This window comes from Azospirillum sp. TSO5, assembly GCF_003116065.1.
Taxonomy (GTDB): domain Bacteria; phylum Pseudomonadota; class Alphaproteobacteria; order Azospirillales; family Azospirillaceae; genus Azospirillum.
The window spans coordinates 110,087-224,092 of sequence record NZ_LGQY01000032.1; the positions used below are offsets into that span (position 1 = coordinate 110,087).

The 114,006-nt window shown below is 68.5% G+C and carries 100 protein-coding genes, 2 tRNA genes and 1 pseudogene (1 of these 103 running past the window's edge); 26 read left to right on the top strand and 77 right to left on the bottom strand.

Annotation, left to right across the window (positions count from 1 at the left end):
* Positions 1-123: 123 nt before the first annotated feature.
* Positions 124-1,641: a cytochrome c oxidase accessory protein CcoG gene (gene ccoG, locus TSO5_RS10050; protein WP_109151449.1), complete on the top strand. Its 1,518-nt coding sequence runs from the start codon at positions 124-126 to the stop codon at positions 1,639-1,641.
* A 159-nt stretch (positions 1,642-1,800) separates the two neighbouring features.
* Here ccoG and TSO5_RS10055 read toward each other — a convergent pair whose 3' ends face one another.
* Positions 1,801-4,644, bottom strand: coding sequence for a [protein-PII] uridylyltransferase (locus TSO5_RS10055; protein WP_109151450.1), 2,844 nt, complete (start codon positions 4,642-4,644; stop codon positions 1,801-1,803).
* Between the two features lie 242 nt (positions 4,645-4,886).
* Between TSO5_RS10055 and TSO5_RS10060 the strand changes: the two genes are divergently transcribed.
* Positions 4,887-5,237, top strand: coding sequence for a hypothetical protein (locus TSO5_RS10060; RefSeq protein ID WP_109151451.1), 351 nt, complete (start codon positions 4,887-4,889; stop codon positions 5,235-5,237).
* 184 nt (positions 5,238-5,421) lie between these two features.
* Here TSO5_RS10060 and TSO5_RS10070 read toward each other — a convergent pair whose 3' ends face one another.
* Positions 5,422-5,928 (bottom strand): hypothetical protein, encoded by a 507-nt coding sequence (locus TSO5_RS10070; protein ID WP_109151452.1) that lies wholly within the window; start codon positions 5,926-5,928, stop codon positions 5,422-5,424.
* Positions 5,929-6,174: 246 nt separating this feature from the next.
* On the opposite strand from TSO5_RS10070, the gene mutS reads away from it, so the two are divergent.
* Positions 6,175-8,814 carry a DNA mismatch repair protein MutS gene (mutS, locus tag TSO5_RS10075; RefSeq protein WP_109151546.1) on the top strand — a complete coding sequence of 880 codons (2,640 nt, stop codon included), beginning with the start codon at positions 6,175-6,177 and terminating at the stop codon, positions 8,812-8,814.
* Positions 8,815-8,943: 129 nt separating this feature from the next.
* Here mutS and TSO5_RS10080 read toward each other — a convergent pair whose 3' ends face one another.
* From TSO5_RS10080 to radA, 4 genes are all read right to left on the bottom strand, one after another.
* Positions 8,944-9,651, bottom strand: coding sequence for an SDR family NAD(P)-dependent oxidoreductase (locus TSO5_RS10080; RefSeq protein WP_109151453.1), 708 nt, complete (start codon positions 9,649-9,651; stop codon positions 8,944-8,946).
* Positions 9,652-9,726: 75 nt separating this feature from the next.
* On the bottom strand, positions 9,727-11,175 hold the full coding sequence (purF, locus tag TSO5_RS10085) for an amidophosphoribosyltransferase (protein ID WP_109151454.1): 1,449 nt from the start codon (positions 11,173-11,175) through the stop codon (positions 9,727-9,729).
* 102 nt (positions 11,176-11,277) lie between these two features.
* Positions 11,278-11,967: a CvpA family protein gene (locus TSO5_RS10090; protein WP_109151455.1), complete on the bottom strand. Its 690-nt coding sequence runs from the start codon at positions 11,965-11,967 to the stop codon at positions 11,278-11,280.
* 59 nt (positions 11,968-12,026) lie between these two features.
* Positions 12,027-13,475, bottom strand: coding sequence for a DNA repair protein RadA (gene radA, locus TSO5_RS10095; protein ID WP_109151456.1), 1,449 nt, complete (start codon positions 13,473-13,475; stop codon positions 12,027-12,029).
* Between the two features lie 187 nt (positions 13,476-13,662).
* Here radA and map point away from each other — a divergent pair, with 187 nt between their 5' ends.
* From map to TSO5_RS10110, 3 genes are read left to right on the top strand one after another with little or no spacing between them, the layout of a single operon-like run.
* Positions 13,663-14,472 (top strand): type I methionyl aminopeptidase, encoded by an 810-nt coding sequence (gene map / locus TSO5_RS10100; RefSeq protein WP_109151457.1) that lies wholly within the window; start codon positions 13,663-13,665, stop codon positions 14,470-14,472.
* Entirely contained in the window at positions 14,469-15,056 is a 588-nt protein-coding gene (locus TSO5_RS10105; RefSeq protein ID WP_109151458.1) for an NUDIX hydrolase, read from the top strand. Before map ends, TSO5_RS10105 begins: the two co-directional genes overlap by 4 nt.
* On the top strand, positions 15,053-15,505 hold the full coding sequence (locus tag TSO5_RS10110) for a cupin domain-containing protein (protein ID WP_109151459.1): 453 nt from the start codon (positions 15,053-15,055) through the stop codon (positions 15,503-15,505). The genes TSO5_RS10105 and TSO5_RS10110 overlap by 4 nt, the downstream gene beginning before the upstream one ends.
* A gap of 294 nt (positions 15,506-15,799) precedes the next feature.
* On the opposite strand, the gene TSO5_RS10115 is transcribed toward TSO5_RS10110, so the two are convergent.
* Both TSO5_RS10115 and TSO5_RS10120 read right to left on the bottom strand, forming a co-directional pair.
* Positions 15,800-17,353 (bottom strand): multicopper oxidase domain-containing protein, encoded by a 1,554-nt coding sequence (locus TSO5_RS10115; protein WP_109151460.1) that lies wholly within the window; start codon positions 17,351-17,353, stop codon positions 15,800-15,802.
* Positions 17,354-17,423: 70 nt separating this feature from the next.
* On the bottom strand, positions 17,424-17,819 hold the full coding sequence (locus tag TSO5_RS10120; protein ID WP_146203720.1) for a hypothetical protein: 396 nt from the start codon (positions 17,817-17,819) through the stop codon (positions 17,424-17,426).
* Positions 17,820-17,936: 117 nt separating this feature from the next.
* Between TSO5_RS10120 and TSO5_RS10125 the strand changes: the two genes are divergently transcribed.
* On the top strand, positions 17,937-18,209 hold the full coding sequence (locus TSO5_RS10125; RefSeq protein WP_247870685.1) for a hypothetical protein: 273 nt from the start codon (positions 17,937-17,939) through the stop codon (positions 18,207-18,209).
* A 17-nt stretch (positions 18,210-18,226) separates the two neighbouring features.
* On the opposite strand, the gene pbpC is transcribed toward TSO5_RS10125, so the two are convergent.
* From pbpC to cutA, 5 genes are all read right to left on the bottom strand, one after another.
* Positions 18,227-20,311 carry a penicillin-binding protein 1C gene (gene pbpC / locus TSO5_RS10130; protein ID WP_247870686.1) on the bottom strand — a complete coding sequence of 695 codons (2,085 nt, stop codon included), beginning with the start codon at positions 20,309-20,311 and terminating at the stop codon, positions 18,227-18,229.
* A 3-nt stretch (positions 20,312-20,314) separates the two neighbouring features.
* Entirely contained in the window at positions 20,315-25,528 is a 5,214-nt protein-coding gene (locus tag TSO5_RS10135) for an alpha-2-macroglobulin (RefSeq protein WP_109151464.1), read from the bottom strand.
* A gap of 98 nt (positions 25,529-25,626) precedes the next feature.
* Positions 25,627-26,547 (bottom strand): LysR family transcriptional regulator, encoded by a 921-nt coding sequence (locus TSO5_RS10140; protein WP_109151465.1) that lies wholly within the window; start codon positions 26,545-26,547, stop codon positions 25,627-25,629.
* Positions 26,544-27,782, bottom strand: coding sequence for a gephyrin-like molybdotransferase Glp (gene glp, locus TSO5_RS10145; protein WP_109151466.1), 1,239 nt, complete (start codon positions 27,780-27,782; stop codon positions 26,544-26,546). Before glp ends, TSO5_RS10140 begins: the two co-directional genes overlap by 4 nt.
* Positions 27,783-27,922: 140 nt before the next feature.
* The gene (gene cutA / locus TSO5_RS10150) at positions 27,923-28,279 is read right to left on the bottom strand and encodes a divalent-cation tolerance protein CutA (protein WP_109151467.1); all 357 of its coding nucleotides are present in this window, start codon (positions 28,277-28,279) and stop codon (positions 27,923-27,925) included.
* 129 nt (positions 28,280-28,408) lie between these two features.
* On the opposite strand from cutA, the gene TSO5_RS10155 reads away from it, so the two are divergent.
* Positions 28,409-28,726 (top strand): hypothetical protein, encoded by a 318-nt coding sequence (locus TSO5_RS10155; RefSeq protein WP_109151468.1) that lies wholly within the window; start codon positions 28,409-28,411, stop codon positions 28,724-28,726.
* Between the two features lie 50 nt (positions 28,727-28,776).
* On the opposite strand, the gene TSO5_RS10160 is transcribed toward TSO5_RS10155, so the two are convergent.
* The 5 genes from TSO5_RS10160 to TSO5_RS10180 all read right to left on the bottom strand — a co-directional run bounded on the left by TSO5_RS10160 (position 28,777) and on the right by TSO5_RS10180 (position 34,379).
* Positions 28,777-29,988, bottom strand: coding sequence for a hybrid sensor histidine kinase/response regulator (locus tag TSO5_RS10160; RefSeq protein ID WP_109151469.1), 1,212 nt, complete (start codon positions 29,986-29,988; stop codon positions 28,777-28,779).
* A 283-nt stretch (positions 29,989-30,271) separates the two neighbouring features.
* Positions 30,272-30,484, bottom strand: a complete 213-nt coding sequence (locus tag TSO5_RS32670; RefSeq protein ID WP_158282391.1) for a DUF1127 domain-containing protein — start codon at positions 30,482-30,484, stop codon at positions 30,272-30,274.
* 208 nt (positions 30,485-30,692) lie between these two features.
* Positions 30,693-31,694, bottom strand: coding sequence for a class II fructose-bisphosphatase (gene glpX, locus TSO5_RS10170; protein ID WP_199230844.1), 1,002 nt, complete (start codon positions 31,692-31,694; stop codon positions 30,693-30,695).
* Positions 31,695-31,800: 106 nt separating this feature from the next.
* Positions 31,801-33,105, bottom strand: a complete 1,305-nt coding sequence (locus TSO5_RS10175) for a homoserine dehydrogenase (RefSeq protein ID WP_109151471.1) — start codon at positions 33,103-33,105, stop codon at positions 31,801-31,803.
* Positions 33,105-34,379: an LL-diaminopimelate aminotransferase gene (locus tag TSO5_RS10180; RefSeq protein ID WP_109151472.1), complete on the bottom strand. Its 1,275-nt coding sequence runs from the start codon at positions 34,377-34,379 to the stop codon at positions 33,105-33,107. The genes TSO5_RS10175 and TSO5_RS10180 overlap by 1 nt, the downstream gene beginning before the upstream one ends.
* Before the next feature lie 293 nt (positions 34,380-34,672).
* On the opposite strand from TSO5_RS10180, the gene TSO5_RS10185 reads away from it, so the two are divergent.
* The 3 genes from TSO5_RS10185 (at position 34,673) to TSO5_RS10195 (ending at position 37,439) form a co-directional block, all read left to right on the top strand.
* Positions 34,673-36,745 (top strand): nitrate- and nitrite sensing domain-containing protein, encoded by a 2,073-nt coding sequence (locus tag TSO5_RS10185; RefSeq protein WP_109151473.1) that lies wholly within the window; start codon positions 34,673-34,675, stop codon positions 36,743-36,745.
* A 91-nt stretch (positions 36,746-36,836) separates the two neighbouring features.
* Positions 36,837-37,133: a hypothetical protein gene (locus TSO5_RS10190; protein WP_109151474.1), complete on the top strand. Its 297-nt coding sequence runs from the start codon at positions 36,837-36,839 to the stop codon at positions 37,131-37,133.
* Positions 37,134-37,142: 9 nt separating this feature from the next.
* Positions 37,143-37,439 carry a type II toxin-antitoxin system RelE/ParE family toxin gene (locus tag TSO5_RS10195; protein WP_109151475.1) on the top strand — a complete coding sequence of 99 codons (297 nt, stop codon included), beginning with the start codon at positions 37,143-37,145 and terminating at the stop codon, positions 37,437-37,439.
* A gap of 199 nt (positions 37,440-37,638) precedes the next feature.
* On the opposite strand, the gene TSO5_RS10205 is transcribed toward TSO5_RS10195, so the two are convergent.
* Positions 37,639-38,706: a response regulator gene (locus tag TSO5_RS10205; RefSeq protein WP_109151547.1), complete on the bottom strand. Its 1,068-nt coding sequence runs from the start codon at positions 38,704-38,706 to the stop codon at positions 37,639-37,641.
* Positions 38,707-38,873: 167 nt separating this feature from the next.
* Between TSO5_RS10205 and TSO5_RS10210 the strand changes: the two genes are divergently transcribed.
* The 3 genes from TSO5_RS10210 to TSO5_RS10220 all read left to right on the top strand — a co-directional run bounded on the left by TSO5_RS10210 (position 38,874) and on the right by TSO5_RS10220 (position 43,065).
* Positions 38,874-39,446, top strand: a complete 573-nt coding sequence (locus TSO5_RS10210; protein WP_109074497.1) for a peroxidase-related enzyme — start codon at positions 38,874-38,876, stop codon at positions 39,444-39,446.
* Between the two features lie 42 nt (positions 39,447-39,488).
* Entirely contained in the window at positions 39,489-41,240 is a 1,752-nt protein-coding gene (gene sppA / locus TSO5_RS10215) for a signal peptide peptidase SppA (protein ID WP_109151477.1), read from the top strand.
* A 268-nt stretch (positions 41,241-41,508) separates the two neighbouring features.
* Entirely contained in the window at positions 41,509-43,065 is a 1,557-nt protein-coding gene (locus tag TSO5_RS10220; protein ID WP_109151478.1) for an MDR family MFS transporter, read from the top strand.
* A gap of 19 nt (positions 43,066-43,084) precedes the next feature.
* Here the strand turns inward: TSO5_RS10220 and TSO5_RS10225 are convergent, their stop codons facing one another.
* The 5 genes from TSO5_RS10225 to TSO5_RS10245 all read right to left on the bottom strand — a co-directional run bounded on the left by TSO5_RS10225 (position 43,085) and on the right by TSO5_RS10245 (position 48,821).
* Entirely contained in the window at positions 43,085-44,173 is a 1,089-nt protein-coding gene (locus TSO5_RS10225; protein WP_109151479.1) for an AI-2E family transporter, read from the bottom strand.
* 234 nt (positions 44,174-44,407) lie between these two features.
* Positions 44,408-45,838, bottom strand: coding sequence for an ATP-binding protein (locus TSO5_RS10230; protein WP_109151480.1), 1,431 nt, complete (start codon positions 45,836-45,838; stop codon positions 44,408-44,410).
* Positions 45,839-45,854: 16 nt separating this feature from the next.
* The gene (locus TSO5_RS10235) at positions 45,855-46,535 is read right to left on the bottom strand and encodes a response regulator transcription factor (RefSeq protein ID WP_109151481.1); all 681 of its coding nucleotides are present in this window, start codon (positions 46,533-46,535) and stop codon (positions 45,855-45,857) included.
* Positions 46,536-46,645: 110 nt separating this feature from the next.
* A complete protein-coding gene (locus tag TSO5_RS10240; RefSeq protein ID WP_109151482.1) occupies positions 46,646-48,244 on the bottom strand; it encodes a DegQ family serine endoprotease in 1,599 nt (532 codons plus the stop codon).
* Between the two features lie 157 nt (positions 48,245-48,401).
* Positions 48,402-48,821: a secondary thiamine-phosphate synthase enzyme YjbQ gene (locus TSO5_RS10245; RefSeq protein ID WP_109151483.1), complete on the bottom strand. Its 420-nt coding sequence runs from the start codon at positions 48,819-48,821 to the stop codon at positions 48,402-48,404.
* Between the two features lie 138 nt (positions 48,822-48,959).
* On the opposite strand from TSO5_RS10245, the gene TSO5_RS10250 reads away from it, so the two are divergent.
* Positions 48,960-49,433: a carbon monoxide dehydrogenase subunit G gene (locus TSO5_RS10250; protein ID WP_109151484.1), complete on the top strand. Its 474-nt coding sequence runs from the start codon at positions 48,960-48,962 to the stop codon at positions 49,431-49,433.
* Between the two features lie 115 nt (positions 49,434-49,548).
* Positions 49,549-50,151 (top strand): nitrogen fixation protein NifQ, encoded by a 603-nt coding sequence (locus TSO5_RS10255; RefSeq protein WP_109151548.1) that lies wholly within the window; start codon positions 49,549-49,551, stop codon positions 50,149-50,151.
* 19 nt (positions 50,152-50,170) lie between these two features.
* On the opposite strand, the gene TSO5_RS10260 is transcribed toward TSO5_RS10255, so the two are convergent.
* From TSO5_RS10260 to TSO5_RS10320, 13 genes are all read right to left on the bottom strand, one after another.
* Positions 50,171-50,509, bottom strand: a complete 339-nt coding sequence (locus tag TSO5_RS10260; RefSeq protein WP_109151485.1) for a hypothetical protein — start codon at positions 50,507-50,509, stop codon at positions 50,171-50,173.
* Complete coding sequence (locus TSO5_RS10265; protein ID WP_109151486.1) at positions 50,506-50,910, bottom strand: response regulator; 405 nt, start codon at positions 50,908-50,910, stop codon at positions 50,506-50,508. Before TSO5_RS10265 ends, TSO5_RS10260 begins: the two co-directional genes overlap by 4 nt.
* 135 nt (positions 50,911-51,045) lie before the next feature.
* Positions 51,046-52,473 (bottom strand): response regulator, encoded by a 1,428-nt coding sequence (locus TSO5_RS10270; protein ID WP_199230845.1) that lies wholly within the window; start codon positions 52,471-52,473, stop codon positions 51,046-51,048.
* Positions 52,474-52,491: 18 nt separating this feature from the next.
* Positions 52,492-53,895: a diguanylate cyclase gene (locus TSO5_RS10275; protein WP_109151487.1), complete on the bottom strand. Its 1,404-nt coding sequence runs from the start codon at positions 53,893-53,895 to the stop codon at positions 52,492-52,494.
* A gap of 12 nt (positions 53,896-53,907) precedes the next feature.
* Complete coding sequence (locus TSO5_RS10280; protein ID WP_085089060.1) at positions 53,908-54,345, bottom strand: response regulator; 438 nt, start codon at positions 54,343-54,345, stop codon at positions 53,908-53,910.
* Positions 54,345-55,991 (bottom strand): ATP-binding protein, encoded by a 1,647-nt coding sequence (locus TSO5_RS10285; protein ID WP_109151488.1) that lies wholly within the window; start codon positions 55,989-55,991, stop codon positions 54,345-54,347. Before TSO5_RS10285 ends, TSO5_RS10280 begins: the two co-directional genes overlap by 1 nt.
* Positions 55,988-58,390, bottom strand: a complete 2,403-nt coding sequence (locus tag TSO5_RS10290; protein WP_158282392.1) for a PAS domain S-box protein — start codon at positions 58,388-58,390, stop codon at positions 55,988-55,990. Before TSO5_RS10290 ends, TSO5_RS10285 begins: the two co-directional genes overlap by 4 nt.
* 358 nt (positions 58,391-58,748) lie before the next feature.
* The gene (locus TSO5_RS33655) at positions 58,749-61,232 is read right to left on the bottom strand and encodes a methyl-accepting chemotaxis protein (RefSeq protein ID WP_109151490.1); all 2,484 of its coding nucleotides are present in this window, start codon (positions 61,230-61,232) and stop codon (positions 58,749-58,751) included.
* Positions 61,233-61,732: 500 nt separating this feature from the next.
* Complete coding sequence (gene accC / locus TSO5_RS10300; protein WP_109151491.1) at positions 61,733-63,073, bottom strand: acetyl-CoA carboxylase biotin carboxylase subunit; 1,341 nt, start codon at positions 63,071-63,073, stop codon at positions 61,733-61,735.
* 19 nt (positions 63,074-63,092) lie between these two features.
* Entirely contained in the window at positions 63,093-63,542 is a 450-nt protein-coding gene (locus TSO5_RS10305) for an acetyl-CoA carboxylase biotin carboxyl carrier protein subunit (RefSeq protein WP_109151492.1), read from the bottom strand.
* Between the two features lie 22 nt (positions 63,543-63,564).
* On the bottom strand, positions 63,565-64,014 hold the full coding sequence (gene aroQ / locus TSO5_RS10310) for a type II 3-dehydroquinate dehydratase (RefSeq protein ID WP_014247329.1): 450 nt from the start codon (positions 64,012-64,014) through the stop codon (positions 63,565-63,567).
* 153 nt (positions 64,015-64,167) lie between these two features.
* Positions 64,168-64,977 (bottom strand): transporter substrate-binding domain-containing protein, encoded by an 810-nt coding sequence (locus TSO5_RS10315; protein WP_109151493.1) that lies wholly within the window; start codon positions 64,975-64,977, stop codon positions 64,168-64,170.
* Positions 64,978-65,150: 173 nt separating this feature from the next.
* Positions 65,151-66,623, bottom strand: a complete 1,473-nt coding sequence (locus tag TSO5_RS10320; protein ID WP_109151494.1) for a dynamin family protein — start codon at positions 66,621-66,623, stop codon at positions 65,151-65,153.
* 185 nt (positions 66,624-66,808) lie between these two features.
* Between TSO5_RS10320 and TSO5_RS10325 the strand changes: the two genes are divergently transcribed.
* Positions 66,809-67,492, top strand: coding sequence for a hypothetical protein (locus TSO5_RS10325; RefSeq protein WP_247870687.1), 684 nt, complete (start codon positions 66,809-66,811; stop codon positions 67,490-67,492).
* A 542-nt stretch (positions 67,493-68,034) separates the two neighbouring features.
* A pseudogene (locus tag TSO5_RS10330) lies at positions 68,035-68,286 on the top strand (helix-turn-helix transcriptional regulator); the annotation flags it as partial.
* 671 nt (positions 68,287-68,957) lie between these two features.
* On the opposite strand, the gene TSO5_RS10335 reads toward TSO5_RS10330, so the two are convergent.
* Positions 68,958-69,602, bottom strand: a complete 645-nt coding sequence (locus TSO5_RS10335; RefSeq protein WP_109151496.1) for a DUF882 domain-containing protein — start codon at positions 69,600-69,602, stop codon at positions 68,958-68,960.
* A gap of 380 nt (positions 69,603-69,982) precedes the next feature.
* On the opposite strand from TSO5_RS10335, the gene TSO5_RS10340 reads away from it, so the two are divergent.
* Positions 69,983-71,278, top strand: coding sequence for a L,D-transpeptidase family protein (locus TSO5_RS10340; protein WP_109151497.1), 1,296 nt, complete (start codon positions 69,983-69,985; stop codon positions 71,276-71,278).
* 4 nt (positions 71,279-71,282) lie between these two features.
* Here the strand turns inward: TSO5_RS10340 and TSO5_RS10345 are convergent, their stop codons facing one another.
* The gene (locus TSO5_RS10345; RefSeq protein ID WP_109074523.1) at positions 71,283-71,651 is read right to left on the bottom strand and encodes a DUF2934 domain-containing protein; all 369 of its coding nucleotides are present in this window, start codon (positions 71,649-71,651) and stop codon (positions 71,283-71,285) included.
* 378 nt (positions 71,652-72,029) lie between these two features.
* Between TSO5_RS10345 and TSO5_RS10350 the strand changes: the two genes are divergently transcribed.
* Positions 72,030-73,580, top strand: coding sequence for a polysaccharide deacetylase family protein (locus tag TSO5_RS10350; protein WP_247870688.1), 1,551 nt, complete (start codon positions 72,030-72,032; stop codon positions 73,578-73,580).
* Positions 73,581-73,617: 37 nt separating this feature from the next.
* Here the strand turns inward: TSO5_RS10350 and TSO5_RS10355 are convergent, their stop codons facing one another.
* From TSO5_RS10355 to TSO5_RS10385, 7 genes are all read right to left on the bottom strand, one after another.
* A complete protein-coding gene (locus TSO5_RS10355) occupies positions 73,618-73,980 on the bottom strand; it encodes a hypothetical protein (RefSeq protein ID WP_109151499.1) in 363 nt (120 codons plus the stop codon).
* Positions 73,981-74,119: 139 nt separating this feature from the next.
* Positions 74,120-74,470: a hypothetical protein gene (locus tag TSO5_RS10360; protein ID WP_109151500.1), complete on the bottom strand. Its 351-nt coding sequence runs from the start codon at positions 74,468-74,470 to the stop codon at positions 74,120-74,122.
* 592 nt (positions 74,471-75,062) lie between these two features.
* Complete coding sequence (locus TSO5_RS10365; protein WP_109151501.1) at positions 75,063-77,114, bottom strand: amylo-alpha-1,6-glucosidase; 2,052 nt, start codon at positions 77,112-77,114, stop codon at positions 75,063-75,065.
* Between the two features lie 12 nt (positions 77,115-77,126).
* Positions 77,127-79,121 carry a malto-oligosyltrehalose trehalohydrolase gene (treZ, locus tag TSO5_RS10370; RefSeq protein WP_247870691.1) on the bottom strand — a complete coding sequence of 665 codons (1,995 nt, stop codon included), beginning with the start codon at positions 79,119-79,121 and terminating at the stop codon, positions 77,127-77,129.
* Between the two features lie 348 nt (positions 79,122-79,469).
* Positions 79,470-79,724: a hypothetical protein gene (locus TSO5_RS10375; RefSeq protein ID WP_109074528.1), complete on the bottom strand. Its 255-nt coding sequence runs from the start codon at positions 79,722-79,724 to the stop codon at positions 79,470-79,472.
* A 20-nt stretch (positions 79,725-79,744) separates the two neighbouring features.
* Positions 79,745-80,926, bottom strand: coding sequence for a zinc-dependent alcohol dehydrogenase (locus TSO5_RS10380; protein ID WP_109151502.1), 1,182 nt, complete (start codon positions 80,924-80,926; stop codon positions 79,745-79,747).
* Positions 80,923-81,741: an SRPBCC family protein gene (locus TSO5_RS10385; RefSeq protein ID WP_109151503.1), complete on the bottom strand. Its 819-nt coding sequence runs from the start codon at positions 81,739-81,741 to the stop codon at positions 80,923-80,925. Before TSO5_RS10385 ends, TSO5_RS10380 begins: the two co-directional genes overlap by 4 nt.
* Before the next feature lie 189 nt (positions 81,742-81,930).
* On the opposite strand from TSO5_RS10385, the gene TSO5_RS10390 reads away from it, so the two are divergent.
* A complete protein-coding gene (locus TSO5_RS10390) occupies positions 81,931-82,575 on the top strand; it encodes an alpha/beta hydrolase (protein WP_109151504.1) in 645 nt (214 codons plus the stop codon).
* Positions 82,576-82,606: 31 nt separating this feature from the next.
* Here the strand turns inward: TSO5_RS10390 and TSO5_RS10395 are convergent, their stop codons facing one another.
* From TSO5_RS10395 to TSO5_RS10440, 10 genes are all read right to left on the bottom strand, one after another.
* Complete coding sequence (locus TSO5_RS10395) at positions 82,607-83,554, bottom strand: anti-sigma factor (protein WP_109151505.1); 948 nt, start codon at positions 83,552-83,554, stop codon at positions 82,607-82,609.
* A complete protein-coding gene (locus tag TSO5_RS10400; RefSeq protein WP_085089022.1) occupies positions 83,554-84,063 on the bottom strand; it encodes a sigma-70 family RNA polymerase sigma factor in 510 nt (169 codons plus the stop codon). Before TSO5_RS10400 ends, TSO5_RS10395 begins: the two co-directional genes overlap by 1 nt.
* A 368-nt stretch (positions 84,064-84,431) precedes the next feature.
* On the bottom strand, positions 84,432-85,121 hold the full coding sequence (locus TSO5_RS10405) for an ABC transporter ATP-binding protein (protein WP_109151506.1): 690 nt from the start codon (positions 85,119-85,121) through the stop codon (positions 84,432-84,434).
* A 4-nt stretch (positions 85,122-85,125) separates the two neighbouring features.
* Positions 85,126-86,259: an ABC transporter permease gene (locus TSO5_RS10410; protein WP_109151507.1), complete on the bottom strand. Its 1,134-nt coding sequence runs from the start codon at positions 86,257-86,259 to the stop codon at positions 85,126-85,128.
* A complete protein-coding gene (locus TSO5_RS10415) occupies positions 86,256-87,410 on the bottom strand; it encodes an efflux RND transporter periplasmic adaptor subunit (protein ID WP_109151508.1) in 1,155 nt (384 codons plus the stop codon). The genes TSO5_RS10410 and TSO5_RS10415 overlap by 4 nt, the downstream gene beginning before the upstream one ends.
* A gap of 213 nt (positions 87,411-87,623) precedes the next feature.
* Positions 87,624-87,699, bottom strand: a tRNA-Ile gene (locus TSO5_RS10420).
* Between the two features lie 132 nt (positions 87,700-87,831).
* The gene (gene rpoD / locus TSO5_RS10425; RefSeq protein WP_109151509.1) at positions 87,832-89,850 is read right to left on the bottom strand and encodes an RNA polymerase sigma factor RpoD; all 2,019 of its coding nucleotides are present in this window, start codon (positions 89,848-89,850) and stop codon (positions 87,832-87,834) included.
* A gap of 198 nt (positions 89,851-90,048) precedes the next feature.
* The gene (dnaG, locus tag TSO5_RS10430; RefSeq protein ID WP_109151510.1) at positions 90,049-91,962 is read right to left on the bottom strand and encodes a DNA primase; all 1,914 of its coding nucleotides are present in this window, start codon (positions 91,960-91,962) and stop codon (positions 90,049-90,051) included.
* A gap of 113 nt (positions 91,963-92,075) precedes the next feature.
* Entirely contained in the window at positions 92,076-92,672 is a 597-nt protein-coding gene (locus tag TSO5_RS10435) for a Uma2 family endonuclease (RefSeq protein WP_109151511.1), read from the bottom strand.
* 95 nt (positions 92,673-92,767) lie between these two features.
* Positions 92,768-93,232 (bottom strand): GatB/YqeY domain-containing protein, encoded by a 465-nt coding sequence (locus TSO5_RS10440; RefSeq protein WP_109151512.1) that lies wholly within the window; start codon positions 93,230-93,232, stop codon positions 92,768-92,770.
* Positions 93,233-93,609: 377 nt separating this feature from the next.
* On the opposite strand from TSO5_RS10440, the gene carA reads away from it, so the two are divergent.
* Positions 93,610-94,782, top strand: a complete 1,173-nt coding sequence (gene carA / locus TSO5_RS10445; RefSeq protein ID WP_109151513.1) for a glutamine-hydrolyzing carbamoyl-phosphate synthase small subunit — start codon at positions 93,610-93,612, stop codon at positions 94,780-94,782.
* A 60-nt stretch (positions 94,783-94,842) separates the two neighbouring features.
* Here carA and TSO5_RS10450 read toward each other — a convergent pair whose 3' ends face one another.
* Positions 94,843-95,070, bottom strand: a complete 228-nt coding sequence (locus TSO5_RS10450; protein ID WP_146203721.1) for a hypothetical protein — start codon at positions 95,068-95,070, stop codon at positions 94,843-94,845.
* A gap of 86 nt (positions 95,071-95,156) precedes the next feature.
* On the opposite strand from TSO5_RS10450, the gene TSO5_RS10455 reads away from it, so the two are divergent.
* Positions 95,157-95,501, top strand: coding sequence for a restriction endonuclease (locus TSO5_RS10455; protein ID WP_109151515.1), 345 nt, complete (start codon positions 95,157-95,159; stop codon positions 95,499-95,501).
* Positions 95,502-95,507: 6 nt separating this feature from the next.
* On the opposite strand, the gene TSO5_RS10460 is transcribed toward TSO5_RS10455, so the two are convergent.
* The 3 genes from TSO5_RS10460 to arsC form a co-directional block, all read right to left on the bottom strand.
* On the bottom strand, positions 95,508-96,230 hold the full coding sequence (locus TSO5_RS10460; RefSeq protein WP_109151516.1) for a hypothetical protein: 723 nt from the start codon (positions 96,228-96,230) through the stop codon (positions 95,508-95,510).
* 69 nt (positions 96,231-96,299) lie between these two features.
* Positions 96,300-97,244, bottom strand: coding sequence for a 50S ribosomal protein L3 N(5)-glutamine methyltransferase (gene prmB / locus TSO5_RS10465; RefSeq protein ID WP_247870689.1), 945 nt, complete (start codon positions 97,242-97,244; stop codon positions 96,300-96,302).
* A 34-nt stretch (positions 97,245-97,278) separates the two neighbouring features.
* Positions 97,279-97,620, bottom strand: coding sequence for an arsenate reductase (glutaredoxin) (arsC, locus tag TSO5_RS10470; protein WP_109151517.1), 342 nt, complete (start codon positions 97,618-97,620; stop codon positions 97,279-97,281).
* A gap of 216 nt (positions 97,621-97,836) precedes the next feature.
* Between arsC and serA the strand changes: the two genes are divergently transcribed.
* On the top strand, positions 97,837-99,090 hold the full coding sequence (gene serA, locus TSO5_RS10475; RefSeq protein WP_199230849.1) for a phosphoglycerate dehydrogenase: 1,254 nt from the start codon (positions 97,837-97,839) through the stop codon (positions 99,088-99,090).
* Positions 99,091-99,211: 121 nt separating this feature from the next.
* Positions 99,212-100,192: an alpha/beta hydrolase gene (locus TSO5_RS10480; RefSeq protein ID WP_109151553.1), complete on the top strand. Its 981-nt coding sequence runs from the start codon at positions 99,212-99,214 to the stop codon at positions 100,190-100,192.
* Here the strand turns inward: TSO5_RS10480 and TSO5_RS10485 are convergent.
* The 10 genes from TSO5_RS10485 to TSO5_RS10530 form a co-directional block, all read right to left on the bottom strand.
* Positions 100,183-100,785, bottom strand: a complete 603-nt coding sequence (locus TSO5_RS10485) for a GNAT family N-acetyltransferase (RefSeq protein WP_109151518.1) — start codon at positions 100,783-100,785, stop codon at positions 100,183-100,185. The genes TSO5_RS10480 and TSO5_RS10485 overlap by 10 nt on opposite strands.
* 87 nt (positions 100,786-100,872) lie before the next feature.
* Complete coding sequence (locus TSO5_RS10490; RefSeq protein ID WP_109151519.1) at positions 100,873-101,328, bottom strand: MarR family transcriptional regulator; 456 nt, start codon at positions 101,326-101,328, stop codon at positions 100,873-100,875.
* Between the two features lie 141 nt (positions 101,329-101,469).
* Positions 101,470-101,889, bottom strand: a complete 420-nt coding sequence (locus TSO5_RS10495) for an organic hydroperoxide resistance protein (RefSeq protein WP_109151520.1) — start codon at positions 101,887-101,889, stop codon at positions 101,470-101,472.
* A gap of 373 nt (positions 101,890-102,262) precedes the next feature.
* The gene (locus tag TSO5_RS10500) at positions 102,263-104,359 is read right to left on the bottom strand and encodes a TonB-dependent receptor (protein ID WP_199230846.1); all 2,097 of its coding nucleotides are present in this window, start codon (positions 104,357-104,359) and stop codon (positions 102,263-102,265) included.
* Positions 104,360-104,408: 49 nt separating this feature from the next.
* Entirely contained in the window at positions 104,409-104,810 is a 402-nt protein-coding gene (locus TSO5_RS10505; protein WP_109151521.1) for a DUF2946 family protein, read from the bottom strand.
* A 10-nt stretch (positions 104,811-104,820) separates the two neighbouring features.
* Entirely contained in the window at positions 104,821-105,663 is an 843-nt protein-coding gene (locus tag TSO5_RS10510) for a TonB family protein (RefSeq protein ID WP_109151522.1), read from the bottom strand.
* A gap of 2 nt (positions 105,664-105,665) precedes the next feature.
* Complete coding sequence (gene tolR, locus TSO5_RS10515; protein WP_199230847.1) at positions 105,666-106,109, bottom strand: protein TolR; 444 nt, start codon at positions 106,107-106,109, stop codon at positions 105,666-105,668.
* Positions 106,110-106,114: 5 nt separating this feature from the next.
* The gene (locus TSO5_RS10520) at positions 106,115-106,780 is read right to left on the bottom strand and encodes a MotA/TolQ/ExbB proton channel family protein (protein WP_109151524.1); all 666 of its coding nucleotides are present in this window, start codon (positions 106,778-106,780) and stop codon (positions 106,115-106,117) included.
* A 29-nt stretch (positions 106,781-106,809) separates the two neighbouring features.
* The gene (locus TSO5_RS10525; protein ID WP_109151525.1) at positions 106,810-107,346 is read right to left on the bottom strand and encodes a DUF1775 domain-containing protein; all 537 of its coding nucleotides are present in this window, start codon (positions 107,344-107,346) and stop codon (positions 106,810-106,812) included.
* 62 nt (positions 107,347-107,408) lie between these two features.
* Positions 107,409-107,900 carry a DUF2946 family protein gene (locus TSO5_RS10530; protein ID WP_109151526.1) on the bottom strand — a complete coding sequence of 164 codons (492 nt, stop codon included), beginning with the start codon at positions 107,898-107,900 and terminating at the stop codon, positions 107,409-107,411.
* 387 nt (positions 107,901-108,287) lie between these two features.
* Here TSO5_RS10530 and TSO5_RS10535 point away from each other — a divergent pair, with 387 nt between their 5' ends.
* A complete protein-coding gene (locus TSO5_RS10535; RefSeq protein ID WP_158282394.1) occupies positions 108,288-109,952 on the top strand; it encodes a copper resistance protein CopC in 1,665 nt (554 codons plus the stop codon).
* 252 nt (positions 109,953-110,204) lie between these two features.
* Here TSO5_RS10535 and TSO5_RS10540 read toward each other — a convergent pair.
* The 7 genes from TSO5_RS10540 to TSO5_RS10570 form a co-directional block, all read right to left on the bottom strand.
* Positions 110,205-110,281 (bottom strand) — tRNA-Pro (locus TSO5_RS10540).
* A gap of 94 nt (positions 110,282-110,375) precedes the next feature.
* Complete coding sequence (locus TSO5_RS10545) at positions 110,376-110,840, bottom strand: MerR family transcriptional regulator (protein ID WP_109151528.1); 465 nt, start codon at positions 110,838-110,840, stop codon at positions 110,376-110,378.
* A gap of 106 nt (positions 110,841-110,946) precedes the next feature.
* Positions 110,947-111,279, bottom strand: a complete 333-nt coding sequence (locus TSO5_RS10550; RefSeq protein WP_014247260.1) for an integration host factor subunit alpha — start codon at positions 111,277-111,279, stop codon at positions 110,947-110,949.
* A 157-nt stretch (positions 111,280-111,436) separates the two neighbouring features.
* A complete protein-coding gene (locus TSO5_RS10555; RefSeq protein ID WP_109151529.1) occupies positions 111,437-112,408 on the bottom strand; it encodes a beta-ketoacyl-ACP synthase III in 972 nt (323 codons plus the stop codon).
* 3 nt (positions 112,409-112,411) lie between these two features.
* Positions 112,412-113,464, bottom strand: coding sequence for a phosphate acyltransferase PlsX (gene plsX / locus TSO5_RS10560; protein WP_109074555.1), 1,053 nt, complete (start codon positions 113,462-113,464; stop codon positions 112,412-112,414).
* Between the two features lie 82 nt (positions 113,465-113,546).
* On the bottom strand, positions 113,547-113,735 hold the full coding sequence (rpmF, locus tag TSO5_RS10565) for a 50S ribosomal protein L32 (protein WP_012973646.1): 189 nt from the start codon (positions 113,733-113,735) through the stop codon (positions 113,547-113,549).
* Positions 113,736-113,925: 190 nt separating this feature from the next.
* Positions 113,926-114,006 carry the end of a DUF177 domain-containing protein gene (locus tag TSO5_RS10570; protein ID WP_109151530.1) on the bottom strand. Its footprint extends 507 nt past the window's final position, so the window shows 81 of its 588 coding nt (coding positions 508-588); its start codon lies off the right edge, out of view; it ends in the stop codon at positions 113,926-113,928.

Here is a 114,006-nt window from a genome sequence, read left to right on the forward strand (position 1 = left end):
AGGGAGCGGAATCGGGGCCGGATTGATTTCGCGCAATGCGGCTTCATGACGGAAGTCTTATGGAGAAGGGAATGCCGCCCGTGCCGCTGACGGCCGAGGAAACACGCGCCGAGGAAACTCGCAATGTCCCTTCCGCAAGAAGACTCCACCCTCACCCGTCGCCCCGCCCCCGCGGCCAAACCGGCCGCCTCCTCCCACGCCGAGCCGCATGAGGAACCGGGACGCCATTGGTTCGTCAACCGGCCGAAGGTTTATGCCTCCGACGTGAAGGGCCGGTTCCGGCAGATCAAATGGGCAGCGCTGATCGTCCTGCTGGCGATCTACTACGTCACGCCGTGGATCCGCTGGGAACGCGGGCCGGGAATTCCGGATCAGGCGGTGCTGATCGACATGGTCGGGCGCCGCGCCTACTTCCTGTGGATCGAGATCTGGCCGCAGGAGGTCTATTACCTGACCGGCCTGCTGATCCTGGGCGCCTTCGGCATCTTCTTCGCCACCACGCTGGCCGGGCGCATCTGGTGCGGCTATGCCTGCCCGCAGACGGTGTGGACCGACCTGTTCATGTGGGTGGAGCGCAAGATCGAAGGGCCGCGCACCGCCCGCATCCGCCTGGACAAGGCGCCGATGAACGGGGCAAAGCTGGCGCGCAAGACGGCCAAGCATGCGGCGTGGGTCGGCATTTCGCTGCTGACCGGCGGGGCGTGGGTGTTCTACTTCAACGACGCGCCGACGCTGATGAGCGACCTGCTGCACGGCAACATCACCAGCGGCGTCGCCACCTTCATCGCGCTGTTCACCTTCACCACCTATTTCTTCGCCGGCTGGGCGCGCGAGCAGATCTGCATCTATGTCTGCCCGTGGCGCAGCTTCCAGTCGGCGATGGTCGACGAGGACACCTTCCTGGTCACCTATGAGGACTGGCGCGGCGAAGGCCGCGGGCCGCTGCGCAAGTCGCAGAGCTGGGAGGAACGTCAGGCGGCGGGGCTGGGCGACTGCATCGACTGCAAGCAGTGCGTCCATGTCTGCCCGACCGGCACCGACATCCGCGAAGGCCAGCAGATCTCCTGCATCGGCTGCGGCCTGTGCGTCGATGCCTGCAACGACGTGATGCGGCAGATCGGCCGGCCGATCGACCTCGTGCGCTTCGACACCCAGTCGAACCAGATCGCCAAGATCGACGGCAAGCCGGAGCGGGTGAAGCTGGTCCGTCCGCGCACGGTGATCTACTCGCTGATCATGCTGGTGGTGCTGTGTGCCATGGGCATCGCGCTGATGCTGCGGCCGACGCTGGACGTCAGCGTGCTGCGCGACCGGGCGCCGCTGTTCGTGACGCTGTCCGACGGGTCGGTGCAGAACGCCTACACCATCAAGGTGCTGAACAAGACGCACATCGCCCGCAGCTATCTCGTGACCTTCGACGGGTTGCGCGACGCGCATCTGTCGGTGGCCGGCGATGAAGCTGCCGGCAGCGGCGGCAGCCTGACGCTGAAGGCCGATGCCGACACGGTGGCGACCTACCGGGTGTTCGTGAAGGTGCCGGCGTCGGCGGTGAAGTCGGGCTCGACCGACGTGGCGGTGGTCGCCAAGGACCAGACGAGCGGCGAAGTCGGCAAGCACGCCAGCGTGTTCATGGCGCCTTGAGCGTCGGTTTCCGGGGCTTATCCCCTCTCCCCCCCGGGGAGAGGGTCAGGGTGAGGGGGGTGCACGGCGGGACTTCTACAAAAGTTCTGCATGTGCGTCCCCCTCACCCAGCCCTCTCCCCGGGGGGGAGAGGGTATCCGAGGCGGGAGAGGGCGTGTTTTACGCCCCCGTCACCTTGGTCCTTGTCCGCTTCACCGTCGCCGGGGGCGGGGCGTCGCCGGTGGGGTCGTCCAGGGCGCTCAGCAGGCGTTCCTTGATCTTCGCCAGCTTGCCCTCATGCGTCACCTTCAGGCCGAAGACGTCCTTCACATAGAAGACGTCGATCGCCTTTTCGCCGAAGGTGGAGACCTTGGCCGAGCTGATCTGCAGGGTCAGGTTCGACAGGGCGCGGGTCAGGTCGTAGAGCAGGCCGGGACGGTCGCGGCCATTCACCTCGATCACCGTGTGGGTGGTGGAGGCGTTGTTGTCGATCAGCACGCGCGGCGGCACATGGAAGACGCGCGTGCGGCTGGCTTGGGTGGTGCGGCGGGTCGACAGGTCGTTCAGCGGCTTCAGCTGGCCCGACAGCACCTTCTCGATCATCACCGACAGCCGGGCGAGCTTGTCGCCGCTCTCGAACGCACCGCCGGCGGCGGCGTCCTGGACCGAGAAGACGTCGAGCGCCATGCCGTTGGTCATGGTGAAGATGCGGGCGTCGACGATGTCGGCCCCGCAGGCGGCCAGCGCCCCGGCAAGGCGGGAGAACAAGCCGCTGTGATCGGTGGCGTAGATCGTCACCTCCGTCACCGCCCGGCCGCGGTCGACGCGGGTCTCCACCGTCAGCGGGCGCTGCTCCCGCTCCGCCTCGCGGACGAGGCGGGCCTGATGGGCCAGGGTGTCGGTGTCGAAGGCCAGCCAGTAGCCGGGATAGCCGAGGCTCTTGTGGCGTTCGAACGCCTCGTCGTCGAAGTCGGTCAGTTCGGCGCGGAGCGCAGCCTGGGCCGACTGGATGCGCCGGCCGCGGCCCTCGACGGTCATGCCGCCGGACATCAGTTCTTCGGAGCGGTTGTAGAGTTCGCGGAGAAGCGTGGCCTTCCAGTTGTTCCAGCGCTGCGGACCAACGGCGCGGATGTCGGCAACGGTCAGCACCAGCAGCAGGCGCAGGCGTTCCGGCGACTGGACCAGCGCCACGAAATCGCGGACGGTCTTGTCATCCTCCAGATCGCGCTTGAAGGCGGTGTGCGACATGGCGAGGTGCCAGCGCACCAGCCACGCCACGGTTTCCGTTTCCTCCGCTGTCAGGCCGAGACGCGGGCAGAGCTTTTCCGCCACGCGGGCGCCCAGCACCGAATGGTCGCCGCCGCGGCCCTTGGCGATGTCGTGCAGCAGGACGGCGACGTAGAGCGCGCGCTTCGAGACGACCTTGTGGATCACCTCGGTGGACAGCGGCAGCTCGTCGGCATGCTCGTGCGAGGCAATCTTGTGCAGGATGCCGAGAGCGAACAGCGTGTGCTCGTCCACCGTGTAGACATGGTACATGTCATACTGCATCTGCGCGACGACCCGGCCGAAGTCGGGGATGAAGCGGGCCATCACGCCGGCCTCGTTCATGCGGCGCAGCGTGATCTCCGGATCCTTGGGACCGGTCAGGATGTCGAGGAAGAGGCGGTTGGCCTCCGGATCGTTGCGCAGCTTCGGGCCGATGGCGGTCAGCGAGCGGGTGATGGAGCGCAGCGCCGCCGGGTGGATGTCGATGTCGTTCATCTGCGCGGTGTGGAACAGGCGGATCATGTCGATCGGCTGTTCCTTGAACTGCTTGTCGCTGCGGGCGTTCAGCCGTTCGCCGTCGACGATGAAGCCGTCCACGTCCTTGCGCCGGGCGACGGAGGCCAGACGCAGCAGGTTGAACTTGGGCGGGCGCTTCGATTCGGCTTCCAGCGCGGCGCAGAAGATGCGCGTCAGGTCGCCGACATCCTTGGCGACCAGGAAGTAATGCTTCATGAAGCGTTCGACGCCCTTGGTGCCGGCATGGTCGGTGTAGCCCATGGCGGCGCCGATGCTGGTCTGGACGTCGAAGGTCAGGCGGTCTTCCAGCCGGCCGGTCAGGTAATGCAGGTGGCAGCGCGCGGTCCACAGGAAGTTCTGCGCCTTGGCGAAGCGCTGCGCCTCCTCCGGCGTCAGCACCTTCTTGCCGACAAGCTCGTCGACGCCCTCGACGCGGTAGAGATACTTGGCGATCCAGAACAGGGTCTGGAGATCGCGCAAGCCGCCCTTGCCGTCCTTCAGGTTGGGTTCCAGCACATAGCGGCTGTCGCCCATCTTCTGGTGGCGGGCGTCGCGCTCCGCCAGCTTGGCCTCGACGAATTCGGGGCCGGTTCCGGCGACCACCTCCTTGTCGTAGCGCTTGCGCAGCTCGGCGAACAGCTTGCCCGGACCCCAGAGATAGCGCGATTCGAGGATCGCGGTGCGGATGGTGACGTCGGCCTTGGACTGGCGGATGCAGTCGTCGACGCTGCGCACGGCATGGCCGACCTTCAGCCCGAGATCCCACAGGATGTAGAGCATGTATTCGACCACCTGCTCCACCCGCGGCGTGCGCTTGTAGGGCAGCAGGAACAGAAGGTCGATGTCGGAAAACGGCGCCAGCTCGCCGCGGCCATAGCCGCCGGTGGCCGCCACGTCGAACACCTCGCCGGAGGTCGGGTTGGCGGTGGGGAAGATGAAGCGGACGGTGAAGTCGGCCAGCGTGCCGACCAGCCGGTCGGCGAGATAGCAGTTTTCCCGCACGCACTGCTCGCCCGATCCGCCGGCGTCGAAACGTTGCCGCACCTCCGCCCGGCCGTCGGCCAGTGCCTTGCGCAGGCAGGCGATCAGCGCCGGGCGCAGCTTGTCGCCGGTGCCGTGTTCTGCGACCAGATCCTCCAGCTCCCCCGCCAGCTTGCGGCGGGAGATGATGGCGCGCTTGTTCGGGATAGCGGGCGCGGGCGATTCTGGCGGGGTCGGCGCCTTGGAGCGGGACAGCATCGGTCGGAAAGAACCTCGGCTTCTGGGGCGGCTTCTGGGGCGGCTTCAACAGCGGCGTTCAGGCAATCCGGACCAGCCGCAACGGTCGCACTATAGCGGTAAAGCCTTCAGGTAGCACGCCCGCACTGGAAAACCAGTGCGCCGGGCGGTGCTTGTGCCTGCGGTTGTGACGGCCGTCACAGCGGTACCCGTGTTGCGGGGCCAGACTGGTCCCATACGGAGCGTATTGCGGGAGATGGGCCATGACCGGCCGGACGATCACGAAACGCGCGGCGGGAGAGCCTACCTTGAAGGGGCGGCGGGAGCTGGCGGCGCTGAACGACGCGCTGACGCTGGCCGAACGCGGGCTGGGCCGGCAGACCACGGCGGCGCTGATGGCGCGGCTGCTGCGGGTTGCGGCAATGTTCCCGCGGTCGGTGGACGACACGCTGATGTGGCAGGTGACCGACCTCGTCACCGGCGATGACGTGTCGGACACGGTGAAGCTGTCGCTGATCCGGATGGGATGGGCGTCGATCGTCCAGGCGCAGTACCGGGTGCACGGGCTGCGGATGGTGGAGCGGCGCGGGGTGGAGCGGGCGCAGGCGGCGTGAGGGGTGTCCCTCTCCCGCCCCGGGAGAGGGAAGGGGCCCATGCGCAGCATGGGAAGGGTGAGGGGTAGCGCAAGGAACCATGCGGTTCGGGATTCTCGGAGTCCCCCTCACCCTCCCCGCCTTCGGCGGGTCCCCTCCCTCTCCCGGGGCGGGAGAGGGCTTTGCCGGCCCGCAGAACCCAACCTCACCCCTCCCGCACGCTCACATGCACGTTCACCCCGCCCTCGCGCTCCAGCAGCGCGGCGGCTTGCGCCTCCTCGTCCGGCGTGTCGATGCGCACCCACAGGATGACGCCGCCGGCTTCCAGCGCACGGGTGAACTCGTCGGGTTTGGGGTGGCTGGTCAGTTCGTCCAGATAGTCCTTGATGGCGGCACCGCCGACGCCGGCCGCGACGAGAGCCGCCAGCGCCGCCTCGATCGGGCCGCCGACGATGGCGATCAGACCGGCGGTGGTCAGGGGAAAGGCGTATTTCAGCTCGCCCACCAGACCGGTCAGCGCCTCGTCCCGCGGTTTGCCCTTCGGATCGGCGGCGTCCAGCGAGGCGTGGCTGGCCAGGACCGACAGGTCGGCCCGGTCGAAGCCGGCCGCCAGCAGCGCCTCCACCGCACGGTCGAAACCGGCGCGGGTGGAGAAGAGGGCAACGACCTCCCGCACCTCGGCGGGTACGGTTTCCTCGGTCATTTGCGTCATGATGGTCGTCTCCCTATTTTTCAGCTTGCCCCATTGTAGCGACCGGCGGTGCGCGCCCGTCAACCGCAACAGGGACGGACCCCGAGTCGTTCGTGCGCGTCTGATTGTCCCATGCTCGGCCAAGCGGCCTATCCCGCGGCCGCATATCCCGTGATAGGGTGCGCGCCTGATAAAACACCCACCCAAGGCCCCGTGGTTCCCGTGTCCGACACCGCAGAAATCGTCATTCCGCCCGACGCCACGCCGATGATGGCGCAGTATCTGGAGATCAAGCAGGCGCATCCCGATTGCCTGCTGTTCTACCGGATGGGCGACTTCTACGAGATGTTCTTCGAGGATGCGGTGAATGCCGCGGCGGCGCTGGACATCGCGTTGACCAAGCGCGGCCAGCATCTGGGCGAAGACATCCCGATGTGCGGCGTGCCGGTGCACAGCCACGAGAATTACCTGCAGCGCCTGATCCGCCAGGGCTTCCGCGTCGCCATCTGCGAACAGATGGAAGACCCGGCGGAGGCGAAGAAGCGCGGGTCGAAATCGGTGGTGAAGCGCGGCGTCATCCGCATCGTCACCCCCGGCACTTTGACCGAGGACAGCCTGCTCGACGCCCGCTCCTCCAACTGGCTGGCGGCGGTGGCGGAGACGGCGGGCGGGCTGGGGCTGGCCTGGCTGGAGATGTCGACCGGCGAGCTGGTGGTGCAGCCGGTGGAGCGGACGGGACTCGGGGCTGCACTGGGGCGGCTCGATCCGCAGGAAGTGCTGATTTCGGAGAAGCTGAGCCAGACGCCGGAGCTGTTCGAGCTTTGGGGGGAATGGAAGTCGCGGCTGACCGTGCAGCCCAACCCGCGATTCGACAGCGAGAACGGCAAACAGCGCCTGCTGAGCCAGTATGGAGTCGGCACGCTCGACGCCTTCGGCACTTTCAGCCGGGCGGAGGTCGCGGCGGCCGGCGCGCTGGTGGGGTATGTCGAGCTGACGCAGAAGGGGCGCGTGCCCCGGCTGTCGCCGCCGCGCCGGCTGGGGCCGGGCGCGGTGATGGAGATCGACGCCTCCACCGCCCGCAATCTTGAACTGACGCGGACGCTGAGCGGGGAGCGGCGCGGCAGCCTGCTCGCCACCATCGACCGCACGGTGACCGGGGCCGGCGCCCGGCTGCTCTGCGCCCATCTGGCGGCGCCGCTGACCGATCCGGCCGCCATCGGCCGCCGGCTGGACATGGTGGAGTTTGCGCTGGCCGAGGATCGGCTGCGCGTGGAGCTGCGCGGCGCCTTGCGGAGCTGCCCGGATCTGGAACGGGCGCTGTCGCGGCTGACGCTGGGGCGCGGGGGTCCGCGCGATCTGGCGGCAATCCGCGACGGGCTGCGGCAGGCCGGGCTGATCCGCGAGCTGCTGGCAGGATCCATGCCGCTGCCGGACGGTCTGGCGGCGCTCGACAAGCGGCTGGGCGCGCATTCGGAACTGGTCGACCAGTTGAGCCAAGCGCTGGCGCCGGAATTGCCGCTGCTGGCGCGTGACGGCGGCTTCATCGCGCGCGACTACAGCTATGCGCTGGACGAGCTGGTGACGCTGCGCGACGAGAGCCGGCGGCTGATCGCGGGGTTGCAGACGAAATACGCCGAGATCGCCGGGGTGCCGTCGCTGAAGGTCAAGCACAACAACGTGCTGGGCTATCACATCGAGGTCACCGCCGCCCATGCCGACAAGCTGATGTCGGACCGGGCCCGCGAGGTCTTCATGCACCGGCAGACCATGGCAAACGCGGTGCGATTCGGCACGGTGGAGCTGTCGGATCTGGAACGGCGGATCTCGGAAGCCGCCGACCGGGCGCTGGCGGTGGAGCTGGAGCTGTTCGGCGGGCTGGTGGAGGCGGTCGCGGCGAAGGCCGATGCCATCGCCCAGGCGGCCCATGCGCTGGCGGCGCTGGACGTCGCGACATCGCTAGCGGAACTGGCGGAGGAGCGGCGCTACAGCCGGCCGCTGGTGGACGACAGCCTGGGCTTCACCATCAAGGGCGGACGGCATCCGGTGGTGGAGGCGGTGCTCGACGCCGCCCATGGCGGGCCGTTCGTGGCAAACGACTGCGACCTTGCGCCGGAAAACCGGCTTTGGCTGCTGACCGGTCCGAACATGGCCGGTAAGTCGACCTTCCTGCGGCAGAACGCGCTGATCGCGGTGCTGGCGCAGATGGGCAGCTTCGTGCCGGCGGAACAGGCGCATATCGGGGTGGTGGACAGGCTCTACAGCCGCGTCGGCGCTGCCGACGATCTGGCGCGCGGGCGCTCCACCTTCATGGTCGAGATGGTGGAGACGGCGGCGATCCTGAACCAGTCGGGCTCCCGCGCGCTGGTGATTTTGGACGAGATCGGACGCGGCACGGCGACCTTCGACGGGCTGTCGATCGCCTGGGCCTGCGTCGAACATCTGCACGACGTGAACCGCTGCCGGGCGCTGTTCGCCACGCACTATCATGAACTGACGATGCTGGCGGCGAAGCTGCCGGCGCTGTCCTGCCACACCATGCGCATCAAGGAATGGCAGGGCGACGTGGTGTTCCTGCACGAGGTGACGGCGGGGGCGGCGGATCGCAGTTACGGCATCCACGTCGCCAAGCTGGCCGGCCTGCCGCCGGCGGTGGTCGGGCGGGCCGACGAAGTGCTGAAGCTGTTGGAGTCGGGCGACCAGAACGCGACGATCCACCGGCTGGCGGAGGATCTGCCGCTGTTCAGCGCGGCGCTGAAGCGGCCGACGGCGAAGGCGAAGGTGGAGGTGGAGGTGGCGCCGGCCGGGCCTTCGGTCGTCGAAGAGGCGCTTGCCGGGATCGATCCGGACAGTTTGACGCCCCGGCAGGCGCTGGAGGAGCTGTATCGGTTGCGGGGGATGCTGCGCTGATTCCTCGTAGATCCCTTCTCCCCCCTGGGGAGAAGGTTAGGATGAGGGGGTTCGGCACAGCCGAAGAGATCCTCGACGTGCATCCCCCTCACCCCGACCCTCTCCCCGGGGGGGAGAGGGGGGAATTCCTTACTGCCCCTGCACCAGCTCCCCATGGCGCTCGCAGCCGGCTTCGGCCAGTTCCACGAAGCGCTCGGTCACCTGATCCGGCTGCGTCACCTTGGTCGGGTCCTCGCCCGGAAACGCCTGGGTGCGCAGCTTGCTCGCCACCACGCCGGGGTCGATCAGGTTGACGCGCAGGGTCGAGCCGGCGACCTCCATCGCGTAGGTCTTCACGATCATCTCCAGCGCCGCCTTGCTGGCGCCGTAGGGCATCCAGTAATGGTGCGGCGCCTTGGCGGCGGCCGAGGTGACGAAGATGGCGCGGCCGGTGCCGGACGCGCGCAGCAGCGGGTCCATCGAACGGATCAGGCGGAAATTCGCCGTCACGTTCAGGTCCATCACCCGCGCCCACAGCTTCGGATCATACTGGGCGACCGGGCCGAGCGCTTCCAGGGCACCGGCATTGCCGACGACGATGTCCAGCTTGCCGAAACGCTGGTAGAGCGCGTGGCCGAGCTGGTCGATCTTGTCGTAGTCGCGAAGATCCATCGGCACCAGGGTCGCCGACTGGCCGGAGATCTTCTGGATGGCGTCGTCGGTCTCCTCCAGCCCGCCGACGGTGCGGGCGACCAGGACCAGATGGGCGCCTTCGGCGGCGAAGCGCTTGGCGACGGCGGCGCCGATGCCGCGCGATGCACCGGTGACGAGGGCGATGCGGCCGGAGAGACGGGACATGGGGACGACTCGTTTCCTGGGTTTTGTTCGTTCACATATGAAAAACCCTCTCCTAGGACGGGAGAGGGTTCAAGGTCAGGCGCGGACGGGGACGTTCGCCTCCGCCGGCGGGCTTTCCAGCGCGTCGGTCAGCGGGATCGGATAGTCGCCGGTGAAGCAGGCGTCGCAATAGCCGAGATTGGCCGGGTCGCGCTTCTCCTCGCCCATCGCCCGGTACAGGCCGTCGAGCGAGATGAAGGCGAGGCTGTCGGCCTGGATGAACTCGCGCATCTGTTCCACCGTCATGCGGTGGGCCAGCAGCTTGCCCTGCTCCGGCGTGTCGATGCCGTAGAAGCAGGGGTGCGAGGTCGGCGGGCTGGAGATGCGCATGTGCACCTCGGCGGCACCGGCGGCGCGGACCATCTCGACGATCTTCTTCGAGGTGGTGCCGCGGACGATGCTGTCGTCCACCAGCACGACGCGCTTGCCCTCGATCATCGCGCGGTTGGCGTTGTGCTTCAGCTTCACGCCGAGATGGCGGATCTGGTCGGTCGGCTCGATGAAGGTGCGGCCGACATAATGGTTGCGGATGATGCCGAGGTCGAAGGGCACGCCGGCTTCCTGGGCATAGCCCAGCGCCGCAGGCACGCCGCTGTCGGGGACCGGCACGATCACGTCGGCGGGTACGCCGGCCTCGCGGGCCAGTTCACGGCCGATGCGCTGGCGGGCCTGATAGACGGAGGTGCCCTCCATCACGCTGTCGGGGCGGGCGAAGTAGATGTATTCGAAGATGCACAGGCGGCGCTGCTGCGGCTGGAACGGGCGCAGGCTGTGGACGCCGCTGCCGTCGATGACGATCATCTCGCCCGGCTCGACGTCGCGGACATATTCGGCGCCGACGATGTCGAAGGCGCAGGTCTCGCTCGCCAGCAGATGGGTGTCGCCCAGCTTGCCCAGCACCAGCGGACGGACGCCGAGAGCGTCACGTACGCCGATCACTTCCTTGGAGGTCAGCGCCACCAGGGAGAAGGCGCCCTCGACCTGCCGAACCGCCTCGATCAGGCGGTCGACCGGCGAGCCGCCGCGGGCGGTGGCCATCAGGTGGACGATGACCTCGGTGTCGGTGGAGGACTGGAACAGGCAGCCGCGGCGGACCAGTTGGCGGCGCAGCGCCTGGGCGTTGGTCAGGTTGCCGTTGTGGGCCAGCGCGAAGCCGCCGAACTCGAAATCGGCGTAGAGCGGCTGGACGTTGCGGATCGAGGTGTCGCCGGTGGTGGCGTAGCGCACATGGCCGATGGCGCTGCCGCCCTTCAGCTTGGCGATGATCGCCTCGGAGCTGAAATGGTCGCCGACAAGGCCCAGCGTGTGCTGGAGATGGAAGCGCCCGCCGTCGAAGCTGACGATGCCCGCCGCCTCCTGCCCGCGGTGCTGCAGGGCGTGCAGGCCCAGCGCCGTGATGGCGCCCGCCTGTGGGTTGCCGTAGATGCCGAACACGCCGCACTCTTCGCGCAGCTTGTCGTCGTCGAACGGATGCGTCGTCAGCATCACCAGAAGTCCTTCGTCCAAGAGGCGCCCTGGGGCGCGTCAGCACATGCAACGAAAAAACGGTCCACAAACGTCGATAGCGCCGAAACCGAGCGGTCAAGCTCAGCGGGCGTTGTTCTGCATCAGCCTTTCAAGGTCGGCGCGGTCGCGGTCCTTATAACCGGTATCGGGCGCCTGCGCACCCCCGGTCTTCGCGGGGCTGGGCACCGGTGTCGACAGGCGGTCGAGCGCCTGCTTGGCCTCCATCGCCTGACGCGCACGGTCGCGCGCCATGTCCATCTGGCCGAGCCCTTCCTTGCGCAGGTTCTCTGGCACGAAGGCATAGAGGGTCTCGGCGCCGGCGGCCAGGAAGGGACGGGTCTTCGCCTGCTGCAGCCACACCGGCTGTTCGGCCGGATTGGGCACCAGCCAGAGGAAGAACAGGTAGGCGATGGACACCAGGATGCCACCCTTCACCAGCCCGAAGGCGAAGCCCAGCGTGCGGTCCAGCGCCGACAGCGCGGACGCCTGGACCCCGCGCGACAGGCTGCGCCCCAGCAGCGACAGCACGATCAGCGCAACGATGAATACGCCCACCGCCGAGGCGGCGTAGGCCAGCATCTCGAAGCGGATGTAGATCTGCGCGTAGGGAAGGACATGGGGCAGCGCGTAGAGCGTGATGATCGCAGCGCCGGCCCAGGCGGCGACCGACACCACCTCGGCCACCAGCCCCCGGCTGAAGGCCAGAAGCGCGGCCAGAAGCACGACGGCGATGACGACGATGTCGACCGGATTGACGGGAAGATTGTCCATGTCCCTGTGCCGATTGCCTGTACCGATTGATGAGGTACCGATTGATGACGGGGGTGCGGTCAGATGTATTCGTCGTCGCGCCAGCGGCGCGTGTCGTTGTCGTCATGAGGGCGACACGAGGGCGGGCGGCCGGAGGAGCCCTGCGGCTGGAACAGCGGCATCAGCTCGCCCAATTGCTGGAGTTCGACCGTCTTGAGGCCGTTGTCGCCGCGGCTGCCCTTCTTGCCGGTGCGACGCGCCGGGAAGATGGCGGAGGAGAAGCCGAGCTTCGCCGCCTCCTTCAGGCGCGTGTCGCTCTGGCCGACGGCGCGGACCTCGCCCGACAGGCCGATCTCGCCGAACACCACGGCGTCGGCGGGCACCGGTTCCCCGGTCAGCGAAGACACCAGCGCGGCGGCGACGGCAAGGTCGGCGGCGGGTTCGGTGATGCGCAGGCCACCGGCGACGTTCAGATAGACGTCGTTGGCGCCGATCTGCACGCCGCAGCGCGCCTCCAGCACCGCCAGCACCATGGCGAGACGGGCCGAGTCCCAGCCGACCACCGCGCGGCGCGGCGTGCCGAGCGGCGACGGGGCGACCAGCGCCTGCACCTCCACCAGGACGGGGCGGGTGCCCTCCATCCCGGCGAAGACGGCGGCGCCGGACACGTCGCCGCGCCGTTCGGCCAGGAACAGGGCGGACGGGTTGGCGACCTCGCCCAGCCCGGCGTCGCCCATCTCGAACACGCCGATCTCGTCGGTCGGGCCGAAGCGGTTCTTCACCGCGCGCAGGATGCGGAACTGGTGGCCGCGCTCGCCTTCGAAATAAAGGACGGTGTCCACCATGTGCTCAAGCACGCGGGGACCGGCAATCATGCCTTCCTTGGTGACATGGCCGACCAGAAGCAGGACGACTCCGCGCCGCTTGGCGACGCGGATCAGCTCCTGCGCGCTGGCGCGGACCTGGGCGACGGTGCCGGGGGCGCTGTCCAGATTGTCCATATACATGGTCTGGATCGAATCGATGACGATCACCTCCGGACCCTTGGCGTCGTCGAGCGAGGCGACGATGTCGCGCACGCTGGTGGCCGACGCCAGATCGACGGGAGCGGTGGCGCAGCCAAGGCGCTGGGCGCGCAGGCGCACCTGATCGACCGCCTCCTCGCCCGAGACGTAGGCGCAGCGGTGGTCCTGCGACAGCCGGGCCATCGCCTGGAGCAGAAGGGTCGATTTGCCGATGCCGGGGTCGCCGCCGATCAGGATGGCCGAGCCGGGAACCAGCCCGCCGCCGCAGACGCGGTCGAACTCGGCGATGCCGGTCATGCGGCGCGGCGGCGCCTCGCTGGAGCCGTGCAGGCCGACGAAGTCGATGCGGCGGCCGCGGGCCGTACCCAGCCCCTTGGGCGCGCTGTCGGGCGCCGCCTCCTCGACGAGGCTGTTCCATTCGCCGCAGGCGTCGCACTTGCCTGCCCATTTCGGGAAGGAGGCGCCGCAGGCCTGACAGACATATCGGGTGGTGGGCTTCGCCAAAGGTCTGGTAGTCCGATGGGGATAGGGCCCGCCACATATAGCAAGCCGTTCCGCCGAATCCTACGTTTGCAGGGGTGGAATGCAGGAGCTTTTTTCGGACCGGTGCCGTGATAGCTTGTTGCGCTGTCTGCGGATGGGCGCAGCGGTTGAAGAGTGTCAGAGGAATTACGTGACGGATGAAGGTCTGATGGACAGGGAAGGACGGCGGATCGTGCTGCACGGTCCGGAAGGGTTCGAGGCGGTGCGGAAGGCCTGCCGGCTGGCGGCCGAGACGCTGGACTACATCGCGCCCTTCGTGGTGCCGGGGGTCAGCACCGGGCGGCTCGACAAGCTGATCGAGGAATTCCAGCGCGACCGCGGCGGCATTCCGGCGACGCTGGGCTATCAGGGCTATCCGGCCAGCAGCTGCATCTCGCCCAACCATGTCGTCAACCACGGCATCCCCAGCGACGACAAGAAGCTGGTCGATGGCGACATCGTCAACATCGACGTCACCGTGATCCTCGACGGCTGGTACGGCGACAGCAGCCGCATGTATTTCGTCGGCGAGAAGATCGGCGTGAAGGCGCGCAAGCTGGTCGACCTGACCTGGCGCTGCATGATGGCCGGCATCGCCCAGGCCAAGCCGGGCAATCATCTGGGCGACATCGGCCATGCCATCCAGACAATGGCGGAGGCGGCGCGCTGCTCCGTCGTGCGTGATTTCGGCGGGCACGGCATCGGACAGGTCTTCCACGGCGCCCCCCATGTCGACCATTTCGGCAAGCCCGGCACCGGCGTGGAGCTGCGCCCCGGCATGATCTTCACGGTGGAGCCGATGATCAACGCCGGCCGGCCCGAGGTGAAGATCCTGTCCGACGGCTGGACCACGGTCACCCGCGACCGCTCGCTGTCGGCGCAGTTCGAGCACCAGATCGGCATCACCGAAGATGGCTGCGAGATCTTCACGCTCTCCCCCGCCGGCTTCACCCAGCCTCCCTATGGAAACGCCGCATGAGCGACGAACAGAAGCCATGGGAGGTGCTGGGCAGCCGCGAACTGCTCGACGCCAGCCCATACCTGAAGGTGCGGGCGGAGACGGTGCGGCTGCCGGACGGGCGGACGGTGGAGAATTTCTATCAGCTGGATCAGCCCGACTTCGCCTTGATGTATGTCGAGACCGAGGACGGCAAGGTCGTGATGCTGCGCACCTACAAGCACGGGGCGCGGCGGGTCAGCCTGACCTTCCCGGCCGGCGCCATCGACCCTGGCGAGGAGCCGTTGGAGGCCGCCAGGCGCGAGCTGCTGGAGGAAACCGGCTATGCCGCCGACGATTGGACGGCGCTGGGCGGCTTCGTCGTGGGTGCGAACTCCAAGGGCAGCACCTGCCACATGTTCCACGCCAAGGGCGCCCGCAAGGTGGCCGAACCGGACCTGGGCGACCTGGAGGACATGAGGATCGAGTTGCACAGCGCGCGCGACCTGATTGACGCGGCGGCGCGCGGCGATTACGCGGTGCTGCCGGTGATCGCCATGCTGGGGGCGATGCTGATGCCGGAGCTGCGCGAAGGGCTGGGCATGGCGGCGCGGAGCGTACGATGACGAACGGCGCACTGACGGCCGAGCGGCTGATCGAACTGCTGGGGCTGCAGCCGCACCCCGAGGGCGGCTGTTACGTCGAGACCTATCGCGCGCCGGCGGATGGCGGGCGCGGGGCGGTGACGGCGATCTATTTCCTGCTGCGGGCGGGGGAGCGGTCGCACTGGCACACAGTGGATGCCGTGGAAATCTGGCTCTGGCATGGCGGGGCGCCGCTGGAGCTGTTGATCTACGAGGACGGCGGGACGGTCGAGCGCCGCCGGCTGGGGATGGACATCGCGGGCGGCGAACGGCCGCAGGCGGTGGTGCCGGTCGGGGCGTGGCAGGCGGCGCGGAGCCTCGCCGACGGGCCGGACGGCTGGTCGCTGGTGAGTTGCACCGTGGCGCCGGCCTTCGAGTTTGCCGGATTCAGGATGGCGCCGGACGGGTGGGAGCCTGGGGAGAACCTGTGAGGGGCGGCTGACCGCCCGCCCTCCCCCGGTGTTCGGACCACTACGGCATGCACACATTTCCAATCATTGCTAATCCTCTGGAATAAAAGGACATTCCCGTCATCCCCGCGAAGGCGGGGATCCAGAGTTTCCAGTGCAAAGGCTTGCCAAGTCTGGATTCCCGCCTTCGCGGGAATGACGGCCAAAGAAGTGATTTTACTCCAATACCTTACATGACGCTGAGATCTGTGCATCCCATAGGTTCGGACCGGGAGAGGGTTTGGCTCGCGGTTCAATGCTGCACGTCAGCCCTTCTCAAACGAATCCCTCATAGACCACCTCCGTCATCATCCCCGTCGTCATGTGCAGCAGGTTGTGGCAGTGCAGCGGCCAGCGGCCGGGGTTGTCGGCGTCGAAGGCGACGGTCACGCTGGCCATCATCGGCACCAGAACGGTGTCGCGCACCGCCCCCGTCACCGGCCGGCCGTCGATCGCCACCACCTGGAAATGGTGGCCGTGCAGGTGCATCGGATGCGCCATCATCGAGGCATTCTCGAAGGTCAACTCCACCCGCTGGCCCTGGCGGACCAGCAGCGGCCGGTGTTCGCCGAACGTCCTGCCGTCCAGGCTCCAGACATAGGGCATCATCGACCCGGTCAGCTGAATCCGCCGCGTCTGGTCGGCTGCCCGCGCCGCCAGCGGCGTCATCGCGACCAACTGCCGTTCCAGCGACAGGTCCAGCGCGTCGGTCTCCCCCTGCCCCGTCTCCGCGACCTTCTCCACCGCCGCGCCGGGGGTGGCGAGGATGATGCCGGTGCGCTGCACCGCCCCTTCGCGCAGAGCCAGGATCGGGAAGGCACCGCCGTCGGCCGGCAGGGTCAGGCGGATGTCGAGCCGCTGCCCCATCGACAGGCCGAAACGGCTGCCCGCCACCGGTTGCACCGGGTTGCCGTCGACGGCGATCACCTGCCCGCTCAGCCGCCCTAGGTCGAGATGGAAGGCGGTGGAGGTGGCGCCATTGATGACGCGCAGCCGCACCCGCCCGCCGCGCTCCACCCGCACCACCTGCGGATCGGCAAGGGTGCGGTCGTTGGCGAGATAGGCGTCGTAATCGATGTCGTTCAGGTCCATCGCCATGCCGCCGGACATGCCCATCATGTCATGGCCGTTGGGCTGTGGCGTGGACGCATGCCCCATGGCGCCGTGGTTCATCTGGCCATGATTCATGGCGCCGTGGTTCATGGCCCCCTGCCCCATGCCGGCGGCACCATGTCCGCCATGCGCCATCCCGCCGGACGCCCCGCCCAGAGACGCCAGAATCTCGGCCGGGTCGCGGAAGGTGAAGTCATGCAGCAGGATGACCACCTCCTGCTCGTCGGCGCGGAGATCCTCGTCGCTGCGGACCACCAGCGGGGCGGCCATCAGCCGTTGTTCCTGCATCCCGTGGTGGGAGTGCATCCAGTGGGTGCCGGTGCGCGGCGCGAAGTCGTAGCGAACCGTCAGGCCGTCGCGGATCGTCGGCCGGTTCACGTCGGCGACGCCGTCCTGGACATAGGGCGGGGTCTGGCCATGCCAGTGGATGATGGCGTCCTCCCCGGCCCTGTTCGTGAGATCCACCAGAAAGCGCCGGCCGGGATCGAGGGTCAGCCCATGCGTGCCGTCGGGCTGGCGGATGCCGAACATGCTGGCGGCCTTGCCGTTCACCTCCAGGGTGCGGCGCTCTACGGTCAGGCGGATGGCATCGCCGGCAGTCGTGCCGGGAACGGGAGCGGCTGCCAGGACGGAGCGGGAAAAGGACGGCAGCAGGGCGGCACAGCCGCCGGCCACCGCCGTGGACAGCAGACGGCGGCGGGAAAGCGCGAGAGCCATGACGGACTCCGGATGATCTGGGGAAATGGGACGGATGACGGCGCCGCTCAGGACCCGCGGCGCAAGACCATCAACCCAGCCGGGGTGGCGGCAGATCGGGCCGCAGGCCCAGCCCCTCGCGCAACGGCCCGGCGGCCCAGCCCAAGCGCGGCCCCGCCGACCCGAGAGGCGACGCCAGCTCGGCACCCGGCAGCCCGACCGGCACGGCGGCGCAGGTCATCCCGCCGCAGCAGGGCTGCACCGCATGGTGCGGTCGGCCCGGCGCCTGCCGGCCATGGTCGACCCTGTTCGCATGCATCGCGTGCGACGTGCCGTGCGATGCGACAGCAGCCGGTGAACCCGGCCGCTCGTGCGGGCACGCGGCGGTGGCGGCACCCGACCACAGCAGCAGGCCGAGCATCACGAGGACCATCGCCCCCGCGATACCACCCAGCCTCCGTATCCAGTCGGCGACGCGCATTGGCACCGCACCGCTCCCGCTTGTTGTCAGCCTTTTCAGATAGGCCCGAGGGCAGAGCCGGTCAACCACCTCCGACCGCAGGACATGCCGTCTACCCATTCGGTCTTAGGCGTTTTCCCGAGCATGGAACTGCAACACACCGCCCCTATATTGGCGGTCACCCGAAACCAGCCCGAACCCTTCCAGATGTCCGCCTCCGCCCGTCCGGCCAACTTCCCGCAAACCGCGACCCGCCAGCTGCATTGCGCCTGCTGCGGCCGTCCCTTCGTCCGTCCGTCCATGCGGGGACCGGCGCCGCTCTATTGCTCGGTGGATTGCCAGAAGCAGATGCGGGTGCGCACGCGGGTGTGGAGCCAGCGCGACGACGCGCCCTTCGGCCTGCGCCGCGCCTCTTAGCCGTACCTTATTGGGGGTCAGCGAATCTCGACGGTCGCGCTGTCGCTGCGGCCGTCGGCGTCCAGCACGGTCACCCGCACCACTCCCGGCCCGGCCGGCCGCCACAGCACCTCGCGCGCGATGGGAGACTGGGCGATGCGCCGGCCGTCGATCAACCAGGACAGCGGGCGCCGCCCGCCGCTGGCGGTCAGGGTCATCGGTTCTCCCCTGCCATCCGGCCCCAGCGCCTCCAGCACCATGTCGCTGACCGGGAAGGTCAGGCGCAGGCGGTCGGTCTGGCGCGGGCCGGCCAACTCCACCTCGCCTGGCCGCAGGCGCCGCAGCAGTTCCGGCGGCGCGTCGTTGCGCACCGGCCCGGCGGGACGGCCTCGCTCGGCCGGCAGCCGGTCGAACACCTCGAACAGCAGCGGGGCGGCGGTGTTGCGGCCGTAATGGTCGGGGCTTGGCGTGCCGTCCGGCCGGCCGACCCACACCCCCACCGTGTAGCGGCTGGTCACGCCGAAGGCCCAGGCGTCGCGGAAGCCATAGCTGGTGCCGGTCTTCAGCGCCACCGGACCGCTGCCGCGCAGCTCCTGCGCCTGCACCACCCCCGGCGGCGGCGGGGAGCCTTCCAGGATCGCCCGCACCTGCTGCGCCGCAGTGGCCGACAGCAGCCTCTGCTCCGGCCCGTCCTGCTGCTCCGCCGCAGTGCGCAGCGGCGCCACCAACCCGTCGCGCGCCAGCCCGCTGTAGAGAGTCGTCATGTCCCACAGGCTGATCGAGGCCCCGCCCAGCGCCACCGGCAGCCCCGGCAGCGCCGTGCCACGGGGTAGCACCAGCCGGGCGCCGGCCTTGCGCAGCGCCTCGGCGAAGCGCAGCGGTCCGACGCGGTCGAGCACCAGCACCGCCGGCACGTTCAGCGAGCGCTGCAGCGCCTCCATCACCGTCAAATCGCCGGTGAAGCTGCGGTCGAAATTGCGCGGCGCCCAGTCGCCGAAGCGGGTGGAGACGTCGGCGATCTGGGTCAGCGGGTGGATGATGCCGTCGTCGAAGCCCAGCCCATAGATGAAGGGCTTCAGTGCCGACCCCGGCGAGCGCACCGCCCGCACCATGTCGATCGGCCCCTGCCGCGTCTCGTCCAGCGCGCCGGGACTGCCGAGATAGGCCAGGACAGAGCGGTCGCGGTTGTCCACCACCAGCACCGCCAGCCCGGCCTGCGGGTTCAGCGTCTCCGCCGCCCGGCGGGCCATCGCCTCGATGGCGTGCTGCAGCGTGCCGTCGATGGTGGTGGCGATCACCGGCCGGTGGGGTTCGGCGTTGCGCAGCCGGTCGGCCAGATGCGGGGCGGACGCCGGCAGGGACAGGCGGGCCGAGGGCACCGGCAGGGTCTTCGCCTCCGCCACCGCCTTGGGCGGCAGCGCGCCGGCCTCCGCCACCCGGTCCAGCACCTTGTCGCGCGCCGCCTGCGCCCGCTCCGGATAGCGGTCGGGCCGCAGGCGGGAGGGCGATTGCGGCAGCGAGACCAGCAGCGCCGCCTCCGCCGCGTCCAACTCCACCGGCGCCTTGCCCAGCAGCATCAGCGAGGCGGCACGGATCCCCTCGATGTTGCCGCCATAGGGGGCGAGCGTCAGGTACATGCTGAGGATGTCGCGCTTGCTGTAGCGCCATTCCAGCTGCGCGGCCCGCGCCGCCTCGATCAGCTTGGCGCCGAAGGTGCGCGGGCGCGGCTCCAGCAGGCGGGCGACCTGCATGGTGAGGGTGGAGGCGCCGGAGACCACCCGCCCGGCTCCCAGATTCTGCGTCGCCGCCCGCAGCACCGCCAGCGGATCGACGCCGGCATGGCTTTCGAAGCGCCGGTCTTCATAAGCCAGCAGCAACTCGACGAACAGGGGCGACACGTCGTCCACCGTCGCCGGCAGCCGCCACGCCCCCGCGCCGTTTGTGAAGACGCGCAGCGGCTGGCCCTTGCGGTCGGTGACCGTCACCGACAGGTCGGCCAGCCGGTCCAGCGGCGGCGGGAACAGCCGGTCTAGCGCCAGCGCCGTCCCCATCAGGGTGGCGACGCCCGCCGCCGCTAGCGCCAACCGCCGCACCCAAACCTTACGCAGCCAAACCCGCGCCAATCGTCACTCCGCCGGATGGACCGTGATCCGCCCGGTGGTCTGGCGGGCGAAGAAGCGCGGCTTGTACATGTCCTCCACCGTGGCGCCCGGCAGTTCATAGCTGCCGGGAGTGATGGCGCGGACGATGAAGGCCAGCTTGAAGGTCTGCTGGTCCTCCGTCAGGTCCACCGCGGCGACATAACGGTCGTCGCGCGCCTCGGTCGTGCGGGTGTAGCTGAGATCGCCCAGCCACTGCATCTCCTCCGGCGTGCCGCCGCCCAGCTTGGCGTTCTCGATCTCCCAGCCGGCGGGCAGCGCGTGGGTGACCATGCCCTGGTGGAACAGCTTGGTGTTGGCCTCGCCCTCCAGCACGACGACGAAGACGTCGTTCTGCTTGATGCTGTCGAGGTTCAGCGGCTCGCCCTTGCGGGTGAAGAAGTAGCGCTTGATGCGCAGCCCCTCGCGCGCCGCCGGCTGCGGCGCCACCGGCACGCCGGACAGCGACACCGCCTGCCACACCGCGGCCTTGCCGGCGTTGGCGACCGGGATGCCGGCCTTCAGCTGGGCCAGCGTCGGGGTCAGATCGACCCGCGGCCCTTCCTTCCGGGTGCCGCCCAGCGTCACCTCCGCCTTGGCCGGCGCGCCGCGCAGCAGGGCGTCGGCGGCCAGGACCGACCACGCCTTCTCCTGCGTGTTGGTGCGGTTGGCGGCGGTGGCCGACGCCGGCAGCCGGTCGATCAGCGCCGGGATGCGGGTGCCGGCCATGTCGACCTCGGTCATCAGCGCCACCAGCGCCGCGGCGTCGCGGACGGTGGAGCCGTAATCGACATGCCACTCCTCGCGCGCCAGATGGGCGACGGCGCTGTCGAAGGCGCTGGCCGCCCGCTCCTTGTCGCCCATGCGGGCGAGAGCCGCGCCGAGCTGCCCCTTGGCGAGCGGCGTCGGCAGCTTCTCCAGCGCGGTGTCGTGCAGGTAGCGCGCCGGCCCCGGCAGCGACACGCCGGCCAGCGCCAGCGTGTGCAGGGCATAGGCGCGCACCGCCAGTTCCTCCGGCTCGGTCGCGCTGGCGATGGCGCGCTGGCGCAGCCAGGACAGGGCGTCGGTCAGCGGCTTGTCCGGCACCGCCTCCCCCTTCTGCTTGGCGCGGACCAGGAACTCGGTGGCATAGGCGGTCAGCCAGCCGTCGGCTTCGTCATGGGCGCCCCACAGGCCGAAGGCGCCGTCGAAGCGCTGCTTGTCGAGCGTGCGGGAGATCGCCTGCTGGACCCGCGCCTCCAGCCCGTCGTCCGGCTTGCGGTCCTTGCCCAGCGCCAGTTCGACGTCGCGCACCACCAGCAGCGGCAGGGCGCGGCTGACCGTCTGTTCCAGGCAGCCGAACGGATAGCGGTCGAGCGCCCGCAGGATGCCGCCGACATCGAAAGGCGGCGCGGTGGTGAAGCTGGCCGACCAGCTGGTGGTCCCCGGCAGATAGGTGGCAAGCTCCGCCCCGTCGAAGCGGACGCTCTCGCCCGGCGCGATCTGGCGGGTGACGAACTGGGTCTCGACCGAGCGGGCCGGGCGGACGGTGATGCCGTACTCGTGGTTCAGCGCCAGATTCTCCGGCCCCTTCACCGCCACGGCGACATGGCCGATGCCGGCGGCGACGCCCTTCAGCGGCACGACCAGCGTCTTGCGCTCCCCCTTCGCCAGCGGAACAGAAAGATTGCTACCCTCCACCGATACGGCGTCTTGCGCGGTGACCACCACCTCGTAGGTGCCGGCCGCCGCCTCGACATTGTGCAGCGACAAGGTCACCCGGCTGTCGTCGCCGGGGGCGAGGAAGCGCGGCAGGATGGCGTCGGCCACCAGCGGATCGCGCACCGTCACCGGCCCGGCGGCGGAGCCGACCCGGCCGCGGCTGTAGGCGACCGCCATCAGCCGAAGCTCGCCGTTGAAGTCCGGCACGTCGAAGCCGATGCGGGCGGTGCCGTCGGCACCAAGCTTCACCGGCCCGTGGAACAGCGAGACCACGGTGAAGGGCACCACCGGCAGACCGGCACCGCTGGCATCGCCACCCTGGCGCATGGCGCCATAGGGGCCGTCGAGCGGGTCGATCAGCCGGCCGTAATCGTCGCGGATGTCGAGCCCGAGGCGACGCTTGCCGAAATAATGCTTCTCCGGCTGCGGACTGGCGAAGTCGGTCAGGCGCAGGATACCTTCATCCACCGCGGCCAGCGTGACATAGGTGTCCTCCATCGACCCGCCATCGGCGGCGGCGACCTTCACCCCGACCTCAAGCCGGCTGCGCGGGCGGATCACCTGCGGCGCGTCGAGCGACACCGTCATCGTGCGCACCGACGGATCGACGCCGACCCAGGCGACGCCCATGGCGCGCACCGGCTGGCGCTCCCGCCCCTTGACCGGCGGACGGTAGGCGGTGGCGGTGACATAGGCGCCGGGCCCCCAGGCGGCATCGACCGGGATTTCCACGGTCGCCCCCTCGGCCGGAACCGACAGAGTGCGGACGTCGAAGATGCGGTCGGTCGCCACCGTCACCAGCAGCTCGCCGGCGAAGGGCGGCGCGATGCGGATGCGGGCCGTCTCGCCCGGCTTGTAGGACTGCTTATCGGTGGAGACCTCCAGCTTGTCCGGGATGTCGGCGGTGTCGTCGCCGCTGGCCCAGCCGGAATAGAAGCGGTAGGAGCTGGCGACGCCGGCCGCCTTGTCCGTCACTTCCAGCCGGTAGCGGCCGAAGTCGCGCTTGCCGAGAGCCACCTGCGCCGGCTTGTCGGCGCCGACATCGACGGTTCCGGAGGCCAGCGGCACGTCGCGCACCGAGGCGTTGTAGCTGTAGCGGCCATCGCGGCGGTACCAGACGAAGGAGACGCGCTCCTCCACCAGTTCCCATTTGACGCCGGGCTTGGCGATGGCGCTGCCGTCCGGCGCCACGGCGACGAGGTCGAAGGCGGCATCGCCCCCCTCGCCGACCCGCCCGTCGGAGAAGCGCGGGCGCAGGCCCAGCGCATAGGTCTTGGGCCGCACCGGGACCGAGACCGACTTCTTCACCGGACGCCCGCCCGGCTCCGACAGGGTGACGCGGATGTCGGCGCGCAGCGGCTTGCTGGTGTCGGGCACCTCCGGCAGCGTCACGGCGATGTGCGAGACGCCCTGCTCGTCGGTGGTCGGGAATTCCAGCGGGTCGAGCCGCTCGGTCGGGTTGTCCTGCACCCGGCCGAAACGATAGTCCTTGAAGGCGGGATAGGGCATCGGGTCGGGTTTCAGCGCCACTTCGGCGGTGCCGTCCAGCCCGGCGGCCGGCGGGCCGTAGAGGAAGCGGCCCTGCGCCGTCACCTCGAAGGGCTGGCCCGGAACCAGGATCGGCGCGCTGGCGGTCAGGTCGAGCGCCAGCTTGACCGGCACGAAATCCTCGACCTGGAACCCGCCGCGGCCGATCGGCTCGCCCTTCGGGTCGCCATAGACCAGCACCTCCCAGCCGCCGAGCGGCGCGGTGCGGGTCAGGTTCAGCGGCAGGAAGAAGCCGCCGGCCTCCTGGCCCTTCAGGGCGCCGCTGTAATATTCGGTGCCGCTGGGACGCAGGACCTTCACCGTCAGCGGAAAGTCGCTCACCGCCTCCGTCTTGTCGTCGCGCAGCAGGATCGACAGGTTGACCGTCTCGCCCTGGCGATAGACGCCGCGGTCGGCATAGACGAAGGCATCCATCGGACCCGGCGCCGGACGCCCGCCGACCCCGCGGTCGCTGAGGTCGAAGGCGGCGCCGGTCAGGTCCTGCATGGCGAAGTCGGTGCCGAGATAGGCCATCACCATCTCGGGCGCATTGCCGCCGGTCTTCAAGAGGCCGGGCGCGAAGCGGGCACGGCCGGATTCGTCGGTCTTCACCCGCGCCAGTTCGGTGTTGTTGCGGGCGACCAGCGCCACATCCACCCCCGGCAGCGGCTTGGCAGTGCCGAAGGAGCGGGCGAACACGGTCAGGCCGTCGGCGCCGCGGAAGCTGGTCAGGCCGATGTCGGACAGCAGCACCCACTGGGTCGCCAGGGATTCCCAGCGGTCGCTCTCCTCCACGTCATGCGGACGGGCGGTGACGACATAGAGGCCGGCCTTGGGATCGTCGCCGACCGCCTGCCGGAAGGGGATCGCGGCGGTGGTGTCGCGGTTGCGCTCCCCCTTCACCTCCAGCGAGCCGGTCCAGACCAGTTCGCCATTCTCCTGGGCCAGCCGGTCGGCGGTATAACCAGTCAATTCGCTGAACAGGCTGGCGTCATATTTGTTGGAGACCAGCGCCCGGTCGGCGATGCGGTAGACCGACACGTCCAGCTTGTCGGTGTTGACGCTGATCACCGGGATGCCGTCGGCGCCCTTGCGCGGCAGGATATAGGCGGAGCCGCGGAAGGCCGCCATAGAGGGCCGGTCGGGCACGCGCACGCGCTGGGTCTCATCGGCCTTCAGCGCCACGCCGTCCTCGCCGGGCAGGCCCTGGCGCAGGGTGACGGTATAGCCGTTGCCATGGGTGACGCCGCGCAGGCACAGGCTGTTGTCACGCGCCTCGATGGCGGTCTTGGTCGGCGGCTCCACCCGGACATAGTCGTCGAAGCGCACGCCCTGCTTGGCGTTCAGCCGGTCGTTGAACTGGAAGCAGACGCGTGGGCTGCTGCCCTCGGCATTCACGGTCACGCCGGTCATCGCCAGCCCGGCCTTGCGGCGCATGGCGACATAGCGCTCCTCCAGCTTCGGCGCGCGGGCGTCGAGTGTCGCCGTGTCCAGCTTCGGCGCCAGCTCGCGAATCGCATTCAGCGCCTTCACCGCCTCGTCCGGCTTGCCGAACGCCTCGTCCATCAGGGTGGCGATGCGCCAGAGGATGGCGACACGCTCCTCGTCCTTCGGGTTGAACTGCCCGGCCATCACGGCGCTCTGCAGCGCACGGTCCTTGTTCGGCGGGGTGGCGGCCGTCCAGGCGGCGCTCAGCTCCAGCCAGACCGACGGCGAGCCACCGCCCTGGGTGATGGTCTTCTCATAGGCCTGGATGGCGCCGGCCATGTCCTTGCGGTCGCGGGCGGCATGGGCCTGTTTCAGCAGGTCGGCGATCACCTGCGGCTTGGGCTGCGGCGGCGATTTCAGCAGCAGCCCGTTGGCATAGGCGGTGGCGTCCGACAGCGCCCCCGGCGGCGTGTAGTCGGCACGGACCGGACCGGCCGCAAAAACCATCACCACCAGAATCCAAAGCAGCGTCAGCAGCCGTGCCATCTTATCGCCTTACAACCGGGAACCGAATCGAACCGGTTATAGCGCCGATAATCAGGCTGTTGCGATAGGCCGAACCGCCGATGCCACTTCTCGGTAGCCTACGCAATCCTCCCTTTCCCCAGGACGGGAGAGTGAAAATCCTCCACCGCCACGCGCACGAAGGCCCGTTCGGCGATGCTGCGGTAGCGGTCGCGGTGGCGAACCAAATGGAAAGGTCTGGCCGGCAGGTTCAGCCCCTCCAGCGCCACGATCCGCCCGGCCGCCAAATCCTCGGTCAGCATCAGGTCGGACAGCACACTCGCCCCCAAACCGGCGAGCAGAGCCGCGCGGATCATCCCGCCGCCGGGCAGCGTCATGGCGACATCCAGCCCGCCCGGATCCAGCCCCGCCCCGCGCACCGCCGCCTCGAACAGCGCGCGGGTTCCGGAGCCGGGTTCGCGCAGAATCCAGCGCCCGGCCGCCAACTCGTCCCGCCCCACCCGGCCAAGTCCGGCCCAGGGATGGGTGCCGCCCACCACCAGCCGCAGCCGGTCGCCCTCGACCGGTTCGCTGACCAGAGCCGAATCGGTCACCACTCCCTCGGCGATGCCCAGCTCGGCCCGGCCGTCGCGCACCGCCTCGGCCACCTGCTCGGTGTTGCCGATCGACAGGTCGACGCGGATGCCGCGATAGGCGGCGGCGAAGCGCAGCAGCCGTGGAGGCAGCCAGTGGTTGCCCACCGTCTGGCTTGCCGCCAGCCGCAGCGCGCCGCGCGACAGGCCCGACAGCTCGGCCAGCATGGTCCCGGCCTCGTCCACCTTCGCAAGGATGGCGCGGGCCTGACCGTGGAGAAGCTGACCGGCGGCGGTCAGCTCCACCCGCCGGCCGATGCGGTCGAACAGGCGCAGGCCATGCTCCGCCTCCAGCGCGGCGATGGCTGCGCTGACCGCCGGCTGCGACAGGTGCAGAACCTCGGCGGCACGGGTGAAATGCAGCATCTCCGCCACCGTGGCGAAGATGCGCAGCTGTTCCAGCGTCACGCGAACAGACCGGTGAAGGGCAGAAAGTCGACCAGATCGCCGGGATTCACCGCCGTGGCCTCCGCCGGCATGTCGACCAGCCCGTCGGCCTCCACCATCGAGGTCAGCACGCCGGAGCTGTTGCTGGGGAACTTCACGGCGACCGGACGGCCGTCCGCGCCACGCTCCAGCCGGGCGCGCAGGAACTCGCGGCGGCCGGGCTTCTTGGTGAAGGTGAAGTCGGCGACAACCAGACTGCGCGGCGTGGCGATGCCGGTCGCCCCGGACAGGCGCAGCACCAGCGGCCGGCCGACCAGCAGGAAGGTCACCATCGCCGACACCGGATTGCCGGGCAGCCCCAGGAAGGGCGTGTCGCCGACCCGGCCGAGCGCCAGCGGCTTGCCCGGCTTGATCGCCAGCGTCCACAGATCGATGGAACCCAGCGCATTCACCGCCGCCTTGACATGGTCCTCCTCGCCGACCGAAACGCCGCCGCTGGTGACGATCAGGTCGGCGGTGCCGGCGGCCTCGGCGAGGGCGGCGCGGGTGGCGTCCGGCCGGTCGGGCAGGATGCCGAGGTCGCGCACCTCCACCCCCAGCGCGTCGAGCTGGGCGGCCAGCGTATAGCGGTTGGCGTCATAGATGGCATGGTCGGGCTTGGGCGTTCCCGGCTCCCGCAGCTCGTCGCCGGTGGAGAACAGCACAACAGTCAATCGCTTGCGCACGGTCAGGCTGGAGCGGCCGACCGCGGCGGCAAGCCCGACCTCCTGCGCGCGCATGCGCTGGCCGGGATGCAGCACCACCGCGCCGGCGGTCATGTCCTCCCCCGCCAGACGCACGTTGGAGCCGCGCTTCAGCGAGGCCGGGACCAGCACGGCGTCGCCGTCGGTCCGGCAATCCTCCTGCATCGCCACGGTGTCGACCCCGGTGGGCACCGGCGCGCCGGTGAAGATGCGCACCGCCTGCCCCGCCCCAACGATGCCGTCGAACGTCGATCCGGCCGGCACACGCCCGACGATGTCCAGCCGCCGGAACCCCTCCCCGGCCGCGGCGGCGAAGGCCCAGCCGTCCATGGCGGAGACGTCGGCCGGCGGCACATTGACCGGCGCCACCACCTCCTCCGCCAGCACGCGGCCGAGCGCCTGGCGCAGCGGCACCTCCTCCGTCCCGGTCACCGCGCCATAACCCTGCGCGACGCGGGCGACCGCCTCGTCCAGCGACAGGGGAATGGGGCCGTGTGCGGAGCAATCGTCCATGGTCTCGGTGTCCTTGATAAGGTGGGCCGGCCGGGCACCGGCGGAATTGCGGTCAGACTCCGCCCTTCCTATCGCCAACTGCAGCCCACGACGTTGATCCGCGTCAAGGCTCTGATTGGACATGGCGGCATTCCGGCCGCTCAGGCGGTCTCCGCCCGCAGCCAGTCCAGATAGTCCGGGTTGCCGCGCCCCAGCGCCAGTTCGACGACGCAGGGGGTGTCGTAGCTGTGCAGGTCGCGCACGCGGGCGGTCAGCCGGTCGAACAGGGAGGATCGGGTCTTGGCGATCAGCACCGCCTCGTCGGCCTGCTCCACCGCGCCGTTCCAGCGATAGACGGAGGTCATGCCGTCCAGCACGTTGGCGCAGGCGGCCAGCCGCTCCTCGACCAGACTGCGGCCGATGCGCAGCGCCTCCTCCTTCGAACCGGCGGTGATGTAGGCGAAGACCAGACCGTCGTCTTGGGCTTCAGGGCGGGTCGTTGGGCTGGTTTCCGGCATGGGGAAAGCCCCCTCCTTTTCGATGCACCTGTGCCGCGCTTTCGCGTAGGATGCCCGCACTTTGCCACAGCCCCCATGGGGGCCGGCAATCCCCTGTCCGATCCCGTATCCGCAAGAGCAGCACGTCCCATGGCCAAGTCCCGCCGTTCCTCGTCCCGCAGCGCCCCGTCCGACGTTCAGGGGGCATGGCTGCGCCGCGGACTGGACCAGCCGGGCGGCAAGCTGCCGCTGTTCGACGAGCGCGGCCAGCGGGTGAAGAAGGCGACGGTGGAGGCCTGCCTGAAGGCCGGCTGGGCGGAGCGCTGGTTCGACAATCCGCTGAAGCCCGACTGGCTGGTCTGCCGCCTGACCGAGACCGGCCGCACCGCGCTCGGTGGAGATGGCCAGAGCGACGCCGCCCCGGTCGGGGAGCCGCAGGACGATGTTCGGCAAGGCGCGCTGATTTAGAAGAGAAAAGCGGCGATCGGCCCGGCGATGCGGTTTACTGGGCCGCTGGTTTACTGCGCTGCTTCGGCCAAGCCGCTTCCGCGCCTGATCCGCAGCTGGCGGTCTACCTCCGCCTGGAGCTGTCGCGGGGTCACCGGCTTGTGCAGGACGGCGACGCCGTGGGCGGAGGCATCGGCCAGGGTATCGGCGCCGGTCTCGCCGGTCAGAATCAAGGCAGGAACCTCGGCCCCATAATGTGCGCGCACGCGGCGGATCACCTCGGTGCCGACGCGCCCTTCGCGCAGACGGTAATCGGCGATGACGATGTCGGGCACGCGCCCCAGCGACTCCAGCCGGTCCATCGCCCGGTCGGCGCTGTCGGCGGCGACGACGCGGAAGCCCCACTCGGTCAGCACCGTCTGCAACCCCAGCAGCACCACCGCGTCGTCATCGACCAGAACCGCCAGCCGCGGCCGGTCGATGGCCGGCGGCCGTTCCGGACCACCCGGCCGCCCGGCCAGAAAACGGGCCGGAGCCAGCGGCACCAGGACGCGGAAGGCCGATCCCTGTCCATGGACCGACCGGACCTCGACGGGATGGTCGAGCAATTGCGACAGCCGCCGCACGATGGCGAGCCCCAGCCCCAGCCCGCGCAGCCGGTCGCGCTCCGGATTGCTGACCTGATGGAACTCGTCGAAGATGCGGTCGAGATGTTCGGGCGGGATGCCGATGCCGGTGTCCTGCACCTCGATCGCCAGCCGATCGCCGCCCGGCGCGGCGTCGATGCGGCAGCGGATGCGGATCGCGCCGGCCTCGGTGTAGCGCAGAGCGTTGTCGACGAGATTGCGCAGCAGTTGCATCAGCAGGCCGCGGTCGCTGCGCAGGACCGCCTCGCAGCTCTCCACCCGCCAGACCAGCCCCTTGGCGGTCGCCTGCTCGCCATAGGCGGCGTCGAGCGCGTCGGTGATCTCGCTGATCTCGAAGGTGTCCAGCACCGGCGTCACCACGCCCGCTTCCAGCCGCGACACCTCCAGCAGCCCGTCGAGCAGGCCCTTCATGGTGTCCAGCCCCTGGTCGAGCCGGGACAGCAGATCGCGCCCGTTGTGGTCGCCGACATGGCGGGCAAGTGCGGCGGACAGGAAGAACAGGGCCTGGAGCGGCTGGCGGAGATCGTGGCTGGCGGCGGCGAGGAACTTCGATTTCGCGAGATTCGCGCGCTCGGCTTCCTCCCGGGCGGCATCGCGCTCCGCTTCCAGCGACTGAAGGCGATGAATGAGACTCATGCTTCGACCACGGCTCTCACGGAGGATGATGGGGTTCCCGAAGGCGCCCCGTTTCCATTTTCGAACAGAACCGGGGATAATGTTAAACTGCATTAACCATAATCATGCTGCAGCGCGCAACCCCTCCCAGGCATATGTGCCGCATGGGCAGGGTCCATGAAGAAAAGGTTAATGGTGGTTCATATGCGAAAGCCCCGGCATTTTTCCGGGGCTTTCCGCATTCGGGACTCGATAAGCGGTCCTGCGCCAAACGTCGTGGGCAAACCTTTCGAGAGACCGGCCCTCAGAACCCCCGGCGGACGGCCATGTGGATTTCGCCACGGGTCAGTCCGATGTCGGACAGTTCGGCGTCGGACATATGGTTCAGCTCATCTTCCGCACGATGAAGTTCAATCCGTTCGCAGACCCAATGAACGACACGTTGAAAGAGGGTGTTTTCCTTTGTTCCGGCGGCAAACAATTCACCGGACGAAGACTGCATCGAAGAGTAGGCCATGTTGATCTCCTGCGTTTGGCGCTGATTACATGAGCCTATTTTGCCTTTCGCACCCGCGAAATCAATGGCCGACCCTCTGCGGCCCGGCGTCGGCAGACCTGCGGGAATTCGATAGAACATTCGTGGGCAAATCAACGCAGGCATAAAAAAACGCGCGGGGGTCTCCCCCCGCGCGTCTTTCGGAACAGTGGCTTGGCCGCCGGTCCGCTTACTTCACGCCCGGCTTGCGCGACAGGTTGTGGTGCGCCTCGATGTAGCGGACCGTGCCCGACTTGGAGCGCATGATGACCGAGTGGGTGTAGGCGCCGCCCGGGAAGCGGCGGACGCCCTTCAGCATGGCGCCATCGGTCACGCCGGTGGCGGCGAACATGACGTTGCCGCGCGCCAGCTCGTGCAGGCTGTACTTCTTGTCGAGGTCGGTGACGCCCCACTTGGCGGCGCGGGCCTTCTCGTCGTCGTTGCGGAACAGCAGACGGCCCTGGAACTGACCGCCGATGCAGCGCAGGGCCGCGGCAGCCAGCACGCCTTCCGGCGCGCCGCCGGAGCCGACATACATGTCGACGCCCGTGCCGGCCTGGCTGGTGGCGATGACGCCCGAGACGTCGCCGTCGTTGATCAGCATGATGCGGGCGCCGGCTTCACGGACGCGGGCGATCAGCTCGGCATGGCGCGGACGGTTCAGGATGCAGACCAGCAGCTCCTGCACCTCGGTGCCCTTGGCGGCGGCCAGCGCCTTCAGGTTGTTGGCCGGCGTCTCGTCCAGATCGACGATGTTGTCCGGCAGGCCGGCGCCGACGGCGATCTTGTCCATGTAGACGTCGGGGGCGTTCAGGAAGCCGCCCTCCTCCGCCATGGCGATCACGGCCAGCGAGTTCGGGCCGCCGGTGGCGCAGATGGTGGTGCCTTCCAGCGGGTCGAGCGCGATGTCGACCTTCGGACCGGAACCGATGCCGGCACCGACCTTCTCGCCGATGTAGAGCATCGGGGCTTCGTCGCGCTCACCCTCGCCGATGACGACGGTGCCGTCGATGTAGAGCGTGTTGAGAGCCTGGCGCATGGCGTCGACCGCGGCCTGGTCGGCCAGCTTCTCGTCGCCACGGCCCATCAGCAGCGAGGCCGACAGGGCGGCGGCCTCGGTCACGCGGACGGCCTCCAGCGCGAGGTTGCGGTCCATATGGGACAGATCGACATGCGTAGACGGCGTAGACATCGTGTGCTCCCCCCGACTCTTCGGTCGTATCAGGCTGATATTGGTTATTGTGGGAAACGGGGCAGGTGAGGACTGTCCTGTTCGGGAAAGGGCTTAGAACTGCCTATCAGAACTGTTCGATGCGGATCATCCGCGGCGGCTCCAGCACATTGTCGCTGGCCGCGATGGTCGCAAGCGCGCGCTGCATGGCCGCCTCGTCGGTGTCATGGGTGGTGAGAACCACCGGAACGCCTTCGTCCGGCGAACGGCCGCGCTGCAGGAACTGCTCCATGGAGACGTTCTGGTCGCGCATCGCCGCTGCGATATCCGCTATCACACCGGGGCGGTCCACGACCATCAGGCGGACGTAGTACGACCCGCGGCGCGATTCCATCGGCGAGGGGGTTGCCGCGCCCAGCCGATCGGCCGGAACGCCGAAGGTGGGCGTAGACCGCCCGCGGGCAATGTCGATCAGGTCGGCGACCACCGCCGACGCAGTCGGGCCGGCACCGGCGCCGCGGCCGACGAACAGAACCCGGTCGGCGAAATCGGCCTGCGCCACCACGGCGTTGAACACGCCGTCCACCGACGCGATGGGCGCGTTCTTCGGCACCATGCAGGGATGGACGCGCTGCTCGACGCCCTTGTCGGTGCGCCGGGCAATGCCCAGCAGCTTGATGCGGAAGCCCAGCTGGTCGGCATAGTCGAAATCGACCGCCGAGACCTGCCGGATGCCCTCGATATAGACCGACGGGAAATCGACCGGCGTGCCGAAGGCGACGGAGGCAAGGATCGCCAGCTTGTGGGCAGCATCGACGCCGTCGATGTCGAAGCTGGGATCGGCCTCGGCATAGCCAAGCGCCTGGGCATCGGCCAGCACATCGGCGAAGTCACGGCCGGTGGTCCGCATCTCCGTCAGGATGTAGTTGCAGGTGCCGTTCAGGATGCCGTGGATTTCCGACACGCAATTGGCGGCCAGCCCCTCGCGCAGCCCCTTGATGATCGGGATGCCGCCGGCAACCGCCGCCTCGAAGGCGACGGTCAGGCCGCGCGATTCGGCCTTCTGGGCGATCTCGGTGCCGTGGACGGCCAGCAGCGCCTTGTTGGCGGTGACCACATGCTTGCCGGTCTCCAGCGCCGTGGCGACGGTGTCGCGCGCCGGGCCTTCCGACCCGCCGATCAGCTCCACCACCAGATCGGCGCCGGATTGGGCGGCCATCGCAACCGGATCGTCGAACCACTGCACGCGCGACAGGTCGACGCCGCGGTCCTTGCCCTTGGAGCGCGCGCTGACCGCGACCACCTCGATCCGGCGGCCGCAGCGCTGTTCGATCAGCGAGGCTTGGGTTTCCAGCAGCTTCAGGACACCGGCGCCGACCGTACCAAGGCCGGCGACGGCGATTTTCAGGGGGGCTTGCTGGGCGTTCGGCATCAGGCTTTCGCTTTCTCGGATTCCAGAAGGGCGGCGCGGGCCACCGGGTCCTTGCTCGCCGCAACGCCGCCGGCGTTGGAACGGAAGAACTCCTTGATGTTGCGGGTCGCCTGACGGATGCGGTGGACGTTCTCCACCATCGCCAGACGGACATGGCCGTCGCCGTATTCACCGAAGCCGATGCCGGGCGCCACCGCGACCTCCGCCTGCTGCAGCAGCAGCTTGGAGAATTCCAGCGAGCCGAGATGGGCGAATTGCGGCGGGATCGGCGCCCAGGCGAACATCGACGCCTTCGGGCTCGGGACTTCCCAGCCGGCGGCGGCCAGACCCTCGATCATCACGTCGCGGCGCTGCTTGTACATGTCGCGGACCTGCTGCACGCAGTCCTGCGGACCGTTCAGCGCGGCGGCGGCGGCGACCTGGATCGGCGTGAAGGCGCCGTAGTCGAGGTACGACTTGATGCGGGCCAGCGCGGTGATCAGCGTCTTGTTGCCGGTGGCAAAGCCGATGCGCCAGCCGGCCATCGAATAGGTCTTCGACATCGAGGTGAACTCGACCGCGATCTCGCGCGCTTCCGGGATCTCGAGGATCGAGGGCGGGGGGTCGTTGTCGAAGAAGATCTCGGCATAGGCCAGATCGGACAGGATGTAGATGCCGTGCTTGCGGCAGAACTCGACGATCGGGCGGTAGAAGTCCAGCCCGACCACTTCGGCCGTCGGGTTCGACGGATAGTTCAGCACCAGCGCCAGCGGCTTCGGCACGCTGTGGCGCACGGCGCGCTCCAGCATGATCATGAAGCTGTCGATGTCGGTCGACGCCCCGTTCTCCATGCCGACCGGCAGATGGCGCACCGAGGCGCCGGCCAGGATGAAGCCGAACGGGTGGATCGGATAGCTGGGGTTCGGCACCAGGATGATGTCGCCCGGGCTGGTGATCGCCTGGGCGAGGTTCGCCAGACCTTCCTTCGAGCCGATGGTGACGATGCACTCCGTCTCCGGATCGACATCGACGTTGAAGCGGCGCTTGTAATAGGCGGCATGGGCCTTGCGCAGGCCGGGGATGCCGCGGGAGTTCGAGTAGCGGTGCGTCTTCGGATCGCGCACGGCCTCGACCAGCTTGTCGACGATGTGCTGCGGGGTCGCCTGGTCGGGATTGCCCATGCCGAGGTCGATGATGTCGGCGCCGTTGGCCCTAGCTCGCGCCTTCATCGCGTTCACTTCGGCGAAGACGTAGGGCGGCAGGCGCTTGATGCGATGGAATTCGTTGTTCGACATGGACGCTCCGGAAGACCGCTCCGGTCACGCCACGAACCCAAGAGACCTGCGGACCGGGACTGACGTTCTACCGCCCCGACGCGACGGAAGCGAGGCAAATTTCGTTGCCCGGCCTTTCAACCCGGCGCTTTCGCCGCAATGAGTTTGGCGGCCCTGGTAATAGAGTGACTTAACAATCTCCCTACCGACGTCGTGGTTAAACCTAACTGTCTCTTAACTCGTTAGCTTTCATACAGTCTTGAATCTGAGTGATCGCGCCGGGCTGCGATGGTTCCGTTTGCTGGAGATGTGAGATGGTGTCGCTTCTGAAGATCGCCGATGGCCTGCTCGGGAACATGCGCTTCTCACGGAAGATGGCGCTCGCCCTGTCGGTTCCGATGGGCGGCGTGGTCGTCCTGTCGTCTTTGCTGGTGTGGGAACAGCTCGACACCAGCCGCCGGGCCGCCGATCTCGCCTCCGTCACCCGCCTTTCGGTCGGGATGACCAGCGTCGTGCACGAATTGCAGAAGGAACGCGGAGCCTCCTCCATCTTCATCAGCGGCAAGCGCGATGACGACCGCCGCCGCATGGAGACGGTTCGAAGCGCCGCCGACGCCAAACTGTCCGATCTGACCCGGCAATTCGCCGAGGCCCGCATCCGTGACCCCCATGTCGCCGACGCGATGGCCGGCGCCCGCGACGCACTGTCGCAGCTGTCGCGGCTGCGGTCCGGGGTGGACGGCACGGCCCAATCCTCCATGGAGGTGGTGGCGAGCTACAGCGCCTTGATCCGCAAGCTGCTGGATGCCTCCGGGCAGGCGCGCAACCTGTCCGCCGACAGCGACCAGCTGCGCGCCGCCGACGCCATGGTCTCCCTGTCGGAGGCGAAGGAGCGGTTGGGCCAGCAGCGCGCCGTCGGCGGCGGGGCCTTCCGCAAGGACCGCTTCCCCGCCGACGCACATGAGCGCTTCATCGAACTGTCGGGCGAGTACAAGGCGCTGATGGGCGGCCTGATGGGAAAACTGACGGCCGAGCAGGCGCGCTACCACGACCAGACCGTTGCCGGTCCAGCCATTGCGGAGGTGGAGCGGATGCGGCGGATCGGCGTCGCCTCCGCCTACGGCGCCGGCAACCAGGGTGTCGACGCCGGAAAGTGGTTCGACACCATCACCGCCAACATCGACATGCTGCGCAGCGTCGAGATTCGCGTGGCCGACGACCTGATCGCGCTTGCCAACCGCGACGCGCAGGACGCGATGAACCGGCTGACCGGCATGGTCGTCGGCTTGACGGTCCTGCTGGCGATGATGACCGCGATCGCCGTGCTGGTCGCCCGCAACATCACCCGGCCGATCGCCCGCCTGAACGGCGATATGGCGCGGATGCAGGCCGGGGAGCGCGAACTGGCCATCCATGGCGCCGAACGCGCCGATGAACTGGGCGCCATGGCCCGCAGCCTTGATCATTTCCGCCTCGGCCTCGCCGAAGCCGACCGGCTCGCCGCCGAACAGCGGCGGCACCAGGAGGACCGCCTGCGCGAGGCCGAGCGGCTGGAACGGCTGGTGGCGGAGTTCGACCGTCACATCGAGGCGGTTGCCGAACAGCTGGCGGGCGCCGCCAGCGGCCTGCGCGGCAATGCCGAACAGATGAGCAGCATCGCGTCGCAAACCGAAAACCATGTGCTGTCGGTTGCCCGCGCGTCCGAAGGCGCCTCCGAAAATGTCCAGGCGGTGGCCGCGGCGACCGAGGAGCTGACCGCCTCCATCTCGGAGATCGGCCGGCAGATGACGGGCTCGACCGAGATGGCCGAACGGGCGGTCACCGACGTCCGCCGCACCGCCGAAATCATTGCCGACCTCAGCGGCGCCGCCCAGCAGGTGGGCGATATCGTGCGGATGATCACCGACATCGCCAGCCAGACCAACCTGCTGGCCCTCAACGCCACCATCGAGGCCGCCCGCGCGGGCGAGGCCGGCAAGGGCTTCGCCGTGGTGGCGCAGGAGGTGAAGCAGCTCGCCAGCCAGACCGCCAAGGCGACGGAGGACATCACCGCCAAGGTCGCGGAAATCCAATTGGCGACCGACCACACCGTCCAGGCCATCGGCGGCATCGGTACAATCGTCACCCACATCGAGGAGAACATCTCCGCCGTCGCCGCCGCCGTGGAGGAGCAGAACGCCGCCACCGCGGAGATCGGCCGCAATGTCCGTCAGGCCGCCGACGGCACCGATCAGGTCTCCCACAACGCGTCGCTGGTCGGCACCGAAGCCGGCCGCGCCGGCGCCATGGCGAAGGAGGTGCTGTGGATGGCCGATGCGCTGAAGCAGAACGCCGACGGCCTGCGCAGCGACGTGGCCGACTTCATCGGGAAGATCCGGGCGGCGTGAGGGGGGTTGGGGCGCCGTGGTCGCCGCTTTTCACCCCTCGGTGAGGCATGTATCCTAACAGCGCCCCGATTTTCTCCCGGAGGATCCCGTTATGCCCGTTTCGCCGACCCCGCCGGCCCGTCCCTCCCGGGTCACGGCCACCATTCAGGCGGAAGAACTGCCGCGGGCAATCACGGCCGCCCTCCCCTTCCGTCCACCGGCCGGTACCCGCTTTCGGGTCACAATCGAACCGGTCGAGGAAAGCGAAGAGGAGCGCAGGCAATCGCTGAAGGACGACATCGCTGCCGGACTGGAGGATGCCGATGCCGGACGCACAACGGATGGCGAACGGCTTTTCGAACGGCTGATCGCCAAATACGCCAAGGCCGGCCAGCCCGAACTGGATTGACCGGTCAACATGATACGGCTTGACTTTGCTGCGGCGGCAGAAGCCGATCTGGAGAGCATCGGCGATTACATCGCCCAAGACAATCCGCTTGCCGCCATTCGCATGATCCTGGACATCCGGGATCATTGCCGGAAGATTTCCTCGATTCCGGCCATCGGCCGCACCCGTCCAGAGTTGGGAGCCGGTTTGCGCAGCCTGTCCGTTTCACCTTACGTGATCATCTACAGGCATGAGGAACCGGATCGGGTCGTCGTGGTCCGTATCGTCCACGGTGCACGCGACCTGCCGAAGGTGGAGAGAGAGTAGCCGCCCCTCAGAGTTTGTGAGTTTTTAGAGGCTCTTGTCGCCCGTCATCCCCGCGAAGGCGGGGATCCAGGCGGCTCAGCGCCTAAGCCATTGAACCGGATGGATTCCCGCCTTCGCGGGAATGACGGGCGAGAGACGCTTATGATGAAATTCGATGCGGTTCAAACCTCAGGCGTCTCTCAGCAGACCTCACAAACCCTCACCCCACCCCGGTTGCCTTCGCGTATTTCCGCTTCGCCACTTCCAGCGACGCCAACAGCTGCTGCCCGGTCGCCCCGCCGTCGCCGCTGACGCGGCCGGTCATCACCGCCTTGATCGCGTCGACATGGGCCTTGAACAGCAGATGTTCGTTGGCGGTCACCGTGGTCAGGCCGCTGCGGGTGGCCTCGTAGAGCGACTTGGCGATGTGGGTGATCAGGGGATAGCCGAAGATGCCGCCCTGCCCGCGCATCTCGTGGGCGGCGCGGTTGACCTGGGCCAGAAGGCCGGGCACCGACTCCGGCTCGCGCGGCAGGCGGTCAACGCGGCGGCCCATCTCCTCCACCTCCGCGCCGATCCACACGGCATAGTCGCCGGCGCGGTTCAGGATTTCCTCCTCCGCGGCGGCCAGCACCTCCGGCGGCAGGGTCGGCACCGGATCGCGCGGGGCGAGGCCGACCTTGGCGCCCAGACGGTTGGGCAGGTCGAAATAGATGACGGGGAAGCGGTCGATGCCGCGCGCCTTCGACGCGCTGTGCACCACCAGGATCTCCGACGGTGCGGTGGTCCGGCAGTCCATGGCGACCGGCTTGTCGGCGCGGCGGCGGTCGGGACCGAAGTAGCCCTTGGCCAGCACGAAGCGGCGCGGCCGGGCGATGGCGAACAGCAGCCGGCTGGCGATGGTCTGGGCGGAGAAGGGCTTGGCGATGAAGTCGGTGGCGCCGAGATCGCGCGCCTGCTCCACATACTGACGGTCGGCGGCGCCCGACAGCATCAGCACCGGCAGAAACTTGTCCGGGCTCTTGGGACTGTAGCGGATCCAGCGCAGCAGCATCAGCCCGTTCACCTCGGGCATCACCAGATCGGACAGGATCAGGTCGACCGGGGCGGTCCCCGGCGGCAGCGCCGCGCGGCGCTCCTCCAGCCAGCGGATGGCGTCGGCGCCGCTCGCCACCCCCTCCACCCGGCCGATGCCGATGGCGCGCAGGGTGGCGGTCAGGACCGAGCGGATGAAGCCGCTGTCCTCCACCACCAGCACCGAGAGAAGATCGAGCTTCGGCTGGGTCATCGCCCTCTGCTTCGCCAACCGGGCCATTTTGCCGCATTCGGATTCCATTTCTGGCACAGGCTCGTCCGATTGGCGAGCGGCAAGCGGAACGGGAGACAAACCGGCTCGCCGCGGTTACCCTCCCCCCGCCGGAAGGCCCAACAATCAATCAGGAGAGGAACCGCACGATGCCGCAACCCGATCACGTCATGGCCCTGCCCCTGCCGGAGAAGCCGGATCTCGATCCCGACATGCAGGTCCTGTTCGACAAGTGCAATGAGAAGCTGGGCTTCGTGCCCAACGTGCTCCAGGCCTACAGCCTGCGGCCGAAGAAGCTGCGCAACTTCGCCATGCTCTACAACGAGCTGATGCTGGGCGAGAGCGGTCTCAGCAAGCTGGAGCGCGAGATGATCGCCGTCGTGGTCTCCTCGGCCAACCATTGCTATTACTGCCTCGTCGCCCATGGGCAGGCGGTGCGCAAGCTGTCCGGCGATCCGGAACTGGGCGAGATGCTGGTCGCCAACTACCGCGTCGCCCCGCTGGAGCCGCGCCAGCGCGCCATGCTCGATTTCGCCTGGAAGCTGACCGAGAACCCGATGTCGGTGGGCGAGGCGGACCGCGAGGCGCTGCGCGCCGTCGGATTCAGCGCGGAGGACATCTTCGACATTGCCGACACGGCCGCCTTCTACAACATGTCCAACCGTCTGGCGACCGCGGTGGACATGATCCCGAACCGCGAGTACCACAGCCAGGATCGGTAAGGCCGTTCAGCGCCTTCGTCGAGGCCACACAGGGTAGGAATCATGGCGATCGTCCGTTTCTTCGTCCGTCTGTTCGCGCTCATCGGGCTGCTTCTGGTGGCCGGCGCGGTGGCCGTGGCGGTGCTGGTGGTGCGTCATGAACCCACCCTGCCCGACGCGGTGGTGCTGGACCTCGACCTGACCAAGCCGCTGGCGGAGAGCGACAGCGGCAAGATCGGCAGCCTGTTCGAACACCACACCACCCTGCGCGAGGTGCTGGATGCGCTGGACGGCGGCCGGCGCGACCCGCGGGTGAAGGGCGTGCTGGCCCGCTTCGGCGACGACAGCATCGGCTTCGCCCAAACGCAGGAGCTGCGGACCGCCATCGAGCGGTTCCGCGCGTCGGGCCGCTTCGCCGTCGCCTTCGCCGAGGAATATGGCGGGGCCGGGGCGGGCAACCGCTCCTACCTGCTGGCCAGCGCCTTCGACGAGGTCTGGCTGCAGCCGATGGGCACGCTCGGCATCACCGGCCTGTCGGCGGAGCTGCCCTTCGCCCGTGGCGCCCTCGACCAGTTGGGCGTGCAGCCGGACTTCGCCCAGCGCGAGCAATACAAGAGCTTCGCCGAGACCTTCACCAAATCCGGCATGACCCCGGCCAACCGCGAGATGATGGAGGCGCTGGTCACCGATCTCGGCAACCAGCTGGTCGACGGCATCGCCAAGAGCCGGCGCCTCGCCCCCGCCTTGGTCCGCACCGCCATCGACAAGGCGCCATTGCTGAGCAAGGAGGCGCTGGACCAGAAGTTCGTCGACCGGCTCGGCTATGCCGACGAGGCGCGCGACGAGGCGCTGAAACGGGCCGGCGCCGGGGCGGAGGCGATGGAGCCGGCCGATTACCTGTCGGTCGCCGGCAGCCCGAACGGCAAGGGGCCGACCATCGCCCTGATCCACGCCGTCGGCACCATCACCGGCGGCGAGAGTGGCAAGCCGGCGCTGGGCGGCACCTCCGCCGGGTCGGAGACCATCGTCGACGCCATCGAGGAGGCGGCCGACGATCCCGACGTGCGCGCCATCCTGTTCCGCATCGACAGCGGCGGCGGCGCCGTCTCGGCGTCCGAGGCGATCCGGCGGGCGCTGGTCCGGGCGCGGCAGAGCGGCAAGCCGGTGGTCGCCAGCATGGGCGACACCGCCGCGTCGGGCGGCTATTGGATCGCACTCGCCGCCGACCGCATCGTCGCGTCCCCCGCCACCATCACCGGGTCGATCGGCGTCGTCGCCGGCAAATTCGCCATCGGCGGCCTGTCCGACAAGCTGGGCATCCAGTGGGACCGGGTGCAGGGTGGGCGCAACGCCGGCATGTGGTCGCCGCTGCGCCCCTTCGACGACAGCGAAACCGAACGGCTGAACGCCATCATCGACGACACCTACGCCAACTTCCTGCAGCGTGTGGCCGAAGCCCGGCACATGACGCCCGAACAGGCGCGCGGCGTCGCCAAGGGCCGCGTCTGGACCGGCGCCCAGGCCCGCGAACTCGGCCTCGTCGACGATCTGGGCGGGCAGGAGCAGGCGCTGACCCTGGCCCGCACCGCCGCCGGCCTGTCGCCCGACGCCCCGGTGACGCTGGCGCCCTACCCGCCGCCGAAGTCGGTGACCGACCAGCTGCTGGACCTGATGTCCGGCAAGGGCGAACTCGTCGGCGCGCTGGCCGCGGTATCGGAACTGCGCCCGCTGCTGGCCCATCTGCGCCCCCTGCTCGCCGCCACCCAGACCGACGGCGTGCAGGCCCGCATGCCGGCGATGACGCTGGAGCGGTGAGCCCGAGCAGTCAGAAAATTCCCTCTCCCCAGGGGGCAGGGCAATCGCATTTGGCAATCATGATCCTATACAAGGAAGCACGTCATTCCCGCGAAGGCGGGAATCCAGGCTTTTCCATCAGATCCGCCTTGCGAGCCCTGGATCCCCGCCTTCGCGGGGATGACGGAGGTCCCCTCCAAGGAATATGAGTCGCATATGCGATTGCCCTCTCCCCCTGGGAGAGGGGGAGTTCACCGCTCAAAGACATCAACGTCCGAGACGACCGATCATGACAGAGACCGCCGCCAGCCCGTCGCAAGCCGCCGCCGACCATCCCGTCTTCACCCACCAGGAGATCCTGCGGGTGTTCAGCGGGGTGGCACTGGCGATGCTGATGGCGGCGATGGACCAAACCATCGTCGCCACTGCGCTGCCGACGATGGCCAGCCAGTTCGGCGGGCTGGAGATGCTGCCCTGGGTGGTCACCGCCTATCTGCTGACCTCCACCACCACGACGCCGATCTACGGCAAGCTGTCGGACCTCTATGGCCGCAAGCGGGTGCTGCAGACGGCGATCATGCTGTTCCTGGCCGGCTCGCTGCTGTGCGCGATGGCGCAGAGCATGACCCAGCTGATCCTGTTCCGGGGCTTGCAGGGGCTGGGCGGCGGCGGGCTGATGTCACTGGCCTTCACCATCATCGGCGACGTGGTCGCCCCGCGTGAACGCGGACGCTACCAGGGCATGATCGGCGGCGTCTTCGCGCTGGCCAGCGTCGCCGGACCGCTGCTGGGCGGCATCTTCACCGAGACCATCGGCTGGCACTGGATCTTCCTCATCAACCTGCCGCTGGGCGTCGCCGCGCTGGCCATGACGCGCAGCACCCTGTCGCGCCTGCCCGCCGGCCGGGCGAAGCCGCGCATCGATCTGGTCGGGGCGGCGCTGCTGACCGGTGCGGTGACCACCCTGCTGATCGTGGCCACCCGCGGCGATGCGATGGGCTGGGGCAGCCCGGCGGCGCTCGGCCTGCTGGCGGCCGGCCTCGTCATGCTGGCGGTCTTCCTGTGGCACGAGCGGCGGATCGAGGAGCCGATCCTGCCGCTGCACCTGTTCCGCCGTCCGGTGGTGGCGGTGGCGACGCCGGTGGTCGCCGTGTCGGCGATGGTCCTGTTCGCCGGCATCGTCTATCTACCGCTGCACCTCCAGCTGGTGCAGGGCACCAGCGCCACCGTGTCGGGCCTGCTGCTACTGCCGTTGGTGCTGGGCATGACCTTCGGGTCGGTCGGCGGCGGCCGGCTGATCGCGAAGACCGGGCGCTACAAGGCCTTCCCGCTGGCCGGGCTGGCGTTGTCGGGCGTGATGTACGCGCTGCTCGGCACCCTGCCGGAGCTGGCGGCGGACGGGCTGTGGTCGACGCTGATCCTGGTGCCGCTGGGCATGGGTCTGGGGCTGGTGATGCCGGTGATGACGGTGGCCGTGCAGAATGCGGTGGAGCAGCGCGACCTCGGCGCCGCCACCGCGTCGGTCGGCTTCTTCCGCTCGCTCGGCGGGTCGGTCGGTGTCGCGGTGTTCGGCGCCGTCTTCAACGCCGTGGTGTCCGACCGGCTGGAGGGCGCCGGCCTGTCCGGCCGCTCGGTTCTGGACCATGGCGCCGCCGCCCTGGCCACCCTGCCCCCGGCCGCCCGCAGCGGCGTGGTGGCAACGCTGGAGCATGGCTTCGCCACGCTGTTCCTGCTGGCCACGGCGCTGGCGGTCGTCTCCTTCGCCATGACGCTGTTCCTGAAGGAACTGCCGCTGCGGTCCGCCAATCCACGCCGTTCCAAGGCCGCCCCGGCGGCGGAAGGCTGATCGGTCGGGACCGGTTGCTCTACGATTTGTCGCTGGGGAAGTGCCGCTCCTCCCCCAGCCGGTCCTCGATGTAAAGCAGATTGACCAGGACAAGCACGACCACGGCGATCGGCGTCGCCAGGAACATGCCCATGATACCGAACAGCACGCCGCCGGCGGCAATCGCGCCGATGGTAACCACCGGCGGCAGATCGACCACCCGCTTCTGCAACAGCGGCGTTATCAGGTTTCCTTCCACCTGCTGGATGACGAGGTAGAGCCCGGCCACCCACAGCGCGTCCTGCGGTGACTGGGCGAAGCCGATCAGCAGCGCCGGCACTGCCGCCAGGAAGGGGCCGACCAGCGGGATGAATTCCAGCAGCCCCGCCACCATGCCCAATGCCAGCGCCGACGGGATGCCGAGCAGCCAGAGCCCGACCGCGATCATCGTCCCCACCGCCGCCATCGCCACCAGCTGCCCGATAAGCCACTTCCACAGGCTGTCGCCGGCCACCTCCATCACCTCGCACGCCCGCCCCTGCCCGCGCGGCGGCACCAACAGGACGACGCCGCGCTGGTAGACGCCGGGCGACGCCGCCAGATAGAGCGCCGCGAACATCACCACCACCGCATCGCCGACGATGTAGATGAGGGTGGAGGCGAAGCTGCCGAGCTGATTCATCCAGGGCCACTCCTTGCCCTGCTCCACGATGCGCTCGCGCCAGCTGTCCGGCAGCAGCCCGCTGGCTTTGACCACCTGTTCGCGCAACTGGTCGAACTGCGCCGCCATCGAGGTGCCCATCAGCCAGGCGCCGCCGCCGACCAGAACCACCAGCACCAGCAGCACGATGGCCAGCGCCCAGCCGTGGGCCAACCCGGTCCACCGCCGCACATAGCCGGTCAGCCGCTGCAGCAGGATGGCGAACAGAACGCCGGTGAAGATCAGCAGAAGCGTGCCCGACACCTTCCACAGGAAGATCCCCAGCGCCGCCACCCCGGCGACGATCAGCACCTTCCAGGTGAAGACGGCCAGTTCCCCGCGCCCGGCGCGCGCCGGCGGCTCGTCCTGCGTCGCCGCGCCGCCCGGCTTGGCGGCATGGTGAGCGGTGGGCCTGCTGGGTATCGCCATCGTTCGAAACTCCCGCACTTGGCGCCGCCCTGACGGACGGCCTTCGGGGGAGAACGCGCAAAGACCGCCGACGTTGCGGAAAGTCAGCAGGCTAGGTCGTCGGCGATAGTCCGAAAATGGGTATGGAAGCCGCCGGGCGCCGCCCCATATCAAACGTGACGCCAAGGAGTCATTCTCGCTGATGTCACTTGAAGAGCCCGCCTCCCGGCGGGCTTTTTTTTGGGCAGCCCGATCTTACCGCCGAGCTTCCGGCGGGAAGATCAGGGTGACCTTCAACCCCGGCTCATTGTCGCCCAGTTCCAGCCGTGCGCCGTGCAGCGTCGCCACCGCATCCACCAGACTGAGCCCCAGCCCGTTGCCGGGCGAGGCGCGGGCGGTGTCCAGCCGGACGAAGCGCTGCAGGACCTTGTCGCGCATCTCCGCCGGAATGCCGGGTCCGCTGTCGGCGACCTCGATGCTGGCGGCGCGGCCGGGGGCCGGCCCGTCGAGCACCAGCGTGATGACGCCGCCCTCCGGCGTGTATTTGATGGCGTTGTCCAGCAGGTTCGACACCGCCTGCGCCAGAAGCTGGCCGTTGCCGCGGACGATCGGCTTGCCGCGGATGTCCACCGACAGGCTCTGCCCGCGTTCATCCGCCACCGGCTCATAGAGGTCGGCGGCCAATGCAACCACCTCGGCCAGATCGACCGGAACGAAGTCCTGGCGCTTGGCCCCCGATTCCGCCTCGGCGATCGATAGCAGGGCGGTGAAGGTGGCGAGCAGCCGGTCGGCCTCGACGATGGTGTCCTGCAGGACGCTGCGGTAGACCTCCGGGTCCTCCGTCTCGTGCAGCAGCGCCAGCTCGATGCGGGAGCGCAGGCGGGTCAGCGGCGTGCGCAGGTCGTGGGCGACGCTGTCGGTCACTTGCCGCATGCCGGTCATCAGCCGTTCGATGCGGTCCAGCATGGCGTTGAGGTTGCCGGCCAGCCGGTCCATCTCGTCGCCGCCGCCGAAGCGGGGAACGCGGTCGCTCAGGTCGCCGCTCATGATCTGGCGGGTGGTGCGGTTGATCGCCTCGATCCGCCGCATGGCGCCGCGGCTCATCAGCAGCCCGCCCCCCAGCCCGAGCAGGGCGGTGGACCCCAGGATCCAGCCCAGCGAACGGAACATGCGGGTGCGCAGCTGGTCGATCTCGCTCATGTCGCGGCCGACCAGCAGGCGGAACTGCCCCGGCAGCGTGAAGGTCACGGCCTGCGCCGTCGACGGCCGGTCGGTGACCCCGCCATAGTCGGCGACCTTGAAATGGGTCCAGCCGCTGGCATTGGGCACCGCCGCCGGCCAGCCCGACAGGTTGCCGGCCAGGATCGTCCCGGCCGGCGTGGTCAGCAGATAGATGGAGTTGTTGTTGGCGACCGCGCTGCGCGTCCGCACCACGTCGATGAGCCCGGACAGTCCGTAATTGCGGTAATGGTCCTGCAGGCCGGCGACCTCCAGCGCGATGGTCTCGCCGATCTCCTGTTCGAGGAATCCCGCCGTGGTGCGGTAGACGACACCCAGGATCAGCCCGACCGACAGGACGAACATCGCCAGATAGAGCAGCGCCAGCCGGAACGCCGTGGCCCGCACCAGCCGAAAGCCCGCGGCGACGAAGCCGTGCAGGCCGGCGGCCGCGCCGTCATGTTTCATGGAGATGCACCGGGACTCACGCCTCCGCCGCGCGCAGGCTGTAGCCGGCACCGCGCACGGTGTGGATCAGGGGGGTGGGAAAGTCCTTGTCGATCTTCTGGCGCAGACGGGCGATGTGCACGTCGATCACGTTGGTCTGCGGATCGAAGTGATAGTCCCAGACATTCTCCAGCATCATGGTGCGGGTCACCACGCTGCCGGCGTTGCGCATCAGGTATTCCAGCAGCGAGAACTCGCGCGGCAGCAGGTCGATCGCCTTGCCGGCGCGCTTGACGCTGCGCGACAGCAGGTCGAGTTCCAGATCGCCGACGCTGAGGCGGGTCTGCGGCTGGCCGGCGCCGCGCCGGCGCACCAGCACCTCGATCCGGGCCAGCAGTTCGGAAAAGGCGAAGGGCTTGGTCAGGTAGTCGTCGCCGCCGGCCTTCAGCCCCTTCACCCGGTCGTCGACGCTGCCCAGCGCCGACAGGAACAGCACCGGCGTGTCGTTGCCGGCCGCCCGCAGCACCTGGACCAGCGACAGCCCGTCGCGGCCGGGCAGCATGCGGTCGACGATCATCACGTCGTAATGCTCGGCCCCGGCCAGGAACAGGCCTTCCTTCCCGTCGTTAGCGACGTCCACCACATGGCCCGCCTCCTTCAGCCCCTTGGCAAGGTAGCTGGCGGCCTGACGATCATCTTCGATGACGAGAATCTTCATGAGCACGAGTGTAGCCTCCCAAAACAGCCCGGCCAAGCATGACTAGAATCTCCCTCTCCCCGGGGGGAGAGGGAGATTCTTACAGCCTCACGATTCGGCCGGACCTTGCCTCAAGCCTTCAGCTTCAGCGCGACGAAGGACTCGTTGCCCTGGCGGTTGATCAGCATCAGCAGCGCCTTCTGCCCCGCCTTCTCGGCTTCCGCCACCTGATGGCGGACGTCGGCCGGGCTCTTCACCTCGGTGTCGCCGATCCGTTCGATCACGTCGCCGGGGCGGATCGGCACATCAACGCTGGAGGACAGGCCGGTCACCACCACCCCATGGACGTTATCGTCGATGCCCAGCCGCTTGCGCGCCGCCCGGTCGAGCGGGGCGAGCTTCAGCCCCTTCACCGGCGCGACCTCCTCCTGCGCGGCGGAGCCGTTGCCGGTGTCGGCCGAGGCGACCTGCGTCTGGTCGGACAGGCGGTCGATGCGCACCGGAACCGTCTTTTCGCGGCCGTCGCGCAGGATCTTCATCTCGACCGTATCACCGGCCTTGGTCTCCGCCACGTTGCGGGTAAGGTCGCGCAGGGTGTTGACCGGCTTGCCGGCATAGGACAGCACGACGTCGCCCTGGTGCAGGCCGGCGCGCTGGGCCGGGCTGTCGGCGGTGACGTCGGCCACCAGGGCGCCCTTGGCGCTGGGCAACCCCACACTATCGGCAATGTCCGGCGTCACCTCTTGGATCTTCACGCCGAGCCAGCCGCGCTCGACCTTGCCGCTCTCCTTCAACTGGGCCACCACCTCCTTGGCGAGGTTGGAGGGAATGGCGAAGCCGATACCGACCGAGCCGCCGTTGGGCGAGTAGATGGCGGTGTTGATGCCGATCACATGGCCGCTGAGGTCGAAGGTCGGGCCGCCCGAATTGCCGCGGTTGATGGCGGCGTCAAGCTGGAAGTAATCGTCGTAGGGACCGCTGTGGATGTCGCGGCCGCGGGCCGACACGATGCCCTTGGTGACGGTGCCGCCGAGCCCGAACGGGTTGCCGACCGCCATCACCCAGTCGCCGACGCGGGTCTTGTCGCTGTTCGCCCAATCGACCGAGGGCAGCGGCTTGTCCGACTTCACCTTCAAGAGGGCAAGGTCGGTCTTGGCGTCGCGGCCGATCAGCTTGGCCGGCATGGCGGTGCCGTCCTGCAGGGTGACGGTGATCTCGCTGGCGCCGTCGATGACGTGGTTGTTGGTCACGACATAGCCGGCCGGGTCGATGATGAAGCCGGAGCCGAGCGCCCCCATCTTGCCGCGCGGCGCCTGTTCCTGGTCATCCTGACCGCCGCCGGGACCGCCGCCAGGGCCGCCGTTTTGGCCCATCTGGTCCTGGAACTGGCGGAAGAACTCCTCGAACGGCGAGCCGGGCGGGAAGCCGGGGATCTGCGGGCCGCGCTGCGCCCGCGGTTCGGCCTTGGCCTCCTGCGTGGCGGAGATGTTGACGACGGCAGGGCTGACCTTGGCGGCGAGATCGGCGAAGGTCGAGGGGGTGTCCTGCATCATCGTGACGGCGGGCGGCGTGGCGCCGTTCTGCTGAGCCTGCGACACCGCCCAGCCGGCCAGCGCCGGAGCCGTCAGCACGGTCGAACCCAGCAGCAGGGCGGCGACGGTCCGGCGAAAACGGCCCGGACGCTGGGTCTGGTTCGGGGTCTGGCTCTGGGTGGGAGGAAGGGTGGTCATGACGGCGACACTCCAATCAGGCGATTCCGACTTCCGGAAGGCGATGGCCGGCCTTCAGACCGCCGCACCGCCTCACCGCTGTTGTCCTGAACATAGGGAACCGCCCTTCACCGCCGCCTTGCGACCGGATGAAAGATATTTCAGGCAAGGAAACGACTCAGTCGCCGATCAGGTGCAGCGCGATCTCGCGCCGGTGCGGCCGGGCGCGGTGTTCGAACAGGTAGATGCCCTGCCAGGTGCCCAGCGCCGGCTCCCCTTCCATCACCGGGATCGACAGGCTGACGCCGGTCAGGGCCGAGCGGATGTGGGCGGGCATGTCGTCCGGCCCCTCGGTGGTGTGGGCGTAGAGCGACGGGTCCTCCGCCACCAGACGGCGGAAGAAGCGCAGCAGGTCGGCCTGCACGTCGGGGTCGGCATTCTCCTGGATGGTCAGGGATGCCGAGGTGTGGCGGCAGAACACCGTCAGCAGCCCGGTGTCCATGCCCTGCTCCGCCACCCAATGCCGCACCTGGGCGGTCACCTCGACCAGCCCGGCGCCGCGGGTGGGGACGGTCAGCGTCGTGGCGGCTTGTCGCATGGCTTTCTCACTCCGTCTTTTTCACTGGCTTGGCTCCGCGGGCAAGCAATACCAGATGTCTTCGCCCTAACGGATTTGCCGGGATGATTTGTGCCGGCAAAACTGTTGTACCGGGACGGCAAGGAAGGAAGAGCGCGCATGGACATCACCGGCACCCACAGCGTCCCCGGACCGCGCGACCGCGTGTTCGCGGCGCTTTGCGACCCCGGGGTGCTGATGCGCTGCATCCCGGTTCTGGAAGAGATGGAGCGGCTGTCCGCCACCGACTATGCCGCGCGGGTGCGCACCACCCTTGGGCCGATGAAGGCGCGCTTCTCCGGCCGGCTGCGGCTGGAGCCGGAGGACGGCGCCCACCGCTACCGGCTGGTCGCCCAGGGCAACGGCGGGCTGGCCGGCGCGGTGAAGGGCGAGGCGCTGGTGGTGTTGGAGGAAGCGGACGGGTGCACCCTGCTGACCTACAGCCTGTCGGTGGCGCTGGGCGGCGCCGTCGGCCGTCTGGCGGTGAAGCTGGTGCAGGCCAAGACCGACCGCGTGCTCGCCGGCTTCTTCGAACGTTTCACAGCGGAGATCAGGACGGAGATCACGGCGGAGATCGACGGGCCAGCCGGCTGATGCGGCGCAATGCCGCAGCGCCGGCAGGCGAGCAGCGCCTTTCGCAGGTGCAGCATGATGGGTCAGAATAACAGGCGTCGCGGGTGCTCTTTGCCGGTGGAGATGCCGAGTGGTCCTGTCCCAGCCCACTGCCCAAACCCCTGCCCAAACTCCCGCTGCTGACGAGGGCGCCGCCGACCGCCTGATCTTCGGCCGGATCCTGGCGCTGGCCACCGCCGATCCGGTGCGGACGATGCCCCAGGCGCTGGCGCTGACCAAGGCGGATCTGGCGGAGCTTGCCGCGCGTCATGCGCCGCAATTCGCCGACTGGGTCGCCGCCCTGTCCGACGGCGACGAAGCCGGCGAGGACGCCATCGAAGAGGCCGATCTGCGCGCCTTCCTGACCGAGCATGGCGCGCGGGGGGCCGACGAGGAGCGCTGGCTCGCCGCCATCCTGGCCCGCCGGTCGCTGGAGCCGAACCATCTCTGGCAGGATATGGGCCTCCACGACCGCGGCGAACTCAACCTCCTGTTCCAGCGGCATTTCCCGGCGCTGGTGGCGATGAATGCCGGCGACATGAAATGGAAGAAGTTCTTCTATCGCCAGCTTTGCGAGCGCGAGGGGCTGATGCTGTGCAAATCCCCCAACTGCGAGGTGTGCGACGACGTGGAGGTCTGCTTCGGCGAGGAGGCCGGCGATCCGCTGTCCACCCTCTCCCGCCTCGCGCGCGGCGGCTAACCGGGGCGGATAATGGCGGTCAGCGCGGCTGCGCGCCCAGATCCTCGAAGGTCAGGCCCTTGTCGGTGCGGCGGAAGCGGCCCTTGCCGTTGACGGTCAGCGGCGGCTGACCCGGCTGCGGCACGAAGGTGGCGGCGTAATAGCAGTCATATTGGCCGCCATTGTCCTGCCCGCCCTTCAGCTTCGCGTCGACGCAGCCCTGCTTGCGAAATTCGCCGAAGGCGCGGAAGCCGGCATTGCCCTGCCGCTCCAGCGTGCGGCGGGTGTGCGCCTCCACCAGCTTGCGCATGTCGCCCTCCGACGGCTCGCCGGAGCAGGCGGCGAGCAGCAGCGTGGCGAGCAGGATGGCGTACCTCACCGTCCCCCCAGCAGACGGTCCACCCGCTCCTTCAGCGCGGAGAAGGAGGGCGGCTTGACCACGAAGCCGTTGACGCCCAGCGCCATCGCCTGCTTCACGATCTCTGATTCGGTGTGGTTGGTCAGGAACACCACCGGGGCGCGCGGGTTGGCGGCCTCCGTGCTGGCGCGCAGGCGGGCCAGGAACTGCAGGCCGGATACCGGCTTCATGTCGATATCGCAGACGATCAGGTCGGGGTTGACGCGGATCGATTCCCGCATCGCCGTCTCGCCGTCCTCGGCCTCCGCCACATCGCGGAAACCGATCTGGCCCAGGATCTGAACGATGGTGCGGCGGACGAAGGGCTGGTCCTCCACGACCAGGATACGATGCCGGGAATAGTCGATCACCTGCATGTCCATCCGCAATCCTCCGGCCAGATCACCGCTTCCCACTGATACCGTCCGAACCGGCGGCCGGCAACCGATGCTCGGTTACCATGGAGTGGAATATGGTTTTGCTTCTGTAAAGTTTTCGACAATTTGCGCCGCGCGCCGCTATCCGCCGACCTGCACCCGCCCGGGGAACAGGCGCTCCAGCACCGCGCGCAGACGATCCATGGTCAGCGGCTTGTGCAGGCAGTCGTCCATGCCGGCGTCGCGGCACTGCGCGTCGTCCTCGGCATCGGTGCCGGCGGTCAGCGCGACGATCGGCACGCGGCCGGCCTCCCCCGGCAGGGCGCGGATGGCGCGGGAGGCTTCGTGGCCATCCATCACCGGCATCTGAACGTCCATCACGATCAGGTCGAAGCGCTTGTCCGTCGCGGCGGCCAGCCCCTGCGCCCCATCCTCCGCCGTCGTCACGCCATGGCCCAGCGCCTTGAAGAAGCCGGCGGCGACCAGACGGCCGATCGGGTTGTCCTCCACCAGCAGCACCGACAGGGCGGCCGGCCGCTCCATCCGGCGGACGGGGATGCGGATGACCATCCCCTCCCCCGCCCCGCTTTCCGGACCATCGGGCAGCAGGCGCCCCCGCAGCCGCCGCAGCGCCGGCTGGATCGCCGCCAGCAGCAGCGGGCGCAGCCGCGCATCGCCCCGGCGCCGCACCGACAGCTCCGCCCCGTCGTCGACCGGGCGCACCGCCAGCGACACCGAAGCTCCCGCCTCCGCGGTCAGCAGGGACAGCAGCGCCCGCAGTGCCGCGGCATCGCCGGTGAAGCACTCCTCCGCCCCGCTTTCCACCGTCACCGCCCCGACACCGTCCGCCAGCGCGGCGAGCGTCAGGCTTTCCTCGACAGCGGCCTCCCGTCCGACTGGGCGCAGGGCCGAGCACGTGGCGCGCAGGGCGGCCCCCGCCGATTGGACAGCGATCAGCCGCTCCTGCTGGCGCGGCAACAGCGGCGATTCCAGCGCGGCCGAGGTCAGCGCCATCATCGGATCGAGCGCCGCCACCACCGCGTCCCCCGCGGCATCGAGCAGCGATTGCGCCTCTCCCCGTGCCCGCTCCGCCTCGGCTAGCGCCACGCGCAGCCGGTTCTCCCGCATCTGCCGCCGGCGGGCGGCCGACACCACGGCCCGCAGGCACTCGGCAGTGACCTCGCCGGCCGGCAAGGCGTCCTGCGCCCCGGCCGCGATGAAGCCCGCGACCTCATCCCGCGCATCACCCCGGCCCTCACCCTGGCCCTCACCCTGAACGTCCGGCAGCAGCACCACCACCGCCGGTGCCGGGTCCAGCCGGGCCAGCGCCTCGACCGCCGCCACGGTGGGGGCATCCAGCAACACCACCGTCTCGCCCGACGCCGCACCGCCGCCGCGCAGGCGGTCCAGCGCCGCGGCCACGGTCTCCACCCGCGCCGGCGCTCCGAAGACCGGAGCGTAGCGCCGGGCAAGCGCCGCCTGCGAGGACACGAGAAGAACCGGCTCCGGGGTCTTCGCCGTTGCAGCCGCCACTTCAGTCGTCCGCTGGGTCAAGGTTCCTTCGGTCATTTTTCCTCGACGATGCCCTCAGCTCGCGATCGAAATGGGGCCGGACGCGGCGGCGAAGGCCGGGCCCGGATAGCCGTCGCTGACGACGATGCGGTTGCGGCCCGCCGCCTTCGCCTCGTAGAGCGCCCGGTCGGCGCGGCCCAGCGCGCGTTCGATGCTGGAATCCTCGTCGCCGCACAGGGCGACGCCGATGCTGACGGTCATGCGCAGGCATCCATGCCTATGGTCGCCGGGGACGATCGGCACCTCGGCCAGCGCCAGACGCTGACGCAGCCGTTCGGCCACCTCGGTTGCCGAAGCCAGCGGAGTTTCCGGCAGGATGATGGCGAACTCCTCGCCACCCAGCCGGCCGATATGGTCGGTGTCGCGCAGCTCGTCGCGGCAGACCTCCGCCATCCTGACCAGGGCATGGTCGCCCACCGCATGGCCGTGAGTGTCGTTGATCGCCTTGAAGCGGTCGATGTCCAGCATCAGCACCGACACCGCCCGGCCATAGCGGCGCAGCCGCGCCATCTCGACCTCGGCCAGCTCCATGAAGCGGCGGCGGTTGCTCAGCCCGGTCAGCGGATCGGTGGTCGCCATGCGACGCAGTTCGCTCTCCACCCGCTTGCGTTCCGACACGTCGCGGATCACGGCGGTGAACAGCAAGCCATGGGCGTGGTGCAGCTTGGCGATCGACACCTCCGCCGGGAATTCCTGGCCGTCGGCGGTCAGGCCCACGACCTCGCGGCGGTTGGTCATCACCTGGGCCTGGGTCTCCGACACGCTGAAATCGGCGATGTGCGCGTCATGGTCCGGCCGGAAACGTTCGGGGATCAACAGCGACAGCGGACGGCCCAGGATGTCGTCGGCGTCATAGCGGAACAGGCTTTCCGCCGCCCGGTTGAACAGGGTGATGTTCAGGTTGGCGTCGGTGGTCAGGATGGCGTCCTGCGCCAGCCCGATGATGCCCTGCAGCCGCTCCTCCGACAGGCGCAGCTCCTCCTCCAGCCTTTTCCGGGCCATGGCGTGCTGGACGGCGCGCCACATCAGCGGCCCGTCGGTCTGCCCCTTGACCAGATAGTCCTGGGCGCCGTGGGCCAGGATATCCAGCGCGAAATCCTCGTCGTCATAGCCGGTCAGCACCACCAGCGGCAGCGACGGTGCGTCGGCATGCAGGCGGGTCACCGTCTCCAGCCCGAAACTGTCGGGCAGCGACAGGTCGAGAAGCACGACGTCGCAGGCATTGCGGTGCAGCCAGGCCCGCGCCTCCTTCAGCGAGGTGGCGCGCGCAACGCTGGCGCGGCGGGCATAGGGCGTCAGCGACCGGGTGACCAGCCGCGCGTCGGCATCGTCATCCTCGACCAGCAGGATGGCAGTGCGGCCCTCCTCCTGGTCGGCAGTGTCGGATAAGGGCGGCTTGCCGGATAAGGCGATGGACATGGCGGACCTCCCTCACCGTGGCAGCCGGACGACACGGAACCAGTATTCCTCGATGCTCTTCACCGCATCGAAGAAGGCGTCCATGTCCATCGGCTTGGTGATGAAGCTGTTGGCGCCCAGCAGATAGCTGGCGTTCACGTCGCGGTCGACGTCGGATGTGGTGAGGATCACCACCGGAATGGTCTTCAGTTCGTCGTCCGCCTTCAATTCCTGCAGCACTTCGCGGCCGTCCATCCGCGGCATGTTGAGGTCGAGAAGGATCAGGTCCGGGCGGGCGGCGCCGGCGAAGGAGCCCTGGCGGCGCAGATACTCCATCGCCTCCACCCCGTCGCGGACATGGCCGACGTTGCACAGGATGCGCCCGTCGCGCAAAGCGCGCTTGGCGAGGCCGGCGTCGGCCGGATCGTCCTCGACCAGCAGGATCTCGAAGGGGGTGGTCAGGTCCTGCATCAGGGGAATCCTCGGAAGGCGGGGGCGGGCAGATGGATGGAAAAGACGCTGCCGATGCCGGGGCTGGAGGCCACGGTGATGCGGCCGCCCAGCCGCTCCACCATTTTGCGGGCGATGGACAGCCCCATGCCGGTACCGGGATGCTCGTCCCGCGAATGCAGACGCCGGAACACCTCGAAGATCTGATCGCGGTAGCGCGGTTCGATGCCGATGCCGTTGTCGCGCACGTCGATCACGTCATGGCCGTCGGCCCGCCGGTGGGAAATGTGAACCTCCGCCGCACGGTCGGGATGGCGGTATTCGATCGCGTTGCCGATCAGCACGATGAAGATCTCGCGCAGGCGCCGCTCGTCGCCCTGCACCTCCGGCAGGTCCGCCGCCGTCACGGTGGCCCCCGCTTCGGCGATGCGCCGCTTCAACGCGGTCAGGGCGGCCTTCAGCGCGTCGCCCGCCGGCACGACGACGCCGCCCAGCGGCACCCGGTCCTCGGCCAGGAACAGCTGGACGTCACGCAGCAGCATCTTCAGCCGTCCGGCGCCCTCGACGATCTCGCGGATGAAGCCCTCGCTCTCCTCGTCCAGCCTGCCCTTCTGCTGCCTCTCCAGAAGCTGGGCATAGCTGGCGATGGCGCGCAGCGGCTCCTGCAGGTCATGGGCGGCGGCATAGGCGAACTGTTCCAGCTCGTTCTTGGTGCGGCCAAGCTCGGCGGTGCGCAGGTCCACCTGCCGTTCCAGCGAATAGCGGCGGCTGACCGCCATGAAGGTGATCGCCTCGGTCAACAGGGCCAGCAGCAGGAAGGCGGCCTGGAACCCGCGGAAGGTCGGGTCGGCATGGGCAAGCGCCTCCCAACTGCTGCGGGGTGCCAGCGCCAGTTTCCAATGGCCTTCCGGCAGATTGATCCGCTCGATCAGCGGGTCGTTCCGCAGCGCCGATGTGTCGCCCGCCACCCGCTGGCCGGCTTCCGTCACCAGGGCGAAGCCCAGATGCGGCGGCACCCGGTCGAAGCCCACCTCGTCCAGAATGGCGCCGACGTCGAACACCAGCCCGACGGCGCCCCACGGCTTTTCCGGTCCATAGACGATCTGACGGGCGATCAGCCCCTGCCCGCCCTGCAGCAGGCCGACCGGTCCGTGGATGGTCACGTCGCGGCTGATGATGGCGCGCTGCACGGTCTCGGCAAAGCCCGGACGGGGATCCTTCAGCAGGTCGTTGCCCAGGACTTTCGCGTTGCCTTCCACCGGATAGACGATGCGGACGACGAAATCCGGAGCGGCGGAAATGTTGCGCACACCCACCACCGAGCGTCGCAGGCTTTCCGCATAGCGCGGGAACTGCTCGGCGAGATTGCCGGCGCCGGACGCCACCTCGACGAAGGCGGTCAGGCCGCGGACCAGGGCGAGACGCTCGTTCAGCGCGCTGGACAAGGTGCCGGCCAGCGAGGAGGCGGTCATCGCCGCGCCGGCGCGGTATTCGGCCACCTCGATGCGGACATAGACGTCGCTCATCCAGAGATAGCCCAGGGCCAGCACCAGCGTCACCGCCGCCTGAAGGGCGGCAAGCTTCCAGATGCGCCGTCCGGCGGACAGCAGGCGGCGCAGAAGGACCGGAAACGGCCGGCGCAGGACGGGCGATGGCTGCACCGTCATTGCGGGCTCGGGGCCTCCCCGCCCTTTTTCCCACCTCTCTCCACCTGTCCAACCAGGGCCGGCAGGACCATGCGGAACAGGCTGCCGCAGGGACGCCCGTCCCCGCCGCACAGATCGTCCGCGTCATCGGCAGGAAGGTCGTCGACCCACAGCCGGCCGCCGTGATGCTCGACGATCTTCTTGCAGACCGCCAGCCCGACGCCGGTGCCCTCATACTCGTCGCGGCGGTGCAGCCGCTGGAAGATGCCGAAGACACGCTCGCGGTCCTCGGCGGCGATGCCGATGCCGTTGTCGCGGATGTCGATCCGCCAGACCGCGACGCCGTCCTGCCGATCCGCCGCCACGGCGACGCGCACGATGGGCGGACGGCCGGGCTCGCGGTACTTCACCGCGTTGCCGATCAGGTTCTGGAACAGCCGCATCAGTTCGTTGTCGTCGCCGGTGACCGTCGGGGTCATACCAACGCCGGCCGCGGCCGGCGGCGCGCCGTCGCCGGCGATCCCGACGGTCACCGTGGCGCCGGCGTCCTGCACCGCCACCTCCAGGTTCAGCAGCGCGAGACGCAGCGGTTCCTCCAGCGGCACCGGCCGGAAGGGCTTGGCCTTGCGCCCGACCCGCGAGTATTCCAGCAGGTCGACGATCAGCCGGTCCATGCGCTGGGCGCCGTCGCGGGCGAAGTCGATGCACTCCCGCCCCTCCTCGTCCAGCGACGTGCCCAAGCCGCGCTCCAGCAGGGTCAGATAGCTGGTGATGACGCGCAAGGGCTGGCGCAGGTCGTGCGAGGCGACGTAGGCGAAGGCCTCCAGCTCGGCATTGGATCGTTCAAGCTCGCGCGTCTTGCGGCGAAGGGCGTCGGCGGCCAGGCAGCGTTCGGTGATGTCGTGGATCAGCGACATCAGCATGGTGCGGCCATGCACGACGATGTTGCTGATATAGACCTCGACATCGCGAAGCTCGCCGGAGGCCAACCGGTGACGGAACTGGAAATGCCGCTGCCCGGCGCTGCCCGCGTGATGCAGGTCCCGCTCCACCTCGGCGCGCGGGGCGGCATTGATGTCCTGGATGTGCATGCTGCGCAGCCGGTCGAGCGGATAGCCGTAAAATTCCGCCGCCGCCGGGTTGGCGTCGACGATCCGCCCGTCCGCCGGGTCGACCAGCAGCTTCACCGCGCAGCTGGCGACGAAGATTTGCTCGAACAGTTGCTGCCGTTCCAGCAGGGCCTGTTCGGCATGCTTGCGTTCGCTGATGTCCATCACTGCGCCGACGATCCCGGCCGGCTTGCCGCCGGTCCGGCAATAGACCGCCTTGGAGAACAGCACGTCGCGCAGCGTCCCGTCGGCGCAGCGCAACTGCGTCTCGTAGCTCTGCGGCTTCTGGTCGGCCAGCAGGGCCTTGTCCACCGCCTCGTCGGCCTCGGCGATGTGCGGCGGGGCGAGATCGAAGACGGTGCGGCCGAACAGCGCCTGCCGGTCGATGCCCATCCAGCGTTCGAAGGCGCTGTTGGCGTCGACGTAATGGCCCATCACGTCCTGCACGAAGATCGGCACCGGCACCGTGTCCAGCAGCACGCGCTGGAAGCCGGCGCGGTCGTTCAGCGCCTGTTCGGCGCGCCAGCGGACGGTGACGTCCTCCACCACCCAGACATAGCCGCGCCCGGGATCGCCCGCCTTCACCGACCGGCCGATCAGACGGCAGCGGATGTCGGCGCCGTCGGCGCGGCGCATCACCACCTCCTCGTCGAACTGGCCGCCGGCCTCCATCCGGGGATAGGCGCGCCGGCCCACCTCCTCGAACACCCCGTCGTTGCCGTAGATGACGCGGGCGCTGCAGCCGACGATGTCCTCCAGCCGGTGCTGGAAGGTGGCGGCCACCGATTTGTTGACGCGGCGGATCACCCGGTCGCGGTCGACCAGCAGGACGCCCACCGGCGCGTTGTCGAGAATGGCGTCCAGCTGCAGCCGGCTCTCGGCCAACTCCTCCTCGATGCGTTTGCGGGCGGTGATGTCGACATGGGTGCCGATCATACGGGACGGGCGGCGCTCCGCATCCCAGCTCACCACCCGGCCGCGGTCGAGGATCCAGAGCCACGCCCCCGACTTGGTGCGGACCCGGTGCTCGCATTCATAGACCGGACGCTCGCCCGACAGATGCGCCGCCAGCGCCGCCTCGACCAGCGGCAGGTCATCGGGATGCACGCGGGAGCGCCAGAACTCGACATGCGGCGGCACCTCGTCCGGCGTGAAGCCCAGCATCGTCTGCCATCGCGGGCTGTACCACACCGCGCCGCTGGCCATGTCCCAATCCCACAGCCCGTCGCCGGCGGCGTCGGTTGCCTGATACAGCCGCGGAACCGCCGATGCCTGCCGGCCGCGCCGCCAGCGCAGGCGGGTGCGGGGCATCCGTCCGGTCCCCGACGTGGTGTTCGGCGGCGTGGTGTTCGGCGGCCTGGCAATCGGGGGGCCGGCGACGGTCTGGAGGAGTCCCGACCGCGACGCGTCCTGCTCGGGACATTCCATCAAGGGGGACAAGGTTGTGGTGTTGACCATGGATGCGGCCGGCCCTCGATTCCGTGCAAGCGGCGGGACGCGTGAACGAGCACAGGATCCCGGCGACAAGCCCAATAATACTCCTTCACTCCCTAAGGTCTCCCTTGCGAAATTGTCACAGGGGAGCATCCCTCAACCTAGGGGAAGGAGAAGACACGCAAAGTTCCGCGTCGACCACTGTTGGGAAGGCGCCGGATACTGCCGGAACTGTTCAGGCTGCCACGTCGACCGGCGAACGATCCTTCGTGGCGATTTCGACGGCCCGATCGAAGTCGCGCGACATCGTCTCGCCATCGAAGGCGAGATGGATGCGGTTATGCTCCACCGCCTTGACCGCGACCGTCGCCTCGGCGCCGTAGCGGTCCAAGCGCAGCTTGCCGGTGGCGCCCGCCAGCGAACGGCCGTCGGTTGCCGTCACCGGGTCGATCATCGCGCCGCCGATCGACAGGTTGCGCACGGTCACCGCCAGACGGTCTCCGCCGATCAGCAGTGTCCCCGTCTCTTCCACCTGATAACGCGGCTTGCGCCGGCGGTCGGCGTCGCCGGTGGAGGTGCGGACGATGCGGACCAGCACCTTGCGCAGGCTCTCGATGGAGCGGGCGACGTCGCCGGAGCCGTGCTTGACCTGGGTCGCCTGCTCGCCGGTGCGGTCGGCCTCCTCCGACACCGCGGCGATGCGGTACGACACCTCCTGCGCCGCGGTGGAGGTCTCAACCACGTTGCGGCTGATCTCCTGGGTGGCGGCCGACTGCTCCTCCATTGCCGCAGCGATCGAGCCGGCGATGTGGTCGATCTCGGCGATGGTCTGGCCGATCGCCTCCACCGCCTGCACCGCCTGATCGGTCACCGACTGGATGGCGGTGATCTGGCGCGTGATCTCCTCGGTCGAGGAAGCGGTCTGGTTGGCGAGGTTCTTCACCTCCTGCGCCACGACGGCGAAGCCCTTGCCGGCCTCCCCCGCCCGCGCCGCCTCGATGGTGGCGTTGAGCGCCAGAAGATTGGTCTGGCCGGCGATGGACTGGATCAGGTTCACCACCTCGCCCACCTTCGCCACCGTCTCCGACAGGGAGCGGATGGTGGCCTGGGTGTGGTGGCCGCTTTCCACCGCACGGCGGGTCACCGCGCTGGAATGGGCGATCTGCGAGGAAATCTCGCGGATCGAGGCGGCCAGCTGCTCGCTGGCGGCGGCGACGGTCTGGGCGTTGGCCAGCGCCTGGCCCGCAGCCGACGCCACGGTCTGGGCGTTGATGCTGACCCGCTCGGCCGAGCCGGACATGCCTTCGGCGTCATTGGCCATGGCGCCGGTGCGCTGGGCCACCTCCTCCACCGCACGGCCGGCCTCGCGCTCCACGGTGGAGGCCATGGACTCCAGCGCGCGGCGCCGCTCCTCGTCGGCCTGACGGGCGCGTTCGACGCGCTCCTGCACGGCGTAGCACAGCCGGGCTTTCAACCCGCGCAGCTGCCCGGCGATGGGATGGAACTCGACCGCGGTCGGCAGGTCGATGATGTGGGTCTGGTCGTTGCGGGCGATGGCGTCGAAATCGGTCGAGAAGTCGGCAAGCGGCCGCCGCACGGTGCGCAGCAGCATGAAGCCGCAAAGCACGGCCGCCACCAGCACCGCCAGCCCGGCGGCCACCGCGAAGACCAGATGCCAGCGGAAATCCCCCAGCGCCCCTTCATATTCGCCACGGGCAACGGTCAGCTGCAGCTGCAGCAGGTCCTTGTTGGTCTGGAAGGCGGCCTGGAACAGCGGGTCGATGCGGTCGCGGACCATCACCTCCAGCCGCAGCGAATCGCCCTGGCGCGCCAGCTCCACCGCCGGCTTCAATCCTTCGTTCAGGAACGCGGCGCGCTGCCTGGCGAAATGCTCCGCCAGTTCCTTCTCCTCAGACGTCAGATGGGTGGTGAGAAACTCCGCCCACAGCCGGTCGATGGTTGCGGCATTGCCGGAGATGCGCTGCTCCCGGCCGGTGATCACCTTGGAGTCGGTGCCGTCGCGGGTATCGATGATGAGCTGCTGCAGCGTCTGCACATTGTCGCGCATATGGTCCAGGATCTGGCCGATCTGCACGGCGGGAACCGTCCGGTCCTCATACACCGTCTTCAGCGACGCGTTGCTGTCGGACATGCCGCGCAGCGTGACGCCGCCCACCACCAGCATCGACAGGACCATGAAGGCGAAGATCAGGGTCAGCCGCCCGGTGATGCTGGCCACCCAGCGCCGCAGCGCCGCAGCACCGCCCCGCGCCACCGCCTGTCCCTCACGCACCGAGAGATGGCGCGCCCGTCCTTCGCGAATGTCGGCGTAGAGCCGTTCCGTCGCCGCCACCTGCTCGCGCGACGGCTTGGTGCGGATGGAGATGAAGCCGGTCACCGTCCCGTCCTCCACCACCGGGGTGACGTTGGCGCGGACCCAGTAGAAGTCGCCGGTCTTGGTCCGGTTCTTCACCAGCCCTTCCCACGGCCGGCCGCCCTTGATCGTCGCCCACAGGTCGGCGAAGGCCTCCTTCGGCATGTGGGGATGGCGGATCAGGTTGTGCGGAGACCCGATCAGCTCGTCTTCGGCATAGCCGCTGATGTCGACGAAGGCCTTGTTGACGAAGGTTATGCGGCCGCCCGTGTCGGTTCTCGACACCAGCAGCACGCCGTCTTCCATCTCGATTTCGCGGTCGGTGATCGGTTCATTGAGACGCATGGACGGAACCTCGTCGGGCAAGGGGCAGGTTCGGCAGCGCAAGGGATGCGCGGCCAGGATGCGGACCAGGGGAAAACAACATCGCCGGAAAAAAGCGATGGCTCGATACAGCTAACGGAATGGTATTTCGTCTACTCTGGGTAGGCACCGCCCCGCACTGATGCAGATCAAGTCAGCAAGAGGTGTGCCATGCACGCACTGCCGGCCGAAAAGCGGACTTCCGGGATAACCCCAATGGACGGAAACACCCGAGAGGACGGGGGGATGCCGTCGCCCGGCGGGCGCCATATGCATTCAGCGTCGCAGTTTGCGAGAAAAAACGCATACGAGCCACCAAATTGCCAGATTGCAAAAGACTATATGGTGACTGGAGAATAAAGCCGGCTTTATCAGCGAAACGTCATAAAAGAAAAGCCCCTCTCTCGACTTGAGGGAGGGGCTTTCAACACTGCGACAGTTCGCCGCAGCATTTGCGGGCATGTACTATAGACGTAACGTAGTCAGGACTTCGCCATCAGCTGTTCCAGCCAATGGATGTCGTAATTGCCGTCGATGAAGGCCTGCTGGGCGATGATGCGGTCATGCAGCGGCAGCGTCGTCTGGATGCCGCCGATCACATACTCCTCGATGGAGCGGCGCAGGCGCATCAGGCACTCGTTGCGAGTGGTGCCGTGGACGACCAGCTTGGCGATCAGGCTGTCGTAATGTGACGGCACGCGGTAGCCGTCATAGAGAGCCGAATCGACACGGACACCCAGGCCGCCCGGCGCGTGATAGCCGTCGATCTTGCCCGGCGACGGGATGAAGGTCTCCGGGTTCTCGGCGTTCACCCGGCATTCGATGGCGTGGCCTTCGAAGCGGATGTCCGACTGGCCGTAGCCCAGCGGCGCGCCGGCGGCGACGCGGATCTGCTCGCGCACCAGATCGATGCCGGTTATCATCTCGGTGATGGTGTGTTCGACCTGCAGGCGGGTGTTCATTTCGATGAAATAGAACTGCCCGTCCTCGTACAGGAACTCCATCGTGCCGACGCCGCGATAGCCGATGGCCGCCGCCGTCTTGGCCGCCAGATCGCCGATGAAGGCACGCTGTTCGGCGTTCAGCGCCGGACTCGGCGCCTCCTCGATCACCTTCTGGTGCCGGCGCTGGACCGAGCAGTCGCGCTCGCCGAAATGCACGCAGGTGCCGTGGGTGTCGCCCAGGAGCTGGATCTCGATGTGCCGCGGATGGCCGAGATACTTCTCCAGATAGACCTCGTCGTTGCCGAAGGCGGCGCGCGCCTCGCCACGGGCCAGCTGATAGGCTTCCTTCAGCTGGTCGGGGTTGCGGGCGACCTTCATGCCCTTGCCGCCGCCGCCCGCCGCCGCCTTGATCAGCACCGGATAGCCGGTCTCGTGGGCGACTTTCTCCGCATCTTCCAGCGACGTCACCGGACCGTCGGAACCGGGCACCACCGGCAGCCCCTGTTCCATCACCGTCTTCTTGGCGGTGACCTTGTCGCCCATGATCCGGATATGCTCCGGCGTCGGGCCGATGAAGGTGAAGCCGTGCTCCTCCACCATCTCCGCGAACTGGGCGTTTTCCGACAGGAAGCCGATGCCGGGGTGGATGGCGTCGACATTGGTGATCGACGCCGCCGACAAGATGGCCGGAATGTTGAGGTAGCTGTCGCGCGCGGACGCCGGGCCGATGCACACGCTTTCGTCGGCGAGGCGGACGTGCATGGCGTCGGCGTCGGCGGTGGAATGCACCGCCACGGTCTGGATCCCCATCTCGCGGCAGGCGCGGTGGATGCGCAGAGCGATCTCACCACGGTTCGCGATCAGGACCTTTTCGAACATCGCCAAGGGAATGCCCCGCTTACTCGATGATGAGGAGAACTTCGCCGAACTCGACCGGCTGGGCGTCGGACACCAGCACCTCGGCGACGGTGCCGCCGCGCGGGGCCTTGATCGGGTTCATGACCTTCATCGCCTCGATGATCATGATGGTCTGGCCGGCCTTGACCACGTCGCCCGGACGAACGAAGGGCGTGCCGCCCGGCTCGGCCGCCAGATAGGCGGTGCCGACCATCGGCGAGGTGACCGCGCCCGGATGGTTCACCGGCTTGCCCGCCGGAGCCGCCGCGGCGGCGACCGGGGCGGCCGCCAGGACCGGGGCTGCCTGGACGGCGACCGTCTGGGCGGCGGTCGGGCGGGTGACGCGGATGCGCTTTTCGCCCTCGGCGAACTCGATCTCGCTCAAGCCCGTCTCACGCAGGAGGTCCGCCAGCTTGCGGACCAGATCGCCGTCGATGTCGAAGCTCGCCATGATGTCAGTCGTTCCCGTTTCCTTAATCGCGGTCGATGATGTTCGCGATGGCGTCCAGCGCCAGAAGATACCCGTGCGGCCCGAACCCGCAGATCATCCCCCTCGCCACCGGCGAGATGTAGGAGTGATGGCGGACCGGCTCGCGCTTGAAGATGTTCGACAGATGGACCTCGATCACCGGCAGCTCCGACAGGATCAGGCTGTCCATGATCGCGACCGAGGTGTGGGTGTAGGCGCCGGCGTTGATGACGATGCCGTCATTCTCCGTGCGCGCCTGCTGGATCCACGAGACCAGTTCGCCTTCGTGGTTGGACTGCCGGAAATCCACGGTCAGACCCAGCTGATCGGCACGCTCGTGGCAGGCGGCCTCCAGGTCGTCCAGGGTCATCGACCCGTAGATTTGCGGCTCCCGCACGCCCAGCATGTTGAGGTTCGGCCCGTTGAGGACCAGAATCGACGCGTCGATGGCCACGGCCCGCGCCCCTTTTCCATGATCGAAACCGCGCGTTTATAGCACGAAGCACCGTCCTGTCCATGGCGACGGGGGCCTATGGCGCGGAAAAGCGCGGCATCGAACCGGAAAATCGCCCCGGCCACCCCAAAGACCGCGCAAAACCGAGGGAAATCAGGGAAGAGGCTGAACCGTGTGGGCGGCCAGCAGCCGGCGATAAACCCCCTGCTGTTTCAGCGTCTTCAGCCCGTCGTTGAAGGCGGCGACCATCGCTTCGGCCCCCGGCGTGGCCCGCCCCACCACCAGATGCAGGGTCACCACGGCGAAGGGCCGCTCCGATACCCGGATCTCTTCGGCCAGACCGGCACGGGCGATCGCCGCGGCGGCGCTGTATTCGTCGATCACCAGGGCGTCGGCCCGGCCGGTCGCCACCATGCGCATGCAGGCGCCGAGGTCCGACGGCGTGTGCCGGGTCAACCGCCCCAGCTGCACCAGCTCCTCCAGCTCGGCCGGCAGGGCGTAGCCGACCGGCTGGCAGACCGTCCGCCCGCGGAAGTCCGTCACGCCGCCAGAGTCGCCGCCGGGCTTGCCGCCGGCGCCGCCGTCATGGAACTCCATCGCCGACCGCTTCGACAGATAGACGAACTGCCGCACCTCGATCACCGGGTCGGAGAACAGCACCTCGCGCTCCCGTTCGGGCGTGCGGACATAGGGGAAGGTGGCGAGGAAACGGCCCAGGACCACGCCGTCATAGCCCCGCTTCCACGGCATGAAGCGCACGTCGTAGCGGCGCCCGCCGACCGCGAAGGCCTGGCGGACCAGCTCCGTCACCAGACCGCCGCCCGGCAGATCCTCGCCGGTGTAGGGGGCATAATCATTGCCGGTCACCAGATCCAGGCCGGTGTAGGGCGTCGGCACCGGGCCGGATTGCGTCTCCAGCGCCGATGGCCGAGCCGGTGCGGCACACAGAAACAGCCCGGCCATGACGGCGCCAAGCGCCGCTCGTCTCACCCCGCCTGCCGCGCCGCCTGCCGAATCCCGCAAGTCCACTGGTCGTCCACCGGTGAGTCCCGCGCCGCCGTCCGGCGGGCGAGCGGAGATCTAACGGCCCATCCGTTGCACTGTAAAGGGTGGCCGAGGTCCTATGCGGGCCGCGGTCATTCCGCCGCGGCGGCCGGGCCGGGCGCGGCTTCCCGGGCGCGGCGGCCGGCCGGATCGGTGTAGAGGTCGTTGACGCGCTGGACATGCACCGCCGTCGCCTCGCGGATGGCGAAGATCGCCCGGCGCGCCCGCCCGCCCCAGCCGGCCGGCTGCTTGGCGAAGATCGAACGGAAGAAGCGCGTGTTCTTCAGGAAGGCCGCCCGCAGGTCCAGGTCGACGTCGCCGAAGCGGTCGCTCAGGGACGCGGCGATGCGGCGGGCAAAGAACTGGCGAATCTTGAAGTGCCCGGCCAGGAACAGCCCGCCCAGCAGCACGGCGGTGCCGATCAGGTGCAGCGGCAGCCCGCTGTCGCCGGACTCGGACAGCCAGCCGAGGAAAGCGCCGAAGCCGCCGCCCACCGTCTGGACCACCGTCCCCAACAGCGCCAGCAGCAGCACGCCCCAGACCGCGTCGCCGGTCAGCACGCGGCGGCGCCACGTCGCCATCGCCTCGCGCAGCTTGGGCAACACCTCGCCCTCCAGCTCCTTGGTCAGGCTGTCGATCGAACCGATGATGCGGTAGGCGCGGGCGACCTCCACCTCGTTGATGCGGGTGTGGATCTCGGCGAGGTCGTGGTCGCGGCGCGCCTCGTAACGGGCGCGGCGGCCATCATCCTCGATGTCGACGGCGGAGCGCTGGTCGTAGATGGCGTAGAAGCGGCCCGACACCAGCCCGGCCTGGGCGATGGCGCGCTGCCAGGCGCCGAACACCGCCTCCAGATTGTCCTCCTTGGCCGTGGTGTCGACCTGATTGAGGATGTAGCAGACCTTGCGGGCGTCGGCGCGGTTGACCGTCTTGGCGACCAGATGGCGCAACGTGTCCTGCATCGCGCCCGGTTCCGGATGGCGGGCGTCGAAGAACACCAGCACGAGGTCCGACAGCTCGACGATATGGTCCACCAGCCGCAGGACCGAGCGGCGCTGGTCGTCGGCGTCGAAGCCCGGCGAATCGATGAAGATCTTTCCCTTGGTCCGCGGCCCGGCCAGCGTCTTCAGTTGAAGGTAGTTGTCGATCCGCTTGCCCTCGCCGGCCGCCACCTTCTCGATCTCGTCGGCGATGCGATAGAAGGGAAAGCGCGGGTCGGCGTTCAGCGCGGTGCCGGGCAGCGCCTCCTTGCGGGTTTCCGGCCCGTGGCAGATCACGGTGAACTTGTCGTCAACCGCCTGATTGCCGGTGTTCTGCAGAACCTCGCCCAGATAGCCGTTGAGGAAGGTCGACTTGCCGGCCGAGAAGGTGCCGAGCACCGCGACCATCGGCCACCACGGAATGCGGGTGGTCAGCGATTCATGGCGGTCGATCAGCCCAAGCCCGGCCAGGATGCGGTCGAAGGCGCGGAAGGTCGGAAGGACCGGCAGCAGGTTGGGGTTTTCCGCGCGCAGATGGGCATCCAAGGCCGCAAGGCGCTGCTGAAGGGCTTGCCGGGGGGTCATGGGCGGGCGAATTCCACTGTTGCACGGGCCGGGAAGACGGGCCGGAGAGAGGACGGCGGCCCGAATAAGGACGGCCTTTCTCTAGCACGGGCGGGACCGGCACCGGACATGAAATCTCCCTCATCATCCGTGCGGAGACCCTGGCGGGGTCGTCCGACCGGGCGCGGGAACATGGCGGGCGGCCGTTGCGTTCCCTCGCGATGGACGACACCGACGGCGACCGCGACAGCCCCTCCACCTCCGTGCCCGCCGGGTCGGAGCAGGAGCATCGGCTGACCGCGGAGGAACTGGCTTTCCTGCTGCGCGACCCGATGCTGCAGGCGCGCGAGGCGGAGCGCGCCGCCCGCTCCAACCGCAGCCGCACCGAACGCCGCGCCGCCGACCCGGCCTATGCCGAGCGGCTGCGCGCCGGCGACCGCGAGCGCCAGCGGCGACGGCGGCGGCGCGACTCCATCGGCCGTCCCGAACCGCCGGAGCAGCCGGCCGCCGCCCTGCCCGACCTGACCCAGGCGCAGGCGGCAGAGCGGCTGGCCGAGCACCTGAACCGCAGCGCCTCCGCCCAGGCGGCGCAGCTGTGCGCGCGGCCCGACCGCATCCGCCTCTATGCCGAGGCTTTCGTCGCCTACCGCACCCTGTCGGCCGACGGTGTCCGCCCGACACGCGGCGCGCTGGCCGCCCTGCTGAAGTCCCGCTTCGGCCGCAGCGTCACTCCGTCGCAGGTTCAGAAGCTGCGCGACCATGTCGAGGGGTTTGCCGCCGCCGGTGGCCCCTGGGCGGTGCCGCCCGCTTCCAGGTCCACTGCTGCCCGGACGGGGATTGGCGGCAAGGCCGATACGGATTGTCACGCTCCACGGCCCTCGCGGCCCTGAATCCGCCCTGTCGGGTGCCGATCGTTGCCGCGAAAATATAGTTAATTATGTATTAACGATAGCCTGACCAACGATGCCGGCCCGTACTGGCTGGCCGCAGGCGCGTGACGCAGTGTATCGGCCTGTCGAACAGAAAGTTGTTCTGCAATCGTCCGAATATTTACCACAACCAGAAGCTTTCTGATCACCATTTGTGGCGGTAAAAACCCTATCCGGTCACGATCGTCGAATTCCTGTAAACAAAAAGCTATCGACCCAACCATTGGGCGAACCGGAAGATTCCGGCATTTCCGCAAAAGAGTTGAATGCAGGGATCGGACAAGCCCTTCTGGCAATTGATCCTCATCACCTGCGAAATAATACAAAGCTGTAACACGACAACTCTCGCGAATGCTGCGGCACCATCGATGCCTATCGGAATATGACGACCGCGCACCAATATTCGAAAGTTTTCTCTTGAACATCCCCAAGGAATGTGTGAACAATCTTTTCATTCTCGCAAAGAGAGGCTGCGGAAGACTGGGCATCGGAGACCAATGGACATGAGTGAACCGACGGCGCGCAAAAGAGGACGACGCGGATCGCCGGAATCCTGGTCCGTGGACGCCCATGTCGGGCAGCGCGTGCGGATGCGCCGGACCCTTCTGGGAATGAGCCAGGAAAAACTTGGCGAGGCGATCGGCCTGACCTTTCAGCAGGTTCAGAAATACGAGCGCGGCTCCAACCGCATATCGGCCGGAACCCTGTACCGTCTTGGACAGGTGCTGGATGTTCCGGTGAGCTTCTTCTTCGACACCTACAACGATGCCGGCGGCCTGCGCCGCTCGCGCGTCGGCTTCCAGGAGTCGGACGACGACGACACCCAGATCAGCCGGCGCGAGGCGCGGCTTCTGCGCCTGTGGCGCGCCGCCCCCTCCCATGTGTCGGACGAGATGCTGTCGCTGCTCTCCGCACTGTCACCGGAAATCAAGGAGCCGCCGGAAGGCCCCGACGAGGGCGAGGACGGCGATCCCGACTCCTCGACGTCCCAGGACCCGATGCAGTCGTCCGATGGTGGCAGCAGCCTGGCGGACAGTGAAATCGTTGCCGCGGTCCCGGAGAGGGAAAGCGCCCGCAAGGCCGGCCGCACCGTCCGCAGCGATGCGCCGCGGGTCAAGCCGGTGAAATCCGCCGACAACTCCAGCGAGAGCAAGGCGCGCCGCCGCCATGGCGCGGTTTGGGACCCGACCGACATCCTGCGTGCGACCAAGCCGTCGCCGCGAAGCTGAAGGCGACAGGGCGACAGGGCGACAGGGCGACAGGGCGACAGGGCGACAGGGCGACAGGGCGACCGACAGGCCGCCGGCACATGATCCGCATAGCAAAAAGGCTCCGCATCGGTCGATGCGGAGCCTTTTTGCTTGGAATGGCTTCTCGTGGAATGGCGCACCCGGGGTGTCGGCTGAGACAGCCGACGCTCCGATGCCTACCAGCTGCGAACCGGGCCGACGTCGAGATGGACGAAGCCGCTGCGCGGGTAATAGCCGACGCCGCCCGACTGCATCGACTTCGCCAACTCCGAGATGGCGCGCAATTGGGTGTCGGGCAGGCGGATGTCGATGGCCATGCCGCGGGTGTGATAGCTTTCCTTCGCCACCCCGCGCGACCGGCGCCGCGCCATCGCATTGGTGCGGCGGGAGCGGTAACCGCAGATCACTTCGAACGGATCGTCCGACCCGACGCTCTGGTGAACGCGGGCGAGCAGGTCGAACAGGCGCGGATCGTAACGGCAGACCTGCTTGGCCCGATGGTCGCGCAGAAGCACGTCCAGCTTGCGCAGCGCATCCGGCCGGTAATGGCCGTCGGCCCAATAGACGCCGTCGAACCGCTCATGCGTGTTGATGTTGTGCAGGCTGATGCGCCGGACGCTGCCGGCAAGGGGAGCGGCCTCCGCGCTGCCCGACCCCAGAAGGACCGGCGCCGTCGCCACACCCGTCGCCACGCTGGTGGCGACCCCCGTCATCAATCCCGAAGCGGCCGGAAGGGCCGACGTTACCGCCGCGGCGGCAAAACCCAGGAACCCGCGCCGACCGATGGCCGGAGCGGCACGCTCGTCATCCCCCAAATGCATCCCCGAACCTCGTCGTTTTACGTTTTTGGCCGTTCTACGCTGTGGCCGTTCGGCGTTTGGCGGGTCGCGTGGCGCCCGCGGCTGGTATAACCTTATGACCAACGCTGGTCCGAAGCGTCCCGTCTGGTGTGAATCGTCTCCGGACGGATATCCGTATAAGGAAGGTCATCGGTCGAGGCAACCAAAAAATTTTGCACTGTGACCTTCTTGCATAGGCACGTCATAGGACGGCGGCAGGAAGATCACACCGGGAGAATGATCGACGGAATTTCGCGCCGCACGCCTCGCCTTCCATTATTGCGTTGCATAAATTGTTCGAAAGGGCCGCGGCGCGTTCATTCGTACGCACAGCCGGCCCACTGTGACAGAGGGTATCCGACATGACCGTTTCCGCCGACCTCCGCAAGCCCCGCAAGCTGGCCATGCTGGCGCTCGCTGCCGCATCGGCGCTGGCGCTGCTCGGCGTCGGCCCCGCGGACGCCCTGCCCTACCGCGACACGCTGACGCAATGGGCCGACCGGCTGGACGCCGCCGCCGTGGAGCTGGACCGCAACCCGGTGCAGCCGTCGACCCGAATCGGCGAAGGCGGCCTGATGAAGCTGGGCAGCAGCGGCGAGCGCGTCGGCCGGCTGTCGCAGCGTCTGGTCGAACTCGGCCTGCTGCCGGCGGACAAGGTGTCGGACGTCTTCACCGCCGACATCGACCGCGCGGTGAAGGCCTTCCAGCTCGCCCAGCGGATGAAGCCCGACGGCCTGATCGGCGCCGGCACCCGCGCCGCCCTCGACCGCACGCCGGCGGAGGCCGCGGCGCTGATGCGGCAGAGCGCCGTCGCGATGCGCAGCTTCCGCGACACCGCCCCGGACAATGTCCTGGTGGTGAACCTGACCGACCAGACCACCACGCTGGTGCGTGGCGGGGAGGAGGAGCTGACGATGCGCGCCATCGTCGGCCGGCCGTCGCGCGAGACGCCGCTGCTGACCGACCGCATCACCCACGTCATCGTCAACCCGACCTGGACCGTGCCGCCCACCGTCCTGAAGGAAGACAAGCTGCCGATGCTGCGGGCCAAGGGCGTGCCCGGCATCCAGAACGCCATCGTCTATCTCGACGGGCAGGAGGTGGCACCGGAAACCGTTGACTGGCACGACGTCACGCCCGGCCGGGTCCGCATCGTGCAGCAGCCGGGCGACCACAACGCGCTCGGCCGGTTCCGCTTCAACCTGACCAACCCCTACGACATCTATCTGCACGGCACCAACGAGCCGCGGCTGTTCGCGCGCGAGCTGCGCTCCATCAGCTCCGGCTGCGTCCGGCTGGAGGACCCGCGCCGGCTGGCGGAGTTGCTGCTGCAGGGAACCAGCGTGACCCCGGCGCGGATCGACCGCATGCTGACCAAGCCGCAGCCGCAGTGGGTCAAGCTGCCCACGCCGATGCCGGTTCAATTCGTCTATTGGATCGCCACGGTCGAGGCGGACGGCGCCGTCCGCCTGCATCCGGACATCTACGACCGCCTGGACGACGTGCCGGTCGGCGCATCCGCCCCGGCGGTGGAGCCGGCGCCCGGCTCGCTCCCGGCCGTCGCGCCGGCAGTAACGCCGGCCGATACCGGCCGCGCCGCCATGCCCGAAGACAGAAGCGGCACGGCGGACGGCACGGCGGAAAAGTCCCGCGTCTGAGGGGCTATCCCCGGCGGCGCGTCTTCTTGCTGCGGTTGGGCGGCACGGCGGTGGAGGCCGCTTCTTCCGGCGTCGGCCACGCATCACGGTCGCCGCGCATCGGAATGCCCATCTCGTCGCCCTGGTCGGCGAGGCCGGGCTGTTCGCCCTGATTGGCGATGCTCAGCACCGGCTCCACCGGCTCGGTGCGCATCGCGGTCGCTTCCGGACCGCCGGCCGGGTTGGGCTTCAGCGTGTCGCGGTAGTTGTCCTGGATCGCGATCTCCTCGCTGGCCAGTTCCCAATGGGCGGCGTCGCGGCCTTCCGGCCGGCCTTCGCGCTCCCAAATCTCATGTGCGCGCCGACGGATGCGGCTTTCCAAATCCTCGGCCATACGGGTCGTCTCCTTCACGGGTGGGCCTTCCAGAGGGGTTGCGGACGCGGCCCACGGCGCCTGTTCCGGCGCCCGGCCGCTCCGCCTGTCCCCTAATGAACCCCGCCGCTCCCCCGCCGGTTCCGGCATGCCTCTTCACCAGCCTTTGCCCACCCCTTGGGCATGCCCGGTGGCGGCACCGTTTCCGAACGGCAACGCCCCTGTGAAAAGCGGCGAAGCCGCCACATTTTCGCCGCTTGTCGTTTGAATTAACCCCTTCGGGATGATATTGCACCGCCATCAACCGGCGGTCCGCAGATAGTGGCTGGGCCAAGCGACGGGACCGATATGTTGCGCATTTCCTGGCCAAACGCCGCATCCCACAGTTCCAGCCTCCGGGTGGCCGACAGCCGCCGGGGCCGGGGCCTCGCGCTGGTCCTGCCGGCGTGCGGCCAGGGCTCCGGCGGGCTGCTCAAGGTCGCCCTGCTGGCCTGCGCGATCGCGTTGCCCGCCCTGCACTCCCACGCCGCCGAATCGCCCGCCAAACGCCAGCCCGCCGCCAAGGTCGAGCAGAAGGCGCCGACCCCGGCTCCGGCCGCGGCCCCAGCCATACCCGACGGCCCGGTCCTGCAGCTGGGCATCTATTCCGGTGACGGCGACGCTTGGTGGAGCTGGAAGAACCTGCAGCGGCGCGAGCGTGATCTGACGGCCGGGATGACCGCCTCGGTCATGCTGCTGGACGGCAAGAGCGAGGCCGGCGGCGTGGCGCTTTACGCCCAGGTCGCCAAGGGCACCGACGCGCGGGCGCTGTGCCGGCGGATCGTCGGCGCCGGCTTCGGCTGCCTCGTCGTCGACCGCCCGGCCCCGACCGCGACGCCGGCGCCCGTCACGCTGGCGAAGACCGCTCCCGAAAAGACTGCGCCCGCTCCCGAAGTCGCCCCCGTTCAGGCGGCATCACCGGCGGAGCCGGCCTTCGTTCCGTCGCCCGCGACCAAGCCGCCGGCCGTGACAGTGGCCGTCGCCCCGCCGCTGCCCGACAACAAGCCGCCGCAGCAGGCCGTCGAACGCGAGACGGTGACGACGACGACCACCTCCGTCCTGGCGCCGATCGGCTCCGCCAATGCCGCTCCGCTGCCGCCGCCGTCGGTCGCCGCCGCCTTGCCGCCGGCCGAGGGTCTGGTCATCTACAACGAGGAAGATGCCCGCACCATGGCGGACATCGAGCAGCACAGCCGCCGCAAGGGCCGGCTGCGCTCGGTGATGCCGGATTCGCGCTACGACGTGATGCCGGCGACGCTGAAGCGGGAGAACTGGAACCTCTGCGCCCTGACCTTCGACGACGGGCCGCACCGCACGGTCACCCGCCAGGTTCTGGACATCCTGAACCGCGAAGGCGTGCGCGCCACCTATTTCCCGGTCGGCCGCATCGCCGAACGGCAGGGGGATCTGATCCGCGACTTCGTCGCCGGCGGACATGAGATCGGCAACCACAGCCTGACCCATTCCGACCTGCGCAAGATGGACGCCGCCGGCGCCCGCTACGAAATCGCGGAGACCAACCGCATCCTGCGTGAGTTCGGCGCCAACCCGGTGCTGTTCCGCCCGCCCTACGGCCGCTATTCGGACGATCTGCTCACCATCGCGCGGGAGGAGCATATGGGCTCCGTCCTATGGTCGGTGGACACGCGCGACTGGCAGGTGCGCAATGCCGACAAGATCGTCAGCCAGATCAAGCTGGGCGGACTGCCGGGTAACGTCTTCCTGATGCACTCCACCTATGCCAGCACGGCGCAGGCCCTGCCCCGCGTGATCGCGGAACTGAAGGCCAAGGGCTGCGAATTCGTCACCCTGTCGGAATGGTTGGAACGGGCGCGCGTCCTGGCACTGCCGAAGATCGTCAACGCCGGCATGCCCTCGCCGGTGGCCGGAACGCCCACGGACCGCCAGTAAGGGCGCTGCGCCCTTACAGGGGCCCTTACCGGGGCTCTTACCGGGCGGGCTTGCCGTCCTGCTTCTTGCGGTTCTGGGCGTATTGGCGGATCACCGCATCGACTTCGGTCGGCAGGATCGTCCAAGTGGCACCGATGGTGTCGCCCTTGATCTCCACCACCGCGACGGTCGCGTTGAAGGTGAATTTTCCGGCCGGATCATCGACCCGCACCGACACCTTGGCGTTCTGACCGACGATCAGCGACCCGTCGAAGCCGCGGGCAACGAAGCCCTTCGGCGTCAGCGACACGATGGGAAAGCTCTTACCGTCGCACTGGATGACGCTGACCGGCATGCGGCCGGCGGGCTTGGCCGCCTTCTTGTCCTTCACCGCGACCTTCAGAAAATCGAAAAGCCCCATCCCGCGCCCCCGGAAAACCGCCCCGGATCACCGGGAGGAAGGGCGAATGCCGCCCTCACCCGCGATTAAACGCGGACATGCTTCGTGGAGCAACGGAAACCTGATCGGGAGGAATCCCAGGGAAACCCGGGGAAGCGCATCAGCGGCGGACGGACTCCTGCATGGCGGCCCAGGCGCGCTGCGCCCGCCTGACGGACAGCAGCGCGAAGGGCAGCAGGGTCACCAGGACCACCGCCATCCCGACCATGACCGACAAGGCTCCCAGCGCATCGGAGGCGGGAAGCCGGGCAACCAGACCGGCCAGAAGATGCAGGATCAGCGCCCCCAGCACCGACACCGCCAGCAGCGGGCCGACGACGGCCGGCAGCAGGCCAAGGGTGCCACGCCGCGAGCGCCCGGCAGTGCCGGCCGTAGCGGCATCCTCCGCCGCCCATCCCGACCGGCCCGCCGGGTACGGCATGCCGGCGACGCCCCGCACAACGCTCCGCATTGGCACCTCCGCTCTGGCTGTCTCTCCGCACTCCGTACGGCCGCATTTCGAAGATCCGCCCGGATTACCGCCAGTCGGGGTACCGAGAGAACCGATGCGGGAACTATAGGATGCTTTCTCCGGCCTGGCTAAAATCCAATACGATTACCCCCTTGTGCAGAGCCCCACCCCTGCCCCGGCCCAAAGCATGGGCATCGAAAGTATAGGTCCGGCCGACAGGCACGACGGGAGGCATGGCCGCCGGCAAAGCCGACGGTCTCCACAGAGGCTGTGGATAACTGTGTGGGCAAGCCGTGGGCAGTCCCGATTCGCGCTAGGCGATTCAAGGGGGCTACGGTGTTTGCCCAAAAATCAGGCAAATAACGCAAGCGCCTGATTTATAAAAGAAAACCCTGTTTTTTGGCTCTTGGAGCCCTGGCCGCGTGTCAACCGAAATCTGTCACATTCCGCCTGACCCTGCGATTTCACACCCTGTTGTGCCCTGTTGACAACTGCTCCCAAGGGCATTCCACCATCGTTGCGGGTGGGGCGGCCCTGATCGGCCGCCCTATGACCTTCGGAAAGGCAGGGTCTCCGCAACCGCCTGAACCCTTTAGCTCTCCGTCTTCGCCCAGCAGCGCAGAACCTCCGCCACGCTCCAGGCCTGGGAGATGCAGCCGCGCGGGGTGAAAGGCGCCTCCGCGTCGAAGATCTCGCTGATGGTGCTGATGCCGGCCTCGTCCAGATGCGGCAGGAAGCCCTCCAGCAAGCGGCGCGCCCCCGCCTTGTCCTCCGGGTGCAGCTTCAGCCACGCATCGACGTAGGGGCCGATCAGCCAGCCCCAGACGGTGCCCTGGTGATAGGCGGCGTCGCGCGCCCGCAGGTCGCCGAAATACTTCGCCTTGTAGTCGCGGCAGCCCGGCGCCAGCGACCTCAAGCCCACCGGGGTCAGCAGACGGCTGCGCACCGTCTCCACCACCGGCTCCCACCGCTCGCGCTCCAGCACCGGATGATCCAGCGAGACGGCGAAGATCTGGTTCGGCCGGCAGGCGATGTCGTCGCCATGCTCACCATCCACCACGTCGAACAGGTGGCCGGCCGACGGGCACCAGAAGCGCGCGTTGAAGGAGGCGTGGGCCTGATCGGCCAACTCGCTCAGCGGACGGGCGGCGGCCTCGCCGTCCTCCTCGCGCAGCCAGCCGGCCATCAGCCGCAGGGCGTTGTGCCACAGCGCGTTGATCTCCACCGCCTTGCCCCGGCGCGGCGTCACCACCCAGTCGTCGACCTTGGCGTCCATCCAGGTCAGCTGGTAGCCCTCCTGCCCCTGGCGCAGCAGCCCGTCCTTCGGGTCGACGCCGATGCCGAAGCGGGTGCCGCGCCGGTGGAAGTCGATCACCTCGCGCAGCTTGGGCAGCAGCAGGCGCAGCGTGTCGCGGTCGCCGGTGGCGGCCAGATAGCGGTGCAGCGCGTGGAAGAACCACAGCGTCGCGTCGGCGGTGTGGTACAGCCCACGGTCCTTGCCGTCGGGGAACATGTTGGGGATCAGGCCGTCGCGGATGTAATGGCCGAAGGTGTGCAGGATCCAGCCCGCCTCCAGATGGCGCCCGGTGGCCAGCGTCAGCCCTTCCAGCGCGATCATGGTGTCGCGGCCCCAATCGGTGAACCAGTGGTAGCCGGCGATCACCGTCCGCACCTCGTCGCCTTCGGCCCGCGCCCGCATCTGGTCGGCGACACGGCCGGCCGGCACGAACAGGAAGCTGTCGGCCGACAGCACCAGCTCCGCCATCGCCCCTTCGCGCAAGGCGGGGTGGGCGTTCTGGATAATGCGGCGGCGGCGCTCCGTCTCGAACACCAGCACGTCCGCCGGCGGCAGAGCCTCCAGCCGCCACCAGTCCTCGGTCGCGGCGGCGAAGGTGATGCTCTGGCCGGGGCCGACCTCGCCGCTGAAATAGCCGGGCGTCCACAGCGACCCGCGCGCCTGATAGCCGCGTTCGTCCTCCACCCGGTAATAGACGTCGCGCCGGATGCCGCCGTCGAGCGTCATCGGGAAATCGCCGCCCTCGATCGCCATGCGCAGCACCGGCAGGTCGGGGCCGGCGGAAACCTCGTAGCGCTGCCCGGCCGCGGTGATGCGATAGGCGCCGGCCAGCGGCCGGTCGACCGCCGATTCCAACGTCCGGAAGGCCATCACCGGCCGCAGGCGCAACTGCACCGGCGCCTTCGCCTCCATCACCCGGTAGGTGACATGAACGATGTTCTGGCCGTGCGGCAGGACGACCTGCTTCTCGATCACCGCCCCGCCGGCGCGGAAGCGCCAGACCGGCAGCCCTTCCTCCATGCGGAATTCCTGCAGGGCGGCGGTCTGCCCCTCCTCCCCCGCTTCGCCGCCCGCCGGATCGCCACCGGTATCGCGGCAGCTCAGGCGGTAGCTGCGGCCGTCGGGGTCGATGACCACGTCGCTCAACTGGCTCAGCATCAGCACGCGGCCGAGCGGGGCCGGCAATGCCGCGATCAGCAGCCCGTGGTAGCGCCGCGTCACCGCTCCCGACACCGACCCGGAGGCATAGCCGCCAAGACCGTTGGCGACCAGCCATTCACGGGTTTCGGCACCTTTCGGACCGGTGTTCAGAACCTCGCGCGACAGGGTGCGGACGAAATCAGCCATGGGGACCTACGCTCAGCTATCGGTTTCCGACCCTTGGGAAACCACGATGACCGGGGTTGTGTTGCCTCCGCTATCGTCGCTTTTCGTCGGAAAGTCGCGCGCGGGGCCCAGAACCAGCGCCGCATGGCCGGGCAGCCGCCATGCGCCGTCCGGCTGTTCCACCGCCGCCGTGCCGCAGCCGCCATAGGCCGGCTCCTCGCTGGACCACAGCACCGTCCACGCCCCGTCGAGTGGCGGGGCCAGCAGCGGCTCCGCCAGCGCGCGGAGAGTCAGGTCGCGGCCCAGATTGACCAGGACCAGACGGTCGTCGCCCTCCTCCTCCCCGAATACGCGGAGGACGAAGGCCTCCTCGCCCAGCACCGCGCCGTCCAACCCGCCGGCCCGCTGGGCGGCGAACACCGGGTCCTCCCGGCGCAGGCGCAGCAGGTCGCGGTGCATCGTCCAGACCGCGGCGTTGGCCTCCCGCTCTCGGTGGTCGAGCTTGCAGCGGGTGAAGCTGTCTTCCGCCTGCGGCTTGGGCAGCCCGGTCCGCATTGCCGGCTCGGCGATGCTGGGGAACTGGGCCAGGAACTCCGCCCTGCCCGCTTCGACCAGCTTGGCCAGTTCCGGCTTGTGGTCGGCGAAATAGAGGAAGGGGGCGGTCGCGGCGAACTCCTGCCCCTGGAACAGCATCGGCGTGCCGGGACCCAGCAGGATCAGCGCCGTCATCGCCCGCAGCAGCCCCGGCGTGGTCAGCGCATGCAGCCTCAAACCGCGGGCGGAGTTGGCGATCTGGTCGTGGTTCTGCAGGAAATTGACGAAGGCCGGCCGCGGCATGGCGAAGGCGGGCATGCCGCGCCGCTTGCCCTGCCAGCGATACCACTGCCCCTGGTAGAGGAAGCCATACTTCATCGCCGACACCAACTCCTGCGGCGTGCCGCGATAATCGGTGTAATAGGCCTCGTTCCGGCCGGTCAGCGCCACCATCGCCGAATGGTGCAGGTCGTCGTTCCAGATGGCGCACAGCCCGCAACCGCCCTCCTCGGCTGGCTTCACCATGCTGGCGTGCTGCGGCTCGTTCTCCCCAACCAGGATGGCGGCGCGCCCGCCGGCGGCCTTGCGCACGGCGCGGGAGATCTCGGTCAGGATGTGCGGCTCGCCACGGTCCTCGCTGGCGTCATGGATCGACTGGGTGGCGTCGAGCCGCAGGCCGTCCAGGTGATACTCCTCGATCCAGAAGGCGGCGTTGCACAGGAAGAACTCCCGCACCGGCGCGGAGTTGGTGCCGTCGAAGTTGATCGGCTCGCCCCACTCGTTCTTGTGGCGGTCGGTGAAATAATCGTCGGAAAAGCATTTCAGGTAATTGCCGTCCGGACCGAAGTGGTTGTAGACGACGTCCAGTATGACGGCGAGCCCCAGCCGGTGCGCACCGTCGACGAAACGCCGCATGGCGTCGGCATCGCCATAAAGCCGCGTCGGCGCGAACAGGTTCACCCCGTCATAGCCCCAGCCGAAGCGGCCGGGAAACTCCGACACCGGCATCACCTCCAGCACCGTCACGCCGAGGTCGGCCAGCGCCGGCAGCTCCCGCAGCGCCGCGTCCCAGGTCCCTTCCTGCGTGAAGGTGCCAATGTGCATCTCGTAGATCACCTGCCCCCGGATGACGCGGCCTTGCCAGTCCTGATCGGTCCAGGCGAAGCGGTGCGGATCGACCAGTTGCGAGGCCCCATGCGGCCCCTCGGGCTGGAAGCGCGACATCGGGTCGGGATAAAGCATGTCGCCGCCGTCCAGCCGGAAGCGGTAGAGCCCGCCGGCCTCCAGCCCCGGCACGACGCCGGAGAAATAGCCGTTGCCCTCGCCCTCCAGCGCCGTCGCCGGCCCGTCCGGTTCGGCCACAAGCTCCACCCGTCCGGCCTTCGGCGCCCAGACCCGCGCATGGGCGCCGCCGGGCAGCAACTCCACACCGATGGGCCAGCGGCGTTTGACGGTGGCCTGCGCCTGTTCGACAGGCGGTACGGCGGCGGACATCTTCACGGCAGTTGCCCCCGATGAGTGATGCGGATTTGCCTTGCGGGGATGGTCAACAGGGGTGGGGCGGCGTGGTTACGGGTGGGCTGAAAATTGTTTCAGGGGCTAAGGGTTTTGAGGGGAGGGTGAGAGATGTCGGCTGACGATGCCCCCTCCCTAACCCTCCCCCGCTTCGCGGGAGAGGGAACTGCCGCCACCATGCGAATCGTCCCTCTCCCGCATGGCTCTCGCACAAAGCTCCGCTTTGTGCTGACGCGACAGGCGGACCGTAGGTCCGCTGAGAGCGGGGGAGGGAGGGACCCGCGGCGAAGCCGTGGGAGGGAGGGGGCAATCTCCACCCCGCCCCCCTCAAACCCGCTCCCCAAAGCTCCGCGCCGCCGCGTCGATCACCAGCGGGTGGGCGCGCAGCGCGGTCAGCGCCGCTTCGACCTTGTCGTCGGTGACCTCCAGCGTCACCAGCACATCCGAGCGGTCGCCGCGCTCGGCGTCTCGCTCCTCCCGGCCAAGCTGCACGACATCGCCGAAGCGGTCACGCAGGCTGCCGACGATCTCGGCCTCCACACCCCGGCCGCGTTCGGCGGGATAGGCATAGACCAGTTCCATGGCGGCTCTCCCTTCTCACTCTAGCCTTGCGGGGCGAAGACGACGCGCAGGCAGTCGTCGGCCTTCTCCTTGAACATGCGGTAGGCCTGCGGGCCGTCGTCCAGCGGCAGCCGGTGCGTCATCAGATAGGACGGATCGAGGTCACCGTTGCGGATATGCTCGAACAGCCGGTCGGCATAACGCTGGCCGTTCTGCTGACCCATGCGGAAGGTCAGACCCTTGTTCATCGCCGCCCCCATCGGGAACTTGTCGATCAGCCCGCCATAGACGCCGACGATCGACAGGGTGCCGCCCTTGCGGCAGCTCTCGATCATCTGGCGCAGCACCGCCGGCCGGTCGGTCTGCAGCCCCACCGCCTGCTTGGCCCGGTCGTACAGGTCCTCCACCGCGTTCGACGCGCTGTCGGCCTCCATGCCGACGGCGTCGATGCAGACGTCGGGACCGCGCCCGCCGGTCATCGCCTGCAGCGCGTCGAAGATGTCGACGCGGCTGTAGTCCAGCGTCTCGGCCCCCACCTTCATCTGGGCGGCGCGCAGCCGGTCGGGAAAGCGGTCGATGCCGATCACCCGCTCCGCCCCCAGCAGATAGGCGCTGCGGATCGCCATCTGGCCGACGCCGCCGCAGCCCCACACCGCCACCACGTCGCCCGGCTTGATGCCGGCCATGTCGGCGGCCATGTAGCCGGTCGGCACCGCGTCCGACACGAAGACCGCCTTCTCATCGCTGACTCCCTCCGGCACGCGGAAGGCGTTGAAGTCGGCATAGGGCACGCGGATATATTCGGCATGGCTGCCGGCATAGCCGCCGAAGGCATGGCTGTAGCCGAAGATGCCGGCGCCGCAATGGCCGTAGGCGGTGCGGGCATAGTCCGGGTTCGGGTTCGAGTTGTCGCACAGCGAGCTTTCGCCGTGTTGGCAATGTCCGCAATGGCCGCAGCCGATGATCGACACGGTGATGACCCGGTCGCCGCGGTTGAGATAGCGGACCTCCGGCCCCTTCTCCACGATCTCGCCGAGGAATTCGTGGCCGATGATGTCGCCGGGCCGCATGGTCGGGACATAGCCGTCGATCAGATGCAGGTCCGACCCGCAGACCGACGACAGCGCCACCTTGACGATCACGTCATGCGGATTGACCAGCACCGGGTCGGGCACCCGCTCCACCCGCAGGTCGTTGGTTCCGTTCCAGCAGAGCGCCTTCATTCCGTCGCCTCCCGGAAAGAGCCGGACCCGTTCCCCCGCGGCTGCCGTTCGATGGTCGACAGCTCACCGGTCTCCACCCGCTGTTTCAGCCGGCGCAGCGCCTCTTCCGCCTGCCCTTCCGGCGTCACACCCAGAAGCGCCGCCACCTCGGTGGCCGGAACGCGGTAGACCAGCGTCAGCCGCACCTCCGTCCCGCGGTCGCCCGGCGCCGGGCTCAGCATCAGCGAGGCGCGGTGCGGCAGAGCCGTCTCGCCCACCGTGTGCCAGGTCAGCAGCCGGTCCTCGTCGACGCGGTCGAGCACGCAACGCCAGCTCGGCCCCTCGCCGCCCGAAACGGCTTTGGCGATCCAGCGGCTTTCGGTGGCCGACAGCACGTCGACCCGCTCCAGCTGCGGCATCAGCTTCGGCAGGTTGGCGAAATTGCGCCAGAAGCGGAAGACAGCCCCCGGTTCCGAGGCGATGGTGACGACGGCCTGCGTGCGCTCCGGCGTCAGCGACCGGCGGCGGGAGGCCGGGACGCTGCGCCAGGCGCCGGGGTTCGGCACGGCACGCAGGGACCGTTCACCCAGGGGCCGCAGCCCCAGGGCGCCGACGGCGAACAGGCCGGCGCCGCCCAGCGCCAGCATCGCCCCGCCCCATCCCGATCGCCGCAACCCGATCACGCCCAGCGCGGTGCCGCCCATCATGGCGAGCCAGCGGCCGCCGGTCGCGGCCTCGCCCGCCCCCCTCCCCGGCCCCAGCTCCGACCCCAGGTTTGAAAGAAAAGAGTCCGGCTGCGGCCAGCGGCCCCGCCCGGTCAAACTGTTCGACGCCATCGCCGCTCCTTTCCCGTCTGTGCAAATTCTTCGGCCAAAGCCTTTGGGCCAAAGGCTTTGGCCCAAAGGCTTTGGAAAGAGAACAGCCGGGTTGCGGCTTCGTTTCCTCGCTTGCCTCGGCAAACGGCAACCGCGGGGCGTTCCCGCTGTTAGCATCTTCAGCAGCCAAGATCGGAAGGGAGAAGGGCCGTGCCGCTTCTGGACGCCACCATGGGCATCGCCGACGCCGAAGGCTTTCAGCCGGTGACGCTGGAAACCGACCGTGGCCCGGTCGAGGCCCGCTATTACCCGGTGCCGGGCGGGGAGCTGGCGGCGCTGTGGGTCGGCGGGGTCGGCGGCGGCTTCGACACGCCGGCGCGCGGACTCTATCCCCGGCTGGGTGCCGACCTGACCGCGGACGGCATCGCCTCGCTGCGCCTGCGCTTCCGCGATCCGCGCGACTTGGAGGAGGCGGTGTACGACCTGCTGTGCGGGCTGAGTTTCCTTGGCCGCCAGGGCATTCACCATGTGGCCCTGGTCGGCCATTCCTTCGGCGGGGCGGTGGTCATCCAGGCGGCGGCGTCGAACCGCGGCGCCGTCTGCACGGTGGTGGCGCTGGCGACCCAGGGCTACGGCACCGACCCGGTCGGCGATCTGTCCTGCCCCATTCTGCTGATCCACGGCGAGGCGGACGAAATCCTGCCGCCCAGCTGCTCCATCCACGTCCACCGCAAGGCGCGCGAGCCGAAGAAGCTGGTCCTGGTCCCCGGCACCGGCCACGCCCTGGACGAGGCGTCGGAGGCGGTCTGCCGCGAGGTGCGCGACTGGCTGAAGGCCCATCTCCTGAAACGATAAGGGGCGCCACCGGCGCCCCCACCACTTCCCCTCAGCTTTCCTTGGCCTTGTGCGTGTCGCTGATCGGCTGCACGCCGGCCGGTGGTTCCTGCTGCGGTTGCGGCTGTTGCTGCTGTTGCTGTTGTTCCGGCGGCGGTTCGCGGCGCGGCGGGCCGGCCTTCACGTCCTGATAGACCGCCTTGGCGATCTCCAGCAGTTCCTCCTTCGACAGGCGGCCGGCCAGCGCATAGGCCAGCGGACCCTCGACCCAATAGAAGGTGGCGACGTCGCCGTTCTGGGTGAAGCTGAAGTTGGACTGGTTGCCGGCCTGGGGAGCGCCGACGAACAGGGTGATCCGCTTGTTGCCGTCGTTGGCATACATATACTGGGCGCCGGCACCGAGATCGGTCGGCAGCGACCGGCCGCCGATCAGCCGGTAGCCGACGCGGCCCAGGTCCGGACCGAACACGTCGCGGCCCATCCGCTTGGACAGCCAGCCGTTCAGTTCGTCCTGATTGTCGGCGCCAAGCTCCACCTGGAACCGTTCGTCGGACGTATAGAAGCGGTGCGCCTGCGTCGCCTCCTGGGCGAAGGTGGCCAGCGTCTGGCGCTGCTGGGCGACCGGGGCCGCGGCCTGCTGGTCGGCGCCACGGCCCATCCAGCCGCCGGCCGCACCGGCGACCACCAGCATCATCGCCGCGGCGAATCGCACCAGCGGGCGGGCATGCCAGGCCGGACGGTTGTCGTTGAAGGCGATGCGACCCTTCAGCCGGTCGGACAGCTCCTGAACCGTATCGCTCGGCGGCTCGCGCAGGACGGAGTCGAACATCTCATGCAGCAGCAGCCCCTGGGCACGGTAATCCTCCGCCCGGCGCGCCGCCTCCGGATCCTCGGCAAGCCATCGCTCCACCGCCAGACGGCGGTTGCCGTCCAGCTGGCCATCCACATAGGCGTGGAGTTCGTCCTCCGTGACCCGTCCAGTCGCTTGATGCGCGTTCATCACTTCACCCGCCGGAGGGTGACGCCACCCTCGTTCGCCAGTTTCGCCCGCACCGCCTCGCGCGCCCTGGAGAGGCGCGACATGACGGTCCCGATCGGTACGCCGAGCATGTCGGCGACCTCGTCATATTTCAGGCCCTCCAGCGCCACCAGAAGCAGCACCTTGCGCTGTTCCTCCGGCAACTCGTCGACCGCGCGCATCATCTCGCGCAGCTCGACACGCTCTTCCTGCCGGGCCGGGCTGACCAGCTTCGATTCGACGTCGGCGACGTCGACCTCCTGCGGCCGGGCGGCCTTGGAACGGACCTGATTGACGTGGACGTTGTGCAGGATGGTGAAAAGCCATGCCCGCAGGTTCGTCCCCGCCTGGAAGCTGTCGGCGCGCGCCACCGCGCGCGTCAGCGCCTCCTGCACCAGATCCTCCGCATCCGCACCGTTGCGCAGCAACGCACGCGCGTAGCGCCGCAAGGACGCGATGTGGACTTCCAGATCGACCCCGAATTTGCTCAACCGCGCACCCGATCCTTACCGGTAACGCCACGGCTCACGCCATGGCCTCCCCCTTCCAGCGAGAGGCCGGACGGGACGACGAGGGCGCCGCAACTCCAGGGCCGGGCCGGCTCACTCGACCCTGCGGCCGAAATGGGGACCCGATGCATATGGGTGCGAACGCGCGCCGCGCATCCTTTATTCCAGACTTTGTCGGGCTTGCAGCAAAATTTGTGCGGTACGGCCACGCTTGTGCCGAAAAGGCTTCAGGCGGACTGCGTCGATGATCGGATGGGATATGCCCACCCTGGAGTTGCCCTGGAAAAATGGAGAGCCCTCGGCCTTCGGCTATGGCGGCAATCATGCGGACGTGGCCCCTGCCGCATCTTTCACTCTTTGGAGACGACCCGCCCGTCGCGCAAGGTCACCGTGACGTCGAAACGGCCGAAGATCGTCTCGTCGTGCGTGACGACCAGGATCGCCGCCTGCTGCTCGATGGCGAGCCGGCGCAGCAGGTCCATCACCATGGCGGCGCGCCCGGAGTCCAGGGCCGCCGTCGGCTCGTCGGCCAGGATGATGCGCGGACGATTGGCGAGCGCGCGGGCGATGGCGACGCGCTGCGCCTCGCCGCCCGACAGCCGCGACGGCAGCGTCGCGCTGCGGTGTCCCACCTCCAGATAGTCCAGCAAGGCCCGCGCACGGCGCCGCGCCTCGGCACCGGGAACCCCGGCAAGGTCGAGCGCGACCGCGACGTTCTCCTCGGCGGTGAGGAACGGCAACAGGTTGTGGAACTGGAAGATGAAGCCGATCTTCTCCAGCCTCAGCCGGCGCAGGTCGGATCGCAGCCAGCGACCGTCGTAGACCGTCTCGCCGTCGAGATCCAGGCGGCCCCGCGTCGGCTCGACGATGCAACCGATCAGGTTCAGCAGCGTCGTCTTGCCCGATCCGCTGGGGCCGAGCAGCCCGACCACCTGCCCCGGATAGACCCGCAGGTCGGTGTCCTTCAGCGCATGCACGGCGGTCTCGCCGCGGCCATAGGTCTTGGCGAGTCCCCGAAGCTCGACGAGCGGCGCGGCCATCGCCCTACCCTCCCAGCGCCGTGGCCGGATCGACCTTGAGCGCCAGGCGCACGCCAAGCCCGCTCGCCGCCACGCACAGGACCAGCACCGCCGCGCCCAGCATCAGCGCGTCCTCCGGCAGCAGCAGCAGGCGGCGCGGAAAGTGATCCTTGGCGAGCAGAATGAGCAGCGTGCCGGCGCCCCAGCCGATGAGCCCCATGGCGAGCGCCTGCTGCACGATCAGGGCGACGATGGTGCGGTCGGGCGCGCCGATGAGCTTGAGCGTAGCGATGGCCTTCACCTTGTCCATGGTCAGCGTGTAGAGGATCAGCGCGATCACCACGGCCGAAACCGCCAGCAGGATCGCCGTGAACAGACCGATCTGCCGGCGCGCCTTTTCGACCACCGATCTCAGCAGCAGCCCTTCCTGGTCCTCCTGCGTCAGCGCCCCGAGGTGTTTCCAGCGCGCCGCGTCGGCCGCGATGCCGGCCGCCGGCACGCCGGGCAGCAGCCGCGCCACCACCGCGTTCACGGTGTCGAGACCGGCCGGGCGGGCGCCGCGCGCCAATTCGCGCCGGGCGGCGGGCGGGTCCAGTTCGAACTGCAGGCGCTGGCTGTCCTTCAGCGTCAGATGGACCACCGGATCGCCCCCCGACGCGACGATGCCCTCGGTCAGCCCCACCACCTCGTAGGAGTACCGCCCCAGCCGCACCCGCTCGCCGATCTCCAGCCCGGCGCGGCGGTCGGCGAGCATTTCGTAGTGGCTGCGGGTGATCGGCCGCCCGGCGACGAGGCGATTCGGTTCGCCCGGCCGGCCCGGCTCGTAGCCGACCACGTACAGGCGCAACGTCCGCCCCCGGTGTGCGGTTTCCACCGACTGGAAGGTGAGCGATCCCGCCGCCGCCACCCCGGCCAACCGCGCCACCGCGTCGCGCGTGTCGCCGGGTATGCGCGAGGCCTCGGCAAACGGGCCGCGGGTGCCGGATTCGACGATCCACAGGTCGGCGCCGGGCGCGCGCACCAGGGTCAGCGCCTCGTCCACCAGCCCACGGTAGATGCCGATCATCGACAGCACGACGCCCAGCAGCAGGCTCAGCCCCAGACAGGTCAGCAGAAAGCGGCCGAGGTTGTGGCGGACATCGCGCAGGGCGAGGTTCATGGTGGCGCCCCCAGCGGATCGGCACGCCGGCCCTCGCGCAGGCCGGGCACGGCGGCGACCACCGGCCGCGCGCCATCGGGCAGGCCGCCGGTCACCTCCAACCGGCCGTCCAGCGTGCGCCGGCCGAAACTCAGCGCGCGGCGGGCGAGGCGGTCGTCCTCGACAGTCCACACCGTGCCGCTCCCTCCGTCGAAGCGATCGATTGCCGTCTGCGGCACCAGCACGGCGCGCGGCAGGCGGCCCACCGCGATGGTCGCCTCGACCTGTTCGGCGAGGTAGACGCGCGGCGGGCAGACCTCGCATTTCAAATAGACTTTCCGCTCCTCGGTGACGCGGTCGCTTTCCAGTTCGATGCGCGTCACGCGCGCCCGAAAGGTCTCGCCGGGATGCGAACGCAACCGCACCGTCGCAACCTGCCCTTCCACGAGGCCGCCCGCCGAGGCCTCGTCGATGTGGACCAGCGCCCAAACGCTGTCCGGGGCGATCAGGGTGAACAGCGGCTCGCCGGGATTGACGGCGGCGCCCAGCTCCTTGTGGCGGGCGATCACCAACGCGTCGAACGGAGCGGTCAGCGTGTAGCGGTCGAGCCGCGCGGATTCGTAACGCAGCCGCGCCTCGGAATCGGCAACGGCGGCTTCCGCCACCGCGAGGTCGGACTGCGCCACCGTCAGTTCCGCTTCGGCGACGCGCAGGTCGGCGGCGCTGTCCTCCGCCACCTCCACCGAAACGCTGCCCTTGGCCAGCAGTTGCTGCCGTCGTCCGGCGGCCTGCCGGCGCTTGTCGAGCAGTGAATGCGCCTTGAGGATGGTGGCCTCCGCCCTGGCGCGCGCCGCCCGCGCCTGCCCGACGGCGGCCTTGGCCTCGGCGACGCGGGCGTCCTGCTGGCGGGTGTCGAGGCGGGCGAGCACAGCGCCCTGCGGCACGCGGTCGCCGTGGTCGGCGAACAGTTCCGTCAGCGTGCCGGCGACCTCCAGCCCGACCGCCGAGCGCACCCGCGCCTCCACTGTGCCGATGCCGTAGACCTCCAAAGGAACGTCGCCCTCCGCCGCCGCGACCGGCACCGCCAGCGGGCGCAGCCACAACGCCCAGGCCCCGCCGGCCAGGGCGCCGAGAATCAGGAGCAGCGCGAGACCGAGCCGCAGCCGACGCATGTCCGGATTCCCTTCGCCCGTTCCCCATTGCCGAAACGATACACCCCGCCACGCGCCAGCGTCGGTGAGATTGTCACCGACACAGCGGGGCGAACCGCCGCAGGCCAACCGAAAGGCTGCCCGATCATGTCCGAGGAGATGGTGTGCTTTATCCGACGCGATGCGCGACGGGGGCGAGGGGGCCGACGGCTTGTCGGAATCGCCTGGAATGCGTGGTGGGCCCGGCCGGATTCGAACCGACGACAACACCGTTATGAGCGGCGCGTTCTAACCGCTGAACTACAGGCCCTACCGCGGGGCGCACTTTGCGACAAAGCTTTGGGGAAATGCAACCCCTCGTTCATCGGTCCGACACGGAAGTCCAAAAACGAAAACGGGGGCCGATCGGCCCCCGCTTCGTCTCATACCGGAACGCTTCCAATCAGGTATCCAGGAAGCTGCGCAGCTTGCGCGACCGCGACGGGTGCTTCAGCTTGCGCAGCGCCTTCGCCTCGATCTGGCGGATACGCTCGCGGGTCACGTTGAACTGCTGGCCGACCTCTTCCAGCGTGTGGTCGGTGTTCATGCCGATGCCGAAGCGCATGCGCAGCACACGCTCCTCGCGCGGCGTCAGCGAGGCCAGGACACGGGTCGTCGTCTCGCGCAGGTTCGCCTGGATGGCGGCGTCCAGCGGCAGGACCGCGTTCTTGTCCTCGATGAAATCGCCGAGATGCGAATCCTCCTCGTCGCCGATCGGCGTTTCGAGGGAGATCGGCTCCTTGGCGATCTTCAGGACCTTACGGACCTTCTCCAGCGGCATCATCAGACGCTCGGCCAGCTCTTCCGGGGTCGGCTCGCGGCCGATCTCGTGCAGCATCTGGCGGCTGGTACGGACCAGCTTGTTGATCGTCTCGATCATGTGGACCGGGATGCGGATGGTCCGCGCCTGGTCCGCGATGGAGCGGGTGATGGCCTGTCGAATCCACCAAGTGGCATAGGTCGAGAACTTGTAGCCGCGCCGGTACTCGAACTTGTCCACCGCCTTCATCAGGCCGATGTTGCCCTCCTGGATCAGGTCCAGGAACTGCAGGCCGCGGTTCGTGTACTTCTTGGCGATGGAGATGACGAGACGCAGGTTGGCCTCGACCATCTCCTTCTTGGCGCGGCTCGCTTCCTTCTCGCCCTTCTGGACGGTGGAGACGATGCGGCGGAACTCGTTGATCGGCAGGCGCGCTTCCTCGGCGACGTTGGAGATCGCCTCGCGCGTCTTGCGGATGTCGCCGTCGTACTTCTCCGCGAACTTGCCCCAGGTCTTGGGGTTCAGGCCACGGATGCGCTCCAGCCAGTTCGGGTCCAGCTCGTGGCCGAAATACTGGTTCAGGAAGTCCTCACGCTTCACCCGGCACTCGGTCGCCATGCGCAGCAGGCGGCCTTCGAAGCCGGTCAGCTTGCGGTTCAGGCCATAGAGCTGCTCGACCAGCTGTTCGATGCGCTGGTTGTTCAGGCGGACGGTGTTCATCAGCTCGACCATTTCGAGCTTCAGCTTATCGTACTTCTTGTCCGTCTGCTTGGCGACGTCCTCGCCGCGCTGCATCGCGCCCATGCGGGCCTCGTGCAGCTTGTGCAGCTTGTCGTAGGTCGCCTTGATGTTCTCGAAGGTCTCGATGACCTGCGGCTTCAGCGCGGCTTCCATCGCGGACAGCGACAGGCTGTTCTCGCCCTCGTCGCCTTCATCGCCCTCTTCGCCCTCGCCTTCGGCGCGCGGCGGACGCGGCTCGTCGCCGTCCTCCTCGGCCGCCGGCGTTTCGGCGGCGGGGGCCGGGGCAGCGGCGGCACCGGGGGCGCCGCCGGCTTCGACCACCTCGGCCAACCCCTCCGGAATCTCCTCACCGTCCGGGCCGCCGCCATAGGTGGCGTCCAGATCAATGATGTCGCGCAGCAGCATCTTCCCTTCCATCAGGGAATCATGCCACTCCAGGATGGCGCGGATGGTCAGGGGCGATTCGCAGATCGCGCCGATCATCATCTCGCGGCCGGCCTCGATCCGCTTGGCGATGGCGATTTCGCCTTCGCGCGACAGCAGTTCCACCGAACCCATCTCGCGCAGATACATGCGCACGGGGTCGTCGGTGCGGCCGATGTCGTCGTCGTCGAGATTGCCCGACGAACGGCCTTCGCCCTCGCCTGCCCCCTCGCCGCTGTTCTCCGAATCCTGCTCTTCCGATTCGACGATGTTGATGCCCATTTCGGACAGCATCGCCATCGTGTCTTCGATCTGCTCGGACGAGGACGAATCCTGCGGCAGCGCTGCGTTCAGCTCGTCATAGGTGACATACCCGCGCTCCTTGCCGCGGGCGATCATCTTCTTGACGGCCAAACCCATGCCGTCCATCAGAGGACCGTCTGCGGATTCCTCCCGCGTTTCGGAAACTTCCACGCTGTTCGCAGCTTTCGTGGCCATGCGATCGGTGCCCCCGCATTACCCCAGTGAATAAAGACGAAAGGAGCGTCCGGTCCCGGTTGCCCGGCCCGTCCGCCCCACCCCCAACCATGTATCTACCCAGAACCCGCCATCACAGAAACTGTCATGCGGCCCCGTCCTGTTGCCCTGTGTCCCGTCAACCGATGCCCGATTGGCGACGATTTGAGTCATCAACCGTCAGACATCGTCAAAGTCACTGTCGTCCGCAAAACCCAGACCGGACCTTATGACCTCCTGCTGAAGAGCCACGACCCTCGCGAAGTTGGCCTCGCTGTTGTCACGGGTCAGAGCCGCCTTCGCTTCCCTAAGATCGTCGAGCACCCGCTCGTGATGCAGATGCCGCCACGCAGGCCACCATCCCTTCCTGGCATCCTCCGTAGAGGCATCAGGACGGGCGAAGCCGGCATGGACATAGGTCGACTCGCCTAGCAAAGCACCGACCATGGTCTCATGGCCGGCGGATGACAAGTGGCGACAAAGCGCAGCGGCGTCAAGTGTCGAGTCGTGATTGCGGTCGTCGGAAAGGCATTCCATGACCGCCCAGCGCAGTTTTTCCAGCTCCGGGTCACCGAACGGCAACAGCCCCAGCGGCTCGGCTAGTTCGCCGAACAATTCCGGATGATTGATGAGCGTCGCCAGCAAGATCCGCTCCCGCATCGAGGCAAGGCGGGAGGCGCGACCGCGCCCCTCCCCCAACGGCTTGGAGGTCAGGCGGCCCGGCGTGCCCGGCACATGGCGGCGCGGCGCCTCGCCGAAGCGGCTCCCCCGCCCCTGCCCCGGCACCCAGGGGCCGCGATTGTAGCCCTGGCGCACCGGGGCGAAGGCCTCGTCGACGCGGCGGCGCATCTCGGTGCGGTAGAAGCTCTGGACGTCGCGGTCGGCGATGGTGGCGACGCGGGCCTCCAGCGCCGCCTTCACCGCGGCCTTGGCCTCCGGCGTGTCGGTCGGCCGCCCTTCGCTCTCCATCCGCCACAGGGCGTCGGAGAGCGGGATTGCAGCCTCCAGCACCGCCCCCATCGCCTTGGCGCCACTGGCGCGGATCAGGCTGTCGGGGTCCTCGCCCTCCGGCAGGAAGGCGACGCGGGCCGACTGGCCGGGGGCGAGGTGCGGCAGGATGCGCTCCACCGCCCGCCATGCCGCGCGCCGGCCGGCATTGTCGCCGTCGAAACACAGGAAGGGCACCTTCTCCGCCGCCGGGATCAGCTTCCACAGCTCCTGCACCTGCGTCTCGGTCAGCGCGGTGCCCAGCGGTGCCACGGCGCCCTCGAAGCCGGCACGGACCAGCGCGATCACATCCATATAGCCTTCGGCGACGATCACCGGCTTGCCGTCCGCCGCCGCCTGCCGCGCCCGCGACAGGCCGTAGAGCAGCGTGCCCTTGTGGAAGAGCGGGGTGTCGGCGGTGTTGACGTATTTCGGCCCATCGCCTTCCAGGATGCGCCCACCAAAGGCGACCACCTGCCCGCGCCGGTCGGTCACCGGAAACATCACGCGGTTGCGAAAGAAGCTGTAGGGCGCCCGGCCGTCGTCCGGCCGCTTCAGCAGCCCGGCATTGACCATGTCCTCGTCGGAAAAGCCCTGTTTGCCCAGATAGGTGCGCAACGCATTCGAATCGCCGGGCGCGTAGCCCAGCCGGAAGCGGGCGATGGTCTCGCCGTCCAGCCCGCGCCGCATGAAATAGTCCAGCCCCGGCCGCCCGGCGGGCGTGTGCAACTGCTGCTCGAACCAGCGCGCCGCCTGCTCGACGAGGTCGTGCAGGGTCTTGCGCCGCTCGTAACGCTGCCGGTCCTCCTCGGTCGGGCGCGGCACCGGCAAGCCGGCCTCGCCGGCCAAATGCTCGACCGCCTCGGGAAAGCCGAGATTGTCGTGGCGCATGACGAAACCGATGATGTCACCATGGGCGCCGCAGCCGAAGCAATGGAAGAAGCCCTTCTGGTCGTTGACGTAGAAGGACGGCGACTTCTCATTGTGGAAGGGACAGGGAGCCTTGTACTCGCGGCCGGCGCGGATCAGCCGCAACCGCTTGGAGACCACCTCCGACAAATTCAGCCGGGTGCGCAGTTCTTCCAGGAATTGGGGCGGGAAAGCCATGGTCGAACGGTCACCGGGGTGGGATGGGCAAAGGGCGCTAGGCTATAGCAGAGGCATAGTATGGGAACCAGCACCGCCGGCCCCAAGGGTGCAGATGGCGCAGGGGCAAAGCGTCAGTCCGGCTGCCTGACGAGATGCGTCCCGGCATAGAGCGCGCGCAACGGGGCCTGATAGCCGATGCTGTCCAGAGTCAGCACCTCGTCCCCGACGATCACCTGCGGACTTTCCGGCCAGCTGCCATCCGCCTGCCGGCGCAGAAGCTCCGCACCGACACCGGCCGTCCACAGCACCAGGATCTCGCGGACCGACGGCAACGTGGTGTAGGTCCAGACATTCTCCCACGTCTCGGCCTCGTTGCTGGGCGAGAGGATCTCGATCAGCAGGACCGGGTCGGGCAGCGTGCGCAGGCCCCGTTCATCCGGGGCGCAGGTCACGCCCAGGTCGGGAATGCGCATGTTGTGGCTGGATCGGACGCGGGGTTGCACACCCGGCGCGGTCACGACATGGCAGCCGGGCGCGCGGTCGGCCAGATGGTTGCCGATCAGGCGGGCGACGGTGCTCTGCAGAATGCCATGGGTGATGCTCGCCGGCGCCATGGCGCGCGGTTCGCCGTTCACCAGCTCATAGCGCGTGTCGGTGCCGTCGCCGTTCCAGTCCAGGAACTCCGCGACGGTCATGCCTGAAAAGCTGGATTTGCGGACCGCGACCATTCCACCGTCCTCCTGCCCGTCCGCCGCGCGGGGAATCAGACCTCAGCCTAGCCTGAGTCGCCCCGCGGCGGCCAGCGCGCCTTACTTGCCCGCCCTTATTTCCCGGACAGCCGCGCCTTCACCAGACCGCCGGCCTTGGCGAAGTCCATCTGGCCGGCATGGCGGGCCTTCAGCTCGGCCATCACCTTGCCCATGTCCTTGATGCTGGACGCGCCTAGCTCGGCAACGATGGCGTCGATGGCGGCGGCGGACTCGTCCTCGCTCATCTGCTTGGGCAGGAAGCGTTCGATGACCGCGATCTCCTCGCGCTCCTGCTGCGCCAGTTCCGGACGGCCGCCCTGATCGTACAGCCCCGCCGATTCGTTGCGCTGCTTCACCAGGGTCTGCAGCATCGACAGGATCTCCGCCTCGTCGATGCCGTCGGTCACGCCGCGGGTGCGGGCGGCGATGTCGCGGTCCTTCAGGCCGGCGAGGATCATGCGGATGGTGGACACCGCGCGCTGGTCCTTCGCGCGCATCGCATCCTTGAGGCTGTCGTTGAACTGCGTGCGCAGCGTCATGTCCTGTCTTCCTTGGTTCGTCGGGCCGGGAGCGGGCCGGGATCGAAAGGCTCCGGCCGGACAGCCGACTATTCCGAAAATGGCCGCCGATTTCCATGGCAAAAGCCCCATCCGGCGAATGGGCGCCCCGGAACCTTCCGACTTTGTCCGCGGATCAGGGCCGCCTTGCAAAGCTATTGCTGGAAATCCGGCCGCCAATCGTCATATAGGATGTCCGGCCCATCCGATCAGCCCACTCGATCCCACGTCACTGCCCATTCCGGCGGAGGTGGGTTGCGAGCGGCTACGTGTGCGCGCCCGGCGGGACGCTAGGCCGTCGCCGTTCCGCCGATCACCCGATCCGTCGCCGGCCGCGGTTTTTGGGAAGGTTTACAGGAATGACTCTCGCCACTCCCCCCTCCGACAATGCGGTTCACACCGGCGTCCTGGTCCTGGCCGACGGCACGGTGTTCCGCGGCCGAGGCATCGGCGCCACGGGGGATTCGGTGGGCGAGGTGTGCTTCAACACCTCCATGACCGGCTATCAGGAGATCCTGACCGATCCCAGCTACGCCGGCCAGATCATCACCTTCACCTTCCCGCACATCGGCAACACCGGCGCCAACGCCGAAGACATCGAGACGGTCACGCCGGCCGCCCGCGGCCTAATCCTGCGCGCCGACATCACCGACCCGTCGAACTGGCGCGCCACCCGCCACCTGGACGACTGGCTGAAGAGCTACGGCCTCATCGGTCTGGCTGGCGTCGACACCCGCCGCCTGACCCGCCGCATCCGCGACCTGGGCGCGCCCAACGGCGTCGTCGCCCATTCGCCGGACGGCAAGTTCGACATCGAGGCGCTGATCGCCAAGGCCAAGGGCTGGCCGGGTCTGGAGGGCATGGACCTCGCCAAGGACGTGTCCTGCCGCCAGACCTACGACTGGACCGAGGCCGGCTGGACCATCGGCGGCGGCTATGCCACCCAGGACAAGCCGCAGTACCATGTCGTCGCCATCGATTACGGCGCCAAGCGCAACATCCTGCGCTGCCTCGCCGCCGCCGGCTGCAAGGTGACGGTGGTGCCGTCGACCGCCACGGTCGAGGACGTGATGCGCCACCAGCCGGACGGCGTCTTCCTGTCCAACGGCCCCGGCGACCCCGCCGCCACCGGCGAATATGCCGTGCCGACCATCAAGGGCCTGCTCGACACCGGCGTGCCGATGTTCGGTATCTGCCTCGGCCACCAGATGCTGTCGCTGGCGCTGGGCGCCAAGACCACCAAGATGGCGCTGGGCCACCGTGGCGCCAACCATCCGGTCAAGGACCTCGCCTCCGGCCGGGTGGAGATCACCAGCCAGAACCACGGCTTCGTCGTCGTTCCGGAGACCCTGCCGGCCGACGCCGAGGTCACCCATGTCAGCCTGTTCGACGGCACCAACGAGGGCATCCGCCTGAAGGGCAAGCCGGTCTTCTCGGTGCAGTACCACCCGGAAGCCTCGCCCGGCCCGCAGGACAGCCACTATCTGTTCGACCGCTTCGTCCAGTTGATCGCCGAGAAGAAGGCGGCCTGACGCTCGATAGGCAGCAGGTCATGAAAAAAGGGGGAGCCGTTCGCGCGGCTCCCCCTTTTTCTATTTGGCGTAACGGTCCTTGTCAGGGGCCAGCGTCGTGGCGGTCGCCGTACGCGGCTGGACCCGCTGGATGCCGCCGTAGCAGCTGGTGCCGCCACGCCCGCCGGGTGATCCGGCGGCCTGGCCGTACTGGGTGCAATCGGCTGTCTGGCCGGCGGCGGTCTGGGTAGCGGTCGGCTTGTCGCCGCCATGCGTCTGGTCACGAGGCTGTGATTTGGATTCGTTCACAGTGGCCTCCTGGAGGTTGCGGACCATATCGATTATGGCCTCTCCTAGATTGCCAACATGGGCAGCGATCAGCGGTTCCAACAGATATGCGTCTTCCGGATTATCCGTTTTCCCACAAATCTGCACCGGCTGCCCAGCCCGACGGCCCCGCCTGCCCGCTCTGCGGCCGGCCGATGGTGCCGGGCGCCAGCCTGAACGAGCACCACCTGATTCCGCGCACCTATGGCGGCCGGGAAACGGTGACGATGCACCGCATCTGCCATGCGAAGATTCACGCGGTGCTGACCGAACAGCAGCTGCGCGACCACTATCACGAGATCGATGCGCTGCGCGGCCATCCCGACATCGCCGCCTTCATCCGCTGGGTTCGCCGCAAGCCGCCGGAGTTCATCGACGGTCATGCCACCGACCGGCGGCGGCGCAAGCGCTGACCGCCCTCAGCCCCGCTGCATCGCCCGCCGCGCAGCCGGCTTCGGCAGATACTCACGGGCCTCACCGTTGCAGACGCGGCTGACCCGCTCATACTCCTCGACCGTATCGACCTTGGCCTGCCGGCGGTCGCGCTCGCGGCCGAACTCCTGCATGATCCGCCGCATCGCCGATTCGAGCGGACGACGGATCGCCGCCATCGCCTGGGTCTGGCTGCGCGAGCGCACCGGCGCCATCCCGTCGATCACCTGCTCCAGGCGGCTGCGGATCTGCGGCATCATCTCGTTCAGCAGCGCCTCGTCCACCGCGACATGGCGCATCTCATGGGCCAGAACCTCGCCATGCAGGCAGGAATTGGCCGGGATCTCGCCGGCGACATGGACGATGCGCTGCTGGAAGCCGAAGCTGATGGTCAGCGCGCTGGCCGACGCGCAATGGGTGCCGTCGCCCATCGACTTGAACAGCGCCTGCACCTGCGACTGCTCGCCGTAACGCGCCTGGGTCAGCCCCAGCACATGGCTGTCGGTGGTGCTCGCCGGCCCCGGCGTCCGCCCCGGAAGCCGGGTCAGCTGGGCGATCGACAGGCTGTCGTCGCGCTTGATCGGCGCCAGCACGGTGTCGAGCGTCAGCTTGGTCGGCGGAAAGCCGCCGCAGCCATTGGACTGCGCCGCGGCCGGCATCGCCGCAAGGAAGAGCCCCAAAAGGGAAAGGAACAGGAGGCGAACGGTCATCCCAGCACTGTTACCGGGAAACCGTTCGCCGACAAGAGACATGGAAGGGTGGAGATCACCCCGCACCCCTTACTTCCCAGCCTTCAGCTGCTCCCGCGTCAGCCAGAACACCTCGCCGAAGCTGTTGGCGGTCTGCAGCCACAGGAAATCCAGGTGCGGATACTCCGCCTCCAGAATCTCGCGGCCGGTGCCGAACTCGCACAGCAGGCCGCCTTCGGGGGTCAGGTGCTTGGGCGCTTCCTTCAGGATGCGGCGGACGATGTCCAGCCCGTCGTCGCCGCCGGCCAGAGCCATTTCCGGCTCGGCGCGGAACTCCGGCGGCAGGGCGTCCATCGATTCGGCGTCGACATAAGGCGGGTTGGTGATGATGACGTCGTACTTGCGCGTCTTCAGCGGGGCGAACAGATCGCCCTGATGCAGGGTGATGCGGTCCTCGAAGCCGCTGTCGGCGACATTGCGCTTCGCCACCTCCAGCGCGTCGGGCGACAGGTCGACGGCATCCACCTGGGCCTCGGGGAAGATGCGGGCGGCCAGGATGGCGAGGCAGCCGGAGCCGGTGCACAGGTCCAGCACCCGCTCCACCGAGGTCGGATCCTCCACCAGCGTGAAATCGTCGCCGCCGAACAGGTCGGAGAACAGCAGCTCGCCGATGTAGGAGCGCGGAACGATCACCCGCTCGTCCACATAGAAGGGGATGCCCTGGATATAGGCCTTGTTCAGCAGGTAGGGCGCCGGCTTGCGGGTGTCGATGCGGGCATGGAGAATGCCGGCCACCGCCTCGCGCTCCGCCGCGGTCAGCCGGGAGTCCAGATAGGGGTCGAGCTGGTCGACCGGCAGGTGCAGCGTCTCCAGCACCAGGAACACCGCCTCGTCGAAGGCCGTGGTGGTGCCGTGGCCGTAATCCAGATCGGCCTCGTTGAATCGGCTGACGCCGTAGCGCAGGAAATCGCGGATGGTCGACAGCTCGGCGGCGGCTGCGGCGGCGGTGTGCTTGCTGGTCAGCTTGCTGGTCATGGGGCGCTGGCTCCGGTCAGGAACGGGAAGGGGATCAGAGGATGTCCAGCACCGACTCCGGCGGACGGCCGACGCGGGCGCGGTCGCCCTTCACCACGATCGGGCGTTCGATGGCGGCCGGATTGGCGGACAGGGCGGCGATCAGCGCCTCGTCGTCGAGGTCCTTGGCGATGCCGGCCTCCGCCGCTTCCTTGGCGCGGGTGATGTCGCGCGGCCCCTTGCCCAGCTTGGCGAGGATGGCCGACAGCTCCGCCGGGCCGGGCGGGGTCTTCAGATACTCGATCACCGTCGGCTCGACACCGCGGGACCGCAGAAGCTCCAGCGTCTCGCGCGATTTGCTGCAGCGCGGGTTGTGATAGATCGTCACGTCGCTCATGACCGACTTTCCAAGTTTGAAGAGCGGTCAGACTGATACACCCAACCCGCGTGCCGCGCCAATCCGGCATGCGGAAACGGACGCCGCGGCGCAACATCCCTCAGGTGACAAGGGATGGCTTTGGTATTACTTTGCGCGCTCGCTTTTCCGAAGGCCCGTGCGCGCCCTTATCCCGGTGGGCGGGCCATGCGGAACAGATCCGATGCCCAGATACGGATGCCGGCCGTGACCAAGCTCTCGCTCTCCAAGGACAAGATCAACATCCTCCTTCTGGAAGGTGTCCACGACAACGCCATCGACGAACTGGCCCGCGGCGGCTATGCCTCCGTCGAGCGGCTGCCGCGCGCGCTGGACGAGTCCGAACTGCTGGAGCGCATCGGTTCGGTCCACATCCTGGGCATCCGCTCGCGCACCCAGCTGACCGCCAAGGTGCTGGAGGCGGCGAACAAGCTGATCACCGTCGGCTGCTTCTGCATCGGCACCAATCAGGTCGACCTGAAGGCTGCGCGCCGCCAGGGCGTGCCGGTGTTCAACGCCCCCTATTCCAACACCCGGTCGGTGGCGGAGCTGGTGATCGGCGAGATCATCATGCTGATGCGCGGCATCTTCGAGAAGTCGCAGCTGGTCCATGGCGGCGGCTGGATGAAGTCGGCCAAGGACTCTTACGAGATCCGCGGCAAGACGCTGGGCATCGTCGGCTACGGCCACATCGGCACCCAGGTGTCGATCCTGGCGGAAGCCATGGGCATGCAGGTCCGCTTCTACGACGTCGTGCGCAAGCTGGCTCTCGGCAATGCACGGGCCTGCGACTCGCTGGAGGAACTGCTGTCGGTGTCCGACGTGGTGACCCTGCATGTGCCGGACACCCCGCAGACCCGCAACATGATCGGCGAGCGTGAACTGGCCGCCATGAAGAAGGGCAGCCACCTGATCAACGCCGCCCGCGGGCAGGTGGTGGACATCGAGGCGTTGGCCGCCGCGATGAGCTCCGGCCACGTCCTGGGCGCCGCCATCGACGTCTTCCCGGTCGAACCCGGTTCGGACAAGGATGAGTTCCAGAGCGCGCTGCGCGGCATCAAGACCGCCATCCTGACCCCGCACATCGGCGGCTCGACGATGGAGGCCCAGGCCAACATCGGCACCGAGGTGGCGCAGAAGCTGCTCGAGTATTCGGACAACGGCTCCACCGTCGGCGCGGTCAACTTCCCGCAGGTGGCGCTGCCGGTGCAGGCCGGCTGCACCCGCTTCCTGCACGTCCACGAGAATCGTCCGGGCATCCTGCGCAAGGTGAACGAGGTGTTCTCCGGCCGCGACCTGAACATCGCCGCCCAGTATCTCCAGACCGATCCGGAGCTGGGCTATGTGGTGGTCGACGTCAACGGCGATGTCGACGAGCTGGAGGTCGTCAACGACCTGCGCGCCATCGAAGGCACCCTGAAGGCGCGCTTCCTGTTCCCGTCTCAGCGCTGATCGGATAGGAGAAGGGTTCCGGGGCGGGGCGACTGCCTCCCCCCGGGAACCCTTCCCCATGCCGCCCGGTTGTCCCCTCATGATGCTGCGCCGCAGCACCAGCCTTGAGAGGACGACCGCCATGACCGACCGCCACTCCACCATGCTCAAGACCCTGGGCCTCACCGCGCTGGCGCTGGGCGGGCTGGCCGTCGCCAACACCCTGGCGGCACGCGCGGCCGAGCGCCGCTATCCGCCGGAAGGCCGTTTCCTGACCGTCGACGGCGTCCGCCTGCATTACATGGAGGCCGGCGAAGGTCCGCCGGTCGTGCTGCTGCACGGCAACGTCTCCGCCCTCGGCGATTCGCTGGCGAGCGGCCTGTTCCAGCGGCTGGCGCGGACTCACCGGGTGATCGCCTTCGACCGCCCAGGCATGGGCCACAGCGATCGCCCCCATGACCGCGACTGGACACCGGAGGATCAGGCCGACCTGCTAGCCCAGGCCTTCGCCGCCCTGAACATCGAGAACGCCGTGGTGGTCGGCCATTCCTACGCCACCCTCGTCGCCCTGGCGCTGGCGCTGGACCATCCGCGGACGGTGAAGGGTTTGGTGCTGTTGGCCGGCTATTATTTCCCGACGACGCGGGTCGACACGGTTCTGGTGGCGCCATTGGCGATGCCGGTGCTGGGCGGCCTGCTGCGCCACACCCTGTCGCCGCCCGTCTCCAAGGCAATGATGCCGGGCCTACTGAAGACGCTGTTCTCACCGCGGCCGGTGCCGGACCACCTGACGGAGAGCTTCCCCGCCGCCCTGACGATCCGGCCGGGCCAGTTGCGCGCCAACGCCCAGGACGGCGTCACCATGGTGCCCGCCGCCGAGCGGCTGCAGCACCGCTATGCCGGGGTGACGGTCCCGGTGGCGATCTTCGCCGGGCACCATGACCGGGTCGTCTCGCAGGAGGAACAGAGCGGCCGGCTTCACCATGTCCTGCCCGACAGCACCATTCATTGGGTGCCGGACTCCGGCCACATGGTGCATTACGCCGACCCGGAGCTGGTGGTGCGCCGGATCGACGAGCTGTCAGCCGAAAAGGCGATGCCGCGGGTCTGCGCTCACAGGTAGCGCCGCATCAGGATGCTGCCGCCCTGGTGCGGCAGGCGGGGATGCCAGGGGATGTCGGCGCGGCCGATCTCCTCGAATCCCTCGCCTGCGTAGAGACGGCGGGCCGGCTCGTTGTCGGCCCAGACATGCAGGGTGACGCGGTCGAAGCCGCCGGTCCGCGCCCGCTCGTAGAACCAGCCGAGCAGCCGCCCGGCGATGCCCTGCCGCCGCAGGTCCGGATCGACCGCCAGCGCCGACAGGAAATAGCTGCCCCAATCCAGCGTTTGGGAAAATTCGGCCATATGGGCGACGCGGTCGGGCGGCAGGCCGCTGTAATCCTCCGTCCGGATCCAGTCGGTGGGATAGCCGTGGGCGACGCCGACCACCTGCCCGTCCAGTTCCGCGACTCCGCTCTGCCGGTGCGACAGCGACCCGCTGCGCCCAGCCAGTCCCGGCACCAGCATCTCCGCCGCGGTCATTCCCGGCATCAGCCCGTCGAGCAGAAATTCATAGACCCCGCCCCCGGCAATGTCGATCAGCCGCGCCAACTCCGGGGCGTCGTCGGCATCGGCCGGGCGGATGCGGAGACGGTCGTCAGTCAATGCAGGGCTCACGGCGGGAACCTTCGATCAGGAGAGCGGCCGAATAGAAGAGGCCCTCCCGCCGCCGATTTCCAGCCCCTTTCGTGCGAACCGGCTCGCTCAGCCCTGATCGGCGGCGCGGTTCAGGTCGTCGCGCAGCCGCAGCAGCGCATCGCGGAGCGACATCAGTTCCCCGGCCGAACTGCCGGCGGCGGCGGCGATCCGCGTCGGCAGGCATTCGGCCTTGCCGCGCAGAGCCGCGCCCTCGGCGGTCAGGCCGATGCGGACCAGCCGTTCGTCCTGCGGATCGCGGGCGCGGGTGAGAAGCCCCTGCCCTTCCATCCGCTTCAGCAGCGGGGTCAGCGTGCCGCTGTCCAGCCCCAGCCGCTCGCCCAGCAGCTTCATCGACTGTCCGTCCTGTTCCCACAGCAGCAGCATGATGAGATACTGCGGATAGGTCAGGCCAAGCTGCTCCAGCATCGGGCGATAGACGCGGCTCATCGCCAGATTGGCCGAATAGAGCGCGAAGCACGCCTGGTTGGAAAGCAGAAGCGGGTCGTCCTTGTCGGCTGCCATGATGGGTGAACCTTGCAAATGCGGCGCGCCGCCGGGATGCCGCGCGTCGGTCGATCGTGCATCCTGCACAATCGCGCGCAACAGCCCGGCGGCGCAATGCCGAAGGCTTCTCGCCTCAGGCGATGCCCTCAGGCCCGGTCCTTAGGCAACGGTCGTGGTAACCGGAATGTTGCCCTTGGTGGCGTGGCTGTAGGGGCAGACCTTGTGGGCGCGGGCCAGCAGATCCTCGGCCGCGGCCTTGTCCATGCCCGGCAGCGAGACCACGAAATCGACCGTCAGGCCGAAGCCCTCGCCATCGTCGCGGGCGCCGATGCCGACCGTGGCGTTCACCGTCAGATCGACCGGAACGGCGATCTTGTCACGATTGCCGACGAACTTGATGGCGCCGATGAAGCAGGCCGAATAGCCGGCGGCAAACAGCTGTTCCGGGTTGGTGGCGCCGCCCTGGCCACCCAGTTCCTTCGGCGCGGCCAGCGCGACCGACAGCAGTCCATCCTCGCTGACGGCCTTGCCGTCACGGCCACCGGTCGCGGTCACCTTGGTCGAATAGAGGGTCTTCATGGTGCGTGCTCCTTCAGTGAGTTTGGTTTCCGGGGCGGCGGCCTTGACCGGCGCCCGTCGATCTCGTGGAACCAAATATCGCGCACAATTCGATTGCGCGCAACGTATTTGGTCGTGCGTAATTGAATTGTGCGCAATGCATCCGACGCATGGCCCGTCTTTCGAGCCCCACCTCACTGAAACAGTTCCGCAGGCCCATCGACGGGCTGGCCCTCGCCCACCGCCGGAGGCCCTACCCGACAATCCGGCCCCGCCGTAGCGGGAGCACCGGATCGAAGCGCGCGACCGGCTGCCCCCGCTGGTCGAGCGGGGGACGGCGCGGTTCAGCGGCAGCGACGCTTTGACCCGGTGGACCGTGGACGCGCGCTCCCGCTCAGAAGGCGGCGCGGAGGCCGGCGTAGACGGTACGCCCCTCACCCGGATAGAAGATCTGGGTGCCGGCGCGTCGGGCGTCCGTGATGGTGCCGATGTCGCTGACGTAGCGCTTGTCCGTCAGGTTGCGCGCGTCGACGAACAGCAGGACCCCGTCCTTCACCTCCATTCCGGTCTGGACACCCAACAGCGTGTAGCCCGGCGCCCGCAGCGTGTTCGCCTGATCGGCCCAGGCGCCCTGCGGCACCCAGTCCACGGTCGGCGTCACGTAGAAGCCGTCCGGCCGCGTGTAGGACAGGGACGTCCGCAGGACGTTCTTCGGCACGCCGGCGATGCTGTTGTTGCCGTATTGCCGGTCATTGCGGAAGTGGAAGTCGTTGTGGTTCCACACCTGTCCGACGATGAGCTTGTCGCCGGCCGTGGGGCCGGTGATGTCGCTGGCGACCTCGACCTTGATGCCCAGCTCCAGGCCCTGGTGCACGGTGCGGTCGGCATTGAAGGTGGCGGCCGGAATGCTGGGATTGGTGGTGAACTGCAGCATCTCCCCCTTCACCTGGGAGCGGTACAGCGTGGCGTCCCAGGAGAAACGCCCCTTCTGCCCGCGCGTCCCCACTTCCGCCGTCCAGGCGCGTTGCGCCTGCAGCGGCACGAAGGCGGGATTGCCGTTCGCCTGGGTCTGGGTGAGGTCGCTGAAGTCCGGCACGTCCATGCTGCGGGTGACGTCGGCAAAGACCTGCACGTCCGGCAGCGGCTCCCACAACAGGCCGAGCTTGGGGTTGAACCCGTCATAGGTCCGGTCGGAGTTGCGCCGCGGGTTCCAATGGTCGGTGAAGCTGCGCTCGTTGCGCAGCATCTTGGCCCCGGTCATCACCGCCAGGGTGGGCATGACATAGAGCCGGTTTTCGAGGTAACCCTCGTAGTTCCGGGCTTCCTGGCGGGTGTCGGCGGTCTGGGCGCCGCGGCTGCCCTTCACATTGACGAACTGCAGCGCCTTGTTGGTGCCGGCATAGGCCCGCAAGCCGACGGTCAGCTCGTCGCGCAGCCCGCCCACGGTGAAGGAGGTCGTGTAGCGGGTGCCGACGCCGTAGGTCCAACCATCCTGGTCAATGACCTGGAAGATCGGATGGAACAGCTTCTTGTGAATCCCCCAGCTGTCGATGTCCAACTGTCCGCCGTCGAGATGGATGGTGGTGCGGTTGGCCAGCCGTTCGGTCCAGGTCATGCGCGACTGGTCGCCCGACAGTGCCGCCGCCGCGGCGGAGCGCGGCCGGTTCAAGGCATCGCCCAAGCTCAGCGCACCGGGCAGCTTCTGGTCGACGACATAGGCGCCGGCGTAGAAGCGGGTCTCGACATTCGGGTTGAAGCGGTAGCCGACATTGGCATTCAGCAGTTCGCCTTGCCCTTCCGAATGGTCGCGATAGCCGTCGGAATGGGCGACGGTGCCGCTGATCAGATAGTCGGCGTCGCCGACCACGCGCGAAACCTGACCGCTGGCGGTGGCCGCGCCGTAGCTGCCCCCCTCCACCCGCAGGACGTTGGGCGCGACGGCGGTGCGGGCGGTCGGCGTCACGAAGTTGATGGCGCCGCCGAGGGTCGAAGAGCCATAGGCGAGCCCGTTCCCGCCGCGAAAGACCTCGGCATAGCGCAGGGCCAGCGGGTCGATCTGGTAGAAGTCGCCGCTGCCGTCGGCGAGGTTGACCGGAATGCCGTCCTGCAGCAGCTCGATCCCCCGCAGATGGTAGCCGCGGGCAAGGCCGGAGCCGCGCATCGACAGGCGGACCTCCTGGCCATAGCGGCTTTCGACGAAGACGCCGGGCGTGTCCTTGAGGACGTCGCGCAGATCCTTGGCATGCTGGCCCTTATAGGCCTCGGCATCGATGAAGCCGACGGAGCCGGCCGTGCGGTTCAGGTCGTCGCGCGCCTGCTCGGCGGACGGGGCGGTCGGGGAGCCGGCGCCTTGCGCGTTGATGGTGAGGGTGTCGAGGGTCACCGGGGCTGCCGTTTGCGCCGCGGCCGGAACCGGGGTCAGCACGGTGGTCGTCAGAAGAAGTGCGGCCAACGCGGCGGCACCGCGTCCGATGGTTTGGAAACGGGTCACAAAAGCTCTCCCTTGCGGGCCGGCGTCACGGGCCGGCCGGTCTCGTCGTTCAGCGGCTGTATCGGCGATGCGACGATCCCGGAGGCGCACGGGCGTTGGGGCGGTGGATGGAAGACCGGCGACGCGGCGGAGATCCGATGCGGCGGCGCTGCACCAAGCCGTGCCGGTGCGGCAACGGAAGCACGCCACCGTCGGGGGGAATGGCTGCGGGGACGGCGCAGCAGGTCAGACAATCGGGGCACAGGCGGTGCCCATGGCCCGCATCCGGCTTCGCCGAGCCGTTATAATCCGGCGCTTCGTCGTGCTGGCACAGCGACTGTTCCGCGACGGCCGCGGCCGCTTCGGCCACCAGCATCGCCACGGCCTGCCTCGGCGCCCAACACTGCAGCAGAAGCAGCGCCAGGGCGGCGAGGAGGGCGACAAGGCGGAGCGGGCGCGGCACCGGGGTCATGACTGGTCCGTCACCGCAACGCGAACTGCACGGGCAGCACGACATCGAGCCGGTCGCCGGGAAGGTCGTCCGGCATCGGCGGCAAGGGAGCCGCCCGCTCGATCATCACCTCCACCTGTCGGTCGAGGCTGTCGAAGCCCGAACCACGCTCGATGCGCCAGGACAGCACGGCACCATCGCGGGCCACGACGAAGCGCAGCAGGACGGTGCCCTCTTCGCGGGCGAGCTGGGCCGCACGCGGATAGGTCTTGTAACGGGCAAGCCGGGCCTGGAGCCGCGCCAGATAATCGGGCGGCGGCCCTGCGACGCGGGCCGGCGCCGGTTGCGACGGCGCGGATTGAGATTGGGGTTGAGGTTGGGCCACCGGAGGACGGTCGGCGACCTTCGACGCGGCAGACGCAACCGGTCGCGGATCCGGGCGAGTTGCCGGGCGCTTGACCGTTTCCGGCGGGCGGGGTTTGACAGCCGGAAGCGGGATCGCCGCCATGTCCGGGGCTGCCGCCGGCGGAGGCGGAACCTCCTCGATGGGCGTGGGGTCGGCGACGGCGACCGGTTGGGGGACCGGGTCCGGCAACAGCGGGGGCGGTTGCTCGGGCAAGGGGTCCGCCGGCGCCTGCTGCTCGGCCTGCTGTTCGGCGGCCGGCTCCGGCGGCGATGGATCAGCCGGGGGCGTCACTTCCGCCGGAGGCTCTGGATCGGGCTGCCGGAGGTCGAGTTCGACCAGAACCGCGGCCGGAGCTGGCGGCACGGGATCATAGCGCGCAGCCAGAAGGGCCAGCGCCCCGACATGCAGGGCGATCGAGAGGGCCCGCGCCCAATGGCGTCCTGCCCGGCGCATGGTCGGGGGGCGCATGGTCAGGGCGCCTTCTTCGCGGCAGGGGCCAAACCCTCCGCCATCAGCGACACCCGGGCAAAGCCGGCCTGGCTGACCTGCCCCATGACCTCCATGACCCGGCCATAGCTCAGCGCGCGGTCCCCCCGCACATAGACGACCGTGTCGGGGGCCTCCCGCGCCAGGGCCGCCAGCCGCGCCGGCAGATCGGCCGGCGCCATCTCCTCCTGGCCCAGGAAGACGCGGCCGTCCTCGTCGATGCTGACCTGGACGGGATCGCGCGGCTGGCTGAGTTTCTGGGCGGCGGTCTTCGGCAACTGCACCGGCACGCCGGCCGTCATCAGGGGTGCGGCCACCATGAAGATGACCAGCAGGACCAGCATCACGTCGATGAAGGGCGTGACGTTGATCTCGGCGACCGGACGGTAGGAGAACTCGTCCCCCGTCCGGTTCTCCGCAGGTGTCATCCCCATCACTCGGCCGCCACGCGGTGGGGCAGGCTGCGGCTGCGCACTGCCTGTCCGGCAAGGCGGCCGATGGCGACCGACAGCCGCTGCGACAGCCGGCCGAGGCCGCTGGTCAGCGCGTTGTAGGCGACCACCGCCGGGATGGCGGCGACCAGACCGATGGCGGTGGCGAACAATGCCTCGGCGATGCCCGGCGCCACCACGGCAAGGCTGGTGTCGTTCGCCCCGGCGATCGCGACGAAGCTGCGCATGATGCCCCACACCGTCCCGAACAGCCCGATGAAGGGAGCGGAGGAGCCGACGGTGGCGAGCACCGGCAGATGGCCGTCGAGACGGCGCAGTTCCTCGGACATGGCGGTACGCATGGCACGCTCCAGCCGCTCGCGCTGCTCGGCCCGGCTCTCGCCCGGATCGAAATCGTGCCACTCGTGCCGCCCGGCGGCGGCGATGGCGGCGGGCAGCCCGGAGAAGACGGTGTCGAGACCGCCTCCGCCGGCGACCGCCGCCTCGAAGGCGCGGGCCTGTGCCTTGGCGCGGGCGAGCGCCATGGATTTTTCCAGAATGATCGCCCAGCACGCCATCGACGCGGCGAGCAGCAGGATCATCACGCCCTTCACCACCGGATCGGCGGCAAGGAACAGGCCCACGATCGAGAAATCATGGTCTGGCATGAACCCCTCCCATAGATGCGCCGCAGCGGTCAGTGACCGGATGTCGGGGCGGTCAGGGTCAGGCCGGGGGCCGGTTCGGGGAGGTCGGCCGGCGTCTTGCCGGGCTCCGGAATCTCGATCCAGCGGGCCACGCCGGAACCGCATTCCTGCACCACCGGGAAATACAGCACCGTGCCTGCGGGCTGCTTGGGCAGCACGGCCTGGAAGACGAACTCGTCATACCAGGCGTCGGGCAGCGAACCGCCGGTCCAGGCGATCTCGGTGACGCCATGGGTGATGGTGCGGCCGTGCGACTGATAGGGCTGGGCGTATTCGCCGTCCTTGGCGGTCAGCGTCCAGCCGGGCTTCGGCATCGGCTTGGCGGCGACGACGCCGGCCGGCAGCCGGATGCGGACGGCGGTGGTGGCGGCGCCGCCGCAGCCGTGCGGCACCTTGACGACGGCCTTGTAATAGCTGCCGGCCGGGGCCTCGCGGGTTTCCAGGGTGACATGCGCGGACGCGGTGCCGGCCGTTGCGGCAAGGCACAGGAACCCGGCGCCCAGCGCCAGGGCTTGAATACGGTTCATGATGAGAGTTTCCGGACAGGAGATCGGGTGGGCGCACGCGCAGCGCACCCAGTTGACGGCGATCAGACCTGTGCGGTGTCCGGCGGCGCCCGTGGATGGAGGCACGTCAGGAAGAGCAGGCGCGGACGGACGCCGGCCTCCTGCGGCTGCGCGACCGCGTAATGATCGGTGGGGACCGGAAGCTCGCCGCCCGGTTCCGTAATCAGGCCGTGGGTGCCGAGCGCCAGACAGAACGGACAAACAGTTCCGTGATCGTCGCCGCCGGTAGGAGCCTGCGGGCTGTGCGCCGCCCCCGTCGGCATCTGCATCCCGGACCCGGCGCCAGGCTCCGGCTCGCCGCTTTCCTGGTGGCAGTCATGTGCCGCCGCGGCCTCGACCGGGTTTCCGATCCGGTAGCCGGCGGCCCGGGCCGCCATGGCGAAATCCGGAACGATGGTCTGCACCAGGATGGCAAGGATCGCCAGCCACGCCAGAACCCGCTGCCGACCGCCAAGCCCCCAGCAACCGCAAAGAGCGGTTCGTCGGCAAGAGGCTGGAGGGAGGCGGCGGGACATTCGACGCGACGGCTCGGCATTGGCTGTTGTGCGGGCAGAGGTATCAGGATCGGTTGCCTCCGGACTTGTCCGAGATCAAGCGAGGATCAATCCGACGTAGAAACCCGCCCCGCAGCCATTATCCCGGGGAGCATGGCTAAATCGTCTCACCCTTGTCGAACGGCTTGACTGGACGATGCCGCGCGTGAACGTTGGTTCCGGCCTTCCGCAACAGCTGGCTGACCTCGCATGGCTCGTCGCCGGACAGTCCGAAGCATGCGGGCGTCACGCTGATCGAGCCCCAACGGCACTGACATCCGGCACCAGCCGGGTGATCGGGCTGCATGCAGCCCTCGACCATGCCCCCTACCAGAGCGAGGCATCCTCATGCGTCCCGGCCTCCGTCGTATGACCGGCGTTCTTCCAATCGTGGTCTTGGCCGTGCTGATCCTCGCAGCCTTCCCGCCGAGCGGCTGGGCCCATGCGGTGCTGATGGAGTCGGTTCCGGCCGAAGGCGCCAGCCTCGACACCGCGCCGGCAAGCTTGACGCTGAGCTTCAATGAACCCGTCACTCCCGTCCGTATCCAACTGCTCGACCAGCAGGGACGGGATATGGCCGAGCAGCAAAGCGCGGTGGCGGAGAACGACAGCGTACGCCTCGCCCTGCCGCCGGGATTGCCGAACGGCCTCTATGTCGCCAGCTATCGCGTCACCTCGGCGGATGGCCATCCCGTTGCCGGTTCCTTCACGTTCGGGATCGGCGTGGCGCCGTCATCGGCGGCCAGCCCGCTTCCGCAGGACGACCCGTCCCGTGCCGCCGCCCTGGCCGGCCTGCTGTTGCGGACCTTGCATTACGCCACCCTGCTGGCCGGCACAGGCGGTGGCCTGTTCCTGGTGCTGGTGACGGGACGCTGGGCGACGCTCAACGACCGGCTGAAACCCTTTCTGTGCCTGATGCTGCTGGCGGCCGGCCTGTCGGCGACGCTGCTGGTGGGGGTGACCGGGGTGACGCTGGCAGGTCAACCCCTCGCCGCCCTGCTGACCGGAAGCCCCTGGACCACCGGAGCGGCGAGCAGCGTCGGCATCAGCGCCGGAGTCGCTCTGCTCGCCCTGCTCTGCTCGGCCTCTGGCTTGGCATTGGAGTTCCGTCCTGCGGTCGGACAGGGGCTGCTGGTGACGGGGGCACTGCTGGGGGCCACCTCGCTGGCCGTCACCGGCCATGCGGCCACGGCCTCTCCCCGATGGCTGAGCGCGCCGCTCGTCGGTTTGCATGGGCTGATGGCGGCCTACTGGGTCGGAGCGTTCTGGCCGTTGAGGATGGCATTGCGCCTGGAGTCGCCGGTTGTCGCCGCAAGGCTGACCCGCCGATTCTCGCGCTTGGCCGTCGGTGCCGTGGCCATCCTGGCCGGAGCCGGCATGGTTCTGTCCGCAATCCAGCTCCGCTCCTTCCAGGCGATCCTGTCCAGCAGCTATGGCTGGGTGTGGGCCGGCAAGATGCTGGCTGTCCTGTTGCTGCTCGGACTGGCGGCGTGGAACAGGCAGTCCCTGAGCCCGGCCCTCGACGGAGATGGCGACCGGGGTGGCGACCACGCCGTCAGGGCACTGCGGCGGAGCATCGTCCTGGAGATGGCGGTGGCCGGCGCTGCCCTGCTGCTGACAGCGGCCTTCGCCCTGACGCCCCCGCCCCGCGCATTGAGCGCAGCCGAGGAAAAGCCACCGGCCGGATTTTCCACCCTTGCGGTGAAAGGAGGTCTCGTCGCCATCATCGACGTTGTTCCGGCGAAGCCGGGAAGCAACGGCGTTCGGCTCCATCTTCAGGATGAGGATGGCAAGCCGGTTTCCACCCGTGAGGTGACGATGAACTGGGAGCTGTCGGCAGCGGGTGTGGCCCCTCTGCGGCGTACCCTGACAACCTACGGCCCTGGCTTCTTCGGAGTCGACGACATGACTCTGCCGCTTGCTGGTCGATGGTCGTTGCGCCTTGAGGTGCTGATCGACGATTTCGACAAGCGGACGTTCCAAACCGAAGTGTCGATCGGTGAGGCGCCGGGGGACATCGGGACGATCAAGTGACGGCATTCGCAAAGTGAGGAACAGGGCGTTTTGGCGATGAACGATCACCGCCGGTCCTGCTGCGCCCTCGGTTGCAGGATCTCGCCGCGATGGAGATGCGCTGCGCCCGGTTGAGCGGGCATCGCACGAATCTGTTCGGTTACGTTGAGTTCCACACGGCGCCGAAAGATGACGCATCGGCAGCCGATGACGCGGGCAAAGAAAAAGCCCTGGAACCGTTAGGTTCCAAGGCTTTTCCGGTCCTTCCGGAACTGGTCGGAGCGACAGGATTCGAACCTGCGACCCCCAGACCCCCAGTCTGATGCGCTACCAGGCTGCGCTACGCTCCGTCAACTTCACCGCAGTGCTTGCGGCTTGGCTCCGGAAGGGAACGGGACTATAGCCGCGGGCTTTTGCCGATGCAACATCTCCCGTGATGATTTTTCAGCTTTTTTTGCTCCCCATTTCGGACAGTCGGGACAGCACCGATCGCAGCGATTTCAACTCGTCCAGCACCATGTTGATCTCGTGACGTACTGCATCGGACAGGGGCGGATGATCGGCACCGCCCTCCCCGACGTCATCGGACTCGTCCCCGGCGAAAGCCTCGGCATCCGCCGCGTCGCCGCCATCATCCGTATCTTCCGGCAGCGGCGGCGTCGGGTCGGCCATCCGCCCTTCCTTCAACAGGCGCTGAACGCCCTTGATGGTATAACGGTCCTCATACAGCAGTGCCTGGATGCGCCGCAGAAGCTCGACATCCTCCGGCCGGTAATAGCGTCGCCCACCGCCGCGCTTCAGCGGGCGGATCTGGGGAAACTTCGTCTCCCAGAACCGCAGCACATGCTGAGGCACGTTGAGGTCGGTCGACACCTCGCTGATGGTGCGATAGGCCGTGGCGGATTTCATGACCGGATCAGGCCGCCATCCGACAACGATCGGGGGCGGCAGTCCGTGGGACGGCACGGCATGGCGATGGGCAGGGCTTCCGGATCATCATCGGAAACGGCCGGCGTCAGGACAGCGCCCGCGCGGGCGTCGGCGCCCCACCCTCCTGAACGTCGTTGATGCGGTTCTTCAGAACATGGCTGGCGCGGAAGACCAGGACGCGGCGCGGCAGGATCGGCACCTCTTCCCCGGTCTTGGGGTTGCGGCCGATTCGCTCGCCCTTCTGGCGGACCTGAAAGCTGCCGAAGGACGAGATCTTCACCATCTCCCCCCGGGCGAGCGCATCGGAAATCTCGTCCAGGACGGTTTCGACCAGATCGGCCGATTCATTGCGCGAAAGACCGACCTCCTGATAGACGGCTTCGCTCAATTGCGCGCGCGTGACGGTGTTTTGCGACATTGTTCGACCTCCCCCCGCAACCATTGCGAAGACGGTAATCCGGGGGAAGAAGGTCCGTCAATTCAAAAGCTTGGCAGGCGCAAACGGCCCGGCCGAAGTCCGGCCGGGGTTGCAGCGCAGCATGCTGATGGGGAAATGGGGAAGGAGCGCCGGCGGCTTACCAGCGGATCAGCGCCGAACCCCAGGTCAGGCCGCCGCCGATGGCTTCCATCAGGATCAGGTCGCCGCGCTTGATGCGGCCGTCGGCAACCGCCTCGCCCAGCGCCAGCGGGATCGACGCGGCCGAGGTGTTGCCATGGCGGTCCACCGTCAGCACCACCTTTTCCGGCGACAGCTTCATCTTGCGGGCCAGCCCGTCGATGATGCGGCGGTTCGCCTGGTGCGGCACCATCCAGTCGATGTCGGTCGACTCGAGGCCGTTGGCGACCAGAGCCTCCTCCACCACCGCCGACAGCTTGGACACGGCATGGCGGAAGATTTCCTGCCCGTGCATGCGGACATGGCCGATGGTGCCGGTGGACGACGCGCCGCCATCGACATAGAGCAGGTCGTACTGGGTGCCGTCGGAATGCAGGTGGGTGGACAGCACGCCGCGGTCGGACGAATCGCCCTTGCCCTCATAGGCATCCAGGACGATGGCGCCGGCGCCGTCGCCGAACAGCACGCAGGTGGTGCGGTCGCTCCAGTCCAGCAGGCGGGAGAAGGTCTCCGCCCCGATCACCAGGGCGCGCTTGGCCTGACCGTTGCGCAGGAAATTGTCGGCCACCGACATGGCATAGACGAATCCGGCGCACACCGCCTGGATGTCCATGGCGAAGCCCTTGGTCCCCAACGCCGCCTGCACCTTGGTCGCCGTTGCCGGGAAGGTGTTGTCGGGCGTGGTGGTGGCCAGGATGATGCAGTCGATGCTGGAGGCCGGCACGCCGGCATGTTCCAGCGCGCGGGTCGCCGCGGCGATGGCGAGGTCGGAGGTCTTCTCCCCCTCCGCGGCGATGTGGCGCGACTTGATGCCGGTGCGCTGGACGATCCACTCGTCCGACGTGTCGACCCGCTGTTCCAGATCTTGGTTGGTGACGACGTTGGACGGCAGGAAGATACCGCAACCCAGAACTCGGGAACGCATGACCATTGTTCAGCCCGCCGCCGCCTTCGTGTCGGGAAGAGGGTTCGCGTCGGCTATGCGCCCCATCTCTTCCTTGATGCGTTCGTTGAAGCCGTGCGTCGCCAGATTGACGGCGACCGCGACGGCGTTGGCGAAGCCGACCGCGTCGGTGCCGCCATGGCTCTTCACGCAGACGCCGCGCAGGCCCAGGAACATCGCGCCGTTGTAGCGGCGCGGGTCGATCCGCTCGCGGAAGCGCTTGAAGGCGCCGCGTGCCAGCAGATAGCCGATCCGTGCCAGGAACGACGTCGCGAAGGTCCGGCGCAGGAATTCGGAGAACAGCTTGGCCGTGCCCTCCGCCGTCTTCAGCGCGACATTGCCGGTGAAGCCGTCGGTGACGATGACGTCGACCGTTCCCAACCCGATGTCCGTGCCCTCGACGAAGCCATGGAAACGGCCGGGCAGCGGCATGTCGCGCAGGCTGGCCGCCGCGGCACGCACCACCTCGTTGCCCTTCATGTCCTCCGACCCGATGTTCAGCACACCGATCGACGGCTCCGGAAGGCCCAGGATGGCGCGCGCGAAGACGGCCCCCATCACGGCGAACTGGACGAGATTTTCCGGCTGGCATTCGGCGTTGGCGCCGAGGTCCAGCATCACGCTCTCGCCCCGTTGCGTCGGGAAGAAGGAGGCCATCGCCGGCCGGTCGATGCCCGGCAGCGTCTTCAGCACGAATTTCGCCATCGCCATCAAGGCGCCGGTGTTGCCGGCCGACACCACGCAGGCAGCCTCGCCCGCCGCGACGGCGTCGATGGCAAGCCGCATGCTGGACTGGCGACCGGCGCGCAGCGCCACTGCTGGTTTGGCGTCACCGGCCACGAAGTCGGCGGTGTGGCGGATCTCCGCCACCGCCTTCAACGCAGGCCGCTGGTTCAGCAGCGGTTCAAGCCGCTGCTGGTCGCCATACAGCAGAAAGCGCACGTCGGGATGGCGCTCCCGCGCGATGTCCGCCCCGGCAATGACCATGTCGGGGCCGTGATCGCCACCCATGGCATCCAGGGCGATGGTCAGGCGCTGGCTCACCGCGAACAGGCTCCCCGGCTTGGACCCCGGTAGGGGCGACCAGCGCCCCCGGTCATCGGGACCTCAGACAACGCGATCCGGATCAAGCGGCCGCGGTGCCGCTCTGAACCACTTCACGCTGGTCGTAATGGCCGCAAGACCCGCAGACGTGGTGCGGACGCTTCAGCTCGCCGCAGTTCGGACACTCGTTGTACGCCGAGGTCGGCAGAGCGTGGTGCGAACGCCGCATGTTGCGCCGCGACTTGGAGGTCTTCTTCTTCGGAACAGCCATGACCGTAAACTCTCTTCATTGGAAAGGGCGGCCCGAACAGGGGCCGCCCAGCGCGAGCGGCATTCAATAAGGCAAATGCCCCCAAAGGGCAAGCCCGAACAACCCCCATTTCGCAACCCCGCGCCGCTCATTGGTGGGGGTGGAAATGCCGGCCCTTATACAAGGCACGGCGGGGAAAGCAACAGCCGGATCAGTTGCGCGACTTCAACTGCTGCAGGACGGCGAATGGATTGGGCTTTTCAGGCTCCGCAGCCGCCTCTTCCTCCACCGT

Excerpts from the sequence above, each read along its gene's own strand:
- ccoG (WP_109151449.1), top strand. The coding sequence starts at position 124 with ATGTCCCTTCCGCAAGAAGACTCCACCCTCACCCGTCGCCCCGCCCCC.
- TSO5_RS10055 (WP_109151450.1), bottom strand. The coding sequence starts at position 4,644 with ATGCTGTCCCGCTCCAAGGCGCCGACCCCGCCAGAATCGCCCGCGCCC.
- TSO5_RS10060 (WP_109151451.1), top strand. The coding sequence starts at position 4,887 with ATGACCGGCCGGACGATCACGAAACGCGCGGCGGGAGAGCCTACCTTG.
- TSO5_RS10070 (WP_109151452.1), bottom strand. The coding sequence starts at position 5,928 with ATGACGCAAATGACCGAGGAAACCGTACCCGCCGAGGTGCGGGAGGTC.
- mutS (WP_109151546.1), top strand. The coding sequence starts at position 6,175 with ATGATGGCGCAGTATCTGGAGATCAAGCAGGCGCATCCCGATTGCCTG.
- TSO5_RS10080 (WP_109151453.1), bottom strand. The coding sequence starts at position 9,651 with ATGTCCCGTCTCTCCGGCCGCATCGCCCTCGTCACCGGTGCATCGCGC.
- purF (WP_109151454.1), bottom strand. The coding sequence starts at position 11,175 with ATGCTGACGACGCATCCGTTCGACGACGACAAGCTGCGCGAAGAGTGC.
- TSO5_RS10090 (WP_109151455.1), bottom strand. The coding sequence starts at position 11,967 with ATGGACAATCTTCCCGTCAATCCGGTCGACATCGTCGTCATCGCCGTC.
- map (WP_109151457.1), top strand. The coding sequence starts at position 13,663 with ATGGACAGGGAAGGACGGCGGATCGTGCTGCACGGTCCGGAAGGGTTC.
- TSO5_RS10105 (WP_109151458.1), top strand. The coding sequence starts at position 14,469 with ATGAGCGACGAACAGAAGCCATGGGAGGTGCTGGGCAGCCGCGAACTG.
- TSO5_RS10110 (WP_109151459.1), top strand. The coding sequence starts at position 15,053 with ATGACGAACGGCGCACTGACGGCCGAGCGGCTGATCGAACTGCTGGGG.
- TSO5_RS10115 (WP_109151460.1), bottom strand. The coding sequence starts at position 17,353 with ATGGCTCTCGCGCTTTCCCGCCGCCGTCTGCTGTCCACGGCGGTGGCC.
- TSO5_RS10125 (WP_247870685.1), top strand. The coding sequence starts at position 17,937 with ATGGAACTGCAACACACCGCCCCTATATTGGCGGTCACCCGAAACCAG.
- TSO5_RS10135 (WP_109151464.1), bottom strand. The coding sequence starts at position 25,528 with ATGGCACGGCTGCTGACGCTGCTTTGGATTCTGGTGGTGATGGTTTTT.
- glp (WP_109151466.1), bottom strand. The coding sequence starts at position 27,782 with ATGGACGATTGCTCCGCACACGGCCCCATTCCCCTGTCGCTGGACGAG.
- cutA (WP_109151467.1), bottom strand. The coding sequence starts at position 28,279 with ATGCCGGAAACCAGCCCAACGACCCGCCCTGAAGCCCAAGACGACGGT.
- TSO5_RS10155 (WP_109151468.1), top strand. The coding sequence starts at position 28,409 with ATGGCCAAGTCCCGCCGTTCCTCGTCCCGCAGCGCCCCGTCCGACGTT.
- TSO5_RS10160 (WP_109151469.1), bottom strand. The coding sequence starts at position 29,988 with ATGAGTCTCATTCATCGCCTTCAGTCGCTGGAAGCGGAGCGCGATGCC.
- TSO5_RS32670 (WP_158282391.1), bottom strand. The coding sequence starts at position 30,484 with ATGGCCTACTCTTCGATGCAGTCTTCGTCCGGTGAATTGTTTGCCGCC.
- glpX (WP_199230844.1), bottom strand. The coding sequence starts at position 31,694 with ATGTCTACGCCGTCTACGCATGTCGATCTGTCCCATATGGACCGCAAC.
- TSO5_RS10175 (WP_109151471.1), bottom strand. The coding sequence starts at position 33,105 with ATGCCGAACGCCCAGCAAGCCCCCCTGAAAATCGCCGTCGCCGGCCTT.
- TSO5_RS10180 (WP_109151472.1), bottom strand. The coding sequence starts at position 34,379 with ATGTCGAACAACGAATTCCATCGCATCAAGCGCCTGCCGCCCTACGTC.
- TSO5_RS10185 (WP_109151473.1), top strand. The coding sequence starts at position 34,673 with ATGGTGTCGCTTCTGAAGATCGCCGATGGCCTGCTCGGGAACATGCGC.
- TSO5_RS10190 (WP_109151474.1), top strand. The coding sequence starts at position 36,837 with ATGCCCGTTTCGCCGACCCCGCCGGCCCGTCCCTCCCGGGTCACGGCC.
- TSO5_RS10195 (WP_109151475.1), top strand. The coding sequence starts at position 37,143 with ATGATACGGCTTGACTTTGCTGCGGCGGCAGAAGCCGATCTGGAGAGC.
- TSO5_RS10205 (WP_109151547.1), bottom strand. The coding sequence starts at position 38,706 with ATGACCCAGCCGAAGCTCGATCTTCTCTCGGTGCTGGTGGTGGAGGAC.
- TSO5_RS10210 (WP_109074497.1), top strand. The coding sequence starts at position 38,874 with ATGCCGCAACCCGATCACGTCATGGCCCTGCCCCTGCCGGAGAAGCCG.
- sppA (WP_109151477.1), top strand. The coding sequence starts at position 39,489 with ATGGCGATCGTCCGTTTCTTCGTCCGTCTGTTCGCGCTCATCGGGCTG.
- TSO5_RS10220 (WP_109151478.1), top strand. The coding sequence starts at position 41,509 with ATGACAGAGACCGCCGCCAGCCCGTCGCAAGCCGCCGCCGACCATCCC.
- TSO5_RS10225 (WP_109151479.1), bottom strand. The coding sequence starts at position 44,173 with ATGGCGATACCCAGCAGGCCCACCGCTCACCATGCCGCCAAGCCGGGC.
- TSO5_RS10230 (WP_109151480.1), bottom strand. The coding sequence starts at position 45,838 with ATGAAACATGACGGCGCGGCCGCCGGCCTGCACGGCTTCGTCGCCGCG.
- TSO5_RS10235 (WP_109151481.1), bottom strand. The coding sequence starts at position 46,535 with ATGAAGATTCTCGTCATCGAAGATGATCGTCAGGCCGCCAGCTACCTT.
- TSO5_RS10240 (WP_109151482.1), bottom strand. The coding sequence starts at position 48,244 with ATGACCACCCTTCCTCCCACCCAGAGCCAGACCCCGAACCAGACCCAG.
- TSO5_RS10245 (WP_109151483.1), bottom strand. The coding sequence starts at position 48,821 with ATGCGACAAGCCGCCACGACGCTGACCGTCCCCACCCGCGGCGCCGGG.
- TSO5_RS10250 (WP_109151484.1), top strand. The coding sequence starts at position 48,960 with ATGGACATCACCGGCACCCACAGCGTCCCCGGACCGCGCGACCGCGTG.
- TSO5_RS10265 (WP_109151486.1), bottom strand. The coding sequence starts at position 50,910 with ATGGACATGCAGGTGATCGACTATTCCCGGCATCGTATCCTGGTCGTG.
- TSO5_RS10270 (WP_199230845.1), bottom strand. The coding sequence starts at position 52,473 with ATGACCGAAGGAACCTTGACCCAGCGGACGACTGAAGTGGCGGCTGCA.
- TSO5_RS10275 (WP_109151487.1), bottom strand. The coding sequence starts at position 53,895 with ATGTCCATCGCCTTATCCGGCAAGCCGCCCTTATCCGACACTGCCGAC.
- TSO5_RS10280 (WP_085089060.1), bottom strand. The coding sequence starts at position 54,345 with ATGCAGGACCTGACCACCCCCTTCGAGATCCTGCTGGTCGAGGACGAT.
- TSO5_RS10285 (WP_109151488.1), bottom strand. The coding sequence starts at position 55,991 with ATGACGGTGCAGCCATCGCCCGTCCTGCGCCGGCCGTTTCCGGTCCTT.
- TSO5_RS10290 (WP_158282392.1), bottom strand. The coding sequence starts at position 58,390 with ATGCCCCGCACCCGCCTGCGCTGGCGGCGCGGCCGGCAGGCATCGGCG.
- TSO5_RS33655 (WP_109151490.1), bottom strand. The coding sequence starts at position 61,232 with ATGCGTCTCAATGAACCGATCACCGACCGCGAAATCGAGATGGAAGAC.
- accC (WP_109151491.1), bottom strand. The coding sequence starts at position 63,073 with ATGTTCGAAAAGGTCCTGATCGCGAACCGTGGTGAGATCGCTCTGCGC.
- TSO5_RS10305 (WP_109151492.1), bottom strand. The coding sequence starts at position 63,542 with ATGGCGAGCTTCGACATCGACGGCGATCTGGTCCGCAAGCTGGCGGAC.
- TSO5_RS10315 (WP_109151493.1), bottom strand. The coding sequence starts at position 64,977 with ATGGCCGGGCTGTTTCTGTGTGCCGCACCGGCTCGGCCATCGGCGCTG.
- TSO5_RS10320 (WP_109151494.1), bottom strand. The coding sequence starts at position 66,623 with ATGACCCCCCGGCAAGCCCTTCAGCAGCGCCTTGCGGCCTTGGATGCC.
- TSO5_RS10335 (WP_109151496.1), bottom strand. The coding sequence starts at position 69,602 with ATGCATTTGGGGGATGACGAGCGTGCCGCTCCGGCCATCGGTCGGCGC.
- TSO5_RS10340 (WP_109151497.1), top strand. The coding sequence starts at position 69,983 with ATGACCGTTTCCGCCGACCTCCGCAAGCCCCGCAAGCTGGCCATGCTG.
- TSO5_RS10345 (WP_109074523.1), bottom strand. The coding sequence starts at position 71,651 with ATGGCCGAGGATTTGGAAAGCCGCATCCGTCGGCGCGCACATGAGATT.
- TSO5_RS10355 (WP_109151499.1), bottom strand. The coding sequence starts at position 73,980 with ATGGGGCTTTTCGATTTTCTGAAGGTCGCGGTGAAGGACAAGAAGGCG.
- TSO5_RS10360 (WP_109151500.1), bottom strand. The coding sequence starts at position 74,470 with ATGCGGAGCGTTGTGCGGGGCGTCGCCGGCATGCCGTACCCGGCGGGC.
- TSO5_RS10365 (WP_109151501.1), bottom strand. The coding sequence starts at position 77,114 with ATGGCTGATTTCGTCCGCACCCTGTCGCGCGAGGTTCTGAACACCGGT.
- treZ (WP_247870691.1), bottom strand. The coding sequence starts at position 79,121 with ATGTCCGCCGCCGTACCGCCTGTCGAACAGGCGCAGGCCACCGTCAAA.
- TSO5_RS10375 (WP_109074528.1), bottom strand. The coding sequence starts at position 79,724 with ATGGAACTGGTCTATGCCTATCCCGCCGAACGCGGCCGGGGTGTGGAG.
- TSO5_RS10380 (WP_109151502.1), bottom strand. The coding sequence starts at position 80,926 with ATGAAGGCGCTCTGCTGGAACGGAACCAACGACCTGCGGGTGGAGCGG.
- TSO5_RS10385 (WP_109151503.1), bottom strand. The coding sequence starts at position 81,741 with ATGGCGTCGAACAGTTTGACCGGGCGGGGCCGCTGGCCGCAGCCGGAC.
- TSO5_RS10395 (WP_109151505.1), bottom strand. The coding sequence starts at position 83,554 with ATGAACGCGCATCAAGCGACTGGACGGGTCACGGAGGACGAACTCCAC.
- TSO5_RS10405 (WP_109151506.1), bottom strand. The coding sequence starts at position 85,121 with ATGGCCGCGCCGCTCGTCGAGCTTCGGGGACTCGCCAAGACCTATGGC.
- TSO5_RS10410 (WP_109151507.1), bottom strand. The coding sequence starts at position 86,259 with ATGAACCTCGCCCTGCGCGATGTCCGCCACAACCTCGGCCGCTTTCTG.
- TSO5_RS10415 (WP_109151508.1), bottom strand. The coding sequence starts at position 87,410 with ATGCGTCGGCTGCGGCTCGGTCTCGCGCTGCTCCTGATTCTCGGCGCC.
- rpoD (WP_109151509.1), bottom strand. The coding sequence starts at position 89,850 with ATGGCCACGAAAGCTGCGAACAGCGTGGAAGTTTCCGAAACGCGGGAG.
- dnaG (WP_109151510.1), bottom strand. The coding sequence starts at position 91,962 with ATGGCTTTCCCGCCCCAATTCCTGGAAGAACTGCGCACCCGGCTGAAT.
- TSO5_RS10435 (WP_109151511.1), bottom strand. The coding sequence starts at position 92,672 with ATGGTCGCGGTCCGCAAATCCAGCTTTTCAGGCATGACCGTCGCGGAG.
- TSO5_RS10440 (WP_109151512.1), bottom strand. The coding sequence starts at position 93,232 with ATGACGCTGCGCACGCAGTTCAACGACAGCCTCAAGGATGCGATGCGC.
- carA (WP_109151513.1), top strand. The coding sequence starts at position 93,610 with ATGACTCTCGCCACTCCCCCCTCCGACAATGCGGTTCACACCGGCGTC.
- TSO5_RS10455 (WP_109151515.1), top strand. The coding sequence starts at position 95,157 with ATGCGTCTTCCGGATTATCCGTTTTCCCACAAATCTGCACCGGCTGCC.
- TSO5_RS10460 (WP_109151516.1), bottom strand. The coding sequence starts at position 96,230 with ATGACCGTTCGCCTCCTGTTCCTTTCCCTTTTGGGGCTCTTCCTTGCG.
- prmB (WP_247870689.1), bottom strand. The coding sequence starts at position 97,244 with ATGACCAGCAAGCTGACCAGCAAGCACACCGCCGCCGCAGCCGCCGCC.
- arsC (WP_109151517.1), bottom strand. The coding sequence starts at position 97,620 with ATGAGCGACGTGACGATCTATCACAACCCGCGCTGCAGCAAATCGCGC.
- serA (WP_199230849.1), top strand. The coding sequence starts at position 97,837 with ATGCCGGCCGTGACCAAGCTCTCGCTCTCCAAGGACAAGATCAACATC.
- TSO5_RS10480 (WP_109151553.1), top strand. The coding sequence starts at position 99,212 with ATGACCGACCGCCACTCCACCATGCTCAAGACCCTGGGCCTCACCGCG.
- TSO5_RS10490 (WP_109151519.1), bottom strand. The coding sequence starts at position 101,328 with ATGGCAGCCGACAAGGACGACCCGCTTCTGCTTTCCAACCAGGCGTGC.
- TSO5_RS10495 (WP_109151520.1), bottom strand. The coding sequence starts at position 101,889 with ATGAAGACCCTCTATTCGACCAAGGTGACCGCGACCGGTGGCCGTGAC.
- TSO5_RS10505 (WP_109151521.1), bottom strand. The coding sequence starts at position 104,810 with ATGACCCCGGTGCCGCGCCCGCTCCGCCTTGTCGCCCTCCTCGCCGCC.
- TSO5_RS10510 (WP_109151522.1), bottom strand. The coding sequence starts at position 105,663 with ATGCGCCCCCCGACCATGCGCCGGGCAGGACGCCATTGGGCGCGGGCC.
- tolR (WP_199230847.1), bottom strand. The coding sequence starts at position 106,109 with ATGACACCTGCGGAGAACCGGACGGGGGACGAGTTCTCCTACCGTCCG.
- TSO5_RS10520 (WP_109151524.1), bottom strand. The coding sequence starts at position 106,780 with ATGCCAGACCATGATTTCTCGATCGTGGGCCTGTTCCTTGCCGCCGAT.
- TSO5_RS10525 (WP_109151525.1), bottom strand. The coding sequence starts at position 107,346 with ATGAACCGTATTCAAGCCCTGGCGCTGGGCGCCGGGTTCCTGTGCCTT.
- TSO5_RS10530 (WP_109151526.1), bottom strand. The coding sequence starts at position 107,900 with ATGTCCCGCCGCCTCCCTCCAGCCTCTTGCCGACGAACCGCTCTTTGC.
- TSO5_RS10535 (WP_158282394.1), top strand. The coding sequence starts at position 108,288 with ATGACCGGCGTTCTTCCAATCGTGGTCTTGGCCGTGCTGATCCTCGCA.
- TSO5_RS10545 (WP_109151528.1), bottom strand. The coding sequence starts at position 110,840 with ATGAAATCCGCCACGGCCTATCGCACCATCAGCGAGGTGTCGACCGAC.
- TSO5_RS10550 (WP_014247260.1), bottom strand. The coding sequence starts at position 111,279 with ATGTCGCAAAACACCGTCACGCGCGCGCAATTGAGCGAAGCCGTCTAT.
- TSO5_RS10555 (WP_109151529.1), bottom strand. The coding sequence starts at position 112,408 with ATGGTCATGCGTTCCCGAGTTCTGGGTTGCGGTATCTTCCTGCCGTCC.
- rpmF (WP_012973646.1), bottom strand. The coding sequence starts at position 113,735 with ATGGCTGTTCCGAAGAAGAAGACCTCCAAGTCGCGGCGCAACATGCGG.